Annotated in this window: 115 protein-coding genes and 1 tRNA gene (2 of these 116 running past the window's edge); 46 read left to right on the top strand and 70 right to left on the bottom strand. The window is 65.8% G+C overall.

Going from position 1 to position 110,976, the window contains the following annotated elements; genetic code table 11:
* From purB to BDW16_RS15660, 3 genes are all read left to right on the top strand, one after another.
* On the top strand, positions 1-35 hold the 3' portion of the coding sequence (gene purB, locus BDW16_RS15670; RefSeq protein WP_066573529.1) for an adenylosuccinate lyase. It extends 1,279 nt beyond the left edge of the window; the window shows 35 of its 1,314 coding nt (coding positions 1,280-1,314); its start codon lies off the left edge, out of view; the stop codon is at positions 33-35.
* A 64-nt stretch (positions 36-99) separates the two neighbouring features.
* On the top strand, positions 100-732 hold the full coding sequence (locus BDW16_RS15665) for a hypothetical protein (protein WP_066573526.1): 633 nt from the start codon (positions 100-102) through the stop codon (positions 730-732).
* A 13-nt stretch (positions 733-745) separates the two neighbouring features.
* Positions 746-1,336 carry a DUF4126 domain-containing protein gene (locus BDW16_RS15660; protein WP_066573524.1) on the top strand — a complete coding sequence of 197 codons (591 nt, stop codon included), beginning with the start codon at positions 746-748 and terminating at the stop codon, positions 1,334-1,336.
* Here the strand turns inward: BDW16_RS15660 and BDW16_RS15655 are convergent.
* The gene (locus BDW16_RS15655; protein ID WP_066573522.1) at positions 1,333-2,058 is read right to left on the bottom strand and encodes a dienelactone hydrolase family protein; all 726 of its coding nucleotides are present in this window, start codon (positions 2,056-2,058) and stop codon (positions 1,333-1,335) included. The genes BDW16_RS15660 and BDW16_RS15655 overlap by 4 nt on opposite strands.
* Positions 2,059-2,128: 70 nt before the next feature.
* On the opposite strand from BDW16_RS15655, the gene gpmA reads away from it, so the two are divergent.
* Entirely contained in the window at positions 2,129-2,815 is a 687-nt protein-coding gene (gene gpmA, locus BDW16_RS15650; RefSeq protein WP_066573519.1) for a 2,3-diphosphoglycerate-dependent phosphoglycerate mutase, read from the top strand.
* A gap of 163 nt (positions 2,816-2,978) precedes the next feature.
* Here the strand turns inward: gpmA and BDW16_RS15645 are convergent, their stop codons facing one another.
* Positions 2,979-3,404: an OsmC family protein gene (locus BDW16_RS15645; RefSeq protein ID WP_066573517.1), complete on the bottom strand. Its 426-nt coding sequence runs from the start codon at positions 3,402-3,404 to the stop codon at positions 2,979-2,981.
* A gap of 110 nt (positions 3,405-3,514) precedes the next feature.
* Between BDW16_RS15645 and BDW16_RS15640 the strand changes: the two genes are divergently transcribed.
* The 3 genes from BDW16_RS15640 (at position 3,515) to BDW16_RS15630 (ending at position 6,366) form a co-directional block, all read left to right on the top strand.
* On the top strand, positions 3,515-4,612 hold the full coding sequence (locus tag BDW16_RS15640; RefSeq protein ID WP_066573516.1) for a sensor histidine kinase: 1,098 nt from the start codon (positions 3,515-3,517) through the stop codon (positions 4,610-4,612).
* 105 nt (positions 4,613-4,717) lie between these two features.
* A complete protein-coding gene (locus BDW16_RS15635; protein ID WP_066573513.1) occupies positions 4,718-5,521 on the top strand; it encodes a LytR/AlgR family response regulator transcription factor in 804 nt (267 codons plus the stop codon).
* Between the two features lie 92 nt (positions 5,522-5,613).
* Complete coding sequence (locus BDW16_RS15630) at positions 5,614-6,366, top strand: isocitrate lyase/PEP mutase family protein (protein ID WP_066573511.1); 753 nt, start codon at positions 5,614-5,616, stop codon at positions 6,364-6,366.
* 128 nt (positions 6,367-6,494) lie between these two features.
* Here BDW16_RS15630 and BDW16_RS15625 read toward each other — a convergent pair whose 3' ends face one another.
* Both BDW16_RS15625 and BDW16_RS15620 read right to left on the bottom strand, forming a co-directional pair.
* Entirely contained in the window at positions 6,495-6,767 is a 273-nt protein-coding gene (locus BDW16_RS15625) for a DUF3297 family protein (protein ID WP_066573509.1), read from the bottom strand.
* A 69-nt stretch (positions 6,768-6,836) separates the two neighbouring features.
* The gene (locus tag BDW16_RS15620; protein WP_066573962.1) at positions 6,837-7,247 is read right to left on the bottom strand and encodes a hypothetical protein; all 411 of its coding nucleotides are present in this window, start codon (positions 7,245-7,247) and stop codon (positions 6,837-6,839) included.
* A 238-nt stretch (positions 7,248-7,485) separates the two neighbouring features.
* Between BDW16_RS15620 and BDW16_RS15615 the strand changes: the two genes are divergently transcribed.
* From BDW16_RS15615 to pal, 7 genes are all read left to right on the top strand, one after another.
* Positions 7,486-7,887 (top strand): EVE domain-containing protein, encoded by a 402-nt coding sequence (locus BDW16_RS15615; protein WP_066573508.1) that lies wholly within the window; start codon positions 7,486-7,488, stop codon positions 7,885-7,887.
* A gap of 51 nt (positions 7,888-7,938) precedes the next feature.
* Entirely contained in the window at positions 7,939-8,379 is a 441-nt protein-coding gene (gene ybgC, locus BDW16_RS15610) for a tol-pal system-associated acyl-CoA thioesterase (protein WP_066573506.1), read from the top strand.
* A gap of 18 nt (positions 8,380-8,397) precedes the next feature.
* Entirely contained in the window at positions 8,398-9,105 is a 708-nt protein-coding gene (gene tolQ, locus BDW16_RS15605; RefSeq protein ID WP_066573504.1) for a protein TolQ, read from the top strand.
* Positions 9,105-9,539, top strand: a complete 435-nt coding sequence (gene tolR / locus BDW16_RS15600) for a protein TolR (RefSeq protein ID WP_066573501.1) — start codon at positions 9,105-9,107, stop codon at positions 9,537-9,539. Before tolQ ends, tolR begins: the two co-directional genes overlap by 1 nt.
* The gene (locus tag BDW16_RS15595) at positions 9,539-10,366 is read left to right on the top strand and encodes a hypothetical protein (protein ID WP_066573498.1); all 828 of its coding nucleotides are present in this window, start codon (positions 9,539-9,541) and stop codon (positions 10,364-10,366) included. Before tolR ends, BDW16_RS15595 begins: the two co-directional genes overlap by 1 nt.
* Positions 10,363-11,724 (top strand): Tol-Pal system beta propeller repeat protein TolB, encoded by a 1,362-nt coding sequence (tolB, locus tag BDW16_RS15590; RefSeq protein ID WP_066573496.1) that lies wholly within the window; start codon positions 10,363-10,365, stop codon positions 11,722-11,724. The genes BDW16_RS15595 and tolB overlap by 4 nt, the downstream gene beginning before the upstream one ends.
* A 65-nt stretch (positions 11,725-11,789) precedes the next feature.
* Positions 11,790-12,305, top strand: a complete 516-nt coding sequence (gene pal / locus BDW16_RS15585; RefSeq protein WP_066573493.1) for a peptidoglycan-associated lipoprotein Pal — start codon at positions 11,790-11,792, stop codon at positions 12,303-12,305.
* A gap of 54 nt (positions 12,306-12,359) precedes the next feature.
* Here the strand turns inward: pal and BDW16_RS15580 are convergent, their stop codons facing one another.
* A complete protein-coding gene (locus BDW16_RS15580; RefSeq protein WP_066573490.1) occupies positions 12,360-13,361 on the bottom strand; it encodes a serine hydrolase domain-containing protein in 1,002 nt (333 codons plus the stop codon).
* 159 nt (positions 13,362-13,520) lie between these two features.
* Between BDW16_RS15580 and BDW16_RS15575 the strand changes: the two genes are divergently transcribed.
* From BDW16_RS15575 to BDW16_RS15565, 4 genes are all read left to right on the top strand, one after another.
* Positions 13,521-14,414 carry an SPFH domain-containing protein gene (locus BDW16_RS15575; protein ID WP_066573487.1) on the top strand — a complete coding sequence of 298 codons (894 nt, stop codon included), beginning with the start codon at positions 13,521-13,523 and terminating at the stop codon, positions 14,412-14,414.
* Between the two features lie 13 nt (positions 14,415-14,427).
* Positions 14,428-14,646, top strand: coding sequence for a type II toxin-antitoxin system antitoxin (locus tag BDW16_RS15570; RefSeq protein WP_066573484.1), 219 nt, complete (start codon positions 14,428-14,430; stop codon positions 14,644-14,646).
* A 1-nt stretch (position 14,647) separates the two neighbouring features.
* A complete protein-coding gene (locus BDW16_RS21130; RefSeq protein WP_066573482.1) occupies positions 14,648-14,860 on the top strand; it encodes a PF20097 family protein in 213 nt (70 codons plus the stop codon).
* Between the two features lie 125 nt (positions 14,861-14,985).
* Positions 14,986-15,255 (top strand): hypothetical protein, encoded by a 270-nt coding sequence (locus BDW16_RS15565; RefSeq protein WP_066573480.1) that lies wholly within the window; start codon positions 14,986-14,988, stop codon positions 15,253-15,255.
* Here the strand turns inward: BDW16_RS15565 and BDW16_RS15560 are convergent, their stop codons facing one another.
* Positions 15,256-16,134 (bottom strand): S1/P1 nuclease, encoded by an 879-nt coding sequence (locus BDW16_RS15560; RefSeq protein ID WP_066573957.1) that lies wholly within the window; start codon positions 16,132-16,134, stop codon positions 15,256-15,258.
* 125 nt (positions 16,135-16,259) lie between these two features.
* Here BDW16_RS15560 and BDW16_RS15555 point away from each other — a divergent pair, with 125 nt between their 5' ends.
* The gene (locus BDW16_RS15555; protein ID WP_066573478.1) at positions 16,260-16,640 is read left to right on the top strand and encodes a PRC-barrel domain-containing protein; all 381 of its coding nucleotides are present in this window, start codon (positions 16,260-16,262) and stop codon (positions 16,638-16,640) included.
* 75 nt (positions 16,641-16,715) lie between these two features.
* Here the strand turns inward: BDW16_RS15555 and BDW16_RS15550 are convergent, their stop codons facing one another.
* Complete coding sequence (locus tag BDW16_RS15550; protein ID WP_066573475.1) at positions 16,716-17,873, bottom strand: acyltransferase family protein; 1,158 nt, start codon at positions 17,871-17,873, stop codon at positions 16,716-16,718.
* Positions 17,874-17,965: 92 nt separating this feature from the next.
* Between BDW16_RS15550 and BDW16_RS15545 the strand changes: the two genes are divergently transcribed.
* Positions 17,966-18,811, top strand: coding sequence for a LytTR family DNA-binding domain-containing protein (locus BDW16_RS15545; protein WP_083954152.1), 846 nt, complete (start codon positions 17,966-17,968; stop codon positions 18,809-18,811).
* On the opposite strand, the gene BDW16_RS15540 is transcribed toward BDW16_RS15545, so the two are convergent.
* On the bottom strand, positions 18,758-19,966 hold the full coding sequence (locus BDW16_RS15540) for an acyltransferase family protein (protein ID WP_066573471.1): 1,209 nt from the start codon (positions 19,964-19,966) through the stop codon (positions 18,758-18,760). The two genes, BDW16_RS15545 and BDW16_RS15540, sit on opposite strands and share 54 nt — an antisense overlap.
* A 104-nt stretch (positions 19,967-20,070) precedes the next feature.
* On the opposite strand from BDW16_RS15540, the gene ispG reads away from it, so the two are divergent.
* Positions 20,071-21,195, top strand: a complete 1,125-nt coding sequence (gene ispG, locus BDW16_RS15535) for a flavodoxin-dependent (E)-4-hydroxy-3-methylbut-2-enyl-diphosphate synthase (RefSeq protein ID WP_066573468.1) — start codon at positions 20,071-20,073, stop codon at positions 21,193-21,195.
* Positions 21,196-21,202: 7 nt separating this feature from the next.
* Here the strand turns inward: ispG and BDW16_RS15530 are convergent, their stop codons facing one another.
* Complete coding sequence (locus tag BDW16_RS15530; RefSeq protein WP_066573466.1) at positions 21,203-22,072, bottom strand: LysR family transcriptional regulator; 870 nt, start codon at positions 22,070-22,072, stop codon at positions 21,203-21,205.
* A 139-nt stretch (positions 22,073-22,211) separates the two neighbouring features.
* Here BDW16_RS15530 and bla point away from each other — a divergent pair, with 139 nt between their 5' ends.
* The 4 genes from bla to BDW16_RS15510 are packed head-to-tail and all read left to right on the top strand — an operon-like array spanning position 22,212 to position 24,852.
* Positions 22,212-23,087 (top strand): subclass B3 metallo-beta-lactamase, encoded by an 876-nt coding sequence (gene bla, locus BDW16_RS15525; RefSeq protein ID WP_237241167.1) that lies wholly within the window; start codon positions 22,212-22,214, stop codon positions 23,085-23,087.
* 43 nt (positions 23,088-23,130) lie between these two features.
* Positions 23,131-24,033 (top strand): DMT family transporter, encoded by a 903-nt coding sequence (locus BDW16_RS15520; protein ID WP_066573464.1) that lies wholly within the window; start codon positions 23,131-23,133, stop codon positions 24,031-24,033.
* Positions 24,030-24,509: a GNAT family N-acetyltransferase gene (locus BDW16_RS15515; protein WP_066573463.1), complete on the top strand. Its 480-nt coding sequence runs from the start codon at positions 24,030-24,032 to the stop codon at positions 24,507-24,509. The genes BDW16_RS15520 and BDW16_RS15515 overlap by 4 nt, the downstream gene beginning before the upstream one ends.
* Complete coding sequence (locus tag BDW16_RS15510) at positions 24,499-24,852, top strand: TfoX/Sxy family protein (RefSeq protein ID WP_066573461.1); 354 nt, start codon at positions 24,499-24,501, stop codon at positions 24,850-24,852. The genes BDW16_RS15515 and BDW16_RS15510 overlap by 11 nt, the downstream gene beginning before the upstream one ends.
* 104 nt (positions 24,853-24,956) lie before the next feature.
* Here BDW16_RS15510 and BDW16_RS15505 read toward each other — a convergent pair whose 3' ends face one another.
* From BDW16_RS15505 to BDW16_RS15495, 3 genes are read right to left on the bottom strand one after another with little or no spacing between them, the layout of a single operon-like run.
* Entirely contained in the window at positions 24,957-25,616 is a 660-nt protein-coding gene (locus BDW16_RS15505) for a DUF1345 domain-containing protein (protein ID WP_174532026.1), read from the bottom strand.
* 53 nt (positions 25,617-25,669) lie between these two features.
* Complete coding sequence (gene ppa, locus BDW16_RS15500; RefSeq protein ID WP_066573459.1) at positions 25,670-26,209, bottom strand: inorganic diphosphatase; 540 nt, start codon at positions 26,207-26,209, stop codon at positions 25,670-25,672.
* A gap of 31 nt (positions 26,210-26,240) precedes the next feature.
* Entirely contained in the window at positions 26,241-28,142 is a 1,902-nt protein-coding gene (locus BDW16_RS15495) for a M61 family metallopeptidase (RefSeq protein ID WP_066573457.1), read from the bottom strand.
* Between the two features lie 159 nt (positions 28,143-28,301).
* Between BDW16_RS15495 and BDW16_RS15490 the strand changes: the two genes are divergently transcribed.
* Complete coding sequence (locus tag BDW16_RS15490; RefSeq protein ID WP_174532025.1) at positions 28,302-29,639, top strand: methyltransferase family protein; 1,338 nt, start codon at positions 28,302-28,304, stop codon at positions 29,637-29,639.
* Between the two features lie 235 nt (positions 29,640-29,874).
* Here the strand turns inward: BDW16_RS15490 and BDW16_RS21125 are convergent, their stop codons facing one another.
* A complete protein-coding gene (locus BDW16_RS21125) occupies positions 29,875-30,660 on the bottom strand; it encodes a hypothetical protein (protein WP_125958806.1) in 786 nt (261 codons plus the stop codon).
* 122 nt (positions 30,661-30,782) lie between these two features.
* Here BDW16_RS21125 and BDW16_RS15480 point away from each other — a divergent pair, with 122 nt between their 5' ends.
* Positions 30,783-31,199, top strand: coding sequence for a PBECR3 domain-containing polyvalent protein (locus BDW16_RS15480; protein ID WP_066573453.1), 417 nt, complete (start codon positions 30,783-30,785; stop codon positions 31,197-31,199).
* 358 nt (positions 31,200-31,557) lie between these two features.
* Here BDW16_RS15480 and galU read toward each other — a convergent pair whose 3' ends face one another.
* A complete protein-coding gene (galU, locus tag BDW16_RS15475; protein WP_066573944.1) occupies positions 31,558-32,436 on the bottom strand; it encodes a UTP--glucose-1-phosphate uridylyltransferase GalU in 879 nt (292 codons plus the stop codon).
* On the bottom strand, positions 32,433-32,921 hold the full coding sequence (locus tag BDW16_RS15470) for a hypothetical protein (protein ID WP_100362782.1): 489 nt from the start codon (positions 32,919-32,921) through the stop codon (positions 32,433-32,435). The genes galU and BDW16_RS15470 overlap by 4 nt, the downstream gene beginning before the upstream one ends.
* A 285-nt stretch (positions 32,922-33,206) precedes the next feature.
* Here BDW16_RS15470 and BDW16_RS15465 point away from each other — a divergent pair, with 285 nt between their 5' ends.
* Genes BDW16_RS15465 through BDW16_RS15445 form a run of 5 tightly spaced genes read left to right on the top strand, consistent with a single transcriptional unit; the run spans position 33,207 to position 39,876 of the window.
* Positions 33,207-34,229 carry an NAD-dependent epimerase/dehydratase family protein gene (locus tag BDW16_RS15465; RefSeq protein WP_066573445.1) on the top strand — a complete coding sequence of 341 codons (1,023 nt, stop codon included), beginning with the start codon at positions 33,207-33,209 and terminating at the stop codon, positions 34,227-34,229.
* A 60-nt stretch (positions 34,230-34,289) separates the two neighbouring features.
* On the top strand, positions 34,290-35,711 hold the full coding sequence (locus BDW16_RS15460) for an O-antigen ligase family protein (protein ID WP_066573439.1): 1,422 nt from the start codon (positions 34,290-34,292) through the stop codon (positions 35,709-35,711).
* Positions 35,712-35,717: 6 nt separating this feature from the next.
* Positions 35,718-36,440: a polysaccharide biosynthesis/export family protein gene (locus BDW16_RS15455; protein WP_066573434.1), complete on the top strand. Its 723-nt coding sequence runs from the start codon at positions 35,718-35,720 to the stop codon at positions 36,438-36,440.
* Positions 36,441-36,463: 23 nt separating this feature from the next.
* A complete protein-coding gene (locus BDW16_RS15450; RefSeq protein ID WP_083954151.1) occupies positions 36,464-38,662 on the top strand; it encodes a GumC family protein in 2,199 nt (732 codons plus the stop codon).
* A complete protein-coding gene (locus BDW16_RS15445) occupies positions 38,659-39,876 on the top strand; it encodes a tetratricopeptide repeat protein (protein ID WP_066573431.1) in 1,218 nt (405 codons plus the stop codon). Before BDW16_RS15450 ends, BDW16_RS15445 begins: the two co-directional genes overlap by 4 nt.
* Here the strand turns inward: BDW16_RS15445 and BDW16_RS15440 are convergent.
* The 20 genes from BDW16_RS15440 to BDW16_RS15345 are packed head-to-tail and all read right to left on the bottom strand — an operon-like array spanning position 39,873 to position 62,096.
* Entirely contained in the window at positions 39,873-41,996 is a 2,124-nt protein-coding gene (locus BDW16_RS15440) for a bi-domain-containing oxidoreductase (protein WP_066573427.1), read from the bottom strand. The two genes, BDW16_RS15445 and BDW16_RS15440, sit on opposite strands and share 4 nt — an antisense overlap.
* A complete protein-coding gene (locus BDW16_RS15435) occupies positions 41,993-42,775 on the bottom strand; it encodes an AglZ/HisF2 family acetamidino modification protein (protein ID WP_066573421.1) in 783 nt (260 codons plus the stop codon). Before BDW16_RS15435 ends, BDW16_RS15440 begins: the two co-directional genes overlap by 4 nt.
* Positions 42,775-43,389, bottom strand: coding sequence for an imidazole glycerol phosphate synthase subunit HisH (hisH, locus tag BDW16_RS15430; RefSeq protein WP_066573419.1), 615 nt, complete (start codon positions 43,387-43,389; stop codon positions 42,775-42,777). The genes BDW16_RS15435 and hisH overlap by 1 nt, the downstream gene beginning before the upstream one ends.
* On the bottom strand, positions 43,386-44,510 hold the full coding sequence (locus tag BDW16_RS15425; protein ID WP_083954166.1) for an N-acetyl sugar amidotransferase: 1,125 nt from the start codon (positions 44,508-44,510) through the stop codon (positions 43,386-43,388). The genes hisH and BDW16_RS15425 overlap by 4 nt, the downstream gene beginning before the upstream one ends.
* 5 nt (positions 44,511-44,515) lie before the next feature.
* Entirely contained in the window at positions 44,516-45,331 is an 816-nt protein-coding gene (locus BDW16_RS15420; protein WP_066573412.1) for a class I SAM-dependent methyltransferase, read from the bottom strand.
* Between the two features lie 35 nt (positions 45,332-45,366).
* Positions 45,367-47,262, bottom strand: coding sequence for an asparagine synthase (glutamine-hydrolyzing) (gene asnB, locus BDW16_RS15415; RefSeq protein WP_066573409.1), 1,896 nt, complete (start codon positions 47,260-47,262; stop codon positions 45,367-45,369).
* A complete protein-coding gene (locus BDW16_RS15410; protein WP_066573406.1) occupies positions 47,262-48,416 on the bottom strand; it encodes a glycosyltransferase family 4 protein in 1,155 nt (384 codons plus the stop codon). The genes asnB (BDW16_RS15415) and BDW16_RS15410 overlap by 1 nt, the downstream gene beginning before the upstream one ends.
* Positions 48,400-50,250: an asparagine synthase (glutamine-hydrolyzing) gene (asnB, locus tag BDW16_RS15405; protein ID WP_066573399.1), complete on the bottom strand. Its 1,851-nt coding sequence runs from the start codon at positions 50,248-50,250 to the stop codon at positions 48,400-48,402. Before asnB (BDW16_RS15405) ends, BDW16_RS15410 begins: the two co-directional genes overlap by 17 nt.
* Positions 50,251-50,256: 6 nt before the next feature.
* Positions 50,257-51,312, bottom strand: coding sequence for a glycosyltransferase family 4 protein (locus BDW16_RS15400; protein WP_066573397.1), 1,056 nt, complete (start codon positions 51,310-51,312; stop codon positions 50,257-50,259).
* A 3-nt stretch (positions 51,313-51,315) separates the two neighbouring features.
* Positions 51,316-52,248 carry a UDP-glucuronic acid decarboxylase family protein gene (locus tag BDW16_RS15395; RefSeq protein ID WP_066573395.1) on the bottom strand — a complete coding sequence of 311 codons (933 nt, stop codon included), beginning with the start codon at positions 52,246-52,248 and terminating at the stop codon, positions 51,316-51,318.
* A 3-nt stretch (positions 52,249-52,251) separates the two neighbouring features.
* Positions 52,252-53,325: a CgeB family protein gene (locus tag BDW16_RS15390; protein WP_066573392.1), complete on the bottom strand. Its 1,074-nt coding sequence runs from the start codon at positions 53,323-53,325 to the stop codon at positions 52,252-52,254.
* Positions 53,325-53,870 (bottom strand): acyltransferase, encoded by a 546-nt coding sequence (locus BDW16_RS21820; RefSeq protein ID WP_066573390.1) that lies wholly within the window; start codon positions 53,868-53,870, stop codon positions 53,325-53,327. The genes BDW16_RS15390 and BDW16_RS21820 overlap by 1 nt, the downstream gene beginning before the upstream one ends.
* The gene (locus tag BDW16_RS15380; RefSeq protein WP_066573388.1) at positions 53,867-55,180 is read right to left on the bottom strand and encodes an O-antigen polymerase; all 1,314 of its coding nucleotides are present in this window, start codon (positions 55,178-55,180) and stop codon (positions 53,867-53,869) included. Before BDW16_RS15380 ends, BDW16_RS21820 begins: the two co-directional genes overlap by 4 nt.
* A complete protein-coding gene (locus tag BDW16_RS15375; protein ID WP_066573386.1) occupies positions 55,177-56,358 on the bottom strand; it encodes a glycosyltransferase in 1,182 nt (393 codons plus the stop codon). Before BDW16_RS15375 ends, BDW16_RS15380 begins: the two co-directional genes overlap by 4 nt.
* Complete coding sequence (locus tag BDW16_RS15370) at positions 56,355-57,908, bottom strand: oligosaccharide flippase family protein (RefSeq protein ID WP_066573384.1); 1,554 nt, start codon at positions 57,906-57,908, stop codon at positions 56,355-56,357. The genes BDW16_RS15375 and BDW16_RS15370 overlap by 4 nt, the downstream gene beginning before the upstream one ends.
* Before the next feature lie 5 nt (positions 57,909-57,913).
* Positions 57,914-58,975: a non-hydrolyzing UDP-N-acetylglucosamine 2-epimerase gene (gene wecB / locus BDW16_RS15365; protein WP_066573381.1), complete on the bottom strand. Its 1,062-nt coding sequence runs from the start codon at positions 58,973-58,975 to the stop codon at positions 57,914-57,916.
* Complete coding sequence (locus BDW16_RS15360) at positions 58,975-60,087, bottom strand: DegT/DnrJ/EryC1/StrS family aminotransferase (protein WP_066573378.1); 1,113 nt, start codon at positions 60,085-60,087, stop codon at positions 58,975-58,977. Before BDW16_RS15360 ends, wecB (BDW16_RS15365) begins: the two co-directional genes overlap by 1 nt.
* Positions 60,084-60,662 carry an N-acetyltransferase gene (locus BDW16_RS15355; protein ID WP_066573375.1) on the bottom strand — a complete coding sequence of 193 codons (579 nt, stop codon included), beginning with the start codon at positions 60,660-60,662 and terminating at the stop codon, positions 60,084-60,086. Before BDW16_RS15355 ends, BDW16_RS15360 begins: the two co-directional genes overlap by 4 nt.
* A 5-nt stretch (positions 60,663-60,667) precedes the next feature.
* Positions 60,668-61,714 (bottom strand): Gfo/Idh/MocA family protein, encoded by a 1,047-nt coding sequence (locus BDW16_RS15350; RefSeq protein WP_066573373.1) that lies wholly within the window; start codon positions 61,712-61,714, stop codon positions 60,668-60,670.
* Positions 61,695-62,096, bottom strand: a complete 402-nt coding sequence (locus BDW16_RS15345; protein WP_066573369.1) for a MarR family EPS-associated transcriptional regulator — start codon at positions 62,094-62,096, stop codon at positions 61,695-61,697. Before BDW16_RS15345 ends, BDW16_RS15350 begins: the two co-directional genes overlap by 20 nt.
* Positions 62,097-62,349: 253 nt before the next feature.
* Here BDW16_RS15345 and BDW16_RS15340 point away from each other — a divergent pair, with 253 nt between their 5' ends.
* From BDW16_RS15340 to wecC, 6 genes are all read left to right on the top strand, one after another.
* Positions 62,350-63,630 carry a nucleotide sugar dehydrogenase gene (locus tag BDW16_RS15340; RefSeq protein ID WP_066573367.1) on the top strand — a complete coding sequence of 427 codons (1,281 nt, stop codon included), beginning with the start codon at positions 62,350-62,352 and terminating at the stop codon, positions 63,628-63,630.
* Between the two features lie 112 nt (positions 63,631-63,742).
* A complete protein-coding gene (locus BDW16_RS15335; RefSeq protein ID WP_066573360.1) occupies positions 63,743-64,465 on the top strand; it encodes a class I SAM-dependent methyltransferase in 723 nt (240 codons plus the stop codon).
* 5 nt (positions 64,466-64,470) lie between these two features.
* On the top strand, positions 64,471-66,111 hold the full coding sequence (locus tag BDW16_RS15330; RefSeq protein WP_066573357.1) for a heparinase II/III family protein: 1,641 nt from the start codon (positions 64,471-64,473) through the stop codon (positions 66,109-66,111).
* A 3-nt stretch (positions 66,112-66,114) separates the two neighbouring features.
* A complete protein-coding gene (locus tag BDW16_RS15325) occupies positions 66,115-67,341 on the top strand; it encodes a glycosyltransferase family 4 protein (RefSeq protein ID WP_066573352.1) in 1,227 nt (408 codons plus the stop codon).
* Positions 67,342-67,361: 20 nt separating this feature from the next.
* The gene (gene wecB / locus BDW16_RS15320) at positions 67,362-68,492 is read left to right on the top strand and encodes a non-hydrolyzing UDP-N-acetylglucosamine 2-epimerase (RefSeq protein ID WP_338325253.1); all 1,131 of its coding nucleotides are present in this window, start codon (positions 67,362-67,364) and stop codon (positions 68,490-68,492) included.
* Entirely contained in the window at positions 68,489-69,727 is a 1,239-nt protein-coding gene (gene wecC / locus BDW16_RS15315) for a UDP-N-acetyl-D-mannosamine dehydrogenase (protein ID WP_066573349.1), read from the top strand. Before wecB (BDW16_RS15320) ends, wecC begins: the two co-directional genes overlap by 4 nt.
* A gap of 44 nt (positions 69,728-69,771) precedes the next feature.
* Here the strand turns inward: wecC and BDW16_RS15310 are convergent, their stop codons facing one another.
* The 4 genes from BDW16_RS15310 to BDW16_RS15295 form a co-directional block, all read right to left on the bottom strand.
* Positions 69,772-71,076, bottom strand: coding sequence for a sugar transferase (locus BDW16_RS15310; protein ID WP_066573344.1), 1,305 nt, complete (start codon positions 71,074-71,076; stop codon positions 69,772-69,774).
* Between the two features lie 182 nt (positions 71,077-71,258).
* Entirely contained in the window at positions 71,259-72,317 is a 1,059-nt protein-coding gene (gene rfbB, locus BDW16_RS15305) for a dTDP-glucose 4,6-dehydratase (RefSeq protein WP_083954150.1), read from the bottom strand.
* 306 nt (positions 72,318-72,623) lie between these two features.
* Entirely contained in the window at positions 72,624-72,866 is a 243-nt protein-coding gene (locus BDW16_RS15300; protein WP_066573341.1) for a hypothetical protein, read from the bottom strand.
* Between the two features lie 192 nt (positions 72,867-73,058).
* Positions 73,059-73,841: a metallophosphoesterase family protein gene (locus BDW16_RS15295; RefSeq protein WP_066573335.1), complete on the bottom strand. Its 783-nt coding sequence runs from the start codon at positions 73,839-73,841 to the stop codon at positions 73,059-73,061.
* 68 nt (positions 73,842-73,909) lie between these two features.
* Here BDW16_RS15295 and BDW16_RS15290 point away from each other — a divergent pair, with 68 nt between their 5' ends.
* Positions 73,910-74,944 carry a M48 family metallopeptidase gene (locus BDW16_RS15290; protein ID WP_066573333.1) on the top strand — a complete coding sequence of 345 codons (1,035 nt, stop codon included), beginning with the start codon at positions 73,910-73,912 and terminating at the stop codon, positions 74,942-74,944.
* Between the two features lie 58 nt (positions 74,945-75,002).
* On the opposite strand, the gene BDW16_RS21375 is transcribed toward BDW16_RS15290, so the two are convergent.
* From BDW16_RS21375 to rpsU, 3 genes are all read right to left on the bottom strand, one after another.
* Positions 75,003-75,167 (bottom strand): hypothetical protein, encoded by a 165-nt coding sequence (locus tag BDW16_RS21375; RefSeq protein WP_157081362.1) that lies wholly within the window; start codon positions 75,165-75,167, stop codon positions 75,003-75,005.
* Between the two features lie 137 nt (positions 75,168-75,304).
* Positions 75,305-75,928: an FKBP-type peptidyl-prolyl cis-trans isomerase gene (locus BDW16_RS15285; RefSeq protein WP_066573331.1), complete on the bottom strand. Its 624-nt coding sequence runs from the start codon at positions 75,926-75,928 to the stop codon at positions 75,305-75,307.
* Between the two features lie 95 nt (positions 75,929-76,023).
* Positions 76,024-76,230 (bottom strand): 30S ribosomal protein S21, encoded by a 207-nt coding sequence (gene rpsU / locus BDW16_RS15280; protein WP_066573326.1) that lies wholly within the window; start codon positions 76,228-76,230, stop codon positions 76,024-76,026.
* A 225-nt stretch (positions 76,231-76,455) separates the two neighbouring features.
* On the opposite strand from rpsU, the gene BDW16_RS15275 reads away from it, so the two are divergent.
* The 5 genes from BDW16_RS15275 (at position 76,456) to BDW16_RS15255 (ending at position 81,871) form a co-directional block, all read left to right on the top strand.
* A complete protein-coding gene (locus BDW16_RS15275) occupies positions 76,456-77,943 on the top strand; it encodes a S41 family peptidase (protein WP_241230479.1) in 1,488 nt (495 codons plus the stop codon).
* Between the two features lie 26 nt (positions 77,944-77,969).
* Complete coding sequence (locus BDW16_RS15270) at positions 77,970-79,262, top strand: MFS transporter (protein ID WP_066573324.1); 1,293 nt, start codon at positions 77,970-77,972, stop codon at positions 79,260-79,262.
* 4 nt (positions 79,263-79,266) lie between these two features.
* Positions 79,267-79,905, top strand: a complete 639-nt coding sequence (locus BDW16_RS15265) for a PIG-L deacetylase family protein (protein ID WP_066573322.1) — start codon at positions 79,267-79,269, stop codon at positions 79,903-79,905.
* Positions 79,906-79,972: 67 nt separating this feature from the next.
* The gene (gene recJ / locus BDW16_RS15260; RefSeq protein ID WP_066573319.1) at positions 79,973-81,727 is read left to right on the top strand and encodes a single-stranded-DNA-specific exonuclease RecJ; all 1,755 of its coding nucleotides are present in this window, start codon (positions 79,973-79,975) and stop codon (positions 81,725-81,727) included.
* Positions 81,728-81,796: 69 nt separating this feature from the next.
* Positions 81,797-81,871, top strand: a tRNA-Glu gene (locus BDW16_RS15255).
* 169 nt (positions 81,872-82,040) lie between these two features.
* Here BDW16_RS15255 and BDW16_RS15250 read toward each other — a convergent pair.
* From BDW16_RS15250 to BDW16_RS15240, 3 genes are read right to left on the bottom strand one after another with little or no spacing between them, the layout of a single operon-like run.
* Entirely contained in the window at positions 82,041-82,820 is a 780-nt protein-coding gene (locus BDW16_RS15250) for a sulfite exporter TauE/SafE family protein (protein WP_066573316.1), read from the bottom strand.
* 7 nt (positions 82,821-82,827) lie between these two features.
* The gene (locus tag BDW16_RS15245; protein ID WP_066573313.1) at positions 82,828-83,340 is read right to left on the bottom strand and encodes a rhodanese family protein; all 513 of its coding nucleotides are present in this window, start codon (positions 83,338-83,340) and stop codon (positions 82,828-82,830) included.
* A 4-nt stretch (positions 83,341-83,344) separates the two neighbouring features.
* Positions 83,345-83,662, bottom strand: coding sequence for an ArsR/SmtB family transcription factor (locus BDW16_RS15240; RefSeq protein ID WP_066573310.1), 318 nt, complete (start codon positions 83,660-83,662; stop codon positions 83,345-83,347).
* 68 nt (positions 83,663-83,730) lie between these two features.
* Here BDW16_RS15240 and BDW16_RS15235 point away from each other — a divergent pair, with 68 nt between their 5' ends.
* The gene (locus tag BDW16_RS15235; protein WP_066573305.1) at positions 83,731-84,606 is read left to right on the top strand and encodes an MBL fold metallo-hydrolase; all 876 of its coding nucleotides are present in this window, start codon (positions 83,731-83,733) and stop codon (positions 84,604-84,606) included.
* An 89-nt stretch (positions 84,607-84,695) separates the two neighbouring features.
* Here BDW16_RS15235 and BDW16_RS15230 read toward each other — a convergent pair whose 3' ends face one another.
* The 19 genes from BDW16_RS15230 to BDW16_RS21700 all read right to left on the bottom strand — a co-directional run bounded on the left by BDW16_RS15230 (position 84,696) and on the right by BDW16_RS21700 (position 105,594).
* Positions 84,696-84,899, bottom strand: coding sequence for a DUF6771 family protein (locus BDW16_RS15230; protein WP_066573302.1), 204 nt, complete (start codon positions 84,897-84,899; stop codon positions 84,696-84,698).
* An 81-nt stretch (positions 84,900-84,980) separates the two neighbouring features.
* A complete protein-coding gene (locus BDW16_RS15225) occupies positions 84,981-85,217 on the bottom strand; it encodes a MerR family transcriptional regulator (protein WP_066573299.1) in 237 nt (78 codons plus the stop codon).
* Positions 85,218-85,222: 5 nt separating this feature from the next.
* Positions 85,223-85,441, bottom strand: a complete 219-nt coding sequence (locus BDW16_RS15220; RefSeq protein ID WP_066573934.1) for a DUF2274 domain-containing protein — start codon at positions 85,439-85,441, stop codon at positions 85,223-85,225.
* Positions 85,442-85,446: 5 nt separating this feature from the next.
* Positions 85,447-86,676 (bottom strand): TraB/TrbI/VirB10 family type IV secretion system protein, encoded by a 1,230-nt coding sequence (locus tag BDW16_RS15215; RefSeq protein ID WP_307693928.1) that lies wholly within the window; start codon positions 86,674-86,676, stop codon positions 85,447-85,449.
* Positions 86,673-87,554 (bottom strand): P-type conjugative transfer protein TrbG, encoded by an 882-nt coding sequence (trbG, locus tag BDW16_RS15210; RefSeq protein WP_083954149.1) that lies wholly within the window; start codon positions 87,552-87,554, stop codon positions 86,673-86,675. Before trbG ends, BDW16_RS15215 begins: the two co-directional genes overlap by 4 nt.
* Positions 87,551-88,369, bottom strand: a complete 819-nt coding sequence (gene trbF, locus BDW16_RS15205; RefSeq protein ID WP_066573294.1) for a conjugal transfer protein TrbF — start codon at positions 88,367-88,369, stop codon at positions 87,551-87,553. Before trbF ends, trbG begins: the two co-directional genes overlap by 4 nt.
* Before the next feature lie 3 nt (positions 88,370-88,372).
* A complete protein-coding gene (gene trbL, locus BDW16_RS15200; RefSeq protein WP_066573929.1) occupies positions 88,373-89,677 on the bottom strand; it encodes a P-type conjugative transfer protein TrbL in 1,305 nt (434 codons plus the stop codon).
* A 120-nt stretch (positions 89,678-89,797) separates the two neighbouring features.
* A complete protein-coding gene (gene trbJ / locus BDW16_RS15195; RefSeq protein WP_066573292.1) occupies positions 89,798-90,553 on the bottom strand; it encodes a P-type conjugative transfer protein TrbJ in 756 nt (251 codons plus the stop codon).
* 25 nt (positions 90,554-90,578) lie between these two features.
* Positions 90,579-93,023 carry a conjugal transfer protein TrbE gene (trbE, locus tag BDW16_RS15190; protein WP_066573290.1) on the bottom strand — a complete coding sequence of 815 codons (2,445 nt, stop codon included), beginning with the start codon at positions 93,021-93,023 and terminating at the stop codon, positions 90,579-90,581.
* Complete coding sequence (locus BDW16_RS15185; RefSeq protein ID WP_066573287.1) at positions 93,017-93,292, bottom strand: VirB3 family type IV secretion system protein; 276 nt, start codon at positions 93,290-93,292, stop codon at positions 93,017-93,019. Before BDW16_RS15185 ends, trbE begins: the two co-directional genes overlap by 7 nt.
* Positions 93,292-93,621, bottom strand: coding sequence for a TrbC/VirB2 family type IV secretion system protein (locus BDW16_RS15180; protein ID WP_075152901.1), 330 nt, complete (start codon positions 93,619-93,621; stop codon positions 93,292-93,294). Before BDW16_RS15180 ends, BDW16_RS15185 begins: the two co-directional genes overlap by 1 nt.
* Before the next feature lie 2 nt (positions 93,622-93,623).
* Positions 93,624-94,577, bottom strand: a complete 954-nt coding sequence (gene trbB / locus BDW16_RS15175; RefSeq protein WP_066573926.1) for a P-type conjugative transfer ATPase TrbB — start codon at positions 94,575-94,577, stop codon at positions 93,624-93,626.
* 41 nt (positions 94,578-94,618) lie between these two features.
* Positions 94,619-95,023, bottom strand: a complete 405-nt coding sequence (locus BDW16_RS15170; RefSeq protein WP_066573285.1) for a CopG family transcriptional regulator — start codon at positions 95,021-95,023, stop codon at positions 94,619-94,621.
* 2 nt (positions 95,024-95,025) lie between these two features.
* Entirely contained in the window at positions 95,026-97,050 is a 2,025-nt protein-coding gene (locus BDW16_RS15165) for a conjugal transfer protein TraG (protein ID WP_066573283.1), read from the bottom strand.
* Positions 97,051-97,426: 376 nt separating this feature from the next.
* The gene (locus tag BDW16_RS15160) at positions 97,427-98,332 is read right to left on the bottom strand and encodes a HEPN domain-containing protein (RefSeq protein WP_066573281.1); all 906 of its coding nucleotides are present in this window, start codon (positions 98,330-98,332) and stop codon (positions 97,427-97,429) included.
* Between the two features lie 394 nt (positions 98,333-98,726).
* The gene (locus tag BDW16_RS15155; protein ID WP_066573275.1) at positions 98,727-100,550 is read right to left on the bottom strand and encodes a UvrD-helicase domain-containing protein; all 1,824 of its coding nucleotides are present in this window, start codon (positions 100,548-100,550) and stop codon (positions 98,727-98,729) included.
* A gap of 8 nt (positions 100,551-100,558) precedes the next feature.
* Positions 100,559-102,418, bottom strand: a complete 1,860-nt coding sequence (locus tag BDW16_RS15150) for an ATP-dependent nuclease (RefSeq protein ID WP_066573273.1) — start codon at positions 102,416-102,418, stop codon at positions 100,559-100,561.
* A gap of 275 nt (positions 102,419-102,693) precedes the next feature.
* Positions 102,694-104,676 (bottom strand): relaxase/mobilization nuclease RlxS, encoded by a 1,983-nt coding sequence (gene rlxS / locus BDW16_RS15145; protein WP_066573271.1) that lies wholly within the window; start codon positions 104,674-104,676, stop codon positions 102,694-102,696.
* Positions 104,677-105,006: 330 nt separating this feature from the next.
* On the bottom strand, positions 105,007-105,594 hold the full coding sequence (locus tag BDW16_RS21700) for a hypothetical protein (RefSeq protein ID WP_241230478.1): 588 nt from the start codon (positions 105,592-105,594) through the stop codon (positions 105,007-105,009).
* Between the two features lie 212 nt (positions 105,595-105,806).
* On the opposite strand from BDW16_RS21700, the gene BDW16_RS15135 reads away from it, so the two are divergent.
* Positions 105,807-106,478 (top strand): hypothetical protein, encoded by a 672-nt coding sequence (locus tag BDW16_RS15135; protein ID WP_066573264.1) that lies wholly within the window; start codon positions 105,807-105,809, stop codon positions 106,476-106,478.
* A 101-nt stretch (positions 106,479-106,579) separates the two neighbouring features.
* Here BDW16_RS15135 and BDW16_RS15130 read toward each other — a convergent pair whose 3' ends face one another.
* The 6 genes from BDW16_RS15130 to BDW16_RS15105 all read right to left on the bottom strand — a co-directional run.
* On the bottom strand, positions 106,580-107,173 hold the full coding sequence (locus tag BDW16_RS15130) for a lytic transglycosylase domain-containing protein (protein WP_066573262.1): 594 nt from the start codon (positions 107,171-107,173) through the stop codon (positions 106,580-106,582).
* Positions 107,174-107,204: 31 nt separating this feature from the next.
* Positions 107,205-107,798, bottom strand: a complete 594-nt coding sequence (locus BDW16_RS15125) for a S26 family signal peptidase (protein ID WP_066573259.1) — start codon at positions 107,796-107,798, stop codon at positions 107,205-107,207.
* Entirely contained in the window at positions 107,791-108,033 is a 243-nt protein-coding gene (locus BDW16_RS15120; RefSeq protein ID WP_066573256.1) for a helix-turn-helix transcriptional regulator, read from the bottom strand. The genes BDW16_RS15125 and BDW16_RS15120 overlap by 8 nt, the downstream gene beginning before the upstream one ends.
* A gap of 161 nt (positions 108,034-108,194) precedes the next feature.
* Entirely contained in the window at positions 108,195-108,515 is a 321-nt protein-coding gene (locus tag BDW16_RS15115; protein WP_066573253.1) for a DUF736 domain-containing protein, read from the bottom strand.
* A 413-nt stretch (positions 108,516-108,928) separates the two neighbouring features.
* Positions 108,929-109,270 (bottom strand): hypothetical protein, encoded by a 342-nt coding sequence (locus BDW16_RS15110; RefSeq protein WP_066573250.1) that lies wholly within the window; start codon positions 109,268-109,270, stop codon positions 108,929-108,931.
* A 171-nt stretch (positions 109,271-109,441) separates the two neighbouring features.
* Positions 109,442-110,976 carry the 3' portion of a ParB/RepB/Spo0J family partition protein gene (locus tag BDW16_RS15105; RefSeq protein ID WP_075152902.1) on the bottom strand. Its footprint extends 355 nt past the window's final position, so the window shows 1,535 of its 1,890 coding nt (coding positions 356-1,890); its start codon lies beyond the right edge, outside the window; its stop codon occupies positions 109,442-109,444.

Below are 110,976 nucleotides of genomic sequence, written 5' to 3'. Positions count from 1 at the left end.
TCGACACGATTTTCGCGCGCGTTTTCAACGATTGACGCGAAAGATTGACGCCGCCGCCGGTTAGTGTGACGCTCCTGTAACACGACAGGAGACCCGCGGATGGCCAAGGCAAAGAAGAGCAAGTCGGCAAAGGCAGGCAAGCTGCCCAAGTCCGTCGCGGGGATCGAGCTGCCCAAGGAACTGCGCAAGCAGGGCGCAAAGCTGCTCGACCTGATCAAAAACCCGATGGTCGGCGATCTGGTCGCGGCTGGCCTCGTCGCGCTTGCCGCCAATGTCCGCAACCAGGGCAAGCCTGCCGACGATGCGGTCGGCGACGGGGGCAAGGCAAAGGACAAGACCACCACCGCCGAGGCTCTGGGCAAGACAGCCGCGACGCTCGCCACCGTGGTCGCCGCGCGCGCCGCGGAAAAGATCACCAGCAAGCTCGCCGAACGCCCCGCCCCAGCCCCCGCGGCTCCGGCCGCCGCCCCGGCTCGAGCGCCTGCGAAACCCCGTGCTTCGACCCGCGCCAAGCCGGCCGCGCCGCTCAAGGCTGGGCCGACTCGCAGCGCTCCGGTCAAGGCGCCTGCAAAGACCGCTGCCGAGCCGAAGACTGCCGCCGCCAAACCCGCAGCAAAGACTTCCGCGAAAGCGGCACCCAAACCCGCTGCTCCGTTGAAGGCTGGCGCGACGCGGAAGGCCCCGACCCGGAAGCCCGCTGCGCGGAAACCCGCGCCCAAGCCCGCAAGCTGAGATCCGGCGCGCGATGGGCGCGGTCGAGATCATCGGGCTGGCCGCCAGCATCAGCCTGCTCGCAGGCTGGCGGCTTTACCTCTGCGTCTTCGCCGTCGGTCTCGCGATGCATACCGGCTGGGTCGAGCTGCCCCAGCAATTGAAGGCGCTCGACGTCCTCGCCAACCCCTGGATCATCGGTATCGCCGGGGTCGGCGCGGTCGCCGAGTTCTTCGCCGACAAGGTGATGTGGCTCGATTCGGCGTGGGATGCCGTCCATACTCTGGTCCGCCCGGTCGGCGGCGCGCTGCTAGCGCTCGCGATCGTCGATCCCTCCGACCCCGCCTGGCAAGTGATGGCGCTGTTGCTGGGCGGCAGCGCGTCGCTGCTGACTCACGGCACCAAGGCGAGCGCGCGGGCGGTCGTGAATACCAGCCCCGAACCGGTGAGCAATGCGGTGGTCTCGACCGGCGAGGACGTCCTCACCGGCGGGCTGCTGGTGCTGGCGCTCGCCAACCCGGTTGCAGCTGTGGTGATCGCGGTGGTGATCCTCGCCGCCACGATCGTCGCGCTGATCCTGCTGCGGCGGTGGCTACGCAGGATATTGCCGGCCAAGCCCGCCTAGCCGAACAGCTCGCCCAGAAAATTCCGCATCGCCAGCCAGCTACGCCGGTCGGCGTTCATATCATAGCCGAATCCCGGCCGGCCGCCCGGCCTCACGCTCGCATCGCTGAAGGCATGCCCCGCATTGCCATAGCCGTGCAGCTGCCAGTCAGCGCCCGCCTCGGTCAGTTCGGCGGCCAGCGCGCTCACTGCCGCGGGCGGCGCGAGGGGGTCGTCCCAGCCGTGGCAGATCAAAAGCTTCGCGGCGATCGGCTTCGGGTAATCATAGTCCGGCGGATCGAAGATGCCGTGAAACGCCACCACGCCCAGCACGCCCCCGCCCGAACGCGCTAGGTCGATCACCGACTTGCCCCCGAAACAATATCCAATCGCTGCGGTCTTCGCGGCATCCACCAGCGGCAGCGCCTTCATCGCCGCAACGCTGGCATGCAGCCGGTCGCGCAGCAGCCTGCGGTCGGCGTTGAGCTGGTTCATATAGACCGCCGGATCGGGCGATTCGCGCGTCGTTCGCTGGCCTTGGCCATAGGTGTCGGCAACGAACCCGGCATAGCCGAGCGCCGCCAGCCGCTCCGCGACCACCCGATCCTGCTCCTTCTCGCCCAGCACATTGGGGACGATCATCACGCCGGGCCGCGGCGCATCCCAATCGGTATCGAACGCCGTCACGCCCTCGAACGGCCCCCCCGGCCCGTCATACACGATGCTTTGCCTTTCGATCGCCATGGCCATCCTTCCGTTGCCCTCTGCGCGTCATCCGCTAAGGACGCGGGCAAATTCCCGCAAGGAGTCGCCCATGCCCACGCTCGTCCTGATCCGCCACGGCCAGTCCGCCTGGAACCTGGAAAACCGCTTCACCGGCTGGTGGGACGTCGATCTGACCGAGCAGGGAGTCAAGGAAGCCTGGGCGGCGGGCGAACTGATGAAGGACAAGGGTCTCGACTTCGACCTGACCTTCACCAGCTTCCAGAGCCGCGCGATCAAGACGCTGAATCTGGCGCTCGAGGCGATGGGCCGGCTGTGGCTGCCGACCGAGAAGAGCTGGAAATTGAACGAGCGCCATTATGGCGGCCTCACCGGGCTCGACAAGGCGGAGACCGCGGCGCTGCACGGCGACGATCAGGTCAAGATCTGGCGCCGTAGCTTCGACATCCCGCCGCCCCTGCCCGATGAGGGATCGCCTTGGGATCTCGCCAAGGACCTGCGCTACAAGGGCATCCCGATCCCGCAGACCGAAAGCCTCAAGGACACGATCGAGCGCGTCCTGCCCTATTGGGAGGAACGGATCGCCCCCGAGCTGAAGGCAGGCAAGCGCGTGCTGATCGCCGCGCATGGCAATTCGCTGCGCGCGCTGGTCAAGCATCTGTCGGGCATTTCGGACGCGGAGATCGCCGGCCTCGAAATCCCGACCGGCCAGCCGATCGTCTATGAACTCGCCGACGATCTGACCGCGACCGACCGCTACTATCTCAACGAGCGCTGAGGCGGCTCCAGCCCCTTCCCCCTCCGTCCTGTTCCGTCATCCCGGCCTGGCGCCGGGATCCGCGGTGCGGCAAAGACTGAGCAAGAGGCTCGAGTACCGCGCCTGTCTCCCCGATGGACCCCGCACAAGGCCGGGATGATGGGTTAGGTTTGAGGGCGCCTCCTCACACCAGCGTGTGAGTCAGCGTGATCTCGGCGTTGAGCACTTTCGACACCGGGCAATTGGCCTCTGCGTCCTTGGCCAGCTTCTCGAACTCGGCGGGGTCGATGCCGGGGATCGACGCGGTGAGGGTCAGGTCCGAACGGGTGATCGCGAAACCGCCGTCCTTCTGCTCCAGCTTGATCGCCGCCTTGGTCTCCAGCGTACCTTCCGAATAACCAGCACGGGCGAGCCCGAAGCTCAGCGCCATGGTGAAGCAGCCGGCGTGAGCCGCGGCGATCAGTTCCTCGGGATTGGTGCCGGGTTCGTCCTCGAATCGCGTGTTGAAGCCATAGAATTGGTCGGTCAGCACACCCGACTGGGTGGTGATCGCACCCTTCCCATCCTTGCCGAAGCCGGAATAGCGGGCGGTGGCGGTACGGGTGGTCATGGGAACATCTCCTCGTTGCAGCACGTTCGATTCGATTGCGTAACGCCGGGATAGCCTAAGGTGTCCCGCTTTGCGCGGCGCGGATTACCGATTAGAGAAATCGACAACGCATGCAGAATCCCGACGTCCTCTCCCGTCCCTTCTTCGAACAGAAGAGCCGTGCCTTCTGGATGCTGCAGGGGGCAGGCTGGGGCGGCTATCTGATGCTCCGCGCGGTCTCGAACTTCTCGAACCGCACCTTCAGCTTCGAGGATCTGATTCGCGTCACGATCGAAGCGATCGTCGGCTATTGCCTGACGCTGCTGCTTTCTGCGCTCTACGGCTATTTTCGCCGCCTGCCCCGCATCACCGGCATCCTTGCCACGGTCGCCACGCTCGCCGGCGCAACGTTGGTCTATGCAGTTCTCACCGCCTTCACCGTGTCGGTGATGCGCGGCGATCCGGGGATCGAGATCCCGCTGGTGCTGGGCAGCCTGTTCTTGAACTTCACCGTACTGGCCGGCTGGTCGGCACTCTATTTCGGGATCAACTTCTATCTGATCGTCGAGGACCAGATCGACCGGATGGTGGTGTTGGAGAATCAGGCGAGCTCGGCACAACTCGCGATGCTGCGCTACCAGCTCAATCCGCATTTCCTGTTCAACACGCTGAACTCGATCTCGACCTTGGTGCTGCTCAAGCAGACGGATCGGGCCAATGCGATGCTGGCACGCCTGTCCAACTTCCTGCGCTACACGCTCGCCAACGAACCGACTGCGCACGTCACGCTGGCGCAGGAGGTGGAGACGCTCAAACTCTATCTCGAGATCGAGAAGATGCGCTTCGACGAACGCTTGAAGCCGACGTTCGACATCGATCCGCGTGCGGTGAAGGCGCGCTTGCCCTCGCTGCTGCTCCAGCCGCTGGTCGAGAATGCGATCAAATATGCCGTGACTCCGCAGGAAGAGGGAGCCGAAATCGCCGTCGCCGCTCGGCTCATCGGCGAACGGGTGCAGATCACCGTGTCGGACACCGGGCCGGGATTGATCGAGGGCAAGAACCGGCCAAGCCTTTCAACCGGGGTCGGGCTTACCAATATAAGGGAACGTCTGGCACAGGCCTTCGGGCCGGATCACCGGTTTGACGCGCGGTCGGTCCCCGGCACGGGGTTCCGCGTCGATATCGAGATTCCGTTCCAGGTCGAGGAGCAAGCCAGAGAGGCAGCCTGACCGGAACCGTGCCGTAACGAGCTCGTTTGAACGACAAAAGGCAGGGGATAGTATAGCAATGCGCCGGGGGCATCGGCGCTGCGCTGGTTGAGAGTATGAGGAATCATGACGATCCGCACCATCCTGGTCGATGACGAACCCCTGGCGATCCAAGGCCTCGAGCTGCGGCTCCAGGCGCATGAAGATGTCGAGATCATCGACAAATGCCAGAACGGCCGCGAGGCGATTCGCGCGATCAAGACCCACAAGCCCGATCTGGTCTTCCTTGATATCCAGATGCCCGGCTTCGACGGCTTCTCGGTCGTCCAAGGCCTGATGGAGGTCGAACCGCCGCTGTTCGTGTTCGTCACCGCATATTCGGATCACGCGATCCGTGCGTTCGAGGCGAATGCGATGGATTACCTCATGAAGCCGGTCGACGAGGCACGCCTCGCCGACACGCTCGAACGAGTGCGCCAGCGCCTGACCGAGAAGCGCGGTGTCGAAGAGGTCGAGAAGCTCAAGGAAGTGCTCGCGGAAGTCGCGCCCGACGCCGCCGAGGAACTCGCATCCGGCGACACCGCCGAGGTGGCGTCGAACCGCTACGAGAAGCTGATCAACATCAAGGATCGCGGCCAGATCTTCCGCGTCGATGTCGATACGATCGAAGTGGTCGAGGCCGCCGGTGACTATATGTGCATCAAGACAGCGGACAACACGCTGGTGCTGCGCGAGACGATGAAGGATCTGGAAAAGCGCCTTGATCCGCGCCGCTTCCAGCGCGTCCACCGCTCGACCATCGTCAATCTCGATCAGGTCAAACAGGTCAAGCCGCACACCAATGGCGAGTGTTTCCTGGTCCTCGATTCGGGATCGCAGGTTAAGGTCAGCCGCTCCTATCGCGACGTGGTGGCGCGCTTCGTCCACTGACGAAGCTTCGCCGAACGGTCGTTTGTCGGCAAGAAACAGGATTGTTCCCCCTTCGTTCCGACAGTAGAACTGCCGGAAATTAGGAGGAATCGATGACTGCGAAATTCGATCGTTTCGCCGCGCTCCATGAACCGCGCGCGCCGCTGATACTGTTCAACATCTGGGACGCCGGATCTGCGAAGGCCGTCGTCGCGGCGGGCGCGCAGGCGCTCGCCACCGGCAGCGCGTCGGTCGCCGGAGCCAACGGCTTCGGCGATGGAGAGGCGGCGCCGCTCGATCTGGTGATCGACAACGCTGCGCGGATCGTCGCGTCGGTCGACGTGCCGGTGACGATCGACTTCGAGGGCGGCTATGCGCTCGCCCCGGACGAAGTGGCGACGAATGTCGCCCGCCTAGCCGCGACCGGCGCGGTAGGCTGCAATTTCGAGGATCAGGTGGTTGGCGGCGAAGGCCTGCACGATTGCGCCTTCCAGTCCGCGCGCATCGCCGCGATTCGGGCCGCGACCGGCGCCGCCTTCTTCATCAACGCGCGCACCGACATCTTCCTTCAGGCCAAGGCGGACACGCATGACGAGGCGAAGGTCGATGCCGCCATCGCCCGCGCGCACGCCTATGCCAAAGCGGGCGCCAGCGGCTTCTTCGTCCCCGGCCTCGCCAATCTGGAGCTGCTGGCGCGGGTGTGCTGGGAATCGCCGCTACCGGTGAACTTCATGGCCTTCCCCGGCGCACCCGACGCGAAGGCGGTGGCCGATGCCGGCGTGGCCAGAATCAGCCACGGCCCCTTCCCCTGGCGCGCGGCAATGACAGGGCTGGAGGACGCAGCCCGAGCGGCGTTCAACCCGTAGCCTCCCCGTCGTGCCGTCGCCCCGGCCCTGTGCCGGAGTCTACCGGAAAGCAAGCGAGGTGCAGGAGCCCCAAAGCATCACGCGGGGAGCCGTCGATCCCGGCAGAAGGCCGGGATGACGGGTTAAAGTCAGATCTCTTCCGAAGCCTCGCCAGCGCCATCCGCGGCACTCTCGAACCACGCTTCGACCGGGCCGTTGAGCTTGATCGTCAGCGGATCACCCTTGCGGTCGGTCTTCTTGCCCAGTTGAACGCGGATCCAGCCTTCGGAGATGCTGTATTCCTCGACGTCGCGGCGCTCGTTGCCCTTGAAGCGGATGCCGATGCCGCGCTGGAGCAGCTCGGCGTTGAAATGCGGGCTCTTCGGGTTGACCGAGAGCCGGTCGGGAGGGGTATCGCTCATGGCACGGGCCTCTAACGAAAAGCGGCGCGGGAATAAACCCGCGCCGCCGTTGCTTTCGCTACGCTTGGGTCAGCGGCAGTAACGCACCTTCACCCGGCGGCCGAGATACGGATCGTACACCCGGCGCACAGAACAGCCACGCCAGCCGCGCTGCTCGTAGTGGCGGTAGTAATAGCCGTCGCGCGGGTAATAGCCCCGGTTGCGGTAATAGGGCTTGTCATAGCTGTAATAGCCACGGTCGTAATCGTAATAGCGGCGGTCGTAGCTGTCGTAATAACGATCGTCATAGCGGTAGCGATCCCGGCCCGAACCCGCGATCGCCGCGCCGATCACGACGCCGGCAATACCGGCAGCAACGGCGACACCCGTGTTGTCGCGATCGCGGTGACGATGATAGCGCTGCGCCTCCGCAGGCGCGGCCGCGGTCAGCGCGGTGGCGCCAAGCGTCAGTCCGAGCACCGCCTTGGTGATGGTCTGCATGACTTCCTCCTCGTGCAAAGCTGCACCTGTCGACGCCGGAAACGCATATGCGGGCGCCTTGGATGCATATCTGCCCGAGTCGATCTGAACTACCGCAGAATCATATGTTCACTTGCGGTTTATGCGTTTTTGGGTTGGAGACGGCACCAGCCCGCTCCCCAACGCCAGTCTCCTATGGGTGGCCGGGTGGGCGCGCGGGTCGGTGCACGCCGACACAGAAGTAAAATGGAGCCTCGCAATGAACCTCTGGCTGATGAAGTCCGAACCCGACGTTTTCAGCTGGGAGGATCTGGTACGGGACGGCAAGACCGAATGGGACGGAGTGCGCAACTACACCGCTGCCGGAAACCTGCGCGCGATGAAGGTCGGCGACCGGGCCTTCTTCTATCACAGCAATATCGGGCTTCAGATCGTCGGCATCATGGAAGTGAGCCGTGAAGCGAAGCCCGACGGCGAGGGCAAGCACTGGGTCTCGGTCGAGATGAAGCCGGTCGAGCCGCTGGCCAATCCGGTCACACTCAAGCAGGTGAAGGCCGAGCCGAAGCTGGCCGAGATGGAACTGGTCAAATTCTCCCGCCTGTCGGTCGGCAAGGTCACGCCCGACGAATGGAAGCAAGTTATCGACATGTCGAAGGCGTAACGACCCGCCAACGGGTTCCCCTCGCGACTCCGTGCCGCTAGGGAATGCTTAATGCCCGCCGACGACCCCGTGATCGCCGGCCGCTTCGACGGTCTGGAGCATCGTTTCCCGGTTCGTGTCTATTTCGAGGACACGGACCTGTCGGGGGTGGTCTATCACGCCAATTATCTGCGCTTCATGGAGCGGGCGCGATCGGACATGTTGCGCCTCGCCGGGATCGACCAGCGCGCCGCGCATGAGGCGGGCGAAGGCGCCTATGCCGTCACGCGGATGCAACTGCGATTTGCTGCACCCGCCCGGCTCGATGACGCGTTGACCGTCGTCAGCCGGCTGGTCCGCGTGCGCGCGGCGTCAGTCGACATTCAGCAACGAGTCATGCGGCGCGACGAATTGCTGGTTCAGGCAGAGGTCGAAGCCGCGTTCGTGGCGCCCAACGGGCGTCCGCGGCGGCAACCGCCCAATGGGTGGACGCGTTCGTGCCGCTTGTCATGATGGGGAATTGAGCGACACATGGACTGGTTTGTGAATACCGACGCTGCGACCCTGTCGCCGCTGGGCCTGTTCCTGCAGGCCGACTGGGTGGTGAAGGCGGTGATGGTCGGGCTGCTGCTCGCCAGCATCTGGACCTGGGGCATCATCTTCAGCCTGCGCGGCCGTATCGCCGCCGCGCGCAAGTCGACCGACGCGTTCGAGCGCGATTATCGCAAGAGCGACGATATCGACGTCTTCTACCGTATGAATGGCGATGCCGCCCATCCCGTCGCGCGCGTTTTTGCCGCGGGCGTCACCGAATGGCGGCGCTCGACCGGTGGGCGCGCGCTCGACAAGGAGGGGACGCGCGAGCGCCTCGCCACGACGATGGGCGCCGCGGTCGCGCATGAGATCGACAAGCTCTCCGATCGCCTGAACATCCTCGCCACGGTTGGCTCGGTCGCGCCGTTCGTCGGGCTGTTCGGCACCGTCTGGGGCATCATGCGCAGCTTCACCGCGATCGCCAGCGAGCAGAACACCTCGCTCGCCGTGGTCGCGCCGGGCATCGCCGAAGCCTTGTTCGCCACCGCGATCGGCCTGTTTGCCGCCATCCCCGCGGTGATCGCCTACAACCGCTTCAGCCACGGCATCAACAAGGTCGAGGCGCATCTCAATCGCTTCGCCGATGGCTTCCACGCGACGCTCAGCCGCCAGCTCGACAGCGGCCCGACCCCGGGCAAGCTCTGATGGGCGCCAACCTCCCTTCCGCCCGCGGCAAGGGGCGCCGCGCGCCGATGGCGGACATCAACGTCACGCCCCTGGTCGACGTGATGCTGGTGCTGCTGATCATCTTCATGGTCACCGCCCCTCTGCTCACCGCGGGGGTTCAGGTGAACCTCCCCGAAAGCCGAGCCAAGCCGCTCGATCAGGATGCAAAGCCCGTCCAGATCTCGATCGACCAGTCGGGCAAGCTCTATCTCGACAACAGCGAAGTGACCGAGGAGGGATTGCCTGCGCTGCTGGAAGGGATCGCCACTCAGCGCGGCGAGGACAAGCCCCAAGTGTATCTGCGCGCCGACCTGCGTCTCGAATATGGCAAGGTCATGCGCGTGATGGGCGAGCTGAATCGCGTCGGCCTCAACAAGGTTTCGCTGGTGACGACTCCGGTGGACGGCGGCTGATGGCAGTGGCGCTCGATCGCGGCGAGGGAACCGGACTTGGCCTGGCGCTGCTGGGCCATTTAGTCCTGTTCGGCCTGCTGACGGTCGGCTTCCTCGCGACGCCCAATCCGGCCAAGCTCGAACCCACGCCGATCGAGATCTCGCTGACCGACGAGGCCGGCCTCAAGAGCGAGGCGCCGGTGATCAACCGCGAGGCGCCTGCCGAGCGGCTCGCCGAAGTCCCCGCCCCGCCCGAACCGGTCACTCCGCCCCCGGTCGCTCAGCCCGAACCCGAACCGGTGGTCCGCCCCGACCCGGCCCCGCCCAAACCCGAACCGCGCCCGGCGCCCAGGAAGCCGGAGCCTCCGAAGAAGGCCGAACCCAAAAAGGCCAGCGCCCCGGCGCCCAAGGCCACGCCCCAGCCGACCCGGCGCGAGGTCCGTCCCACCGGCCGCCTCACCGGCATCGTCAACGGTCTCACCGATCAGCCGAGCAAGGGTAAGGCGACCACACCTCAGGCCAGCCAGATCGGCCCCGCGGTCAAGTCGAGCCTCGCCGCCGAAGTCATCCGCCAGCTCCGCCCGCACTGGCGCTCGCCGACCGGCGCGGACGTCGAGCTGCTGCGCACCACGGTCGAGATCCGTCTCAATCGCGACGGCACTCTTGCCGCGCCGCCGCGGGTGATCAACCAGACCGGCGTCAACGCCAGCAACCGCGCGCAGGCCGACCTGCACAAGGAACGCGCGCTCAACGCCGCGCGCCTCGCCGCCCCCTTCAACCTCCCGGCCGAATATTACGACGCCTGGAAGATCCTCCGCCCCAACTTCGACAGGAACCTCAGCCGATGAAGCCCGTATTTTCGCTCGTCGCCCTCCTGGTCGCAGCGCCCGTCGCCGCGCAGCAGGTGACACCGCCGGCCGTACCCGCCCCCGCGCAGGAAGAAGAAGGCCTCAGCGTCGATGTCACCGACACTGCCTCGGCCGATCTCACCATCATGATTCCGGCGATGCCGGCCGCGCAGGCGGTACAGACCCCGGCGGGCAACACCGAAACGCTTGGCCGCCAGATCGCGGATGTGATCGCGGCGGACCTGCGCAACACCGGCCTGTTCAAGCCGATCGGTCCCGAAGGCGTTCGAGCGCCGTCGGTCGGCGAAGTCCGCGCTCCCGATTTCAACTATTGGCGCAACGGCAGCGCGCAGGCGCTGGTACAGGGCTATGTGCAGGCGGGCGCGGGCGGGCGGCTGACGGTCGGCTGCTATCTCTACGATGTCGCGCTGGGCACGCAGCTCACCCGCTCGGGGTTCGAGGTGGGCCCGTCCGACTGGCGCCGCGCCGCACACAAATGCGCCGATTCGATTTACACTCGCCTGTCGGGCGAGGGTCCCTATTTCGACAGCCGCGTCGTCTATGTCTCGGAGACCGGTCCCAAGAACAAGCGCATCAAGCGGCTTGCGATCATGGATCAGGACGGCGCCAATCACCGTTTCCTGACCAACGGCCAGTCGATCGTCCTGACTCCTCGTTTGTCGCCGGACGACCGCCGCATCGCCTATATGAGTTATCAGGGCGATAAGCCCGCGCTCTATGTCTACGATCTCGCAAACGGCACGCAGCGGCTGCTCGTCACCAACGTCAGCATGGCCTTTGCGCCGCGCTTCTCGCCCGACGGCCGCTGGATCCTCTTCACCATGTCGACTGCAGGCAACGCCGATATCTATCGCGTCTCCGCCACCGGCGGATCGCCGCAGCGGCTGACTAACGGCCCGGGCATCGACACCGGCGGCAGCTACTCGCCCGATGGCAGCAAGATCGTGTTCGAGAGCGACCGTTCGGGCACGCAGCAGCTCTATGTCATGAATGCCGACGGATCGAACCCGCAGCGGATCAGCTTCGGCGGCGGGCGCTATGCGACCCCGGTGTGGAGTCCGCGCGGCGACCTGATCGCCTTCACCCGCATGGGGGGCGGCTTCCGCATCGGGGTGATGAGCCCTTCGGGCGGAGGCGAGAAATTGCTGACCGAAGCCTGGGGCGATGAAGGGCCGAGCTGGTCGCCCAATGGCCGCGTGCTGATGTTCTATCGGGGGGCGCAGGGCCGTTCGGGCAAGGCGGATATCTGGTCGGTGGACCTGACCGGCAGCAACGCGCGGCGCATCCCCACCCCGCTCGATGGATCCGATCCGGCCTGGGGACCGTTACGCCCCTGAGCCGGGTCATGTGCGGAACGACCTCGGGATCACGAAATCTGTAAATGCCAAGGGAGATACGACCAATGGCAAAGCTTAGAACCGCCCTCATCATCGCCACGATGGCCGTCGCCGTCGCGGGTTGCTCGAAGAAGCGTCCCGAAACCCTGCCGCCAGGCCCGGGCGAGGTCGATACCGGCCCCACCACCCCCGGCCCCGACACGGGCGCCGGCGTCCAGCCCGGCACCGCCGCGCACTTCAAGCAGAATGTGTCGAGCGACACGGTCCTGTTCGGCCTCGACCAGTATGACATCGACGCGCAGGCGCGCTCGATCCTCGACAGCCAGGCGCAGTGGCTGACGCAGTACCCGAATACGCGGATCACGCTGGAAGGCCATGCCGACGAGCGCGGCACGCGCGAGTACAATCTTGCGCTCGGCGATCGCCGCGCCAACGCCGCGAAGAACTATCTGGCGGCGCGCGGCGTCTCCGCCACCCGCATCACCACGATCAGCTATGGCAAGGAACGCCCGATCGCGCTCGGTTCGGACGAGCAGAGCTGGGCGCAGAACCGCCGGGCGGTGACCGTCGTCATCAACTGATCGTCCTGCATGGGCGGGACCGGGGCGCGAGCCGCAAGGCACGCGCCCCTTTTTCTAGCCGCGCGCAACCTGCAGCACCGCCGGCAGGATTTCGCTAAGATAGGCTTGCGGGCTGACATTGCGGGGTGGCGGTACCACGGTCTTGTGCGCGATCACCAAATCCAGCCGCGGCACCACGGTGATGAACTGGCCATAGGCGCCGCTCGCCGTATAGGCGCCACGCAGATCGCGCTGAATTCCGGCCGCTGAATCGAACACCCACCACAGATAGCCATAGCCAAGCTGCGGCATGAACGGCGACTCGCGTGCCACCCGCGCGGCTCCGGTGCGCAGCGCGGTTGACTCGCGCACCCATCGCTCGCTCAGAACCGGATGGCCGCGCCACCTGCCGCGGTCGAGCATGAGTTGCCCGAGCCGTGCCATGTCGCGCGTCGATAGCCCGAAATGATGCGCCGGGTATTTCGATTTGCCGGTGTCGTTCCGCATCTGCTGAAGGTCCACGCGCCAGTCCTCCAGGCCGATCGGGGCAGCGATATCCTCGCCGAAGGCCCGGTAGAGGTTCCGCCCGGTCTCAGCCTCATAGATCGCGCCGAGCGCGTTGAAATCCCAGTTGTTGTAAAGGAAGCGCTCGCCCGGCCGCACTGAGCCGCGCGGGGGCGCAAGTGCCGACGCGTCACCGGCATTTGCCGCAGGATGATAGACACCGGATCGCGCCATCAGCAGATCGCGGACCGTTGCGCCGCGCTCGACGGTCAATAGCCCGCCCAGATCGTCGATCCCGATCTGAGCCAAGGTCCGGTCGAGTCGGATCGTCCCACGCGCGACCGCCGGGCCATAGAGCATCGCGACGAGGCTCTTGCGCACCGAAGCGATGTAACTGACCTCGCTCGGGTCGCCATAGTCGAACGCAACCCGGCCACTGCGCAGGACGCGCATCGAACTGGTCTCGCGGCGCTTCAGGACCTCCGTCAGGAACGCAGTCTCTGCCCTGGCATTTCCTGCGGCAGCTGCCACCAGCGCTACACTGCCGCCAGCCAGGAAACCTCGCCGGTTCATTGCCCCCTCCCCAACACCCATCTTTCCGAAACCCCGGAACTGCCCGACTATTTCGCAATCTTTACAGTGTAAAGATGATGCGTGCAAGCCTCTGCTCGATTCCGCTTGCGCCCTGCGGAATTCGATATAAAACTGATATCATCATTTAGGGAGGCAAACATGTCCGATTCGAACCCCCGTGCGCTTCGCAGTAGCGCTGAGCGCCCCGCATCCACCGCCAGCGGCTATGCAATGCTGCTGGTCATCCTGATCGCGCTGGCCGCGATCATCTTCTCCGCGCCGCAAATCGGCAACGCGCTCTGGGCGCCGCTGGTCACCGTCGCAGGCGCGGTCGTCCTCTGCTTCGTCGCGTGCGGCTTTTACCTGCTCCAGCCCAATCAGGCCGCGGCGATTCTGTTGTTTGGCGAATATCAGGGCACCGATCGCAATACCGGCCTGCGCTGGGCATGGCCCTGGCTGATCAAGAAGAAGGTCTCCGTCCGTATCCACAACATCACTTCGGAACGGCTCAAGGTGAACGACCTGCGCGGTAACCCGATTGAGATCGCGTCGAACGTGGTGTGGCGCGTCGCCGACACCGCACAGGCGCTGTTCGACGTCGACGATTATCGCGAGTTCGTCCACATCCAGATCGAGAGCGCAGTGCGCGCGATCGGCTCGCGCTATCCCTATGACGATTTCACCCATGAAGAGATGACGCTGCGCGGCAATGCCGAGCATGTCAGCGACGAGCTGCGCATCGAGCTTCAGGAACGGGTCGAGATGGCCGGCGTGCATATCGACGAATGCCGCCTCACCCACCTCGCCTATGCGCAGGAGATCGCCCAGTCGATGCTTCGCCGCCAGCAGGCCGAGGCGGTGATCGCCGCGCGGCAGAAGCTGGTCGAAGGCGCCGTGTCGATGGTCGAGACCGCGCTGGAGCAGCTCAGCGCCAAGAATGTCGTCGAACTGGACGATGAGCGCCGCGCGGCGATGGTCTCCAACCTGATGGTCGTGCTCTGCTCGGAACGCGACACCCAGCCGGTGGTGAACACAGGCTCCCTCTATCAGTAACGGGAGAGGGCCGGTGTCCGCCCCACCCAAGAAAGCGTTCCCGCTCCGCGTCGATCCTGCGCTCTATGCAGCGATCGAGCGGAGTGCGGCAACCGACCTGCGCAGCGTCAACGCGCAGGTGGAGTGCCTGCTGCGCGAGGCCCTGGCCCGCCGCGGCGTCAAGCTTGCAGAACCGGTACGAGCCAAGCGCGGACGGCCTGCAAAGGATCCGGCACCCAAAGAGGAGAGTTAAGATGCGCTCCAATCAATGCCCCAAATGCCAGAGTTCGATGACCGAGGGCTTCATCCTCACCGAGCGCAGCAGCATGCCGACCCTGCTCAGCTGGTCACGCGGCACCCCGCGCAAGGGCTGGTGGGGCGTCAAGTCCGGCGAGGGCAAACCGATCGAGATCAGCACCTGGCGCTGCCAGCGCTGCGGCTTCCTCGAAAATTACGCGCGCAGCTAGCGCGCCGTCCAACACACGGAGGTTGAAATGATGATCGCATTGTTCGCCCGGCGGGAGCATCTGCCCCGCCTCACCGGGTTGTCGATGCTCCTGCTGATCGCCGGCGTTGTCGCTGCGATGCTGTCATGAGCGCCCATCTCGATGCGCTCAAGGTGCGGAAAGGCTATTGGTTCGCGCAGAAGCTTTATGGCTACGGCGCGGTACCGGTGACCTGGCAGGGCTGGTTGACGACGCTGGCCTATGTCGCGCTGGTGGCGCTGCTCGCCTGGCTGATGCCCACCGGCGCGCTCAAGCTGAGCGCGATCGCGCCGGTCAGCGCCGCCTATCTCTACTTCATCTGGACCAGGACCGACGGCGGCTTCCGCTGGCGCTGGGGTCCGGAGAGGAAGCGCTGATCAGCGCGCAGGCAGGGCCTCGGCCGGTGGCGGCGGACCGAACGCTTCGTCGAGCAGCCGGGCGAGGCGCAGGCCGCCGCGGGTGATCTGCCGGCGCATCACCGGTACCAGTCGCTCGACCGTGGCGTCGTCCATCTTGCCGCGCGGCGGTACATCGGTCCGGCACGGGTCTCCGCCATAGGCCGCCGCATAGGCTTCCTTGGCGATCTCCCAATTCTCGCGGCTCCAGTCCTCGACTGAGCCCGCCCCGATCGCCGACCGCTCGGCGGCAGGATAGGCGACCACCAGCGGCGGCGGGGTCGAGATCGCCCGCTCGGCCAGCCAGCCGTCCCAGATGGTATGGAGGTTGAGCCGCTCCGGCCCATAGACGCCATAGTCCGACCGCGCCCGGTTGCCGCCCAGATCGCCCTTGTCCCCGGCGTGCAGCGGCTGGTGCAGGTCGCCCACGAAATGGACGAGGAAGGCGAGCGCCATGACCTTTTCGCGGACCGGCACCTTGGGATCCTGCAGCAGCTTCACGTCGCGCTCGATCTGCGCCGACACGCAATTGCCGTCGGGGCAATTGCCCTTGAGCGTGAACGGCTTGCAGATGTTCACATTCTGATAGTGCCAGTTGTAGGCGTAGCTGAAGCGAGTGCCGAGCGGCTTGATGCAATCCGCCCAGACGCTCGCCTGCTCGATCGTCTTTGCCGGGCAGGTCGGCGTCTCGAGCAGCCCCTGTTTGGCCAGCATCCGGTCGATCGCGCGCCGCGTCTCCGGCTTCACATTCTTGTAGGCGATCGAGGCGATCGTCTCGTGCCCATATTCCCAATAGGCCATCGCCGGACTGGCGATGAGCGATACGGCAAGCGCGGCGGCGGCAAGGATCGAGCGAATCATGCGAATCGCCATAGCCGCATCGCTGCCGGACCGGGAGTGTCCGCAGCGGCCCGCTAGTGTCATGCGCCTGACCCGGGCGGATGCGACAATCGCCATGGCGGGGGGAGACTCGAAGGAGACTCCAGATGACGGACCTTGATCGCGATATTGCCACCGACGAGACTGATCGGCTGATCGCCTCCAACAAGGTGGAGGGAACTTCAGTCTTCGACGCGCAGGGCGAGAAGCTCGGCACCATCTACAACTTCATGGTCAACAAGGATTCTGGCCAGGTCGAATATGCCGTGCTCCAGTTCGGCGGCCTGTTCGGGCTCGGCGCCGACTATTATCCGCTGCCGTGGGAGAAGCTCAGCTACGACGTCGATGAAGGCGGCTATGTCGTCGATATCGACAAGGAAGCGCTCGAAGACGCGCCGCGCTACGGCGACGATACCGAGCCGGCCTATGACCGCGCCTATGGAGAGCAGGTCTATGGCTATTACGGCCTGACCTATCCAGCGGCCTGAAACCTGACCGGCGGCGCGAGCGATCGCGCCGCCGCCTCATTCAGCAGAGCCCTTGGGCGATTAGGGACAGGCGAGTCATGCGGTTTCCGGGGCTTGCGTCGGGCGCGGCCGGTCGCGCCGTTCCATCCTGAGGCCGATCAGCGGACGCAGCAGCGGGATCTCGCGGCCGATACGATAGAAGATCCAGCAACCCAGCGCGGTCGCCGGCACCAGGATCGCGAACTCGGCAAAGCCCGGCAGATCCAGCTTGAGCAGCCAGTACATCGCAACGACGATGACCGTCTGGTGGATCATGTAGAAGGGGAACACCGCCTCGGTCAGCATCGGCCGCAGCTTGTGGTCGCGATTGAGGTACTTTTCCGCAAATCCGATCAGCGCCGCAATCGTCATCCAGCACTGGATATAGCGCGCCGCGAGCATCACCCGCCCCACCACCCAGGGCGGATCGGCGACATAGGCGATGTCGATCGCCACCGACACGACATAGCCGGCCAGACCGATCGCCGCGGCCGGTTTCCACAGCCGCGCGATCCACGCCATCACCGGCTCCGATCCTGCCAGCGCGAAGCCGAACAGGAAGGCGGGGAAATAGGCGAGGTGCGCGATGCCGTCGTTGATCACGTCATGGCTGTCGCTCCAGCGTTGGAACACCACCACCTGCGTGATCAGCAGATAGGCGGCGGGCAGCCACAGGACGCGGGTTCCCGCGAACAGCCTGTCGAAGGCGCGCTGGAACCAGCTCCCGCCGGGCAGCAGCACGATCAGGGCCAGCGCAAGCGTGTAGAGCCACAGATAGCCGACGAACCAAAGATGGTTCCAGGTGGGCACGACGATCCCGGCGATCTTGCCGAAATACCAGTAATGATGCGCCCAGAAGACCCAATAGTTGAACCAATAGCCATGCTGGGTGGTGAGCTCGACCCAAGTCTGCGGCGGCACGATCACCACGACGCCGAACAGCAGCGGGACGATCAGCCGCCAGGTCCGGTTGGCGGCGAAGCGGCCAGGCTTGCGCGACTTCATCCACAGCGCGCGGCTGGCATAGCCCGAAACCAGGAACAGCAGCGTCAGCCGCCAGGGACTGGTGAGCAGCATCGGCACCGTCACCCATTCTTCGGGCACTGCGGTCTTCACATGATAGCCCCAGGGCACAAAGACCATGCCGACATGATAGAGGATCAGCAGCGCGAACGCCCCGATCCTCAGCCAGTCCATGCCATAGTGCCGTTCCATCACCTTCTTCCCCCTACACATGTTTCACCGCGGCGCTAGCCGCGCCGCCGCAGGGCCGGTATCGGGATGGGATCGCAGGCGGTGCGGATGGGATGAGCGGGATCGGACCAGGGATGAGCGGCGGGGAAAGCGGGCCGCACGGCGACACGGCGGGTCGCCGCCGGCTGATCGTCGCGATCGCTGGGCTGTTCGCGCTGCTGGTCGTGCTGCAACTCGTCTCCAACTATTCGACGATGGTCACGGATCTGCGCCGCAGCGGTTCGGACGAGCCCGCCTGGCACGTCGCCGTCTGGCAGGGCAGCTCGACACTGGTGTGGCTGCTGCTGGTGCCGGTGGTGTGGCAGGCGGTGGCGCGGATCCAGCCGCGCACCATGGGCTGGCCGCCCGCCCTCGCTCTGCATGCGCTACTGACCATCCCCGTCTCGCTCGCGCATATCCTCGGCATGATCGCGCTACGGCATCTCGTCTATGCGGTGGTTGGGGAAAGCTACCGGTTCACCCAGGATTGGGGCGTGGCGCTGCTGTACGAATACAGGAAGGACATGGTCACCTACGTCACGCTCGCACTGTTCGCGGCAGCGGTGCAATGGGCGTTGCGGCGCGGGGAAGCGATGCCGCCGCCGATTCAGGGTTCCGGCCTGATCGAGATCGCCGACGGCCGGACCGTGCTTCACATTCCGCTCGCCGAAATCGGATGGGCGGCCTCGGCGGGCAATTATGTCGAGATCGGCTGGCGCGATCGCACGGTGCTGCAACGTTCCACACTCGCGGCATTGGCAGAGCGGCTGGGCACAAGCTTCGTCCAGATCCATCGTAGCCGCATCGTGCGGCGGGGTGCGATCCGCAGCGTCGAAACCGAACGCAGCGGCGATTTTACCGTCACGCTAGAGGACGGCACCACGCTCCGCGGCAGCCGGCGTTATCGCGGCGCGATCTGAGCGCGGCGTCAGGCCGATCAATGGGCGCAGCCAGCCGATCTCGCGCCCGATCAGGTAGAAGGCCGCGCAGATCGCCGCGGTGCCAGTGATCAGCACCGCGAACTCGATCGGCGCCGGGAATTCATAGGGCAGCGTGTACCAGGTGATCAGCACGATCACCGGCTGATGAGCAAGGTAGAAGGGGAACACCGCCTCTGCGAAGGTCTTGCGCCAGCGATGATCGCGGTTCCAGTAGCGGTCGGCGAGCACGAACAGCACGACGGTCATCGTCCAGGCCATGGCCGCGACGGCTCCACGCTCGGCCGCCATCACCCAATGCGGCGGAATCGCCTCGCCCGGGAAGGTCAGCTCGACCGCGACGACAATCGCGCCCGATACCGCCGCGATCGCAAGTGCCGTCCTCCACCACCGCTGGAGCGACACCCAGAGCTTCGGCGAACCGGCTAGAACGAAGCCGAACAGGAACATAGGCAGATAGAGCGCGTGTCCGGCCCAGTCGCGAAACAGTCCATGCTCCTCCTCGACCAGGAAGGTCAGCGCCACCTTGGCAAAGGCGAGTAGCACGACCGGCGCCCAAAGGATCCGCCAGCCCTCCGTCAGCCACCTCACCAGCCAGGCCGTCACCCGTTCGATCGGAGCATGGCACCACGCGAGTCCCGCGACGAGGATCGCGGTATAGGTCCACAGATAGGCGACGAACCACAGATGTTCCCAGCTCGGGAACTCGCGCCCCCAGAACTCGCCCGAGCGCCAATAGTCATGCGTCCAGAACTGGATCAGGCCGTGCGGATAGCCCCTGTCCATCACCCGCACCCACATCTCGACCGGGACGAGCGCCACCATTCCGAACGCCAGCGGGATCAGCAGCCGCACGTTGCGCGAGCGCAGGAACCTTCCCGCACTGCCCGACTTGGCCAGCAGATGCCGCGACGCATAGCCCGACACGGCGAACAGCAGGGCCAGCCGCCACGGCGTGAGCAGCGACATCGGCGCGATCAACGCCGGAACGGTGTAGCTCGTCTTGATCACCCAGCCCCAGGGCGCGAACACCATGCCGATGTGATAGACGATCAGCAGCGCGAACGCCGCGATGCGCAGCCAGTCCAGGCCGTAGTGGCGATCGGTACGCGGCAACGGGTCGGTCGTTTCGGTCACCGGCCGGCTATAGCCCCGCCGCCTGACCAATTGGTTAGCGGACGCGTGGCTTTCTCGCCCGCGACCGATCGGCTATAGGGCAGGCGAACCCCAGAGGAACCTCAATGTCCGTGCGTCCCTGGCGCGATATCATGCGCCGTCAAAGCCGCCAGATCATGGTCGGCAACGTGCCCGTCGGCGGCGACGCGCCCGTCACCGTCCAGACGATGACCAACACGCCCACCGAAGACGCCAAGGCGACGATCGACCAGATCCGCCGCTGCGAGGATGCGGGCGTCGACATCATCCGCGTCTCTTGCCCCGACGTCGCGAGCACCGCGGCATTGAAGCAGATCGTCCGCGCCGCCAAGGTGCCGATCGTCGCCGACATCCATTTCCACTACAAGCGCGCGCTCGAAGCCGCCGATGCCGGCGCCGCCTGCCTGCGCATCAACCCCGGCAACATCGGCAGCGCCGACCGGGTCAATGAGGTCGTCAACGCCGCCAAGGCCAATGGCTGCGCGATCCGCATCGGCGTCAATGCCGGCAGCCTCGAAAAGGACCTGCTCGAAAAATATGGGGAGCCGTGTCCCGAGGCGCTGGTCGAAAGCGCGCTCGACCATATCAAGCTGCTGCAGGACCGCGACTTTCATGAGTTCAAAGTTGCGGTGAAGGCGAGCGACGTATTCCTCGCCACCGCCGCGTATCAGCAACTCGCGGAGGCGGTCGACTGCCCGCTGCACCTGGGTATCACCGAGGCGGGCGGCTTTGTCGGCGGAACGGTGAAGAGCGCGATCGGCATCGGTTCGCTGCTCTGGTTCGGCATCGGCGACACGATCCGCGTATCGCTCTCCGCCGAGCCGGAAGAGGAAGTCCGCGTCGGCTTCGAGATCCTGAAGGCGCTCGGCATCCGCAACCGGGGCGTGCGCGTCGTCAGTTGCCCCAGTTGCGCGCGGCAGGGCTTCGACGTGATCCGTACCGTCCAGACACTGGAGGAGCGCCTGCAGCACATCCGCACGCCGCTGTCGCTCTCCGTCCTCGGCTGCGTGGTCAACGGGCCGGGCGAAGCGCGCGAGACCGATATCGGCCTGACCGGCGGCGGCAACGGCAAGCACATGGTCTATCTCTCGGGCATCACCGACCACACGGTCGAGGACGCCGACATGCTCGACCATATCGTCAAGCTGGTCGAGGCCAAGGCGGCCGAGATCGAGGCGGCGGACGCAGCCAAGGCCGAAGCGGCGGCCTGAACGGCCGTCAGGTCGCGGCCTCGGCATCGAGCCACGCCGCGAACGCCTGCATCGCGGCGCTTTCCCGCCGCGAGTTGAGGCGCGTCAGCCAGTAACGGCCGAGTTCGATCCCGATCGCGAAGGGCCGGACGAGTCGCTCGGCGGCGAGATCGCCCTCGAACATCGCGGGCGGGGCAAGCGCGATGCCATGGCCGGCCAATGCAGCCGCAGCCATCAGCGCCGAACTGTCGAACATCGGGCCGGTCAGACGCGGTGACGGCGCACCGGCCGCTTCGAACCAGCGCGGCCATTCGTCGGGCCGGTAGGAACGCAGAAGCGTTTCACGCGCCAGATCGGCGGGCGCGGACAGGCGCGCGGCAATGGCAGGCGTGCAGAGCGGCGACAGCGGGGCGGCGAGCAAGGGGATGGCCTGCGTCCCATGCCACGCGCCGTCACCGAAGCGGATCGCGCAGTCCAGCCCCTCCCCCGCCAGATCGACCCGGTTGTTGTTGGTCATCAACCTGAGGTCGATCTCGGGATGCGCATGCTCGAACGCCGCGAGCCGGGGCAGCAGCCAGCCGGTGGCAAAGGTGCCGACCACGCCGACCGTCAGCACCTCGCGCATCCGCCCGCCTTCATAGCGGTCGAGCGTCGCGCCGATCCGGTCGAACGCCTCGCCCAGCACCGGCACCAACGCCAGCCCCTCGTCGGTGAGGGCCAGCCCGCGCGGGAGGCGGCGGAACAGCGGCACGCCCAGCCGCCGCTCAAGCGACGCGACCTGATGGCTCACCGCCCCCTGGCTGACGCAGAGTTCGAGCCCGGCACGGGTGAAGTTGAGATGCCGCGCCGCCGCCTCGAAGGCACGCAGGGCGTTGAGCGGAAGCTGAGGGCGATCCATGCGCCATCCATGAACTGCGCTCATGGCTAAGTCGAGAATTGATGCTTTGTGCTCTGTATGCAGCTTCGCCACTCTGACCTCACATACCGAAGCGGAGCGAATGGCGATGAGCAGAACTGGCGTCTTGATTGCGGCCCTGATGACCCTGACCGGCCCGGCGGCCGCGCAGGATGCGGACCGCGACGACCCGCTGCTGCGCCCGATCGCGGAGGAGTATGCCAGACAATGGCTGACGCCGCAGACGCCGGTGCGGATGCATGGGGAAAGCTATTATGTCGGGTTCGAAGGGCTGGGCGTGGTGCTGATCCGCACCGATGCCGGGCTGGTGCTGATCGACGCCGGCGTGCCGCAGGCGGTGCGCGCCATCCAGGCGAACATCCGCACGCTCGGCTTCGACCCGAAGCAGATCAAGTACATCCTGATCACCGAGCCGCATTGGGACCATGCCGGTGGCGCAGCGGCACTGGCGCGCGACAGCGGCGCGACGGTGATCGCCGGACAGGCGGCGGTGGCGGAACTCCAGCGCGGCAATGTCGGCAAGGACGATCCGCAAGCGAGCATCCACGCGCCGATGCCCGGCGTCTCGAGAATTCGCGGCGTGCGCGATGGCGAGGCGCTGCGGATCGGCGGGACGACCATCGTCGCGCGGGCGACGCCGGGACACACGCGGGGAAGCACCAGCTGGCAGTGGCAATCGTGCGAGGGCAAGTCCTGCGCAACCTTCGTCTTCTCCGCCAGCATCAACCCGGTCAGCGACGACCACTATCGCTTCGCCGATCACCCCGAGCGGGTTGCGCTGCTCCGCCGCGGCGCTGCGGCACTGGCCGGACTGCGCTGCGACATCGCCATCCCCTCCCATCCCGGGACCAACGACACGCTCGAACAGCTCGCCGCGCTGGAACGCGCACGCACGCCCAATCCGATGATCGACGCAAAGGCATGCAGGACGCTGGCGGCCACCTACACCGAACGGCTCGACAAGCGGCTGGCGAAGGAAAAAGCGGAGCGGCGCTGAGCCGCGATTGACCGGGCGCCGCGCGACCGCCAAGCGCGGATGCGTGAGTCGCCCGGTTTCCCCCCTCCTCGCCTTTGCCGTCGCCGCGCTCGGCATCGCCATCTTCTCGTCGATGGACGCGGTGATGAAGGGGCTGGTGATCGGTCTTGGCGCTTATAACGCCCTCACCTGGCGCATGCTGGCGGGAACGGTGGTGAGCGGCATTCCCTATGCGCTGTCGCGGCCGCGAATGCCGCCGCGCGCGGTGCTGCGGATCCATCTCGTGCGCGGCATCGTCTCCGCCATCATGGCCTTCCTGTTCTTCTGGGGGCTGGGGCGCGTACCGATGGCGCAGGCGATCGCCCTGTCCTTCATCGCGCCGATCATCGCGCTGTTCCTCGCCGCGCTGATCCTGAAGGAGCGTATCACGCGAGCAACGGCCATCGCCACCGCCATGGCGTTTGCGGGCGTGCTGGTGATCCTGTGGGGACAGGCGCGCGCGGAACTGGGACCGCAGGCATTCTGGGGCGCGATCGCAATCCTCGCCTCCGCAGTCTTCTATGCCTGGAACATCATCCTGATGCGCCAGCAGTCGCTGGTCGCCGGGGCGGGCGAGGTCGCCTTCTTCCAGACGATCATCGTCACCGCCGTCTATCTGCTCGCCGCTCCCTGGCTGCTGGTGGCGCCCCCGCTCAGCGAGGTGCCCGCTTTGATCCTTGCCGCGATGCTGGCGACGGCCTCGCTGTTCCTGCTTTCCTGGGCCTATCGCCATGCCGAGGCCAGCTATCTCGCGCCGACCGAATATACCGGCTTCCTCTGGGCGACGCTCTGGGGCTGGGTGGTGTTCGGCGAGCGCGTATCCCTTTTCACCGTCGCCGGGGCGGCACTGATCGTCGGCGGGTGCATCCTCGCCGCGCAGCGGCGCGACCATGCCCCGGTGGCCGACAGCGAGGCGCAACTCCCATGATCTCAATTCGACAAGCCGGCGCGCAAGATTTCGATCTGGTCGCGGACTTCATCCGCAAGCTCGCCGATTACGAGAAGCTCGCACATGAGGTCCGCTTCGACGACGCGGTGCTGCGCGGGCACCTGTTCGGCGAACGACCGGCGGCCGAGGTGCTGATCGGCGAGATCGATGGCGTGCCGAGCGGCTTTGCGTTGTTCTTCCAGACCTTCTCGACCTTCGAGGGCAAGCCGGGGATCTGGCTGGAGGACCTGTTCGTCGATCCCGCGGCGCGGGGTTCGGGACTGGGCCGCGCGCTGCTGTCGCGGCTGGCGGGGCTGGTGGTCGAACGCGGCGGGGCGCGGCTCGAATGGGCGGTGCTCGACTGGAACGAGCTGGGCAAGGGCTTTTACCGGTCGATCGGTGCCGGGCCGGTCGATGGCTGGGAGCGCTGGCGGATGGAGATCGATGCGATCGAGGCGCTGGCCAATGGCGATTGACGCGGGGCTTCTCGACTGGGTGGCCGAGGCGGTCGAGCCGATGGGCAACCTCACCCACCGCAAGATGATGGGCGGGGCGACGCTCTATCTCGACGGCACGGTGTTCGCGATCATCTCCAGCGACGACGTCTTGTGGTTCAAGGCGGACGCCGAGAGCGATGCGGTGTGGGATGCGGCGGGATGCGACCGCTTCACCTTCCAGATGAAGGACCGGCTCGCCACCATGAACTATCGCCGCGCGCCGGACGATGTGTTCGACGATGCCGATGCGCTGCGCGAATGGGCGGCGCTGGGGCTGGAGGCAGGGCGCCGCGCGCCAGCCAAGAAGACTCGTTTGAAGTAGCCGCACCGGCCCGCTCCCCCACCCGGCCACCCAATCAGATTACGGTCGTGGGTGGCCGGGTGGGGGAGCGGGCCGGTGCGGTTTCCGCGGAGCGGAAAACAAACCTACCCGCCGAGCGCGTTGATCGTGAAGGCGATGATGCCGAGGTTGAAGACGAATGCGGCAAGGCAGTGGAAGGTCACCGCGCGCCGCATCGGCCGCGTGGTGATCGTCACGTCGCTCGTCTGGAAGGTCATGCCCAGGCAATAGGCGAAATAGGCGAAATCCGAATAATCGGGCTCCCGGGTTTCGGGGAATTCGAGCCCGCCTGCGTCGGAACCGCCCTGTGCGGTGTAGAAGAGATGCGCGTAATGCAGCGCATAGACCGAATTGCCGAACAGCCAGCAGATGGCGAGCGTGGCGATGACCAGGATCAGGCCGCGCGGCTGCGGCGCGCCTTCGGGAATCAGGACGCTCGCGATGGTGGCGAGGACGGCCAGGCTGATCGCGCCGGTGATGGCGAGCAGCGCGACGCGGTTGGCGTCGTTGCGCCGGGCCGCCGCGCGCATGTGGCGCGATTCGTAGCGGAACAGCGACAGGCAGCTGAGCAGGAAGACGATCGCGGCGGCGTCGAAGGCCACCATCACGCCGAAGCGGGCGCCGAGCGCCGGGATTGCGACAGCGCAGCCGATGGCAAGGATCGCCGCGAACAGCAGGAAGCGCGGCGGCGCGATCCGGTTGCCGATCCCGCGGCGATGTTGCGTGCTGTCAGCCCCCTCCCGCATCCGCCCAGTCTAGGCGCGATGCAGGCGGGTGGCCAGACGGCGCGCGCGGGAGTTCAGGCGGCCTTGGCCTTCTTCGCGGCCTCGATCGCCTCGACGACGATGCGGCGGGCTTCGTCGGCATCGCCCCACTGGCCGATGCGGACCCACTTCTCGGACTCGAGGTCCTTATAGTGTTTGAAGAAATGCTCGATCTGCTGGAGCACGATCGAGGGCAGGTCCTGCCGCTCGCCCACGTCCGAATAATAAGGGAAGGTGGTGTCGACGGGCACGCAGATCAGCTTCTCGTCGCCCCCGGCCTCGTCCTCGAGCTTGAGGACGCCGATCGGCCGCGCGCGCACGACGCAGCCCGGGATGAACGGCGAGCGCGAGATGACGAGCGCGTCGAGCGGGTCCCCGTCGGGCGACAGGGTGTGCGGCACGAAACCGTAATTCGCCGGATAGCGCATCGGCGTGTGCAGGATACGATCGACGAACAGCGCGCCCGAAGCCTTGTCGAACTCGTACTTCACCGGCTCGCCGCCGGTCGGGACTTCGATGATGACGTTCAGGCTGTGCGGCGGATTGTCGCCGACAGGAATCATGTCGATGCGCATCTAAACTTCCTCTGTTGGTTCGGCTTCCCCGTCAGCGCGGGGCGAGCAACCGATCCAGGCCACCCTCTCCGGTGCCGATTTTTTCGAGGCGCGGATAGCGCAGGCCGTCGTGATAGTCGATGGCGATTTCACGGTACCGCGTGCCGCTCTTGACGAGCAGCTTGATGGGGTCCTTGCCGCCCTTCGCGGCGCGGACCGCGTCCTTGAGGCGATCGTCGGAATATTCGCGGCCATCGACCGCCACGATCGTGTCGCCGAGATCGAGGCCCGCATCGAACGCCGGCGAATCCCAGGTGACGGCGCCGATCGCCCCGCCCTTGCCCACCGACAGGCCGAGCGAATAGCTGAGGTCGGCCCGCCCCGCGCGCTTCTCGCCATCCTTGAACGCGGCGGTCGGCTCATCGGTGTAGATCAGGCGGTAGCCATTGGCGGCGAAGCCCGCGAGCGGCGCGCGTTCGGTCAGGCCGTTGAGCCGCTGGTTGAGGAAGCCGGCCCAGTCATAGGGCTGGATCGCGTTCAAGGTCGCCGCGACATCCTCGATCCTGTAGGTCAGCACACCCCAGTCGCCGTCGCGCATGCCGAAGAAGGCGCGGGCGAAATCGTCCATCGACTTCCTGCCGCCGCTCTGCGCGCGCAGCATGGAATCGACCTCGAGCCAGATCAGCAGACCTTCATTGTAATAATCCTCCGACCGCTGCCAGCTCAGCCAGCCCTTGGGCCGGCGCGCCGAGATGATCGGATCGTTGGTGGTATCGACCAGCGCGCGCCACGTCCGCGCGGGGCGGTTGTCGAGGCTGGCGGCGATGTTCGCCAGCATGTCGAGCGTATCCTGCTTCGACACGATCCCCGAGCGCGCCTGGAGGATGTAGCCCCAGAACTGGGTCTGACCCTCATACACCCACAGCAGCGAGTTGCGCATCGGCGTGCGGAAATCGGGCGCCCAGCTGTCGGCACCGCGGCGGAACTTGCCGTTCCAGCTGTGCACGAACTCGTGCGGCAGCAGGTTGCGCGAGCCGGGGCCGTCATTCCATTTGGTGAAATAGCCGGGCTTCACGCCGTTCTCGGAGCTGCGGTGATGCTCCAGCCCGATGCCGCCCATCTCGTCGCTGATCGAGAGGAGGAATTCGTAGCGGTCGTAATGCTGGGCGCCGAACAGCTTCACCGATTGCTCGACGAGCTTGCGGTGCGCCTCGATCTGCTCGGGCTTGGCCTCGAGCTCCTTCGGGTCGTCGGCGAAGACGTTGAGATCGACGCGGTCCGACAGCTTGAACTCGCGATAGTTGCGGCCTGCGAACACCGGCGAGTCGATCAGCGTCTCGTAATCGGTCTTGTCATAGACGTAAGATCCGCCCTGCTTCTTCGCGGGAAGGCCCGACACCGCGGTCCAGCCCTCAGGGTAGGTTACCGTCGCCTGGATCGGGATGCGGCGGGTGAACCAGCCCGCCGGATAGAGGCTCACCTGCTCGAACTGGAGGTTGAGCATCGCCGGCGCGATCGAGACGCGGCCCTGATCGCTCGCGGTGGCGCCGGTGAACTGGAATTCGAGATCGAGCTGCTTCGCGCCGCGCGGCACGTCGACGTGGAAGGCCCAGACATCGACGGTGTCGCGCTTCCACGGCACCGCCTTGCCGCCCGCGCTGATCTTGAGCCCCGCCAGCTTCTCCACCTCGCCGCGCGCGGCGTGCTTGCCGGGCAGCCAGGCGGGCATCAGCAGGACCATATGGCCGTCATGCGCGACCGGAATGGTCTGCTTCACGCGATAGATCGCCTGCTGGACGTTGGTCGCGTCGACCTTGAGCGTGATCGTGCCCGGATAGGCGGTGTCGCGCGGCGCCGGGACGCGGTTGTCGAACGGCAGCGGCTGGGGCGCGCTGTTCTGGGCGGTGGCGGCGGTGGCGAGCAACAGGGCAGTGAGCGCGAAGGCGCGGCGCATAGAGGCCTCGAATGCAGGGGGAGGATATGATGTTACACCTTTAGGCGCGGCCGGGCGGCAAGGTAAAGTGCCAACAAAGTCTTCCCCGGCACGCACAGGAATTGGGCGTTGAAACACCCTTCATGGCTTGCTTACCATTCGCGGGCTATGCGGGACGGGATGTATCACGACGCCCACCTTGCCAGTCCGGCCAAGGCCGATCCGCGGCCAAAGTCCGCGGTCAGCACCGGATGCGGGCTGGCGGGACTGGCCGGCATGGCGTGCTGGCTGGTCTTTGCGCGGATGAAGGGGCTGGACGGCCCCTATGCCGCCTTGGTCAATCTGGTCGCGGGCGGCGTGCCGATGGTGCTGTGGGCGCTGCTGGTGGACAAGGTCCACCGCAACCCGTCGACGGGCGTCAAATGGGAAAACCCGCGCCCACTCAAGGAAACGCTCGACATCTCGATCACCAAGATCGCGGGGCTGTGGCTGACCTGGGGCGGGATCGCCGCGATCTATTCGGTGTGCCGCTTCTACTGGGAGGGCAATTTCGCCTTTGCCATGTGGTGTTTCCAGATGGCGGCCCCTGGCCTGTTCATCCTCTCCGTCCCCTATGTCCTGTGGATCGACCGGCGGCTGGAGAAGCCGAAGGACGGCGCATGGATGCTGGGCGCATGGCTGCTCGGCAACAAGGACGAGCCGATCGACGAGGAAGCGATCCACAACCATCTGCGCAGCTGGGCGGTGAAGGCGTTCTTCCTCGCCTTCATGCTCGCGATCGTGCCGCCGGGGTACAGCCAGTTCGTGCGCGCGAGCACCGACGGCATCCTGAACAACCCGATCGCGCTGGCCAACTGGCTGATCACGGGCATGTTCATGCTCGACGTCGCCTTCGCGACGGTGGGGTATATCCTCACCTTCCGCCCGCTCGACAGCCATATCCGCACCGCCAACCCCTATGCCGCGGGCTGGGCGTTCGCGCTGATCTGCTACCCGCCGTTCATCCTGATGGGGAATGGCGGCCCGCTGGACTATCATCCCGGCACGTCGGACTGGACGCACTGGCTGGCGGGATACGACATCTTGCTGTGGATCGTGGGCGCAGTGCTGGTGGCGCTGACCGCGATCTATGCCTGGGCGACGATGGCGTTTGGCTTCCGCTTCTCCAACCTCACGCATCGCGGGATCATCACCCACGGGCCCTATGCGTGGACGCGGCACCCGGCGTACCTCTCGAAGAACCTGTTCTGGTGGATCAGCACCTGCCCGCTGCTGGTGACCACGGGCAGCCTGTACGACGCGGTGCGCGCGACGGTGCTGCTCGCCGCGGTGAGCGGCGTCTATTACATCCGCGCCAAGACCGAGGAAAAGCACCTCGGCGCCGACCCGGCGTACCGCGAATATTCGGAGTGGATGGAGCGCAACGCCCCCGTGCCGCGACTGGTTGCGTGGGTGACGGGGTGGACGTTCAAGCCGGGCTATGCGGGGTTGAAGGAGCTTGATCAGAGCGCGGACTGATCTTACTCGCGAAGTTGACGATGTTACGCGGAACGCGATTCATTCTGTCAACTTGGTCGCCTTTGTCGGAGGGGTTTTTGGCAGCCTCATTCGGCTGTGCAAATCGACGGACTCAAAGAGCGGCCGGCACGTTGCACAGCGATGCAAGCAAATGAATTCCAACATTGCAAGCAGGCCGCAGCCGATGGCGCGGAAACACACCCACTGCCTACATTGGAGTGTAGCAAAGCCAGCTCTAAGATAACGGATCTACATTGCCGTCTATGGAAGTCGTGGGGTCCGGGTCAGCCAAAATCTCCTTGTCCATCTCAAGCTTTCTTATGAGACGATCAATCTCGGCCTCACCCACCGGGCCAGAAACAATCACACGATAGCTGGCTACTTTCGACAGCATACCAGATTGCAGCACTCGCTCTTGTACGCCCATGGCCAACTCACCTCGCTGGCCGCCAACCACTTTGGCAGCAATGCCGCCACCCGGAGCATCGAAGAGCCCCTTGGCCACGTCCACCATGGCCTGATGTACGGGATCGGCCGTAGCGTGTGCCTGGACGGCTTCCGGAGCATATCCCTCTGTTTCCGCGTTTACAAGGTCACGACTTTCGAGAAACACCTTGATCAACTTATCCGCGGCATCTTCGCGAAAGTTCGCCTTAATAAGGTGCCAGCGCAGCGTGTCAGAGCTAGCCCCTTCTTTGGAACGCAATACGGCAAATGCGGGCGGCCCCTCGAAAGCTCGAGTTAAAGCCTCAGCCCGCTCGGGGTCGTCTTTTGGCGCATTTAGAATGGTGAGCGCGTCGTCACTAACTCGCACATCATCCCCTCTACCATCGAGCAACCCATAAGCTCGAAGGGCGGCAAGCACGCCCAGAGATCGTCCATTTATGCTTGTATACCCAAGCGGCTTGACGGCCGACAACTTGGGCATCTTGGAACGCCCCTCTCGTTGATAGATCAACCTTACGCTGTCGATCGCCTCTCCAAGTGAGAGTTGAGGAAAATTGGGGCTACGCTCTGCCATGTCGACCTCCGTTACCCACCCCAATTATCGCGTTTGGAATAATTTGTCAAAGCGTTTGAATTTATCCTATTGTTCCACGAAAGATTTCTCACTAAAGGGAGGGCAGGCAGAGGAACAAGGCGGTGACTGGCAAGCTGATCAAGCCCAAGTTTAAGGCGTTCCGCGTTGGCCCTTTACCGGCCAACATGATCAATGCCGCCCTGGGCACAGAGCTCGACTCCGCTGACGTTTGGGTGAGCAAAAAGGCCCATGAACACATCGCACTCGATCACCCAGATGACTACGAGGCAGTCAAAGCCAACATCATTGAAATCATTCGATCACCCACGTGGGCGGGGCAAGATCCAAAGCAAGGCGGGAATTTCTACCTCGTGCGACGTGTGCAACGCGGAGAGGGGATGCAGCCATTGCTCATTGCAATTGGCTTGGAACCAAGCGAACACGGAACTTACAACGTTAGGACAGGATACGCCATTAGTGAGCAGGACATCCTCACTCGACGCCTTCGAGGATCACTCCACGCTCTGTACCTGAAATAGGAGGGGGAGCCATAAGGCTCCCCCATAAGTTTGACAGCTGCTATGCGCGTTGCCAACCGCGATCTCTCGGCTCAAGGCCTCTACTCCAGTTTCCCGAAGTGTGTGGGGTAGCGGTTCCCACCTCTAAGCGCCGTCGATTGCGATGTACGTGTTTACATCCAAGGATTCAACAAAGAGTTGATTTAAAGGTTGCGACTTTTTCCGCCCGACGGCTCCCGAAAGTCACATCATCACAACCCTAGAAGATAACCAATTGGGCCACCTACAAAGAACCCCAGCCCCATCTGGGATGAAACATAAATAGAACAAAATCCAACAAGTCAAGCAATTCCTGCCGCTTAGGGCAGGCCGGATCGCCCTACCCCAGCAACCCCTTCGCGAACTCCCGCACCGCGGGCCCGATATCCTCGCGGCTCAGCGCCAGCGCCAGGTTCGCCTGCGCATAGCCCGCCTTGTCGCCGCAATCGTAGCGCACGCCCTGGAAGGTGACGCCGTGGAAGGGCTGGCCGCCGATCATGCGGGCCATCGCGTCGGTCAGCTGGATCTCGCCGCCGGCGCCCTTTTCCTGCCCCTCTAGCACGCGCATCACTTCGGGCTGGAGGATGTAGCGGCCGATCACGGCGAGGTTGCTGGGGGCGGTGCCGGCTTTAGGCTTTTCGACCAGGCCCTTGACCTCGGTGAGCGTGCCGTCGCGGGTGCCGGGGGTGATCACGCCATATTTGTCGGTCTGGTCCTCGGCGACTTGCTGCGCGCAGAGGAGGTTGCCGCCGACCTTGTTGTAAGCCTCGACCATCTGGCGCAGGCAGCCGCGCTGCCCCTGTGCCGAAACCATGAAATCGTCGGCGAGGAGGACCGCGAACGGCTCGTCCCCGACGATGTCGCGCGCGCACCAAACGGCATGGCCGAGGCCCATCGGCTCCTGCTGGCGGACATAGGCGATCGCGCCGGGCTTCAACCGGGTACCGTCGAGCACGTCGAGCGGCTTGCCGCGCGCGGCCATCGTCGTCTCCAGCTCGTAGGAGATGTCGAAATGATCCTCGATCGCGCTCTTGCCGCGGCCGGTGACAAAGATGATCTGCTCGATCCCCGCCTCCAGCGCCTCGTCCACCGCATACTGGATCAGCGGGCGATCGACGACGGGCAGCATCTCCTTGGGGAGCGCCTTGGTCGCGGGGAGGAAACGGGTGCCGAGCCCGCCGACGGGGAACACGGCCTTGCGAAGCGGTTTGATCGTCATCCAGCCGCGCATAGCGCAATGGCGGGCGGCGAGGAAGGGGGGCCGCGCAGTTGCGGGACGGCCCTCAGGCGCGGCGGAAGATACGCGCGATCACCGGCCGCGGCTCGATCCGCTCGCCACCGAGACCGAAGCGCGCGCCGCTGGCGAGGCCTACCCCGGCCTCCAGCACCGGTTCTGGCCAGCGCATCCTCAGCGCGGTAGTGTGCTTGCTCGACCACCAGCACCCCGCCGCGGGCAAGCTGCGCGGCGAGTAAGCGCAGCGCCTGTGCGAAATGGGCGAAGGGATAGAACGCGGCGATGTTGCGCACGTCGCGATCCTCCACCTCGCGCGGGCGGAGGGTGAGCACGGCCATGCAGAAGATCGCGTCATAGGGGCCGTGCTCGGCGATCGCGGCATTGCTCGAGGCGATGAAGCGGCGGCGCGAATCGGCGGGCAGGCGGCAGGCGCCCAGCAGCGCGCGGTTGAGCCCGGCGTCGGTGAGCATGGCATCAGGGAAATAGTGGCACAGCGTGACCACCTCCTCCCCCCGCAGCGCCCCCGAAGGAGAGGATGCTGAGGGCGGACACGCCGGCGAGGAGATCGCGCGCGGCGGCGAACAGGCGCGGTAGCCACTTCGGAGCGCACGCGGGCATCGCGCACGGCATGCCAGGATCGGGCGAACGCGGGGAGCTTCCGGATCATACCTCGGTGGTCTCAGCCGCGCGTGGCGGCGTCAAACGCTTTGGCGGGGCTGGACTTAACGGCGGCGTCACGTCATCTGCCTAGCGCCATGACCATCAACCCCGCCGATCTCGCCAACCGCCGCGTCCTCGTCACCGGTTCCGCCGGCTTCATCGGCTTCCATGTCGCGCGCCAGCTGCTCGACGCAGGCGCGCAAGTGCTGGGGGTCGACAATTTCACGCCCTATTACGACGTGTCGCTCAAGGAAGCGCGCAACGCGATCCTCGCCGACTATCCGGGCTTCACACTGGCGCGGCTGTCGATCGAGGATGCCGATGCGTTGGGCAAGGCGTGGCGCGGCTTCGCGCCGGACGCGGTCGCCCACCTCGCCGCTCAGGCCGGGGTGCGCTATTCGATCGAGCATCCCGCTGACTATGTCAGCACCAACGTCACAGGCACCTTCCACCTGCTCGAGCTGGCGCGCCACCATCCGGTACGCCACTTCCTCGCTGCCTCGACCAGCTCGGTCTATGGCGCGAACACAGAGATGCCGTTCGCGGAGAGCCAGCGCACGCAAACGCCGATGAGCCTCTATGCCGCGACCAAGGGCGCGACCGAGTTGATCGGGCACAGCTACAGCCATCTGTTCGGGATCCCGACGACCTTCTTCCGCTTCTTCACCGTCTACGGCCCATGGGGCCGGCCCGATATGGCGCTGTTCAAGTTCGCCAAAGCGATCCTCGCGGACGAGCCGATCGACGTTTACAACAATGGCGAGATGGCGCGCGACTTCACCTATATCGCCGACCTCACCGCGGCGATCGTCGCGCTGATCGGCGCGGTGCCGGAGCAGACGGCGGTGGCGGGCGACAGCCTGTCGCCGGTGGCGCCGTTCCGCGTGGTCAATATCGGCGGCGGCACACCGACCCCGCTGATGGACTATATCGCCGCGCTGGAGGCGGCGCTTGGGAAGGAAGCGCGGAAGAACTTCCTGCCGATGCAGGCCGGCGACGTTCCCGCGACCGAAGCCTCGCCCGAGCTGCTGCGCAACCTCACCGGCTTCGCGCCATCAACCACCGTGGAAAACGGCGTGCGCGCGTTCATCGAGTGGTACCGCAGCTACTACAGGTAACAAACCATCCGATGCGCCACTAAACTTTCGCAACCCACAGGAGCCTGAAGTTTGCCCGTCATGCGATATCTAGCGCAGCGCTCGATCCTGTTCTGGGTGCTCACCGGCTATATTGCCCTGGTCGCACTGCTGGGCGGCAGCGCGCGCCCCGACACGCTCTCGCTGATGCTGCTGCGCCCGGCGGCGGTGCTGATCGGCGGTTATGCACTGTGGCGGCTGCAGCGGGAGGCGGTGGTACGCTACTGGCCGCTGTTCGCGCTGTTCGGCGCGGCGCTGGCGCTGGTGCTGCTCCACATGCTGCCGCTGCCGCCCGCGCTGTGGCAGGCGCTGCCCGGACGCGGGATCGTGGTGGAGATCGACCGGCTGACCGATGCCGGCGAGCTGTGGCGCCCGCTGAGCCTGGCGCCCAAGCAGAGCTGGAACGCCTTCTTCGCGCTGCTCGTGCCACTCACCACGCTGCTGCTGGTGGTGCAGCTCGACGCCGAGGAGCGCGGCGCGCTGGTGCCCGTGCTGCTCGTCATCGGGCTGTGCTCGGCGCTGCTCGGTACGCTGCAGTTGCTAGGGCCGGCCACCGGCCCGCTCTATTTCTATCGCATCACCAACTATGGATCGCCGGTCGGCATTTTCGCCAACCGCAACCATTTCGCGGTGTTCGCGGCATGCATGCTGCCGATGCTGGCCTATTGGGCCGCGCGTGCGCGGACGACCGAAGGCGACCGAGTGAGGCTGATCGCCGCAGCCGCAGCCGCGCTGGTCGTACCGCCGATCCTGCTACTCGCCGGATCGCGCGCGGGCGTGCTCGCCGGCCTGCTCTGCATCGCGGCGGTGCCCTTGCTCTACCGCAAGCCGCAGGCGGAGGCACGCGGCAAGACCAAACCCGCCCGGGGACCCCGCTGGGGACGCTATGCGGCGGGCATTGCCGGCGTGGCGGCGATGGCACTGCTGGTCGCGTTCCTTGCCGACGTGCCCGCGGTGGAAGGGCTGGTGGCACAAGATGTGCGTGAGGATGCGCGCATGCCGGCATGGCAGGCGGCGCTGGCGATGGCGTGGCAGTATTTCCCCTTCGGCTCGGGCCTGGGCTCGTTCGTCGAGACCTACAAGCTGGACGAGCCGTTCGCGCTGCTGAAGCCGAGCTATTTCAACCACGCCCATAACGACCCGCTCGAGTTGCTGGTGACTGGGGGGCTGCCGGCGGTGCTGCTCGCGGCGGCGGCGGTGGTGCTGGTGCTGGTGCGGACCTGGCAGGTGTGGCGCCAGCCGGCGAACGGCCGGACCGCCCTCGCCCGGCTCGGATCGGTGCTGCTGGTGACGCTGCTGCTCGCCAGCATCGCCGATTATCCGCTGCGCGTTCCCTCGCTCGCATGCATCGCCGTGCTGCTCATGGTGTGGATCGAGGGCGCCGTCGCGCGCAAGGCTCAGGACACCGAAAATGTTGGAAGCGGCGATCGTTATCGGTTATCCGGCTCTCACTCTCCATTGTAGGCTAATATGATCGCTCGCGCCCTTATTCTGACGCTTTCGCTCTCGCTTGCTGCCTGTTCGGGAACGCCCCGAATCGGACTGAAGGACGGCACCACCGCCGTTCAGGTAGCCCAGACCGGAGAGCTGCCGGCGCCGACGCGCGCGGATATGTTCGACCAGAATCGCCCCTATTTGATCGGGCCGTTCGACAAGCTGACCATCGACGTCTTCGGCATCGACAATCTGAGCCGCAAGGACGTGCAGGCGGACGCGGGCGGACGCTTCTCCTTCCCGCTCGCCGGGGTAGTCGAAGCCGGCGGCAAGACGCCGGCCGAGGTCGAGCGGATGATCGCCGATCGGCTGCGCACCAACTATGTGCGCGATCCCCAGGTGACCGTGAATCTGCGCGAGACCGTGAGCCAGGTCGTCACCGTGGACGGGCAGGTCGGCTCACCCGGCCTCTATCCGGTGGTCGGTCGCATGACGCTGATGCGCGCGGTCTCGACCGCAAAGGGCGTCACTGAGAACGCCAAGCTCGACGATGTCGTGGTGTTCCGCACGGTCAACGGCCAGCGTTACGCCGCGCTTTATAACCTCAAGGCGATCCGCCGCGGCGCGTATGCCGATCCCGAGATTTTCGCAAACGACGTCGTGATCGTCGGCGATTCCCCGGGGCGTCGCCTGTTCCGCGACATGCTGACGATCCTGCCGGTGCTGACCACGCCGCTGATCCTCCTGCTCCAGAACTGAACCCCATCCCTACAAGGCTCATCATGCTCCAGAACAATCCAGCGGCCGACAGGGTGCCCGAGGGGTTCAACCCGGATTCCGATCCCGCGCCTCAAGAACTGGCGCCGCCGCTGCTCGTCCAGTATTGGCAGGCGGCGGTCCGCTGGAAATGGGTGATCGCCGGCATCATCGCGTTCGCACTCGCCGTCGGGCTGGTGATGACGTTGCTAACGACGCCGCAATACACCGCCAAGACCCGGATCGAGATCAGCCGCGACCAAAAGAAGGTCACTAATCTGGAGGGCGTCGAATCCTCCGAGGCGCGCCGCGATATCGAGTTCTACCAGACGCAATATGCGCTCCTCTCCGCGCGATCGCTGGCCGAGCGCGTCTCCAAGTCGCTGCGGCTCGCGGAGAACACGGCGTTCTTCGAAAGCCAGGGCATCACGCCCGAAGGATCGTCGCTGTTCGTCACAGGCAACCGTCCGCTGACTGCGACCCAGCGCGCCGCGCGCGAGAAGATGGCCGTCTCGCTGCTGCTCGGCGGCATCTCGATCGAGCCGGTCCGCGGATCGGCACTGGTCGACATCCGCTACACCAGCGCTTCGCCGCAGGTATCGGCGAAGGTCGCCAACGCCTGGGCGCAGCAGTTCATCCAGGCGAGCATGGACCGGCGCTTCGCATCGACCGCCGATGCGCGCTCGTTCCTAGAAGGGCGGCTTGCCGACCTACGCGGCAAGCTCGAAGCCTCGGAACGCAATCTGGTCAACTATGCCTCCGAAAAGGGCATCGTCGCGCTCGACCAGAGCCGCGATGCGGAGGGCAAGACGACGGTCGGGCGGACGCTGGCATCGACCGATCTCGAATCGCTCAACGATTCGCTGACTAAGGCGACCGCCGAGCGCATCGCTGCCGAGGCCCGCGCAAGCGGACGCTCGGAAGCCGATGTCGCCAACAATTCGGGCATCATGTCGCTACGCCAGCGCCGCGCCGAGCTGGCGGCCGAATATTCGCGCCTGCTCGTCCAGTTCGAACCCGGCTATCCGACCGCTAAGGCGCTGTCCGAGCAGATCAAGTCGCTCGATCAGGCGATCGCACGCGAGGAAGGACGCGTCCGATCGGTGCGTTCGACCGACTATTCGGAAGCGGTCAAGCGCGAGACGGCGCTGCGCGAGCAAGTCGAGACGCTCAAGGGGCGGATCGACAACCAGCAGCGCAACAGCATCCAGTACAACATCTATCAGCGCGAAGCCGACACCAACCGCCAAATCTATGACGGGCTGCTGCAGCGCTACAAGGAGATCGGTGCGGCCGGTGTCGCGTCGAATAACATCTCCATCGTCGATCCCGCGCCCGTCCCGGGCGGGCCGTCCTCGCCCAACCTGATTGTCAACCTGATCCTCGCGCTGCTCGCCGGCATCGCGATGGCCGGTGTGGTGGTGTTTGGCCTCGAGCAGATCGACGAGGGGCTGCGCAACCCGAGCGACGTCAACCGCCTGCTCCAGACGCCACTGCTCGGCAGCATCCCCGATCTGGGCGATGCCGACACGCTCGCCGCGCTCAGGGACACCAAATCCGCACTGTCGGACGCGTATTTCAGCGTGCGCTCGAACCTGGCCTTCACCACCGATCACGGCGTGCCGCGCACGCTGATGGTCACCTCGACGCGGCCCGCCGAAGGCAAGAGCATCACCAGCGTCGCGCTGGCGACAGTGCTCGGCCGCACCGGTAAGAGCGTGCTGATGATCGATGGCGATATGCGCTCGCCCTCGATCCATGGCCTGTTCGACGTGCGCAATGACAATGGCCTAAGCAACTTCCTCGCGGGCGACAATGACTGGCGCGCCATGGTCCTGCCCAGCGTGGCGAAGACGGTGAGCGTGATGCCCGCCGGCCCGATACCGCCGAGCGCCGCCGAACTGCTGTCGAGCGACCGGCTGCTGATGTTGATCAAGGAAGCGCGCGAGCTATACGACCACATCATCATCGACTGCCCGCCGGTTATGGGCTTGGCCGACGCGCCGCTGGTGTCGCGCACCGTCGAGGGCTGCATCTTCGTGGTGCAGGCGAGCGCAGTGCCGGTGCGCGGCGTCCGCGCCTCGCTCAACCGACTGCATTCGGTGCATGCGCGCGTGTTCGGCGTGGTGCTTACCAAGCTCGAGCAGCGCCGCCTGGGCTATGGCTACGGCTATGGTTACGGCTATGGCTACGGCGCGAGCGACGAGAGCCGGGAGCGCACTTGAGCAGCCGCCCGCGCACCCGGTCTGCGCGATCGATCAAGGTATCGGCGCGCGGCATGGCAATCGCCGCCGCCACCGTCCTGCTCGCTGGCGGGGCGACGCTCAACGCCATCGCCAACATCACCCGGACCAAGGCACCCGAGACCGCGCTTGGCATGCCCTTTGGCGGGGATCCCACCGCCGCGGCGCCCGCGATCGACAATTTGACACGCACCGATCCCGAGGCGCTCACCCGCCCCGACGTCGCGGTGAAGCTGAAGGCAGCGCTGCGGCTTGATCCGCTCGATGCCAGCGCGATCCGCAATCTCGGCTTCGTCGCGGAACTGGGCCGGGATCGCGAGCGCGCCAGAAAGCTGATCAACCTAGCCGAGCGCGTCTCCCGCCGTGACGCCGCCACTCAGATCTGGCTGATCGAAGACGCTGCGCGCAACGGCGACGTCGCCCGCACGCTCAGGCATTACGACATCGCGCTCAAGACCAGTCTCGAAGTCCAGCCGCTGCTGTTCGGCACGCTCGCCAATGCGTTGTCCGAGCCGCAGGTGGCACGTGCGCTGGTACCGCTGATCCGTCCGCGCCCGTCCTGGCTCTACGCCTTCGTCGCGCAGACGATCGAGAGCGGCGCCAACCTCACCCGGCTGCAGCGCGTGATCCAGCTCGCTGGCGGGCTGCCCGACACCGCCGAGTTCCAGGCGCTGGAGACCCGCTTCATCCAGCGGCTGGTCGAGCTGCGCGCGTTCGACGCGGCGGGGCGGCTCTATGCGGAAGCGGCAGGCCCGTCGCGAAGCGCGGCCTCCGTTACCGGCTTCACCCATGAATCCACCGACCCGCGCTTCGCGCCCTATACTTGGCAGACCTTCGGCAATGCCGGCACCGGCGTGGGGTTCGAGGATGGGGGCAAGGGGCTTGCCGCGCGGATCATCGCGAATTCGAACTCGCAGACCACGGTGCTGCGTCGTGTGTTCAGCCTAGCGCCGGGAAGCTACCGCTTCGCGCTGCGCCGCGAGCTGATCTACGCGACCCCGCGAACGCGGGCGGTGTGGGCGCTTCGCTGCAACGGCGCGCAGACCGCGTCGCAGAGCTGGCAGGAGCCGGTGACGCGGATCACCGTGCCCGCCGGCTGCGCCCATCAGGTCATCGAGCTCGACGTGTGGGGCGAGGATGACGAGAACGGCGCCCAGATAGTGCTGAGCGGCCTTTCCATTACCCCGCTGCGCTAGGCGTTCTCCCCGCCCGGCGTATCCGCGTTGGCGAGATCGATGCAGACGCGGTTGATCTCGAAGATCTGATCCACCGGGATCGGCGCCGGCCCGCCGGCGAGCGACGCGAGAAACGCCTGCGCGCACGCCGCCTGACCCTTGTCCTGGCGGGAGAGTTTCATCGTGCTGAAGCCCGGCCAGCCGAACCCGGTGAGCTTGCGGAAATTGTCGAGCTGCAGGATGCGGCCCGCCGCGAACACCTCGAGCCGCTCCTTGGAGAAGGCCTTGCTGCCATTGGCGAAGTAATGGACCGTGCCGATCGAGCCGTCGGCGAAGGTCAGGCTGAGCGAGACGGTATCGGCGGTGGCCGACTCCATTCCGATCCGAGACCAGCCGGTGAGCGGCGCGCCGGCGAGGAAGCGGAGCAGGTCGACGAAATGGCAAGCCTCGCCGATGATGCGGCCGCCGCCGATCTCTGAATTCTGTGTCCAGTGCTCGGCGGGGATCGCGCCGGCGTTGACGGTCATCACGAACGCCTTGGGCCCGGTGACGCCGGCGAGCAGCACTTTCATCTTCTGCACCTGCGGCGCGAAGCGGCGGTTGTAACCGACCATCAGCCGCGCCGCGCCGCCCGCGGCGGCATAGGCGGTCTCGATCTCCGCCTGCTCGGCCAGCGTCAGGCACAACGGCTTCTCGACGAACACCGACTTGCCCGCCTTGAGCGCGGCGGCGACCATCGCACCATGGCTGTTGTGCCGGGTGGTGATGACCACCGCGTCGCTGGTTCCGGCGAGCAGGCTGTCGCTATCGGTGGTGGTCGCGGCGAAACCGAACTTGCGCCCGGCATGCACACCGGTGACGCCTTCCTTCGAGGCTATCGTGTCGAGCGTCGCGCCGGCCTTCTTGAAGACGGGGATGAGCATGCCGGTGGCGTAATTGCCCGATCCGATGAAGCTGACCGAGGGTGCGCCGGAAACGCCCGGGCCGGCGCCGTCTTTCAGCGCGATCGTTGTCGCGCGCGCCGCTTCAGCATCCTGCGGATAGTCGAGCAACACGCCGAGCGAGGGCTCGCCGCCCGAGATCAGGCCATAGGCGCCCTCGGCATCGTCGATCGCAAAGCGGTGCGAGATCAGCGGCTTCACGTCGAGCGCGCCCGACGCCATCATGTCAAGCACCGCCTCGAAATTGCGCTGTTCGGTCCAGCGCACGAACCCGACCGGATAGTCGTTGCCGCCCTGCTCGTAGTTGGGATCGTAGCGGCCGGGGCCGTAGGAGCAGGAGACCTGGAAGGTCAGCTCCTTCTCGAAGAAATCGGCGCGCGAGAGCTCCAGCCCCGTGACGCCCACCAGCACGATGCGGCCGCGCTTGCGGCTCATCTTCGCCGCCTGGTGGATCGGCTCGCTGCTCTTGGTCGCGGCGGTGACGATCACCCCGTCGATCCCGCGCCCGCGCGAGAAGGCGATGCCGGCGGCGACCGGGTCCTGCCCGGCGGAAAGATCGACCACCTCGGCACCCATGCTGCGCGCCATGGCGAGCTTGGCCGGGTCGAAATCGATGCCGAGCACGCGGCAGCCCTGCGCGCGCAGCAGTTGGACGGTGATCAGCCCGATCAGGCCCAAGCCCGAGACGACGATCGCCTCACCCAGTGTCGGCTGGACAAGGCGGATGCCCTGGAGCGCGATCGCGCCGAGCACGGTGAACGACGCTTCCTCGTCGCTGACCGCATCGGGCACCCTGGCCGAGAGGTTGAGCGGGACGAGGGCATATTCCGCGTGCTTGCCGTTGCTGGCGACGCGATCGCCCACGGCATAGCCGGTCACACCCGCGCCGACCTCGGCCACGCGGCCGACATTGCAATACCCCATGGGCAGTGGCTGATCGAGCTTGTTGAACACCGCCTCGATCGTCGGCTTGAGCCCGTCGGTGCGGATCTTGTCGAGCACCTGGCGGGCCTTGTCTGGCTGCTGGCGTGCCTTATCGATCCAGTTGGCCTTGCCGAAATCGACCAGCATCCGCTCGGTCCCCGCCGAGATCAGCGTATGGCTGGTGCGGATCAGCAGCTGGCCGCGGCCGGCCTGCGGCACGGGGACATCGACCACGGACGTCTTGCCCGACCTCAGATTCTGCAGCACCTGCTTCACGTCGCCCTCATTGCATTGGCGAACAGGGCATCCTTCTCGGCCCCGCCCGGATAGTTGATCAGCACCGCGCGATATTTGCCCTTGAAGACAAACAGGCTGCCGGCGCTCACGCCGATCACGCCAAAACGGCGCAGCACGGCTTCGATATCGGCGAGGCTGCCCGCCCCGCCCAGCACGGTGATCGGCACGCCGACCGCGCTGCGCACCTGCTGCGCGAGGTCGAGGTCATAGCCCTGCATCCCGCCGTCGCGGTCGACCGAGTTGACCAGGATCTCGCCCGCGCCCAGCTCCTGCGCCTTCCGCGCCCAATCGGCGGGCTTGAGACCGGTGCGGCGGGTGCCGTTGTGCGTCACCAGCTCATAGCCCTTGAGCAGGCCGGTGCGCTTGACGTCCATCACCGCGACGATGCTCTGCGCGCCGACGCGCCGCGCCGCCTCGCTGATCATCTCCGGCCGCTCGATCGCGCCGCTGCTGATCCCGACCTTCTCGACGCCCAGGCTGATGATGCGATCGACTTGCTCGGCGGTGCGCACCCCGCCCGAATAGCAGAGCGGCATGCGGCATTCGGCGGCGAGATTGGCGATCACCGCGTAATCCGGCTCCCTGCCGTGGACGGTCGCGTCAATGTTCGCGACGATCAACTCGTCGACCTGCTTCTCGTTGAAAATACGCACCGCGTTGATCGGATCGCCGACATATTTGGCGTCGCCGAACTTCACGGTCTTGACCAGCCCGCCATCCTTGATGAGCAGGCACGGGATGATGCGCGGCCGCAGCATCAGTTCACCGCGAAGTTGCGCAGCAGCGCAACGCCCCAGCCATGGCTCTTCTCGGGATGGAACTGCGTCGCGCAGACATTGCCCGAACGCACCGCGCTGGTGAACAGCCCGCCATAGTTGGTCTGCGCCAGCGTGATCGCGGGATCGATCGGCCGGACATAGTAGGAATGCAGGAAATAGCAGCGCCAGTCGTCGAGACCTTCGAACAGGCTGTCGGTTGCGACCGGCGCGACGTCGTTCCAGCCCATATGCGGGAGCTGCAGGCCCTGGCGGCTGCCCTCGCCCACGTCGAAGCGCACCACCTCGGCATCGAGCCAGCCGAGGCCGGGGAGCTCACCCTCGTCGCTCCGCTTGCACATCATCTGCATGCCGACGCACACCCCGAACACGGGCAGCTTGCGGCCCAGCACCAGCTCGTCGAGCGTGTCGCGCAGGCCCGACGCGTTGAGCCGCGCCATCGCCCAGTCGAACGCCCCGACGCCGGGCAAGATGATCCGCGACGCGAGCTCTAGCTCAGCCGCGGTCTGCGCGACCGCGACGTCGATGTTCAGCTTCTTGTAAATGTTGACGAAGGCGCGGATGTTGCCGAGCCCATAGTCAGCAATCGTGATCAACGCTTACCCCCGACTTCCATCCCCAGCGCCTTCATGACGTTGGAGCCGATATTGTAGACCCAGGCCTGGTTCTTGTAATCGCGATAGGTCTTGTTCGGCGCTTCGAGATAGCCCTGCAGCTCGGCGACGGTGATGCCGAGCTTGGTCGCGATATACTCGAAATCCTGGTGGATCGTCTCTTCGTCATAGGCGGGCTTCTTGAGCCGCTCCAGCGCCTCTTCCCGCGTCATCTGACCGGTCAGGATCAGGCTGGAATATTGCACCTTGCGCGTGTCGTAGCCGAACTTGGTGGGCAGCCAATAGCCCTCATAGAAGCGCGTCATGCGCGATTCGAAATGCTTCTGCGGATAGGGCTGCCAGCCGAAACGCTCGGTCAGCAGTTTCACCGCCTCGTCCTTGATATAGGGGACGTTGTTGAGCGGCTTCTCGACTTTGATGCCCTTGAAATAGGGCAGATAGAATTTGTGCCACAGGATCGAGGTGATCGGGAAGGTCTTGAGCGGGCGGCTGCCGAACTGGCGGTGGATGTCGCGCAGCTGCGCCGTATCCGACTGATAGTACATCCAGTCGACCGGGTTGCGCACGCATTCGGTCGACAGGTTCGCCCCGGTGAGGATCGTCTTGACGTTATACTTGGTCGCGAACTGGTACATCGTCGCGAAGAAGGAATAGTCCTGCGGCGCATCGACATGGCTGACGCCCGACTTGAAGAAGGCGAGCTGGAGATCCTTCATCTCCTCCCAGTTGATCACTTCCGTATAGAGGTCGAGGCCGAGGCCATCGACGATCTTCTCGATATTGTTGACCGCGATCTGGGTATTCCAGCCGGCATCGACATGGAACACCAGCGGACGCAGGCCGAGTTTCTCCTTGGCGACATAGACGAGATACGAGCTGTCGATCCCGCCGCTCATGCCGATGATGCAGTCGAAATCCCCGCCCTTGCCCTCCTTGCGGATGCGGTCGACCATCTCGTCGAGCTTCTTCTGCCCGCGCTCGTCGGTGTGCCAGTTGGGCAGGGTATGGTCGTAATAGGTGTGGCAATGGTCGCACACCCCCTTCTCGTCGAAGACGATCTTGGGATCGGTCGTATCCATGACACAGTTGGTACAGACGGTCATTTCCATCAGCCTTGCTTTCGGGCCTTGATCAGCATGAACAGCCCCGAACGGGGCAGGAAGGTACGAATGAGCGGACGCGGCCAGAAGGCCCGGGCGAGGTTCAGCGCCGTGCCGCGATGCCGCTGGCCCGCTTCGGATTCGAGCAGGTCGCCATGCGTCAGAACGGTGCTGATGTCGACCGTCTCGAACATCGCGAACAGGACGCGTGCCTCGGCATAGCTGTACGCCTTGGTTCCCGGGCTCTCGAGATAGCGCGAATAAATCTCGGTCAGGCCGGTCCAGGGCCGTCCCCGCAGCAGGCCGTAGCGAGTCCACAGCATCAGCCCGATGATGCTCCATTTATAGTAGATCATGATGCGCGCCTCGCCGCCGGGCTTGAGTACGCGATGCACCTCGGCGATCGCCTTGGGTGTGTCGGGGCTGTGGTGGAGCACGCCCCAGGAATAGACGACGTCGAAGCTGTCGTCGGCGAAGCCCAGATTTTCGGCATCACCGGTCTCGAGGGTCGAGGTGAGGCCGAACAGCCCGAGACGATGCCGGGTATGCTCGATCGCGCGTTCGGTCAAATCGATACCGGTGAGATCCGCGCCGGCCTCGGCAAAGCGCTGGTGATCCGACCCCAGCCCCACGCCGATTTCCAGCACCTTCTGCCCCTTGGCGGTCTCGAACGCGCCGAAGGGGAGGATATAGGGTTCGAGTTCGTACCGCATCTTGGCCTCGGCGCGATAGCCTTCGGCGTCCTGGCTCGGCAAGAACAGGTCCTCGCCGCAGGACGCGGCATTCCAGAAATCCTTGACGTCTTGCTTGGCCACTTCGTTCATAGCCGGTCCCCTGGTAATGGGTTACGCGTCTTCACTCATGTTGCACTCGCGCCGAGCTTCTCGAGGCTGATCTGCTGCGTCAGCAGCGTCAGCAGCGTATTCGCGTGATCGGCGGCACCGGCCGCCTGCTCGCCACGGATACGCTCGATCGCATCGGCATTGAAAATTCCCTGCGCCTCGATCCGCGCGCGGTTGAGATAGCGGTTGAGCAGATCGTTGCGTTTGTCCATCCAGGCGCGGATGGGCAGCCCGAATCCCGCCTTGGACCGGTAGATGATCTCGTGCGGGAGCTGCGGCTCCATCGCCTTCTTGAAGATGTACTTGCCCTGCCGCCCCTTGACCTTGAGGCTGGCGGGGATCGCGTTCATCACCCGCACCAGATCGAAATCGAGGAACGGCACGCGCGCCTCCACGCCCACCGCCATGCTCATCCGATCGGTATAGGTGAGGTTGAGCGAGAGCAGGTCGTACTGTCGGTCGATCGCCATCAGCGTGTCGACACAGTCCCCCGGCGGCAGCCCGTCGAGCAGCGCCTGGAACTGCTCGCCGGGATGCGAGGCGAGCGGGGCCGCGAACAGCCCGCCGATCGTCGCCGGCGTCGCCCAGCTGTACATGCCGAGGATGCGGTCCCGCGGCGGCTGCGCTGCGAGGTTGGCGAAGCGCTTGAAGCGGCGATTGAGCGCGTTGAACTTGCCCGGCAGATTGGCCGGCAACATTCCCGAGGTCGCCGACAGCGCGCTGCGCACGAACCCCGGCATCCGCTGCAATGCGCGTTCGGCGAAATAGCGGCGATAGCCACCGAGGAACTCGTCGGCGCCCTGCCCCGACAGCATCACCTTGATCCCCTGCTTCCGCGCGCCCGCGCAGATCAGCCAGGTGTTGATCGCCGCCGGATCGGAAAAACCGTCCTCCATGAAGCCGGCGAGATCGGGCAGCATCGACAGGAAATCGCTGTCCGCCTCGATCACCTTGAGGTCAATACCGAGCCGGTCGGCCATGATCTGCGCGTAATGAAGATCGTCGCTCTGCGCGTCGAGGCTGCGATCGGCATCGCTGAACGCGATCGTATAGGCATCGTGGATGCTCGCGCCCGAGCGCACCGCCTGATCCGCCACCGCCGAGGAATCGAGCCCGCCGCTGAGAAACAGCGACACCGGCACATCGGCCACCACTTGCCGGTCGACCGCCGCGGTGAAGGCGTGGCGCAGCGCCTCGATCGCCTCGGCCTCGCCCGTGATCGGCTGGGCGTTGTTGAGCCAGGCGAACAAGGGCGTGCGGGCGAGCAGCTTGCCGGCACGATAGGTGAAGCACACCCCCGGCTCAACCTTGTGGAACTCGTGATAGAGCGTGTGCGGCTCAGGCACGTACATGAAGGCGAGCTGCTCGGCGAGCGACTCGCGGCGTAGCGTGCGCTGCAACGCAGGCAGCGTCAGCAGCCCCTTGATTTCCGAACAGAAGAAGATGCCGCCATGCTGCTCGGTCGCGACCAGCGGCTTGATGCCGAGCGGGTCGCGCAGCACGTGCATCACCTGGTCGGCGGTGTCGTAGATCGCCAGCGCGAAGATGCCGTTGAGCTTGTCGAGGAACGGAATGCCCTCACGCGCAAAACCCTCGATCACCACCTCGGTGTCGGAGCTTCCGGTCCAGGGAATCGCGCCGTGGCGCGCTTCGAGTTCGGCGCGCAATGCCGCGAAATTATAGGTCTCGCCATTGTAACTGATCACATAGCGGCGGCTGTGATCCCACATCGGCTGGTGACCGGCGCAGGACAGGTCGATGATCGAGAGGCGGTTCTGCCCGAGTGCGGCGTCGCCACCGTCACTGACATGGCTGCCGCGATCGTCGGGGCCGCGATGCGCGATGACGTCGAGCGTCGCATCGAGCGAAAAGCGGCGCGCGTCGGGCGCCGAAATGGCCACGATCCCGCACATCAGCCGTTGCTCCCGTGATTGCGCGCGACCTTGGCCAGGAAGTCCAGCGTCTCGTGCGCACAGCGATCCCAGCTATAGCCCGCGGCCAACGCCATCGCCCGCGCCACCGACTGGCTGCGGATTGCCGGATCCTCGATCAGCCGGGCCACCGCCGCGGCGATCGACGCCGGGTCGGTAGGATCGAAATAGACCCCGCCATCCTGCAGCACCTCGGGCATCGGGCCGCGATCCGAGCAGGCGATGGGGATGCCGCAACCCATGCCCTCAAGCAGGGTGATCGGCAGATTCTCGCAGCTCGACGCGAACAGATAGAGGTCGGAATCGCGGATCAGGCCAGGCAGCTGCGCGGGATCGACATGGCCGATCCGCTCAACGAAGCGCCCGTCAGGATCGGACTGGGCGATCTGCCGCTCGAGCCGCGCGATGTCGGCCTCGTCGCCGCCGCCGACCAGGGTCAGCGTGACGTCACGCCCGGCGGCGCGCAACTGCGCAATCGCCTCCACCACATGCCACTGATGCTTGAACGCCCAGACCGGCGAGACATAGACGCAGCGGATCGGCCGGTGCAACAGCGCGTCCTTGGGCGCATCATAGCGAAACGCGTCCGACAGGCCGTGCGCGATATAGGTGACGTTGGAGAGCTTGCCGCAATAGGCCTGGATCACGTCACCGGCATAATGGGTGAGGAAAATTGCTCCCTGTGCCATGCGCAGTGAACGATTCTGCACGTAGCGCAGCGCGAGGATGCGCAGCTTGAGCGGGCGCCAGATCGGGTAACGGTCGACCTCCCCCGGCTCATAGGACAGCATGTCCTGGCTCATCGTCACCGCCGGATGATATTCAGCGACGCTGCCGGCATCGACGTTGAACAGGATGTCCGCCTTCACCTCGGCCAGCAGCCGCGGGAGCGTGCGCAGCTCCCACCACAGCTGAGCCGGGAGCGCGCGTTGCAGCGTCGGCGGCGAATGGATGAAGAGCCAATCGCGCCGGGGCAGCAGCGCGCACAAATCGGCCGGCGCCCAGACATGGATGCGGGTGAAGCCGAACGCCTCCGGCGTGGCGGCTTCGAGCAGGTTGATCAGGTGCGCCCGTGCGCCGCCCGACCGCGCCCGCGAGGCGTTGATGCCCAGGATCATCTCAGCCGCCGATCCCATAGGCACGGCGCCACAGCTCGAACTGAGCGAGCGCGAACAGCCGGTCACCGTTGCTGCGGCCCGCGTCCTGCCCGTCGAGCAGCGCCTGCACCGCGCGCCGGTCGAACAGGCAGTCGCAATCGGTGAGCACCGACCAGAACATCTCGCGGAACGGCCCGGCCTTGAGCCAGTCGGCGAGCGGGATCGAGAAGCCCTGCTTGCGCTGGCGATCGAATTGCGGGGGCAACACCCTGGCGGCGAGTTGCTTGAGCAGGATCTTCTTGTCCGACGCGGTCGCCTTGAGCCGCGACGGCACCTTGCCGAACGCGAACTCGATCAGCCGGTGATCGAGGAACGGCGCGCGCACCTCGAGCGAGGTGAGCATGCTCGTGCGATCGACCTTCACCAGGATGTCCTCAGACAGATAGGTCCCGAAATCGGTTCGCGTAGCGCGCTGGAGCAGGTCGTCCATCGCCGGGATGCGGCTGCGATAGTCCGCCTCGGCGGTAATCGGGTGCGCGCCGCCCAATAGCTTGCGGCGCGACGCCGCGTCGAAGAAGCCCGACGGCAGCGGCAGCCCGTGGCGGAAATCGACGTCGAGCCCCTTGAGCCAGTTGCGGCCGCGGAAGCCCAGCGGTAGCAACGTTTCCGCGGTACGCGCGGCGAGGCTGCGCAGCGGGCCCGGGACCGCGCCAACCTTCGCACGCAGGGCGAGCAACTGGCTGTAATGTCCATAGCCGCCGAACAGCTCGTCGCCGCCGTCCCCGCCGAGCGCGACGGTGCAGTGCTGGCGCACCAACTCGCTGACCATGAAGGTCGGGAACATCGAGGAATCGGCCATCGGCTCGTCGAACTGCGCGGCGAGGCGCGGCAGCAGCTCCGCCACCGTCGGCTCGGCCATCAGCTCGACCTGCTCGGTGCCGAAATGATCGGCGATCAGGCGCGCATGCTCGATCTCGTTGAGCGGCCCGGCACCGGCGAAGCCGATGGTGAAGGTGCGCACCTTGGCGGCGTTGCGCACCGCCATCGCGGTGATCAGGCTCGAATCCACCCCGCCGCTGAGCAGCACGCCGACCGGCACGTCGGCGACCAGCTGACGCCCGACCGCGTCCTCGAGCAGCGCTTCGAGCTCGCCGAGCAGTCCGGCATCGTCATCTTCGACCGGGGCATAATCGGGCAGATTCCAGTAGCGCCACACGCGATGCGCGCCGCTCGACAGATCGAGCTCCATCGCATGCCCAGGCGGCAGCTTGCGGTAGCCGGCGAGGATGCAGCCGTCGCCAGGGACATAGCCGGTGAGCAGATAGCCATCGAGCGCGGCCGGATCGATCACCCGCGGCAGCGTCGGATCGGCGAGCAGCGTCTTGAGCTCGGACGCGAAATGGATGGTGCCGTTCGCGGCGTGGTAGAAGAGCGGCTTCTCGCCCGCACGATCGCGCGCGAAATAGACCTTGTTCGCGCGCGCGTCGAAGATCGCGAAGGCGAACATGCCGTTGAGACGGGTGAGGCAGCCGATCCCCCATTGGGCATAGGCGGCGAGCAGCACCTCGGTATCGCTGTGCGAGCGGAAGACGTGGCCGAGCCCTTCGAGCTCAGCGCGCAGGTCCCTGAAATTGTAGATCTCGCCGTTGAACACGACGCTCAGCCGATCGGCCTCGCGGTGCATCGGCTGGTGACCGCCCGGCGACAGATCGATGATCGCGAGCCGCGCCTGGGCCAGCCCGACCCGGCCGTCGGGCGACCACCATTGCCCGGTATCGTCCGGGCCGCGGTGGTGCAGCGCGCCGACGGCATCGCCCAGCCACCCCGACCGGGGCAGCTCATGCCTGCTCGCAACGCCAGCAATACCGCACATGGCCGGTCAGTCCCCCTGTGCCGTCGCGAGCAGGTTCGCGGCGGACGTCTGCGGCGTGATCCGCTTCGAAAGCTGGTGCGAGGCCTCGGACATCTCGAGAAGCTGTTCGTCGGATGCGGCGATCACCTTGCGCAGCGTCGCCGCCAGCGACCCGGCCTCACCGACCTTGAAGGCGAAGCCGTTATACCCGGGGATCAGGAAGGTGGCGGCGGCCCCGATCACGTCGGACAGCACCAGCGGCAGGCCCGCGGCGGCGAATTCGTGCACCACCACGCCCCACGGCTCGTTGATGCTGGCCAGCACGAAACAGCCCGCGTCGCGCACTTCCCGGATCAGCTCGTCGGGCTGCATGAAATCCTTGACGACGATCCCCTCGACCGAGGCCAGCTGATCGCGCAGGTCGCCATTGCCGATCAGGTGCAGCTCCCAGTCCTTGCGCTCGCACTCGATCGCCTTCCAGGCCGCGAGTAGCGTGTCGAGCCCCTTCACCGGGTTAAACCGGCCGACGAACAGGAAACGGTGCGGATAGCGCGCGCGCTTCTCCGCCGCGCTTTCCAGATAGCTGGCGTGGAAACGGCACAGGTCGGCGCTGTAGAGATCGTAGACGACCCGATTCTTCGTGAACCCCAGCCGCACCGCATATTCATACTGGAACGGCCCTGACACCCAGGCGTGGGTGAAATAGCGCGAGAGATAGCCGAAGCGGCACAGCACCCCGGCCACGCGCTGCCGCGGCGTGCCGAACCACTGATCGTCGAAGCCGATGACGACCACCCGCCCCTGATCGCGCAGCTTGCGCGCCACGGCGAGATAGTCGCGGTCCTGCCAGCCGGACACGACCGTGATGTCCGGTGCGACCCGTTCCGCCAGCGCCATCATGCCGCCCGTATCAATCTCCGAGCGGCTGTACATCGTTACGTTTGCCGTCGCTGGCGCCGCATAGGGGGTGAGCTTGCGTCGATCCCAATGGACGATGTGAAGCTCGGCGCCGCTGGCGCTGAGCTCCTCGATCGTCGCCATGGTGTACCCCATGACCTCAGCATAGAGATAGAGGATCTTCATCACTCAGAGGACCTGGCGGAAATAGGCGATGGTCTCCTTGAGGCCGTCCTCGAGCGAGACCTTGGGCTCCCAGCCGAGCTTGCTCTTCGCCAGCGTGATGTCGGGCTGGCGCTGCTTGGGATCGTCCACCGGCAGCGGCTGGAACACCATCTTCGACTTGGACCCGACTAGCGAGAGCACCTTGTCGGCAAGTTCGAGCATGGTGAACTCGCCGGGGTTGCCGAGATTGACCGGCCCGGCAAAGCCCTCCTCGCTGTCCATCATCGCGAGGAAGCCCTCCAGCAGGTCGTCGACATAGCAGAAGGACCGCGACTGGTGGCCCTCACCATAGATGGTGATGTCCTCGCCGCGCAGCGCCTGGACGATGAAGTTGCTCACCACCCGGCCATCGTTCGGGTGCATGCGCGGGCCATAGGTGTTGAAGATGCGCACGACCTTCACGTCGAGTTGGTGCTGGCGATAATAGTCGAAGAACAGCGTCTCCGCGCAGCGCTTCCCCTCGTCATAGCAGGAGCGCGGGCCGATGGGATTGACGCGGCCCCAATAGCTTTCCCGCTGCGGATGCACCTCGGGATCGCCATAGACCTCACTGGTCGAGGCCTGCATGATCCGCGCCTTCAGCCGCTTGGCGAGGCCAAGCATGTTGATCGCGCCATGGACGCTGGTCTTGGTCGTCTGGACCGGATCGTGCTGATAGTGAATGGGGCTCGCTGGGCAGGCGAGGTTATAGATCTGGTCGACCTCGACATAGAGCGGCCAGGTCACGTCGTGGCGCAGCAGCTCGAAATTCGGATTGCCCAGCAGATGCGCGATATTGCGCTTCGCCCCAGTGAAGAAATTGTCGACGCACAGGACGTCGTTCCCCCGCTCCAGCAGGCGATCACACAGATGCGATCCCAGAAAGCCGCTCCCGCCGGTAACCAGCACGTGTTGCATAGTTCAACCTCTTTCGCTCAGCATTGGTTTCAGGGCGGTCAGCCCCTCAAGAAATCGTCGGGCGGTGCTCGCCACGTCGCGCCCGTCCGCCCAGACGCGGGCCCGGCCGGCCTCGGCGATACGCGTACGCAGCGCAGCGTCGTCCATCAGCCACCGCGCCTTTTCGATCAGCTCTTCGCGCGACGAGAAGAAGCACGCCTCCTCGTCCTCACGGAACATGGCGAGTAGCGGCGGGGTGCGCTCGGCGAGCATCACCCGCCCCGCCGCGGGAATTTCGAAACAGCGGCGCGTATAGCCGTCGCGATTGAGCTTGGACAGGTAGCAGAGACAGATCTGCGCCCCGGCCAGCGCCTTGGCATAATCCTCGCCCATCGCACGGACGATCGGCTGCGGCACCGCGTTCCAGCCCGCCAGAGCGGATTGCTGCCAAGTATCGTCGCCCCAGACGCGCACCGCCATGCCCGCCTGAGTCAGCGCGACCAGATCGCCGTCGCGCCCGTCGGGCTCGAAATGCCCGGTGAACACCAGATCGGCGGAGAAGTGCGCCGCTTCACCCGGGGCTAGCGTTACCGGCCGGTCGTTCCATGGCAGGAAATAGGGGAGCAGGACATCGGCATGCCGTGCGCCCCGCGCACGCGCCTCTCCCACATTCACAGGCCGGTAGAAATAGTTGAAATCGAACTCGAGCAGCGCCTTGTTGTACAGCCGCCACAGGTTGCGCGCACGCCAGTTCGCCTCGTTCGCTAGCCGCGGGCTGAACGGATCGTCGTTGTTGTAGGAGATGGTCGATACGCCCATCGCCCGGAGCGCCCGCAGCGTTTCGGGCAGCAGATGGGTCGGGCGCCAGAACAGCACGAAGTCCGGTTTCTCGCGCTCGACCGCCTCGATCACCGTGCGTCCGATCCGCCAGGCGAGCGGGCTACCCACCGGCAAGGCACCCTGCACCCGCCCCGCCAGGCCGGTGAAGAACGGATCCAGCGAAAGCTCGCTCACCTGCGCGCCGCTTTCACGCAGGCCGCGCGCGAACGCGGCCTCATATTGCGGCCAGCGCCACGATCCAGCGATCAGGATGTGCATCAGGAGGCGGCCTCGCGCTTCTCGATCGGGCGCGCGGGGACCCCGGCGACCACCGTGCCCGGAGGGAAAGAACGCGTCACCACCGCACCGGCGGCGACGACGCAGCCATCGCCCAGTTCGACCCCAGGCAGGACGATCGCGTTCTTGCCGAGCCAGCAATTCATGCCGATCCGCACCGGCGCATCCTTGACGCTCTCGCTCAGATTGCCGGGCTCATGGTTCGAACTGACGATGCCAACGCCGAAGCTGAAGATCGTGTCGTCGCCGATCTCGATGCCATTGATCGCCTGGATGTAGCAGCAGCCGCTCACCGCGAGCGATTTCCCGACGTTGCGGCCGATCGTCACATTGTGCGGCTGGATCACGCGGCTGGTGAACGCGACCGACCAGGGCGCCTCACCGTTGATGCGGAAGATACGCTGGAAGAGGAAATTGACTAGCAGCACCCGCCACTCGATGAAGCCATAGCCCCAGTCGCGCCGGCGCCGCAGGAATGGCACCGCATCGACCGTGCGGCGGACCGCGGCCTTGATCAGCGCTTTCATGGGGCGGGCTTCCACCCGGCGCGTGGCGTCGCGCGCGGCCGCGGGACGGGCGCCCGCTCGGTCAGCAAATTGCAGAGCAGCAACACCGGAACGGTGATCACCAGCATGTCGAAGGTCAGGTAGAGGCCGCCATGAAACAGGTTGAACTGGAAGAAATAGATGGCCACGGCGAGCGACATCGCACTGTCGGTGCGCCCCAGAGTCCGCGCGAATTGCATGATCGCGAAGAAAAGAAAGGGCGCTAAGATGATTCCGAGCAGGCCAAAGTTGAGATAGATCTCGCCCATGAAGGAGGGCGAGATCGCCGACTTGATGTTGGGATCACCGATCGTCTCGCCGTACCAGCGCGCCGAGAATTCGGGGATGAGGTCAGCCGATTCGAACCAAATCATCTCGTAGAAGGGCCCTAACAGCGACGCGGCATAGTGCGCGCCGTGATAGACCCCGGTCACGGGATAGCGTTCGAACGCGAAGGCCTGATAGGGCAGCCGGGTGGTATCGACCGAAAGCGCCGCCGTCGTCTGGCCGAAGCTCGTCGGCACCTGGGCGTCGGGTGACTCGCGTAGCGCGCCCCAGACGAACGACAGCACGAACACCGCGACGACCAGCGCGATCAGCCGCTTATCGAACAGCTTGGACAGCCGGAAATCGCGCCACGAGATGACATAGGCCAGCGCGATCACGAAGACGATGTTGACCAGTCGGCCGCGACCGCCAAGCGGGACGAAGACGATGCCCGCAGCGATCACCGCCAGTGCCGCTATCATGATGTTGCGGTAGCGCGGATAGGAGATCGCATAGGCGCCGGCCACCAGTGTCGCAGAGATTAGGAAGGTCGCGAGATAGTAGAAATAGCCGATGCCGGCCGAGACCTCGCCGAGCCGGGCACGATATTGCGCCAGATCCTGCGAGAAATAGGTCCCGACGCCGATACGCAGGATCAGCAGCACGCCGAACGCCCCCGTGATAGCCAGGAACAGCAATATCACAGGAAGTGCGGACTGGCGCAGCGGGCGATAGTCCGCCACCGGTTTCGACGTGCTGTCGAGCAGGAACAGATAGACCCAGAGGAAATACTGGCCGGCGACCATCGCGCCGAGATACCCCTCCTGATATTCGACGAACGGGACGAAGGTGTAGGTATAGGTGCTCGAGAGCAGGGCCAGCGCGTTGCCGATCACATAGTGCATCGCCCAGACGAGGACGAAGAAGAACTGGAGCACACTGTCCCGGGTGGCGTAGCGTCGCAGCGCGTGGACCACCGTAATGGCGTTGACCAGGGTGAGGACATAGATGGCGGCGAGGATCATGCGGCACGGTCCATTGCGTTCGGCACCATAGCTTGTCCCTCCTTCACCGCCACCAGACCGGCATGCTGTGCATAGCGCGAAAACATGCGCTCGACCGAGAAATGGCTGCGGATCCGCTCAGCGGCCGCCGCGGATACGGCGCGCGCGCCGTCACGATCCGCGGCAAGGCGCGCGATCTGCGATGCCCAGGCGTCCGCGTCCATCGGCAGGCCGTAGCCCGACACGCCGTCCTCGACGACTAGGCGATAGTCATCATCCTTCGTGCTCACAATCGGCACCAGCCCCTCGCGCATCGCTTCGAGCAGCGCGAAATTGCAATAGATGAGATCCGCAGGAAGCAGGAAGAGGTCGTGCTCGCGGTAGAAGGCCATCGGATCGCCCGAAAAACCCTCCATCGTGACGAGATCGCCCAGCTTCAGCTGCTCAATGTCGCGATGGAGCCCCGCCGCCTCGTCGGTCAGGAACTGCGAGGCGTTCTTGTCGCCCACGATCGTCATGCGGAACGGCACCCCGGCGGCGCGCAGCGCCGCGGCGACCTGTGCGCAGAAGCCGACATTGCGCCAGGGCTTGAACGAATTGAGGAACAGCAGCCGCAGCTGCGGTTTAGTGAAGCACGGCGCCGGAGCGGCATCGCCGATTGGAACGGTGTTGTGCAGCTCGATTGACTTTTCGGGAGCATAGATGCCGGCGTCCTTGAGCGTGTCGATCATGTAGCGCTCCTTCAGGATCACCAGCCGCGACAGGCGCATGGCGACTCGGAAGAACAGTTTCTCCCACCAGGAGAAGACCGGCCAGTCGTAGAGCTCGCCGCGGCACCACAGCACCACCGGGATGCGCTTCGCCCACAGGATCAGCAGATAGGCGAGCGCCGCCAGAATGTGGTAGTCGCAGTAGAGATCGGCGTGATGATAGTCGCGCCGGCGCACCTGCGTGGTCAGCGTCCACACGTCCTTGAGCATCCGGCCGATGCTCCTGCGGTGCGGCGGCCCGGCGATGAACTCGGCGCCCGCGCGCGCGACGACCGCACGACTGTCCGGCGTCACGTCATGGGTGTAGATCGCATAGCCGAAGCCAAGCTTCGCCAGCTCCTGCGAAAAATAGAAGAGCTTGGGCATCACCAGATCGGCGCCGATGATCAGCACGCGCCGCCGGGGGCCTGAAGGAATCTTGTCGGTCATTGCGGCTTCGGCATCAGGCCGGGCACCCGGCGCAGGAAGGGAAGGATCTGCGGCGGCAACAGCACATGGCCGAGCCGGACCAGCACGAATAGGAACGGAATGCCGAACGCCGCGGCGGACACGATCAGCTGCAGCGCGTGCGGCTGATGCAGGGTGAGGCGCAGCGCAGCCCAAGCGAAGGGTCCGGCGGCAAGGCTAATCGCCATCACCCGGACGAGTTCGCGCCACGGCAGCAGGCGGTGCCACGGAACCTCATAGCCCTGCGCGATCTTGTGGAGATTATAGGGTACGGTCCACAGGAACAGGGTTGCGACCAGGCCGAGCGCCGCGCCGTTATAGCCGATCCAGCTGACGAACAGATAGCAGAGCACGGCATTGATCAGCAGATCGAACACACTGCGCACCAGCACCTCGCGCGACATGCCGAGCGCCATCAGCGCCGCGCCATAGACCACGATCCGCGGCGGCAGCACCGCGAGATAGATCAGGAACGGTGTCACGCTCGCGCGATATTCCTCGGAATAGAGGAGCGTGATGAACGGCTCCGCCGCGAGCGCGAAATAGACCATCGTCGGGAACAGGATGCAGGCAGACTGCACCGCCGCGCTGCGGAACAGGTCCAGTGCACCGGCCTTGTCGCCCCGCGCGCAGGCGTTCGACATCTCCGCGAACAGCACCGTGGTGATCGATCCGACAACGATGCTGATCACCGGGATCTCGACGGCGCCGTTGATGTAGATCGCGAACTGATCGGGGGTGCACAGCGACGCGACGATCATCGCATGGAGCTGAAGCGTCAGCGTGCCGAGCATGAAGGCGAGCCCGAGCGGGAGCGAATAGCGCAGCATGCCTTTCATCGCGCCGGTGTCGGGACGGCGATAGCGGCCTTCGAAATAGCGGAACATCAGCGCCAGCCCGACCGGCATGGCGAGCCCCGCCACGCCGATGCGCGCGAGGATCGGGAGGTCGGGCGCATGGGTCACCATCACCGCGGCGATCGACGCTGCCGCGGTCGCAAGGCTCACCAGCGTGTTGTAGAGCGCCAGCGTCTTCACCCGCTCCGCGAAAACCAGGATCGTCGAGATCGCCGCAACCGGCAGCATGAACAGCGGATAGACCGCGAGCCACGGCAAGGTCCGCGCGAGATCGGGATTGTCAAACTGGCGCGCGAGCAACCCGGCACCGCCGAGCAGCAGGAACAGGCTGAACACGACGCCCGCCCCCGTCAGCAGCGCGATCGCGTCGATCACCGTGCCCTTGCGATCCTCGCCGGAGCGCGGAAGCAGATAGTAGAGCGCGTTGGGGATGCCGAGCAGCAGCAGCGGCGTCACGAATTCATAGGCGAGGAAGGTCTGGCGGAAGGTCGCGTATTCGCTTTTGGTCAGATAGCGCGCGGCGACCATCGCGAAGACGATCCCGCCGACCATCGCCAGCGCGTTGCCGAGCGAAAGCGCAATGACCTTGACCGACCGCGACGAGGCGGACGGCGGAGATACCGCGGGCGACGGGCCTGCCACCCCTCCCCCCTCGGCTTCGGGTTGTTGCGCCATCGCCGTCACGCCGCCTCGATCGCCGCCTTGATCCGCGGCGCGGCATGGCCGTCACCGCCGAACAGCACCGGATGCGCATCGGGTTTATGCGCCGCCGCGATCGCCGCGCCGATGCGCGCGCGGTCGGCCCCGGCGAGCTGGTTCCAGCCGCTCTCGACCGTCTCGACCCACTCGGTCTCCTCGCGCAGCGTGACGCAGGGAACGGAGAGCCAATAGGCCTCCTTCTGCACGCCGCCCGAATCGGTCAGCATCAGCGCCGCGTCGCGCAGTGCCGCGACGAGATCGAGATAGCCGAGCGGATCGCAGACCGTCACATTGCCCGGGAACGCCAGCCCGGCCGCCTCGACCGCCTTGCGCGTGCGCGGATGCAGCGGGAGCAGGATCGGCTTGCCGGTATCGCCGAACGCATCGAGAATCGCGGCGAGCCGCACCGGATCGTCGGCATTATCGGCGCGGTGCACGGTCGCGAGATAATAGTCGCCCGGCGTCAGGCCGTGTCTTGCGACGACGTCGCCGGTGGCGCGGCCCGCAGCTTCGAACAGGGCGTCGGCCATCACGTCGCCGACAACGCGCACGCCCTCGGTGATGCCTTCAGCCGCGAGGTTCCGCTCGGCGACCTCGCTCGGGCAGAACAGCAGCGCTGAAAGATGATCGGCGACCACGCGATTGACCTCTTCGGGCATGCGGCGGTTGAAGCTGCGCAGCCCCGCCTCGACATGCGCGACCGGCACATGCACCTTCGCCGCGGCGAGCGCGCCGGCGACGGTGCTGTTGGTGTCGCCATAGATCAGCAGCCAGTCCGGCTTCTCGTCGAGCAGCACCTTCTCGATGCCGGTCAGCATCTTCGCCGTCTGCTCCGCATGGCCGCCGCCGCCAGCGCCCAAATGCAGGTCGGGCTGCGGGATGCCGAGCTCGGCGAAGAACACGTCGGACATGTTGCTGTCGTAGTGCTGGCCCGTGTGCACCAGGATCTCGCGGTGATGCTCGCGCAGCGCGCGGCTCATCGGCGCGGCCTTGACGAACTGGGGCCGCGCCCCGAGCACCGTGACGATCTTGAGCTGACGCATCAGAGGCCCGCGATCAGGTGGCGGACGACCTCGCGTTGGTCGTCCTCGCTGAGGTCGGGTCCCATCGGCAGGCTCATCACCAGCTCCGACATGCGCTTCGAAACCGGCGTGGCGCCGCCCTTGCAGATGTCGCGATAGGCCGGCTGCTCGTTGAGCGGGATCGGATAGTGGACCGCGCTCGGCACGCCATTCGCGTCGAGATGCTTGCGCAGCCCCTCGCGGTCGGGAACCTGGATGGTGAACTGCGCATAGACCGAGGTGTTGGCGCCGTTGGCGACGCGCGGCAGAACGATCTTGCCCGCCTCGATCGCCCCATCATGCTCGGCAAGCAGCGCGAAATAGCGATCCGCCACCGCCTGGCGCATCTCCAGCTCCACGTCGAACCTGTCGAGCTTGGCGAGGACGATCGCGCATTGCAGCGTATCCATCCGTCCGCCCACGCCGATGCGGGTGTGGACATAACGCGCGCTCTGGCCATGGACGCGGATCTCGCGACAGGCCTGGGCAAGGGCGTCGTCGTTGGTGAACAGCGCGCCGCCGTCGCCGTAGCAGCCGAGCGGCTTGCTCGGGAAGAAGCTGGTGCAGCCGATCGTCGAGAGGTTGCAACTCTTGCGCCCGTGGTAAGTCGCGCCGAAGCTCTGCGCCGCATCTTCGATCACCGGGATATCGCCGGCAACCGCGTTGATCGCGTCCATGTCCGCGGGCTGGCCATAGAGGCTCACCGGCATGATCGCCTTCGTCTGCGGCGTGATCGCGGCCGCGATCGCCTGCGGATCGACATTGTAGGTGACGGGATCGATATCGACGAACACCGGCGTCGCGCCGACCAGCGCAATCACCTCACCGGTGGCAGCGAAGGTGAAGGGCGGCGTGATCACCTCGTCGCCCGGGCCGACGCCGAGCGCCATCAGGCTGATCAGCAGCGCCTCGGTTCCGCTCGACACGGTGACGCAGTGCTTGGACCCCACATAGGCCGCGAGCCGCTCCTCGAGCTCCTTGACCTCGGGCCCCATGATATACTGGCCGTGATCGAGCACGCGCTGGATGCGCGCATCGATCTCGGGCTTCAGAACCTGATACTGCGTCTTCAAGTCGATGAAGGGGATGCTCATTCGATCACCACGGTTAGAGTTTCGCCTTCGAGGCGATAGAGCGTGCCGCTGTGCGGACAGCGATAGTCGCCGCTGCCCGAGAGCGGCAGCGGGATGCGCTCGCCGAACGCGCTCATCCAGCCGGCCTGGCGCGCGGGCACGCCGAGCATCAGCGCGAACGGCTTGACGTCGGTGTTGACCACCGCGCCCGCACCGACAAAGGCGCTCTCGCCCACCACCACCCCGCACACGATCGTGCTGTTGGCACCCAGCGTCGCGCCCTTGCGGATCAGCGTACGGCGATATTCATCCTTGCGCGTCACCGCGCTGCGCGGGTTGTAGACGTTGGTGAACACCATGCTCGGCCCGCAGAACACATCGTCTTCCAGCGTCACCGCGTCATAGACGCTGACATTGTTCTGGATGCGGACATTGTTCCCGATCGTCACGTCGTTGCCGACATAGACGTTCTGGCCGAGCGCGCAGCCGGCGCCGATGCGTGCGCCGGGCGACACGTGCACCCAGTGCCACACGCGCGTGCCCTCGCCGATCTGCGCGCCCTCGTCGACGATCGCGGTGGGATGGATGGTCGCCACGCGGATCAGAGCTCCAGCGGCAGCGGCACGGTGCGGCCGTCGCGCGCCGACTGATAGGCGGCGATCAGCAACTCGAGCGACTTGAGCCCCTCGCGGCCGTCGGTCTCAGGCGCGCACTCACCGCGCAGCGCCTTGACGACATTGTCGTAATAGAGCGGGTGCCCGAAGCCATAGACCGAGGTGGTGCTGTAATTCGCCTGGGCGATCTCCGCATCATAGTCGCGCGGTTCCTCGAAATCCCAGATCTGGATGTCGTTGACCGCCACGCCGCCGATCCGCGCCGTGCCCTTTTCGCCCAGGATGGTGATGCTGCCTTCCAGGTTCTTGGGATAGGTGAGCATCGTCACGCTCATCGAGCCGAGCGCACCGCTGCGCCACTTGACGTTCATCACGCCGGTGTCCTCGACTTCGATGTCACGGGTCGTGCTGGTCATGCACTGGACCTGCTCGACCGGGCCGATCAGCCATTCGAACAGGTCCACATAGTGGCTCGCCTGGTTCATGAAGGCGCCGCCGTCGAACTCCCAGGTGCCGCGCCACTTGGCCTGATCGTAATAGGATTGCGGCCGCGTCCAAAAGACGTTGAGGTGGACGAGGTGGATGCGCCCGAAGCGCTTCTCGCTCACCGCGCGCTTGAGCAGCTGGAGCGTGGTATTGCGGCGGTTCTGCTTGACCACGAACAGGAACACGCCCGCCTCGTCGCACGCGCGCACCATGCGCACGCCGTCTTCCCAGCGAGTCGCCATCGGCTTTTCGGTGATGACGTGGACACCGTACTTGGCGCCCAGGATCGCCTGGTCGGGATGGATACCGCTGGGCGTGCACAGCGCAATCGCGTCGAGCGCCTCCTTCTGCAGCATCTCCTCCAGCTTGGCATAGCCGGGCACGCCGTGCGCCGCGCTGTGCTCGGCGAGCACCGCCGGATCGGTGTCGCACACCGCCGCCAGCTCGAGATCGGCCGAATGCGCTTCGATCGCGCCGAAGTGATTCTTGGAAATCCGCCCGCAGCCGACGACCGCGATCCGGATCTTCCTACTCTTGATGCTTTCCATATCCCCCCTGTGCCATGTCGGCATTGTTGGCTGTCGCGGGCGGAGCCTGATCCAGCTCCGCCTGCATGGTTTCAATCTCGGCCTTGATGATCTCGAACTCTGCACGCTTGCGCTGGAGGAACGCGCCGACCAGCCCCGCCTTCTCCGCCACGCCGGCAGGCGTGAGGATATAGGCGTAACCGAGCTTGTTGTTCGAGTTGGTGAAGCGGCGAATCTTGACGAGACCACGCTCGGCCAGCGCGTTGAGGCAATAGTTCACCGCGCCCAGGCTCACCCCGAGTTCCTGCGCCACCTGGCGCTGGCTGTACTCGGGATGCGACTGGAGCAGGCGCAACACACGGAAGCGCACATCCTCACGGAACTGATCACTCTTGCCGCTCATTCTGCTCCCGCCATCATGCAACACTCCGCAGGGGATTCTGATTTCCCGTGCGCGGAACAGCCCGAAGCGTCATCAAATTGTCACGTCCGTTCGCGCATGAACGCATACTCGAATGCATCCGGACTGCAACCCGTAATGCGCGGAACGGGTAGCATCCCGCGCCGAGCGGCTTGACGGTGGGGGCTTGTGAAATTCGAGCCAAAAGCTAAACAGGCGCGCGTTCGGACGCAGTGGTCTTTCCCTTTCGAACCCTTTGAGGTGCCTCATTTCTGAGCAGATTATTGTCGTCGGGCTGGGCTATGTCGGCCTGCCCCTCGCGGTCGCCCTTGCCCGGCACTTTCCCACTTGCGGGTTCGATATCGCGCAGGTGCGGATCGCCGAGCTCCGCGAGGGGCATGACCGCACCAACGAGATCGAGCCGGAGCGACTCAAGGCCTCGTCGCTGGTCTATGCCGACACCGCCGCCTCCTGCCCGGGGGGTGACGTCTATATCGTCACCGTGCCGACGCCGGTGGACGACCGGAACGTCCCCGATCTGCGCCCGGTGCTTTCGGCCACGCGCACCGTGGCGGGAATGATCGATCCGGCGCGCAAGCCGATCATCGTCTACGAGAGTACCGTCTATCCCGGCGTGACCGAGGATCTGTGCGGGCCCGAGCTCGAGAAGCTGACCGGCCTCAAGGCGGGCATCGACTTCTTCCTTGGCTATTCGCCCGAGCGCATTAATCCGGGCGACCGCGAGCACACTGTGGACAAGATCACCAAGGTGGTGGCCGGCCAGACCCCCGAGATCACCGCGCGACTCGCGAAAATCTACGGAGCAATCACCAGCGGCGGGGTGTTCGAAGCCGCGTCGATCAAGGTCGCCGAGGCCGCCAAGGTGATCGAGAACACCCAGCGCGACGTCAACATCGCGCTGATGAACGAGATCGCCCGCATCTTCGCCAAGACCGGTATTTCTGTGTGGGATGTGCTCGAGGCGGCAGGGACCAAGTGGAACTTCTTGCCCTTCCGTCCCGGCCTCGTCGGCGGCCACTGCATCGGGGTCGACCCCTTCTACCTCAGTCACCATGCCGAGCAGCTTGGACACGATCCGGCGCTGATCCTGGCGGGCCGCAGCACCAATGACGGGATGCCAGCTTTCGTCGCCGACGAGCTGCACGCACGCCGCGGCGGCAAGCCCGGCAGCGTGCTGGTGCTGGGGCTGACATTCAAGGAGAACATCCCCGATCTGCGCAACTCCAAGGTGGTCGATCTGATCGCCCGGCTGCGCGCGCTGGGGCATGACGTCACCGTCCATGATCCGCATGCCGATCCGGAGGAAGCGATGCACGAATATGGCATCGCGCTCGACGCACAGGCCCTCGACCGTTCGTATGATCTGATCGTCGCCGCAGTCGCGCACCGCGACTATTTCGAGCTGGGCACAGAGGCGCTGCGCGGGAAGCTCAATCCCGGCGGACTGATCGCCGACCTTCCCGATGCGCTGAAATGCCGCGACGGTGAGGCCAAGCCATGGCTGTGGACCCTGTAGCGGCAGGATCGGCCGGACCGGCCTGTGCCCACGCCGACCATCGGTGCCTGCCGCTTGCGGCGGACTGCGACATGCGCGACGCACTAGGAAGCCATAGGGGGAGAATCACGGCGTGAGCATCACCAATTTCCTCGACCGCAAGCTCTACCCGAACCACACCAAGAACTGGGACGACCGGCTTTTCCGGGAGCGGATCCTAGCGCGGCTCAAGCCGAACAGCGTAGTGCTCGATCTCGGCGCCGGCGCGGGGATCGTCGCCGAAATGGACTTTCGCGGGCAGGCGGCGCGGATCTGCGGCGTCGATCTCGATCCGCGCGTGATCGACAACCCGATGCTCGATGAGGGCAAGGTCGCCGACGGCGGCAGCATCCCCTACCCCGATGCCAGCTTCGACCTGGTCTTTTCCGACAATGTCGTCGAGCATCTCGACATGCCGGAACAGGTCTTTGCCGAGGTGCGCCGCGTGCTGAAACCGGGCGGGCTGTTCCTGTTCAAGACCCCCAACAGGACCCACTACATGCCGCTCATCGCGCGGATGACCCCGCACAAGTTCCACCAGTTCATCAACCGCAAGCGCGGCCGCCAGGAAACCGACACCTTTCCCACGCGCTACCGCGCCAACACGCTGGGCGATGCCCGCAACGTCGCGCGCGCGGCGGGCTTCGACGTGATCGGCATCGAGCGGATCGAGGGGCGCCCCGAATATATGCGGATCACCCCGCCCACCTATCTGGCCGGATTTATCTATGAGCGGCTGGTCAATTCGACCTCGCTGCTCGCCCCCTTCCGCATCCTGCTGGTGGCCGAACTCGCCAAACCGGCCGCGAACGACTGACGCGAATGCTCGCACACGCAGGACGATTCTGGCGGACCATACGCCATCTGCGCGCTGTGCAGTTCAGCGGGCGGCTGCGTCGCCGCCTGCACAAGCCGCGCGTCGATCCCGCCGCGCCTCCGCCGCCGCTGCGCGAAGCCATGGGTGCCTGGACGCTTCCGGCGCGGCGCGCGCCGAGCCTGTTCGCCGCCGATCGCGTCCGCTTTCTCAACCGTGAGGCCGTGCTGCTGCCGAGCGGCGGCTGGAACGACGGCGCCCACGCCAAGCTGTGGCTCTACAACCTCCATTATTTCGACGATCTCAACGCGGACAGCGCCGAAACCCGGCACGCATGGCACGAAGCGCTCATCGCGCGCTGGATCGCCGAGAACCCCGCCGGGGCCGGCAATGGCTGGGAGCCTTATCCGCTATCGATGCGGATCGTGAACTGGACGAAATGGCTGGCGGGCGGCGCACCAGCGACCGGCGCGATGTGCGCCAGCCTGGCGGTGCAGGTCCGGTTCCTCGAGCAGGACATCGAGTGGCACCTACTCGGCAACCACCTGTTCGCCAATGCCAAAGCGTTGGTGCTCGCAGGGCTGCTCTATGAGGGCGCCGAAGCCGACCGCTGGCGCCGCAAGGGACTCGCCATCCTCGCGCGCGAATTGCCCGAACAGGTGCTGCCCGACGGCGGCAATTTCGAGCGCAGCCCGATGTACCATGCGCTGATGACCGAGGATCTGCTCGACCTCGTCAACATGGCGGCACGCTTTCCCGGCCTGATCCCCGAGGAGACCATTGCCACGTGGCGCGCGGCGGTGGCGCGCATGCTCGGCTGGCTCGTCGGGATGAGTCACCCGGATGGCGGCATCGCCCTGTTCAACGATGCCGCGTTCGGGATTGCCCCGGACGGCACAGAGCTGCAACGCCATGCCGCCGCGCTCGGCATCCCCCTGCCCGCCGCGCCGCGCGACGGCCTGACTCATTGGCCCGACAGCGGCTATGCCCGGCTCGCACGCGGTCCGGCGGTGGCCCTGCTCGACATGGCGCCGGTCGGCCCGGATTATCTGCCTGGTCACGCCCATGCCGACACGCTGTCGTTCGAGCTGTCGGTCCGCGGCGCTCGCTTCATCGTCAACGGCGGCACCTCGCAGTACGGAAACGACGCGGTGCGCGAGGTCGAGCGCGCGACCGCCGCGCACAGCACCGTCGAGGTGGACGGGCATTCCTCCTCCGAAACCTGGCACGGCTTCCGCGTTGGCGATCGCGCCCGGGTCTTCGGCGTCGCCGTCCATGACGATACCGCCGCGATCACGGCCGAGGCTTCGCACGATGGCTATGGCAAGCTGCCCGGCAAGCCGGTCCACCATCGCCGCTGGGCGCTGGACGATCGCGGTCTGACCGTTGCCGACACGGTTTCCGGCGGCACGCACCGTAGCGTCGCGCGCTACATCGTCCCGCCCGACGTGACAATCGAGGCACATGGCAGCGGTGTCTTCACGCTGAATCACCCACAGGCCGGCACCGTAACGCTGACCGCCACGACCGGCGACGCGGTGGTCGAACCCGCCTTCTACGCTCCCCAATTCGGCAGACGCCTCTCAACCTCGGCGATCGCGGTGACGCTCGGCGGGGGCCGGGCCGCCGTCACCCTCAGCTGGGACTGACCGTTGCGCATCCTGTTCCTCACCGACAATTTCCCGCCTGAGGTCAACGCGCCCGCCAGCCGCACCTTCGAGCATTGCCGCGAATGGGTGCGCGCCGGGCACCAGGTGACGGTGATCACCTGCGCGCCCAACTTTCCCGGCGGCAAGGTGTTCGGCGGCTATCGCAACAGGCTGCGCCAGACCGAGACGATGGACGGGATCGAGGTGATCCGCGTCTGGAGCTACATGACCGCGAACGAGGGATTCGCGAAGCGAGTCCTCGATTATGTGAGCTTCATGGTCTCGGCGATCGTCGCCGGGCTGTTCGTCGGGCGGCCCGACGTGATCGTCGGCACATCGCCGCAATTCTTCACCGCGGTCGCGGCTCGCGTTCTCGGCACCCTCAAGCGCGTGCCCTGGGTGTTCGAACTGCGCGACATCTGGCCTGAATCGATCAAGGCGGTGAGCGCACTCAACGGCGACAGCGCGGTGATCCGCTGGCTCGAGAAGCTCGAACTGCACCTTTATCACCACGCCGCCCGCGTCGTCGCTGTGACCAACGCCTTCAAGGACAATCTCGTCGCGCGCGGTATCGATCCGCAAAAGATCGAGATCGTGACCAACGGCGTCGACCTGTCGCGCTACGGCCCGCAGGCCAAGGACGCCGAACTCGAGGCGCAGCTGGGGCTGCAGGGCCGCTTCGTCGCCGGCTATGTCGGCACGCACGGCATGGCGCACGCGCTGGAAACACTGATTGACGCCGCGGCATTGCTCGCCGCACGCCCGGACGGGCAGAATATCCGCATCGTCCTGATCGGCGACGGCGCGCGCAAGGCGAAGCTGGTGGCGATGGCGGCCGAGCGCAGTCTGCCCAATTTGCTGTTCCTCGACAGCGTGAGCAAGGACCAGATCATCCGCTACTGGTCGGTGCTCGACGCCGCGATCATCCACCTACGCAAGAACCCGCTGTTCGAAACGGTTATCCCTTCGAAACTTTTCGAGGCGATGGGGATGGGCGTGCCGGTGGTGATGGGCGTCGGCGGCGAAGCGGGCGGGATCGTGCACGCGGGCGAGACCGGCATCCTGTTCGAGCCGGAGAATCCCGCCGCGCTCGCCGATGCGCTGATCGCGCTGGCCAACGACGACACGGCGCGCAACGCCCTGAAGGGCAACGCACTTCGCGTTGCAAAGCAATATGACCGCAGCTATCTCGCCTCGTGGATGCTGGGGATCCTCGAAAGGGTGAAATGAGCACGCGATCACCACGCAAAGTGATCCTGGTTTTCGGGACGCGCCCGGAAACCATCAAGATGGGGCCGCTCTATCATGCGCTGAAGGCGCGCCCGGACCAGTTCCTGCCGCTCACCTGCGTCACCGGCCAGCATCGCCAGATGCTCGATCAGACGCTGGCGGTGTTCGACATCGTCCCCGATCACGACCTGAACGTCATGAAGCCCAACCAGGACCTTTTCGACGTGACGAGCAATGTCCTGCTCGGCATGCGCGAGATCATCGCGCGCGAGAAGCCGGACCTGATGCTGGTGCATGGCGACACCACCACCACGCTCGCCGCCTCGCTCGCCGCCTTCTACACCGGCACCCCGCTCGGCCATGTCGAGGCGGGGCTGCGCACCCATGATCTCACCGCGCCCTTCCCCGAGGAGTTCAACCGGCAGGTCGCGAGCAAGGTGACGCGCTGGCACTTCGCGCCGACCGAGCAGAGTGCCGCCAACCTGCGTGCCGAAGGCGTCACGGACGACCGTATCGTCGTCACCGGCAACAGCGTGATCGACGCGCTGCACTGGATGCTCGACCGGGTCGATGGCGACCCTGCGCGTAGCGGCGCGATCGGCGAGTTGCTCGACGGCCATATCGACTTCGACTGGCGCACGCGTCCGTTCGTGCTCATCACCGGGCACCGGCGCGAGAATTTCGGCGACGGGTTCCAGCAGATCTGCCGCGCGCTGCGCGTGCTCGCCGAGCGCTTTCCGGAGACGAATTTCGTATATCCGGTCCACCTCAACCCCAACGTCCAGGCGCCGGTGCGCGAGATCTTGGGCGACGTCTCCAACGTCAAGCTGATCCCGCCACTCGATTACGAGCCCTTCGTCTACCTGCTGCGCCAGTGCGATCTGGTGCTGACCGACAGCGGCGGCATCCAGGAGGAAGGCCCGAGCCTGGGCAAGCCCGTGCTGGTGATGCGCGAGGTCACCGAACGACCCGAAGCGATCGCCGCAGGCACCGTGCGGCTGGTCGGCGCGAATTACGACCAGATCGTCGCCAATGTCTCCGAACTGCTCGAGGACCGCGCCGTGCACGCGGCGATGTCGCGGGCGCACAATCCCTATGGCGATGGTGAGGCGTGCCGCCGCATCGCCGACTTCCTGGAAACGCTGCCTTGACCAACCCAAAAACTGTCTGCGTCGTCGGCCTCGGCTATATCGGCCTCCCCACCGCGGCTCTGCTCGCCAATAGCGGCTTCCGCGTGTTCGGCTGCGACAAGGACGCGTCGGTGGTCGCGACGATCAATGAGGGCCGCATCCACATCGTCGAGCCCGATCTCGACGCCGCGGTGAGCAAGGCGGTCGCCTCGGGCATGCTCTCGGCGTCGACCGATCCGGCCCCGGCGGACATCTTCATGATCTGCGTGCCCACGCCCTTCCGCGACGGCGGCGAGGTGCCCGAACCCAATCTCGACTATGTCCTCGCCGCGACCCGTGCGATCGCGGCGCATGTCGGCCCCGGCTCGATCATCATCCTCGAATCGACCTCGCCGGTCGGCTCGACCCGGCAGATCGCCGACACGCTAGCTGCGGCGGGCGTCGATGTCACCTCGCTCCATATCGCCTATTGCCCGGAGCGGGTACTGCCCGGCCGGATCATGGTCGAACTGGTCGAGAATGACCGCATCGTCGGCGGGCTGACGCCCGAGGCAACCGAGCAGGTCGGCGCCTTCTATCGCGGCTTCGTCCGCGGCGAGGTGCTGCTGACCAACGCCGCCACGGCGGAGATGTGCAAGCTGACCGAGAACAGCTTCCGCGACGTCAACATCGCCTTCGCCAACGAGCTGTCGGTGATCTGCGACAAGGCGGGGATCGACGTATGGGACGTGATCGCGCTGTCCAACCGCCATCCGCGCGTCAACATCCTCCAGCCCGGCGTCGGTGTCGGCGGGCACTGCATCGCGGTGGATCCGTGGTTCATCGTCGCCAGCGACCCTGCCAATGCCCGGCTGATCCGCAGCGCGCGCGAGGTGAACGACGCCAAGCCCGGCTGGGTGGTCGATCAGATCGCCGCCGCTGCCGAGACCCTGCGCCAGCGTGAGGGCCGCGAGACGGTGGTCGCCTGCCTCGGCCTCGCCTTCAAACCGGACATCGACGACCTACGCGAATCGCCCGCGCTCGCCGTGTTCCGCCGCCTGCAGGCGCACGGGCTCAACCCGGTGGCGGTCGAGCCCAATATCGAGACGCTGGCAGACGCCGAGCTGCGTACGCTCGACGAGGCGGTCGCGCAGGCCGACATCCTGTGCCTGCTGGTCGGCCATCGCCAGTTCCTGGGCCTCGACGACCGGCGCGGGCGCGACGGGCAGGTGCTGCTCAACTTCTGCTCGCCCCAGCTGCGCCGCACCAAGGCCTGAACCCGGGCCGGCCGCACCCGCCCGGCGTGGACGTATGATTCAGGTCAGCGCGAGCCGAAGCCGGTGATCACCGTCGCGATCGTCCGCACCACGATCAGCGCGTCGAGCCACGGGCCGAAGTGGCGGATATAGTAGAAGTCGTACTGCAGCTTGTTGAAGACCTCGGCCACGTCAGCGACATGGCCCTGGTTGACCTGCGCCCAGCCGGTGATGCCCGGCCGCACGACGTGGCGATAGCGGTAGAAGGGTAGTTCCTGCTCATACCATTCGGAGAGCACCTCCGCCTCCGGCCGCGGCCCGATCCAGCTCATCTCGCCGCGCAGGATGTTCATGATCTGGGGCAGCTCGTCGATGCGCGTACGGCGCAGGAAGCGGCCGAGCCGGGTGATGCGCGGATCATTGTCGCCGGTCATCGCCGCGTCGCGCGCATCCTCGGGGGTACGTTCGACGCAGCGCATCGTGCGGAACTTGAAGACGGTGAACGGCCGCCCACCATAGCCCATGCGGGTCTGACGGAAGAGCGCCGAGCCGGGCGATTCCACTCGGATCACGATGGCGATGATCAGGAAGAACGGTAGCAGAGCGACCAGTGCGAGCGCCGCGGTGATCAGGTCGATGACATATTTCAGCTTGAGATAGGCGTTGAGCGGGATCAGCGAGCCGAACGAATTCTCCCACAGATGATCGACGCGAACCCGGCCCGTGACCGATTCATAGAGCTGCTTGGCGTTGACCACGGCAATCCCGTTCAGCGTGGCATCCGCCAGGAAACGCTCCCAGTCATCGGGCAGATCGGTGCGAAGATCCGCCGTGATGACCTGCTGCGTCGCCACTTCCGCTAGGCTCGGCGCGCGCAGCCGGGTGCAGCGCAGGCCGGGCACGTTGCTGAGCTGCTTGACGTCCCCGAACGGCACTACTCCAACGCGGATCGGCGCGCGCGTCTGACGCAGCAGCGAGATCGCGTAGAACCAGATGTTGCAGCCAATGAACCCCAGGATCAGGATCAGCCGGTCATAGTCCCATCGCGACACGATCAGCACCATGATCACCAGCGCATAGCTGATGCAGAAGGCCGGCAGCACGAAATAGCTGGAATGCGCACCGGGATAGGCCGCCATGCTCTGATAAATGTAGTAGCCCAGCATCAGCCCGATGACATCGGCCACCACCGTGTTGAGCACCAGCTGCACATGCCCGACATCGGCCCCCACCAGCATGCGCAGCAGCCACGGCGCCAAGACGGCAAACAGCACGCCGCCGGCAAGCTGGTAGCGGATCCGCTGCAGCATCGGCCGATGCGGCATGGCGACGGGAAGCCGCTCCGTATTCGTCAAAACGCGCTTGTTCATTCGGCCGCGTATCCCTCGGCAATCAATTCAGCCCGCTCATCAACTGTCTGGCTCACTTTCGTATCCCGCTGACACCAACTTGGAGGCACTAGCATTACGATGGCCCCCGAAAAACAGGCAGATCGGGCGCGATCGACGCCGAACAGGCCAGCGTGGAACCGAAACGGTGGGCCGCCTGATCCTCATGCGACCCGGCCCAGCCGCGGGCCGGCGTCGCCGTTCGCATGGAACGGCTCCCACCACCAGCGATTATCGAGATACCAATCGACGGTCTGCGCCAATCCCGTATCGAAGTGCAGTTGCGCCTTCCAGCCGAGCTCGCTTTCGATCTTGGCCGGGTCGATGGCGTAGCGGCGGTCATGTCCCGGCCGGTCGGCAACGAAGCGGATCAGGTCGCGGCGGCTGCGCCCGCCGGGTAGCGGCATGCGCGCGTCGATCAGGTCGCAGATCGCCTCGACCACCTGCAAATTGGTCCGTTCGTTGCCGCCGCCGACATTGTAGCTTTCGCCGACCGTGCCGCCGGTCAGCACCCGCTCGAGCGCGTCGGCATGATCATCGACATGAAGCCAGTCGCGGACATTCTCGCCCTTGCCGTAGACGGGAAGCGACCTGCCCGTAATCGCATTCAGGATGGTCAGCGGGATCAGCTTCTCGGGAAACTGGTACGGCCCATAGTTGTTCGAGCAATTGGAGAGCACCACAGGCAGGCCGTAGGTGGTGCGCCAGGTGCGCACGAAATGGTCGCCCGCCGCCTTCGATGCCGAATAGGGTGACGATGGCGCATAGGGTGTCGTCTCGGTGAACATGCCGCCGCCATAGGGCAGGTCGCCATAGACCTCGTCGGTCGAGATGTGATGGAAGCGGAACGTGTCGCGCTTCGCCCCCTTGAGCTTGCGCCAATAGTCGAGCGCGGCCGAGAGCAGGCGGAACGTGCCGACGACGTTGGTTTCGACGAAGGTGCCGGGTCTGGCGATCGAGCGATCGACATGGCTTTCGGCGGCGAGGTGCATGATGGCATCGGCGCGCTCCTCGCGGAGCAGCGAGAGGACCAATGGGGCATCGGCGATGTCGCCATGCACGAAGCGGTGGCTGGGCGCAGCGTCGAGCTCGCGCAGGCTGGCCCGGTTGCCGGCATAGGTCAGCTTGTCGAGATTGACGACCCGCAGTCCCTTGCGGACCAGGCGACGCACCACCGCCGAGCCGATGAAGCCGGCACCGCCCGTGACGAGGATCGTCCGCACGAAATCAGGCCCAGCCGGAAAACGGCGGCAGCGCGGTCGATATCATCTGTGGGTCGGGCGGAATTCCGCGCCCGCACGGGGGGGTGATGCCGGCCATGATGATCGATCCCTTTCACGCCCACAATACGCAGGTAACCAAATTGGTGCGTGGTCGCAACCGATATGGCTGCGGAACCCGGCCTGCTCTGCCCGGAGGACAACCTAGCCATCGCGCAAAACAGGTTCATGCCTGCGCGCGAAGCGCGCGCAAAAGGAAGCGGCAGCCTTTCGGCTGCCGCTCAAAAACTTTATCGTAAAGCGCGAGACTTACGGGCTGTCGGGGGTATCGTCCTCGTCAACCAGGACGAGCACGCCACCGATCACCGCGACAACCGCAAGAAGCGGAACCAGAAAACCACCGACTTCCTCATTCGAGCGGCCCGCATCGGTCGATGCGCGCGCGGCGTCAGCCGTCGAAAGCGACAGCTTCGAAGCCGCCGACGACGCGATCGCCGGGGACACTGCGAGCGAGCAGGCCGCAACGGCCATCATCATCTTCGCCAAGCGCATCAATATACTCCCTTTTCTGTCGCTGATTCCATATACAGGCGCCTAATGGCATAACCCACCAGCCCCTGCAACCGAAAAGCAAGAGGTTTCGAGAACCTCCGCCAACCGTTGCCGATGCACAACACCATAGGAACCAAAGGGTTCCAGAACGATGAACGGCCTGCCCCGAAATCGGGCCTGGGCCCGTCGTGCTCAGGCCACATCGCCCGTCTGCAAGACCCAGCGCTCGGCGCCCTCGAAGCCCATCGCGGTGAGACGGCCGCTGAAATACGCTCCGGTGTCGAGACCGATCCGACGCCCGCGCTCCTCCACCTCTTCCGAGATGGAGTGGCCGTGCACCACGATCTTCTCGCACGGCTCAGCGCTGTTCAAGAAGTCCTCACGGATCCAGCGTAACGTCTCGGGTTTCTGCGCTTCGAGTGGCACGCCTGGCCGGATACCGGCATGAACGAACGCATAATCGCCGATGACGATCATGTCCTCGAATGCGGACAGGAAATCCAGATGCGCCTGCGGCACCCGTTCCCGCAACAGGTCGAGCAGTTCGGGATAGTCGCTCTGCTCATATTCGGACTGGCTGATTCCATAGCTCAGTACGGTTTCCTTGCCGCCGATGCGCAGGAAGAAGGGCAACGCCTTTTGCTCGCCGGCCATCGACTTGAGGAAGACCTCCTCGTGGTTGCCGAGGAGAAAGCGGACCTTTTCGGTCCGAGCCCCCAGCTCCAGCAGCCGCTGCACGACCTGCGCCGAGTCCGGGCCGCGGTCGATCAGATCCCCCAGGAAAATGACGGTCGTGTCCGCGGCGCCGCGCGCGGCGTCGTCACTTTCCATTCTGCGAAGCAGATCGTCGAGCAGGTCCAGCCGCCCGTGGATGTCGCCCACGGCATAGACGCGCGTACCGGCAGGGATCGTTCCCGCGGGCCGCGATTGCACGTCGCGCTTCCGGGCGAACGTCGAAAGAAGATTACGAAGCATGATATTACCGTCGCGCCAATACCCGCAGCCTGCTTCCCCATGCAACCATCATCGTCCATAGGCCGAACATGACCCATGCAATTTGCCTTGCCGTCCGCCGGCTCGCTCTGCCGCTGGCAGTCATCGCGCCGGCGGCACAGGCGCAGCCGCAGACGACACAAACGAGCGAACTCCACGAAGCGTTGCGGACCGCCGACATGCGGGTTGCCGCCACCGGTTTCAGGCTCAGCACCGCGGCGGCCGGCCTGTGCGACCGGCAGGAGCCCGGCACGGGCATCCAGCTTCACACGCTGGCGCAATATGCGCCGGGATCGCGTGCGCAGGTACGCGCCCATTTCCGCATGGCCGGCACCGCTGCGGTCGAGGGCGTCGTCCCCGGAAGCCCGGCAGATCGGGCCGGAATCCGCGCGGACGACACGATCGTGAAGATCGGCACGATTGCTCCGCCCGATACGCTTCCAGCCGAGGCATCGGTCGCCACGCTCGAAGCGCTCTACCGCCAGATTGCCGAGCTTCCGCCCGGCGAACCCATCGAGATCGCAGTGCTGCGCAACGGAAAAACGCTTCATTTCACCGTCCGCCCGCAGCCCGCCTGCCGCACCCGCTACGAATTGCGCATCGCCGACCGGTTCGACGCGCGCGCCAATGGCGAGCTGGTTCAGATCACGTCAAGATATATCGAGGATGTCGATCCCGAGCTGTTCCCGGCGGTGGTCGCGCATGAACTTGCACACAATATCCTGCGCCACCGCGACCGGCTGATCGCCGCCGATGCCTCGTTCGGCCTGGCGTCCGGATTCGGACGCAATGTCGGCCTCTTCCGCCAAACCGAGATCCAGGCGGACATTCTTTCGGTCCACCTTCTGGCAAGGGCCGGGTACGCGCCATCGCTTGCCGCCCGCTTCTTGCGCGAAGTCGGCCCGCGCCTGTTGGAGGGTCAGATCCGCAATCGCTCTCACCCCCCGTTCAAGGACCGGGCCGCCACGGTTGAAGCGGAGGCCGCCCGCCTCGCGGCGGACGGGACACTTCCGGCCTTTTACGCCACGCGCAATGCGCCGCTGACCGGCGAGTGGCAGTCGCTACTGGTGCGTGGGGGCGACTGATCGCCGTCGTGCCGCCCGGGCAGGAGCCCCCGGCTGGCGTAGCGGCAACGCCGATGCGCTATCGCGCAGGCGGCTTCGCGGCCTGTACAGCGCCCTGGTCAGGCGCGTCCGGCCTAGCCGGTTCGGGCGTGGTGTCCAGAGGGACATAGCCCCAGCCGTCGAACAGCATCGGCGCGCTCGGGCGATCGTCGTCCTGATCGATTTCACCCGCATAGCGCTGCATCTCACTTCCCCATCGACATATCGTGCGACGTATCGCGAATCGGGCACCGGCTTAGGCCGATGCCCACGAAAGGTCCTGGCGAGCGCGGCGAATCATGCGGCAAACGGGGCGGCCGGAGCCGTACGACCATTTGCGGATCAGCGGCCCTGCGGCGGTGCCTCTGCACCCGAAGGCGGACCGCCCGGCGCGCCGCCTTGCTGCATCTGCTGCTGCATCATCTGCTGCATCATCATCTGCTGCAGAACCGCCGCGGGGACGAGGTTCTTCATCTCGATGTCGAACACCAGCACCTGACCGGCCAGTTCATTCTCAGGGCTCGGCTCGGCACCGTAACCCAGGCTCGGCGGCACCCAGAGGCGATAGCGCGCGCCCTTGCGCATCAGCTTCACACCCTCAGTGAAGCCGGGGATCATCGGCTGCTGCGAAACCTGGAAGCGCATCGGCGCGCGCGGCTGGAACTCCTTGCCGTCGCGCTTGACGCCGTGGATCTCGAGCTCCACCCCGTCATTGTCGGCAGCGGCCGGGCCTTCGCCCGGCTCGATCACCTTGTACTGCAGGCCGCTCGCCGTGGTCTGCACCCCGGACTGGCCTTTGTTCCAGGCCAGGAAATCCTCGTTCGAATAGCTTGCAACGGCCGCCGAACGGGTCCCGACCCAGGCCAACGCCAATGCGCCGGCCACCGCGATCGCGACGCCGATCCAGAGCCAGACGAGATAGCTGCGCTTGGTCGGGGGAATCGGCACGGCGGTGACGGACGACATGGATCAGCTATCCCGGGTTGCCGCGCACTGCACGCGGCGGAAAAGTCACAAGAGTCACGCCATCCGCGATCACGCGGACGGCGATCCGAACGGCCTTACCGGCCGCCGTCGCGCTCCATGCGCTTACGCTCGAGCTTGCGCGCACGGCGGACCGCGGCGGCGCGCTCGCGAGCGCGCTTCTCGCTCGGCTTCTCATAGTGACGGCGCAGCTTCATCTCGCGATACACGCCCTCACGCTGCAGCTTCTTCTTGAGCGCACGAAGGGCCTGATCGACGTTATTGTCGCGAACGATGATCTGCATAAAGCCGTCTCAACTCCGAATCATATTCAATAGAAAAGGGTTCGCCGAGACATCTGCCCCGGGCGTCAGGAGGCGGGCCCTAGCAGGGGGAGGCTGGAAACACAAGGGCAAGCGCACCGATCCCGCTTGCCTTTTACCGCCCGGTGGAGATGATCGCATCAGAAACCATGCGCGCATCCGCCAGTCGTGGCGGCGACCGCCGCGGTTCCAGATAAGGTACTGACGATGCAGCGCGTATCCAGCAACACCGCCCGCCGCCTGACCGCAATGACCGCGATCCTCGCCCTGCTCGCCGGATGCGGCGGGGGTGGCGGATCCGGTTCGATCTCGGGAGGCACCGGCGGTACCGGCGGCGGCACATCGACTCCGACTCCGACTCCGTCGACCTGCTCGCTCCGGTCGCGGCAGGACTGGGTCGCGGCGCAGATGAACGAATGGTATCTGTTCCCCGAAACGCTGCCCGCGAGCCTGAACCCGGCCGCCTATTCGACGGTCCAGGACTATATCGACGCGCTGACCGCCACCGCGCGGGCCCAGCGCAAGGACCGGTTCTTCACCTACATTACCTCGATCGCCGAGGAGAACGCCTATTACAATTCAGGGTCGAGCGCGGGCTATGGCTTCCGCCTTGCACTCGACGGATCGAACCGGCTGGTGATCACCGAAGCGTTCGAGGGCGCCCCTGCGCTGGCCGCGGGAATCGATCGCGGCACGGAGATCGTGGCGATCGGCACGAGCGCGTCAAACTTGCGCACCGTCGCTTCGATCCTGGCCAGCGAAGGCACGGCGGGCCTCAACGCCGCGCTCGGCCCGTCCACGACGGGCACCACCCGTACCTTCGAGATTCGCGATGCCGCCGGCACGCGCAACGTCAGCGTCACCATGACCAATTTCAGCCTGACGCCGGTTTCCACACGCTATGGCGCGAAGGTGATCGACGATGGCGGGAAGAAGGTCGGCTACATCAACCTGCGCACCTTCATCAACACGGCCGAAACGCCGCTGCGCAACGCCTTCGCCAACTTCCGCACGCAGGGAATCACCGAGGTGATCATCGACCTGCGCTACAATGGCGGCGGGCTGGTCTCGATCGCTGACCTGGTCAACAATCTGCTCGGTGCGGACAAGACGGCATCGACCGTCGCCAATTATATCGCCTACCGCCCGTCCAAGGCATCGCAGGGCAGTACCGTTTATTTCGCCCCGCAGGCGCAGTCGATCGCGCCGACGCGAATCGCCTTCATCGGCACCGGCGGATCGGCATCAGCGAGCGAGTTGGTGATGAACACCTTCATTCCCTATCTCGGCAACCGCTCGGCGCTGGTCGGCACCAACACCTATGGCAAGCCCGTGGGCCAGATCGCGATCGACCAGGCGGCGTGCGACGACCGATTGCGCGTCGTCGCCTTCGTGCTGGAGAACGCGAATCGCCAGGGCGCCTATTATGACGGCCTTGCCCCGTTCATGGGCGCGACATGCCGGGCGAGCGACGATATCAGCCGCCAGCTCGGCGATCCGGCCGAAGCCTCGACCCGCGCCGCGCTCGACTTCCTCGCCGGGCGCGCCTGCACCGCGATCACCGCATCGGCATCGGCGAGCAGTCCCGGACTCGGCACCCAGTCCAGCCGCGCCCTGCTCGACGACGCGCCGATGGAGTTGATAACGCCCGATCGGCCGACCACGCCGCAACGCGAAGTGCCGGGGCTGTTCTGAGGCACAACAGCGGCTAAGGTCGCTGCATGAACGAAAGCAGCGGCGAAGCCGGCACGCGCCAGCGTCTCAAATCGATCCTGGGCGGATCGGCGGGCAATCTGGTCGAGTGGTATGACTGGTATGCCTATGCCGCCTTCACCCTCTATTTCGCTCCGCATTTCTTCCCCAAGGGCGATCAGACCACCCAGCTGCTGAACACCGCCGCGGTGTTCGCGGTCGGCTTCCTGATGCGGCCGATCGGCGGCTGGCTGATGGGTGTCTATGCCGACAAATATGGCCGCAAGGCGGGGCTGACGCTGTCAGTTTCGCTGATGTGCGCAGGGTCGCTGCTGATCGCGGTCACGCCCGGCTACGAGACGATCGGCGCCCTTGCGCCTGCGCTGCTCGTGTTCGCTCGCCTGATGCAGGGGCTGTCGATCGGCGGCGAATATGGCGCCAGCGCGACCTATCTGTCGGAGATGGCGGGCAGGAAGCGCCGCGGCTTCTTCTCCAGCTTCCAATATGTCACGCTGATCTCGGGCCAGCTCATCGCGCTCGGCGTGCTGCTGATCCTGCAGGCGTCGATGAGCGAGGCGGCGCTGGAGAGCTGGGGCTGGCGTATTCCCTTCTTCATCGGCGGCGCGCTGGCGGTGATCGTCTTCTGGCTGCGGCGCGGACTTTCGGAAACGCAGAGCTTCGAGAATGCCAAGGCCGAGGGGCGCAAGACCGGCGCGCTGGCGCTGCTCAGGGAGCATCCGGGCGAGTTCCTGCTGGTGATGGCGCTCACCGCCGGCGGCACGCTCGCCTTCTACGCCTATTCGATCTACCTCCAGAAGTTCCTGGTCAACACCTCGGGTTTCGATCGCGAGACCGCGTCCGAGATCAACGCCGCGGCGCTGTTCGTGTTCATGTGCATCCAGCCACTCGCAGGCGCCCTTTCCGACCGGATCGGGCGCAAGCCGCTGATGATCGGCTTCGGCGTGCTGGGCGTGCTCTGCACCTATCCGATCTTTACCGCGCTGGAGCAGGTGAGCAGCGCCTGGGCGGCGTTCGGCCTGATGCTCGGCGCGCTGGTGATCGTCACCGGCTACACCTCGATCAACGCGGTGGTGAAGGCCGAGCTGTTCCCCGCGCATATCCGCACGCTCGGCGTCGCCCTGCCCTATGCGCTGGCCAATGCGATCTTCGGCGGCACCGCGGAATATGTCGCCTTGTGGTTCAAGGATCAGGGGATGGAGCGCGGCTTCTACTGGTATGTGACCGGAATGATCGGCATTTCGCTCATCGTCTATCTGCGCATGCGCGACACCCGGACGCACAGCAAGATCCTGGAGGATTGACGCCGTGAGGCCGCGTATCGGCCATCCGCGCGTGGCGCTGATCGTCGCACCGCATCCCGACGACGAGCTGATCGGCACCGCCGGGTTGATCGTCTCGCTCCTGCGCCGGGGCACGGACGTGCATGTCGCAGTGGTGACCGACGGGGCAGCGTCGCACCCGAACAGCCGCAAATGGCCCCGCCGCCGGCTGATCGCGGCGCGGCAGATGGAAACCCGACACGCGCTCCGCCGGCTGGGGGTAATGCGCGGGTCCATCCATTTCCTGGGCCTGCCCGATGGCGGCACCAGCGTGGACGATTGCCGCCGCGTCCTTGCCCGGCAGATCCGCCGCCTGCCGCGGCTCGACCTGATCGCAGGGCCGACGCGGGACGATGCGCACCCCGATCACCAGGCCGTCGCCATCGCGCTCGAAACGACGGGCAAGCACCTGCAGCTGCTCGGCTACCGGGTGTGGCCGCCGCAGCCGCTCCGGCGTGGCCCCCTCACCACCCTGCCGGTCAGCTCCGCCGCCAAGCGCTCGCTGATCCGCGTTCACTATACCCAGCTGGGCCATATCCGTGACGACCCAGAAGGATTCGAGATCAAGCCCCGCGAGCTGGATGCCTTCTCGAGGCCGCTGGAACGCTATGTCTCGCTGCGATGAGCGCAGAACGCGGGCCCGGGCGGAAGCGGCGATTCCCCTGATCGCCGATCCGCGCTAAAGCCCCCGGATGACTCCCGTGCTCAACGTCCACAGCTCGATCCTCGGCCAGCCCTGGCGCTGGCGAGGCCTCGCCGCGGACGCGCGCGACCCCGGCTTCGCACCCGACGATCTGGTGACCCAGCTGCTGCTCACCCGCGGCTGCGCGCGCGAAGAGCTGGAGGCGCATCGAAGCCCCAGCATCCGCGCCTTCATGCCCGACCCGTCGATCTTCCGTGACATGGACCGGGCGGCGGAACGGCTCGCCGATTCGGTCGAGCGGCGCGAGGCGGTGACGATCTTCGGCGACTATGACGTCGACGGCGCCACCTCCGCCGCGCTGTTGATCCGCCTGCTGCGCGATCTCGGCCTCGATCCGCGCGCGTACATCCCCGATCGGCTGATGGAGGGCTATGGCCCGTCGGGCGAAGCGCTGGTGCGGCTGAAGCGTGAAGGTGCCGACCTGATCGTCACGGTCGATTGCGGCGCAATGGCGTTCGACGCGCTCGCCGAAGCGCGCGATGCAGGCGCTGAAGTGATCGTGGTGGATCACCACAAATGCGCATCGGAACTGCCGGTCGCGCTGGCGCTGGTGAACCCCAACCGGCTCGACGAGGATGAAGGGCGCCAGCATGGCCATCTCGCCGCGGTCGGCGTCGCCTGGCTGCTTGGCGCCGCGCTGGTGCGCGTGCTGCGCGGGCGCGGTTTCTTCGCGAACCGCGCGGAACCCAAGCTGCTCGACCTGCTCGATATCGTGGCGCTGGGCACCGTGGCGGACGTCGCCGCGCTCAAGGGGCTGAACCGGGCCTTCGTGGCGCAGGGCCTCAAGGTCATGGCGCAGCGCCGCAATACCGGCATGAACGCGCTGATCGAGGCGAGCCGCCTGACCCGCGCACCGACCGCGACCGATCTCGGCTTCGCGCTCGGGCCGCGGATCAACGCGGGTGGCCGCGTCGGCAAGTCCGACCTGGGCGTGCGACTGCTCACCACCGAGGACGCCGACGAGGCACGCGGGATCGCCGAGGAACTGAACCGTCTCAACGAGGAACGCCGCGCGATCGAGGCGGAGGTGCAGCAGTCGGCCGAGGCGATCGAGGCCGAGGGCGCGGTCGCCGTGGTCGCCGCGCGCGGCTGGCATCCGGGCGTGATCGGCATCGTCGCGGGGCGGCTCAAGGAACGGCTCGGCCGCCCCGCGATCGTCATCGCGATCGGCGAAGACGGGATCGGCAAGGGCTCCGGTCGCTCGATCGCGGGGGTCGATCTCGGCGCGGCGATCCTTGCCGCAAAGGAAGCCGGGCTGCTGATCGCGGGCGGCGGGCACGCAATGGCGGCCGGCGTCACGATCGCCGAGGATCAGATCCCCGCGCTCGTCGCCTTTCTGGATGAAAAGCTCGCCGAGACGGTCGAGCGCGCCGCGGGGGAACGCGCGCTGCTGCTCGACGCGGTGCTCGCGCCCGGCGGGGTCAATCCGGCTCTGGTCAATGCGATGGAAGCGGGCGGCCCCTATGGCATGGGCTGGCCCGCCCCCCGCGTCGCCGCCGGCCCGGTACGCATCATCAAGTGCGACGTGGTCGGCAACGGCCATGTCAGGGCAATCGTTGCAGGCGAGGATGGGCGCAGCATCAAGTGCGTCGCCTTCCGTTCCGCCGACACGCCGCTCGGCCTGGCCCTGCTCGGCGCCCCGCGCGACCGGCGGCTCTGGATCGCGGGCCGCGCAAAGATCGACGACTGGGGCGCCCGCCCGGCGGCTGAAATCCACATCGAAGACGCCGCCTGGGTAGAATAGATACGATGAGGGGTGAAATGACCCTTGACCCGAGCGCGCACCTTGCCTAGTCCGCGCCCTCGCCTTCATGGCCCCTTCGTCTAGCGGTTAGGACGCGGCCCTTTCACGGCTGAAACACGGGTTCGATTCCCGTAGGGGTCACCAAGTCTTTTCAAAGACTTAGCGGAAATTTACGCCGATTTTCAGGCGATTTCTCTCATATTTCTCTCAAATAGATTCCGGGACGCCGGGGGATTGCGTCGGAATCGATTGCGAGATCACATCGCCTGAAGTCGGATGAGCACGGCTCTCTGACCCGTGAGTCGTCTGAAGCTCAAAGGGTGGACAGGACGACGTAGGCACCGACCGCAACAACGACGCCCGCGAATCCCTTTTCAAGGACACCCTTGCGGGCGGCGAACAAACGCCCCAGCCAGATGCCGAAGATCGTTCCGCCCACGCCGCCGGCCACCAGCAGCGCGGTCACCGTCCAGTCGACCAGCCCGGATGCGGCATAGGAAGTGGCGGTCGTCAGGCCAAGCGCACTGACGACGACCAGCGACGTGCCGATGGCGTAGGGCAAAGGCATCGCTGTCGCGAGCATCAGTCCCGGCACGATCAGAAAACCGCCTCCGATCCCAAAGAAGCCGGCGGCGAGCCCTACGGTGAGCCCGATCGGCACGAGTCGCGGCAGGAGTGTTGCGGCGCTTTCGCGCGTGAGGCGCACGTCAGGCACCTCGGCGGCTCTCCGCCTGCGGAGCATCGACAGGCCCACGCCGACCATCAGCAGCCCAAAGAGCGAGAGCAACCGCTCGCCGTCGATTGCCTTGCCCAGTTCGGCGCCGAGTGCCGCACCGATCATCCCGGATGCGGCGAACACGGCGGCGCAACGCCACTTCACCCGGCCGGCGCGGGCGTGTCCTGCTAGGCTGGCAAGCGCGTTCGCCGTCACCGCGACGGCGGCCGTGCCGATCGCTGCGTGTGCCGAACCGATGCCGACCACGTAGACCAGGAGCGGCACCGCGAGGATAGATCCGCCGCCGCCGACAAGGCCGAGCACGAGGCCGACCAGTCCGCCCGATGCCAGCGCCGCAACGATCGAGAGGGCGCCCATCGGTGCCTCAGGCGGCCGCGCGCCGATTCCAGGGCATGACGCGAAGCAGGTTCGCCATGCCACACCAGCCCGTAGTACCGGCGAACATCAGCCCCACGCCGACGAAGGCGGACAGCCCGAAGAATCCCGGTGCAACCAACCACCCGAGCAGGACGCCAGCGAGCACCAGAGCGCCAGCGGTGATCTGCACCTGCCGCATGATCTCCAGCGGCTGTCTGCGATCGGCGACGGTCGCGAAGCCGGCGCGCCGCCAGTTATCGATCCCCCCTTCGAGAAGGTAGGCGGGCGCACCGGCGGCGGCCGCCTGAAGCTGCGCCGCGTTGGCTGCCGTCCGCATGCAAGAACGGCAATGAAATATGACAGGACGGCCGTCGGCCGCCAGGTCGCTGATCCGCGCGAGCGGCAGGTTGAGCGCGCCGGGGATGCGCTCGCGCGCATGTTCGTCGGCGTCGCGGATATCGACCAAGCGTGCGCCGGTCTCGATCGCCGCACGCGCCGCAGTCGGGGACAGGGTCTCCATGTCATCAATCCTTGCAGAAGAGCTGGTAAAGTGTGGTGAGCAGCGTCTCGACGCGCGGATCGGCGATCCGATACCAAAGCGTCTGGCTGTCGCGCCGGAAAGCGATGAGCCCCTCGTCGCGCATCTTTGCGAGATGCTGCGAGCAGGCCGACTGCGACAACCCGACATCGCTGGCGAGGTCGCGCACCGTCACCTCGCCATGCTCGACGAGCTTGCAAAGCAGCATCAGTCGGCGGGCATTGCCGATCGCCTTCAGTGTGTCGGCAACCTGCCCGGCCTTCGCCTCGAACGTCGCCAAGTCCATGGGCGGCTTGAGCATCATCGTTACTCCGTTAGGTATTGCTAATTTAGTATATGCTAATATATAGTCAAGCCAAACGGAGGACGATTATGACCCGGCCCCATATTGAGGCTTTTTTCGACGAGCCGACGAACACGATCAGCTACCTCGTCGGTGACCCCACCACTCGCACCGCCGCCATCATCGACCCGGTGCTCGACTTCGATCTGGCCAGTGGTGTTGCTGACACGCGCTCGGCGGAACGCATCCTTGCGTTCGCAAGCGATCAGGATTGGCGCGTCGAGATGGTGCTGGAGACGCACGCGCACGCCGACCATCTGTCAGCCGCTCCGTTCATCAAGGCTCACACCGATGCATGGATCGGCATCGGCACGCATATTCGCGACGTGCAGCGCATCTTCCGCCCGGTTTTCGCCATGACCGATCTGAAGACCGACGGCTCCGATTTCGATCGGCTGTTCGAGGACGGCGATCGTTTCGCGATCGGCGCGCTGGAGGTGGAAGTGCTGCATGTTCCGGGGCACACGCCGGCGGACATCGCTTATCGGATCGGCGACACGGCCTTCGTCGGCGACACGCTGTTCATGCCCGACTATGGCACAGCGCGGGCCGACTTCCCCGGTGGCGATGCGCGCACGTTGTACCGGTCCATTCAGCGCCTGCTGTCGTTGCCCGACGACACACACTTGTTCATGTGCCACGACTACAAGGCGCCAGGCCGGGACGAGTATTGCTGGGAGACCACGGTGCGAGAACAGCGCATGGCCAGTGTCCATGTGCACGATGGCGTGACCGAGGATGCGTTCGTCGCGATGCGTGAGCAACGCGATGCCGGACTTGCGGTGCCGAAGCTGCTGCTACCCTCGATTCAGGTCAACATTCGCGCGGGACGGTTCCACGAGGCGGAGGCAAACGGCGTGACTTACCTGCGGATACCGGTGAAGTGGCAAGGCCATGCAGGTTAAGCCGGGCCAATAAACGGAGCCGTCTAGCCCAGCTCGGCGCGGCAGCTTCTGGCGATCGACCGAGAACCGAAGTTCGAAGCCGAAAGCGGTCAGATTGGCAGCGTCAACTGGTCCATATCCAGGCTGGGCTCAGTGTGATGTAGCCGATCGACGATCGCGCGCGCCAACTCCTCCGCAGCCTCCGCACGCAATCGATCATTCGGCATCGTGATCCCGACGCGCGCCCATCCTGGCGCGGCAAGGATGGCGGATGAGATGGCGGCACGCGAGGGCTCTGGGGCGAATCGTTCCATGCCGAAGAAATGGCACAAAACAAGAACAAATGGAACGAGTGTCTCGCCGCCTGCCTATGGGAACGCGACGGACCGAGGCCGCTACCCGGTCGGCAAATCTCGGTCTACGATCCTCCGCCGCACCGTCTCCCGCAAACTGGCGACGATGATCAGCGTGCTCCGTCGGTCCTTCGCGATCTGGATTTCGCCACAAGCGATCAGCTCGTAGATCCTCGATCGGCTCAGCCCGGTCATGGCAACGGCGGTGGGGATGCGAACGCTGATCGGCTCGATCGACCCGTTTGCGGGGTATCTCTCATCCAGGCTGGCGGTGCCCATGGCGGTCACTTCCCACCCGACCGGGCTTTCGCGAAGGCCCGGTCGCTGTCGAGGAAGGCGGTCAGCATGGACGGGATCAGGTCGGCGACGGCCTCTTCCTGGCTATAGGCCTCCTTGTAGAGCGCTGCGTATCGCGTGAGATCGGCGAAGAGGTGCGGGGGCACCTGGATGCTGATCTTCACCGGGGTGCGGTCGGGAAGCCGCGGAAGACGTAGGTCCGCCATCGCCATTACTCCATCCAGGGTTTCAGGATCAGGTCGTGATGCACCAGCAGCCGGACGGGTGCGCCCGGGCGAATGGTGATCGTCGGTTGGATCTGCAGATTCCGCGAAGTGAGTTGATCGCCGGCGCGCGAGACGCTTTGCTGGGTCGACTGCCTCACGGCCTGGACCAGATCGCTCTCACCGCTGAACTGCAATTCCGAACCAACGCCGAGCAGGGTCGACAGCACCACGCCCTTGAGCAGCGCCCAGGTATGGAAATCGACCTTGTCGGCTAGCCCGGCATAGCCCGACGGATCGGTGGCCGGCGCGTTGTCCAGGCGGATCGAACTACCGTCGGGGAAGATGATCCGCTGCCATACGACCAGTGCCCGCCATTGCCCGAACGCGACGACGTTGTCGTATGCGCCGATGAGCCGGGCACCCTGCGGTACCAGCAGGATATTGCCAGTCGCGCTGTCGAAGACCCGCTCGGTTACTTGCGCGGTCACGAGACCCGGCAGGTCCGATCTCAGGCCGGTGATCAGGCTTGCCGAGATCACGCTGCCCGTAGACAGGGTGAACGGCGATGGACGCGGCGTCACCGCATGCGGGTTGATGTCGGCAGCATTGCCGGGGGTACGGATAAAATCGGCTTTGCGCTCCTGGCCGTTGGGATCGCGCTCGGCATCGACTGCGACCTTGGCGATCTGTTCACCAGACCGCGGCGGTCCCGGCGTCGGACCCGCCGGCATCGGTCCGCCCTGCGCTTGCTGGCCGGCGGTCTGGATCAGCAATCCGGATTCACGCGCCGCCTTGAGTTCCGCAGCCCGGCGCTGGCGGGCGTCGTCGGCGGTTTGCGGTACTGCCGATACCGGCGGAACTGGTGGTATCCCCTCGCCAGCAAGCTGGCGCTGACGATCGAGGATGGGTTTGCCCAAATCTCCGGGCAGCGGCGGCCCCAGCTTCGGCACTGTATCGTAGCTCGCCGGCAGCGCGCCCAGTGTATCGGTCGGCGCCTTGGCCGCGAGGTTCTTGTCGTCGCCGTCCGCGGCGAGATGCAGCGCGCGAGGCTCGAGCGCGAACCAAGCCGTGCCGACGACGCCGGCGACGGCGATCGCGGCGAGCGACACGATCACGCCGCGCTTAAAGCGGATCGCGCGTCCGGGCCGGGCGCGCAGCACCAGGGTCTCGGGATCCACCTTCGGCGACCTCATGGAAGCGGCGCCGTCGGGCGCCTCAGCGATTTCTGCAGTCACGACGCTCTCCCCTTCGTCCGACCGCGGCGCCCGGCTTCATCGATGCGGGTAAGCCGGACGATCTCCTGGCGCTTGGCGCCGAGGCGGAGCTCGGCAACGTCGAAGATCCTGTCGACCACATAATAGCGTCCGCGCAGGCGGTAGTTGACCAGCTGCGCCTCGCCCTTCGCGCCAACGAGGAACAGCGGCGGCGCTTCCCCGACCGCCAGGCTCGCAGGAAACTCGATATAGGTCTGCCTGCCGTCGTCGAACGCGCGCAACGGCCGCCATCGCGGCGTATCCCCGGAGATGGCATAGTTGAAATGGAGCTGATCGACGTCGAGTCCGGCGGCCACCGGGGTAGCCGCAGCCGCCGCTTCCTCGGTTCGCTGGATCGCCAGCAACGCATCCTGCGGATAGGTCCAGCTCAGCGCCGACATGCCGACGCTGCGCGCGCTGGTGAGCGCGAGATGATAGGTCCGCCGATCCGTGGTGATGACGAGAGTGGTGGAGAGACCCGCAGCATAGGGCTTCACGAGGATATGGACGCGCTTGCTGCCACCTGCGCCGCTCGTGGTATCGCCGATCACCCAGCGCGCCGTGTCGCCGCTCGCCACCGCGCCCAGCACCTCACCGGGCTCAAGCACGATGTCGGTCACGCGTTCCGGCGTGGTGTAGACCTGATAGATCGCGCCTTCGGCATAGGGCATGACCGCAGCGGCATTGAGAAAGGCCAGCGGAGACGGTTCGCGCGTTGCGGCCCGGTTTGCCGCGGCGATCGTCGATGTCGTCCGCTGGGGAGCATTGGCGGCGCTTGAACGCTGCGCAAAGGTGCTGGTGGGTACGATCAAGACAATCGCCACCGCAAACAGCGTGGGCAAGTTGCTGGGGCGTTTCATTGCCGATTCTCCGGATTGGCAGGGATTGGGCTCGCCGAGGCGGCGCCATCAGTCGCGGCGGTGATCGAAACTTCGGGGGCCGGTTGCACCGGGCGCGCGGCTGCTCGCGACGAGACCGCCGGGTTGGCCGCCGGCTCGATCTCGCGGCTCCAGTCGATCGCATCGACATAGAGGCCGAGCGGATTCTTGCGCAGCACCTCCGCCGATGCGGGCGGCTTGAGCTTGACGGTCAGGATGCCGGTCCAGTGCGAGGTTCCCGCCTGCGCGCCCCGGTCGAAGGCGGTCTCGATCCACTTCACCTGAAATGACTGATCCGACGCACGGACCACGCTCGTGACCTGAACCGATACCGTCTTTTGGCCAATGGCACCGAACGGGTTCGCCGACCGCGCATAGTCACCGAGGAACACCGCGCCACGCTGGCTGGCGAAGTCATAGGCCGATAGCCAGTCGCGCCGCATCAGCACCGGGTCGAGCGAGACTGAGCGCACCTTCTCGATGAAGCGGGCCAGATGCCAGGAGATCTGGGGGTCCGTAGGGCGATGCCCAGCCTCGGCTTCGCTGATCGCGCGTGCCTCGCCGAGGCGATCGACCTCGACGACATAGGGCGTCACCCGACTCTGCAGCGACTGCCATATCAGCGCGCCCGACATGGCCGTAGTGAGCGCCAGTCCGCCAAAGGCCATCAGCCGCCAATTGCGCGCCTGGACGCGCGCCGATCCGATCCGCTCGTCCCAGAGCTGGCCGGCACGATGAAAGGGCGTGTCGGGTTCGGGCGTTCGCCCGTAGCGCTGGACGCTTCGCTTGAAGAGCATCGCTCAGTCCTCCTTTTCCTTGATGTCAGGGGTTGCCGACGCGCCGCCGCGATCGCCCTCGCGCAGGGTGTGGGCGACGACCTGGCGATGATGGCGCGCATCCTGCTGGCGGCGCAGTGCCTGCGCCCAGGCCGGCTGGTGCTCGGCGGCCTGATCGGATCCGCTGGTGGCGGGCGTCTGCCGGTGGGCAAGCGCGTCGAAAGCTGCCTGGCGACCCGAAGCCGCGGCCTCGCCGATACCGAAAGCCCCGGCGGCGCGATTGCGCAATGCGCTGCCCGCCGCGCTCGCAACCCCCTTGAGCCCGGTGCCGACGCTGGTGGAGCCCGTGCTCTCCTGGCCGAGCTTGTAGGCAGTCGACGCTGCCGAGCCCATCGATGTGCCAGCACGGACCGCACCCAGAGCGGCCCCTCCGATGGCACGTCCACCGGCAAGGGCGGCACCACCACCCAGCGCAACGACGCCGGCGGCACCGAGCGCCGTGCCGGCGACCGCGCCGGCGCCGAGCTGAGGCGCACCGGAGACCAGGCCGGTCGCAATGCTCGGACCGAAAATGCCGAGTCCGAACAAGGTGAGTGCGGCGAGCGCCAGGCTCATCGCCTTCCCGATATCGGGCTCCTGACCCTGTAGGGATCCGACGAAATCGTTGAAGTAGTTCGAACCGATCCCAACGATAACGGCGAGCACCATCACCTTGATGCCTGAGCTGACAACGCTTCCCAGCACGCGCTCGGCGAGGAAGCTGGTGCGGTTCCACAACGCGAAGGGCACCAGCACGAAGCCGGCCAAGGTGGTCAGCTTGAACTCCAGGATCGTGATGAACAGCTGGATCGCGAGGATGAAGAACGACAGGATCACCAGCACCCAGGCGAAGAGCAGCACAGCGATCGTCAGGAAATTGTCGAAGAAGGTCGTGAAGCCGAGAAGCTGCGAGACCTGCTCGAGCAGCGGCCAGGCAGCGGAGAATCCCGTTCCGGCCAGCCTGCCCGGCTTGAGCAGATCGTCGGCCGAGATGGTGCCGCCGCCCGCGGTCAGCCCGGCCGCAGCGAACGAGTTGAACACGATCGTCGCGAGGGTTGGGAAGCTGTTCAGGATGAAGGCGAACGCGCCAACATAGAGGATCTTCTTAAGGAAGCGCCCCATCACATCCTGTTCGCCGCCCAGCGCCCAGAACAGGCCCGCCAGCGTGATGTCGATGCCGATCAGCGTCGCCGCCAGAAAATGGACATCGCCGCCCAGCAAGCCGAACCCGCTGTCGATGTAGCGAATGAACGCCTGCAGGAACTGGTCGATGACGTTGAGGTCGGTCATGGTCATTTCCTGTCGGCGGGGAGAAGTCCCGCGGAGCGCGCTCGGGGAACCGGAGACGCGCCCCGCGGGGTGACGGCGAACCGAGGGCAGCGCCCGCCGTCACGCTCGGACGGGAGGCCCCTAGCGAGGGTGGTAGGCCGTGCCGTTGCCGAGGAACTTTCGAGTGGCGGCCTGCGCCTCGGCCTGGGCCTGAGCGCGGCGCGACGCTTCGAGCGTCTCGACACGGTACTGCGCCGCCATCATGTTCTGGATCTGGAACTGCTGCTTGGCGGTGAGCGCCAGCAACTGGTTGGTCGCCTGTTGCGCCTGGAGTCCGCCCTCGGCGCCCTGGCTCTTCGCCACGATCGCGGCGAGCGCCTGTGCATCGGCAGCGACATTGCCGACAACCTGCGCCTGCACCTGCATCGTCCGATTGAACGCGGCGACCGAGGTGTCGAGGCGAGTCCGGGCACCGACGACAAGATCGTTGGTGGTCAGCGCCTGGTCGAAGCTCTGCGGAAACAGCCGCCGGAACTCGCTGTCGACATTATCGACCCGAAAGCCGATCTCTTGCGCCTGGCCCATCAGCCGGTCGATCTGCTGTAGTGTCCGGGTCAGCGCCTGGAGTTCGGGGAAGTCGATCCGGCTCAGATTCTTCGCCTGGTTCGTCAGCATCGTTGCCTGGTTCTGGAGCGATTGAATCTGGTTGTTGATTTGCTGGAGCGTTCGCGCCGCAGTGAGCAGGTTCTGCGAATAGTTCGACGGATCGAACACGGTGATCTGCGCCCGCGCCGGCGGCGCATGTAGCGCCATGCCGAGCGAACCGGCGCTGCCGAGCGCGAGCGCTGTGGCGACGAGATACTTCGAGAAGTGTCGGCGGAGGTTTCGCTGGGACATGGGTGTTCTCCTTTCGGTTAGAGGGTCAGCGAACCGGGGGAATGAAGTCGCCGAGCAGCGCGGCGGCCCATGCGAGGTCGCGCGAGGCGAGGAATTCGGCGGCGAAGGCGCTTGCGCCACGTTCGGTGAGCAGCGCATCGATCTGCTGCTGGCTGTCCGGATCAGAGGCGCCGCAGAGGGTGAGCGCGATCGGTCCCAGGCCGAGCTCGAACAGGCGATTTCCGCGGGCGGACTGGAGATAGTAATGCCGCTTGGGCGTAGCCCGCGCGACGAGCTCGATCTGCCGCGCATTGAGTCCGAAGCGCTGATAAGCGGCCTGGCTCTGCGGCTCGATCGCCCGGTCGTTGGGAAGCAGGATGCGCTGCGGGCAGCTCTCGATGATCGCGGGCGCGATGCTGCTGTCGGCGATATCGGCCAGGCTCTGCGTCGCGAACAGCACCGCGACGTTCTTCTTGCGCAGCGTCTTCAGCCATTCGCGGATGCGCGCGGCGAACAGCGGATGGTCGAGGAAGATCCAGGCCTCGTCGAGGATCAGCAGCGTCGGACGACCGTCGAAGCGCTCCTCAAGCCGGTGGAACAGATAGGTCAGGACCGGTGCGACCACACCCGACTGGGCCATCAGCGCCTCGGTCTCGAAGCATTGGATATCGGAGAGCGCCAGCGCCTGTTCGGCAGCATCGAGCAGCCGGCCATAAGGGCCATCGAGCGTATAGGCGGTCAGCGCGGTCCGCAGTGCATTCGACTGGAGCAGCAGCGTAAACCCCGTCAGCGTCCGCTCCTCGACCGGTGCTGAGGCGAGCGAGCCCAGCGCCGACCAGACCGCTTCCTTGACCTCCGGGGTGACGAGGACCTTCTCGTGCGCGAGCAGCGCTGCAATCCATTCCGCCGCCCAGCTACGCTCATCGGTATCGTCGATCTTCCGCAGCGGCTGAAAGGCGAGCCCACTTCCTCCGTCCTTCCCTGCGCCGCTTCCCAAGCCGAGCGCGTGATGCGCGCCGCCCATAGCGAGCACCGCGGCGCGTGCGGAAAAGCCCTTGTCGAAGATGTAGAGCTGGGCACTCGGATAGCGCCGGAACTGCAGCGCGATCAGCGCCAACAGCACCGACTTGCCCGCGCCGGTCGGCCCCACCACCAGCATATGGCCGACATCCCCGACATGGGTCGATAAGCGGAACGGCGTCGTGCCCGCGGTCTGAGCGACCAGTAGCGGCGGCCCGCCGAGATGGGCATTGGTGACCGGCCCCGCCCAGATCGCCGAGAGCGGCATCAGATGGGCGAGATTGAGGGTATGGACCAGCGGCTGCCGGACATTGGCATAGGTGTGGCCGGGCAGTGAGGACAGCCATGCCTCAACCGCGTTGACGCCCTCGCGCACGCAGGTGAAGCCGAGGCCGTTGACGATCCGCTCGACCGCGCGGACCTTCTCGTCGGCGCGCATACGGTCCACGTCCGAGACGGTGATCGTGACGGTCAGATAGCCGAACGCGACATAATCTGCGCCGAGCGCCTGCAAAGCCTGGTCGGCGTCGACAACCTTGTTGTCAGCGTCGCTATCGAGCAGCTGCGCCGGCTGATTGTACATCACCTCGCGCAGCATCGCGGTGATCGACTTGCGCTTGTTGAACCATTGGCGCCGGATCCTGGTCAGCGCCTTGGTCGCGTCGGTCTTGTCGAGCGCGATGAAGCGGGTGACCCAGCGATAGCCAAAGTCCGAGGCGTTCAGCGCGTCGAGGATTCCCGGACGGCTCATATTGGGGAAGCCGAGCACGGTGATGGTACGCAGATGCCGGTCGCCGAGCTTCGGCTCCAGCCCACCGACCAGTGGCGTATCGGCGAGCAGCCCGTCGAGATACATCGGCGTCTCGGGCACCGCGACCGGCTGGCAGCGGGTCGAAATGCAGGCATGAAGATATGCAAGCGTCTCCTCGGAGGAGAGCCCGCGTACCTCAGGCATGAAGCCCGCGAAGAGATCGAGCACACGGTCGGTCTCCGCGATGAAGCCGGCCAGCGCCATGCGCCAGTCGCGACCATCGACCTCTTCGTTGCGCTCGACCAGCGACCGGCCGGCAGCATCGCTCGCATCGGCCGGCGGCAGGAAGGTGAGCGTCAGGTGATAGTGGCTTTCATAATGCGCGCCCTCTGCTTCGAAGGTGGCGCGGCGCTCCTCGTCGACCAGCCAGGAAGCGGCATCGGGAAAGGCGCTCGCCGGATAGGCGAGCGCCTCGACACGCTCGGCCTCGAAGAACAGGGCCCAGCCCGATCCGAACCGCTTGAGCACATTGTTGGCGCGGGCGCAGGCGCCGACCAGTTCGGCCTCGGTCGCGCTTTCCAGATCCGGCCCGCGGAAGCGAAGCGTGCGCTGAAAGCTGCCGTCCTTGTTGAGCACTACGCCCGGTGCGACGAGCGCTGCCCAAGGGAGATGATCGGCGAGCCGGTCGGCGCACTGGCGATATTCGCGCAAGCTCAGCATGCGAGATAGCTCCTCTGGCGGAGATGGCGGAGCAGGACCGGCGCGAAGTCCGGGTCGCGGCGCGCTGCGAACACCGCGACGCTGTGCCCGACCGCCCAGAGGGCCAGCCCGACCAGCCATTGCTGGAGGCCCAGCCCGATCGCTGCGGCGATCGTGCCGTTGACGATCGCCAGCCCGCGCGGCGCGCCGCCGAGCAGGATGGGCTGCCCGAGGCTGCCATGGATCGCTGCCTCAAACCCTTCGATGTGATGGCCGACGCGAGTCGACATCAGACCAGCGCCCCGCCGCCGAAGCTGAAGAAGCTCAGGAAGAAGGAGGAGGCGGCGAACGCGATCGACAGGCCGAACACGATCTGGATGAGCCGGCGAAAGCCGCCCGAGGTCTCGCCGAACGCGAGTGTCAGGCCGGTGGTGATGATCACCATCACCGCGATGATCTTGGCGACCGGCCCCTGGACCGATTCGAGCACCTGCTGGAGCGGCTGCTCCCAGGGCATGCCGGAGCCACTCGCGAGGGCCGGCGCGGAAACGGCGATCGCCAGCCCGAAGGCAAGCGCAGCTAAGGGGAGCGGAGGGCGGCAAGATACGGACAGGCGCATGGTCAATCTCCTTGAGGTGCGCGGGCGAAATCGAGGGGGTGGTCGAAAAGAGCGTAGTCGCCGTCAGGATCGAGGCCGGCGACGCGTGCGAGCGTGTCCACCCGGCGAGCCGAACCCCGCCCGGCGATGAACACGACCAGATCGATCGCATCGGCGATCAACCGGCGGGGCACGGTGACCACGGCTTCCTGGATCAGTTGCTCGATGCGCAGCAGCGCGGAGGCTGCGCTATTGGCATGGACGGTAGCGATTCCGCCGGGGTGGCCGGTGTTCCAAGCCTTGAGCATATCGAGCGCCTCGCCGCCGCGTACCTCGCCGACGATGATGCGGTCGGGCCGCAGGCGCAGCGTCGAGCGGACCAGATCAGCCATGGTGACATGGCCGGCGCGGGTGCGCAGCGCGACGGTATCGGGCGCAGGCGACTGCAACTCGCGCGTGTCCTCGATCAGGATCACCCGCTCGTCTAGATGCGCCATTTCGCCGAGCAGCGCGTTGGCCAGCGTCGTCTTGCCCGAACTGGTGCCGCCGGCGACGAGGATGTTGCGGCGTTCGACCACAGCCAGCGACAGCAGGCGCGCCATCTCGGCCGACATGATCTCGTCAGCGACATAGTCGAGCAGCGTGTAGATGCGAATCGCCGGCTTGCGGATCGAGAAGCAGGGCGCGAGGCTGACCGGGGGCAGCACGCCTTCGAACCGCTCGCCAGCGCCTTCGCCATGCGGCGGCAGCTCGGCCGAGACGATCGGCGACGCAGCATGCACCTCAATACGGGCGTGGCTGGCGACGAGCCGAATAATGCGCTCGACCTGGGCCGGCTCGAAGCGGATGCCGGTATCGGTCCGCCCTTCGCCCAGCCGATCGAGCCGCAGCGCGCCATCCGGGTTTATCATCACCTCGAGTACGAGCGGGTCGGCGAGGGCTGCGGCGATAGCTGGCCCCATCGCAGTGCGCAGCATCGCGCGGCGCCGGCCTTCCGACACGGTATCGGCCGCGCCGCTCACGACCCCTTCTCCAATGGCTCGGTGGGGCCGAGGGTGCGCCTGCCGCTGGCAAGTTGGCGTCCGACCTGGCCGACAAATTTCTCGAACCGCTCGAGCCCGATCGCGAGCGCCGCGCTGTCGGCCTCGGGCAAGGGCGCCGTGACCAGCAGCTGGTAGCGCACGAACAGCGCAAGGCTCTCAAGCACCACGTCGATGTCGCGGCGGACCAAACCGATCTCGCGCGACATGCGGTCGAGCCGGACCTTGAGCAGGTCATCGACCTCCTTTGAACCGTGCCGCGCGAGCCAGCTCGCCAATGCGTCGTTGACCAGCCGAGACTTGTTCGCGCCGGGACTGGCGGCGAGTGCTTCGAGCGCTTCGCTGAGCTCGCGATCAATATAGAGGTTCTGGCGGACCTTCATCGTCAGAGCCCCGGAATGAGGTCGCGATGCGCGCCCTCGTTGATGCCATAGGCGCGCGCCGCCGGGGTCAGCCCCTGCGCCTGCTCCATCGCGCGCTTGTCCGCGGCAACATTGTCGTCGTCGTCCGGCGCGACCTGCACGGCCTGGTCCGCCTCGACAGAATGGGCCGTGCCCTCCTGGGCGAGGCCGGGATGCCGCTGTTGCTGCATGCCGCCATCATCTCCGGCATCGGTCAGATCCGCGGCGAGCTCGAGCCGCGCGTCGGGGAACCGCGCGAACCGGCCCCAGTCGTTCGATCGCTGGCGGGGGCGGTCGCCATAGACACCATCGGCGAGAACCGGTGCCGGCTGCACCCGACCGCTGAAATTACGGTCCTCGAAATAGCGCAGTTTGGTCGCGCGGACCGGCGCGAGCCCGGAGAGCAACACCAGCTCATCGGTCGCCGGCAGCTGCATGACCTCGCCGGGCGTCAGCAGGGCACGGGCGGTTTCCTGGCGGCTGACCATGACATGCGCGAGCCAGGGTGCGAGCCGATGGCCGGCATAATTGCGCATCGCGCGCTGCTCGGTGGCGGTACCGAGCGCGTCGGAAATACGCTTGGCGGTGCGCTCGTCGTTGGTCGCGAAGGCGACGCGGACATGGCAATTGTCGAGGATCGAATTGTGCTCGCCATAGGCCTTTTCGATCTGGTTGAGGCTCTGGGCGATCAGGAAGGCGCGGATGCCGTAGCCGGCCATGAAGGCGAGACTCGTCTCGAAGAAGTCGAGCCGGCCCAGCGCCGGGAACTCGTCGAGCATCATCAGCAGCTGGTGCCGGCGCGTCGTAGCGTCCCGCTGCTCGAGCCGCTCGGTCAGACGGCGGCCGATCTGGTTGAGCACGAGGCGGACGAGTGGCTTGGTGCGGCTGATGTCCGAGGGCGGAATGACCAGGTACAGCGAGACCGGCCGCTCGCCATCGATCAGGTCGGCGATTCGCCAGTCGCAGCGTGAAGTGACCTCGGCAACGGTCGGGTCACGGTAGATGCCGAGGAACGACATCGCGGTCGACAACACGCCCGAGCGCTCATTCTCGCTCTTGTTGAGCAGTTCGCGCGCGGCCGAGGCGATGACCGGATGGACGCGCGGCGTCTCAGGAGTGCCGAGATGGTTGGTCGACATCATCCGCCGAAGCGTCGCGACGAAGCTGCGCTGCGGATCGGACAGGAAAGTCGCGACGCGGGCGAGCGTCTTCTCCTCCTCGGCATAGAGGATATGGAGGATCGCCCCGACCAGCAGCGCATGGCTCGTTTTTTCCCAGTGGTTTCGCCGCTCGAGCGCCCCCTCAGGATCGACCAGGATGTCGGCGATGTTCTGGACGTCGCGCACTTCGTCGGCGCCGCGGCGGACCTCGAGCAGCGGATTGTAGCGCGCCGAGCGCGGGTCGGTGGGGTTGAACAGCAGACAATGCGAGAAGCGCGACCGCCAGCCGGCGGTCAGCGTCCAATTCTCGCCCTTGATGTCGTGGACCACCGTCGAGCCGGTCCAGGACAGCAGAGTCGGCACGACCAGGCCGACGCCTTTGCCAGACCGGGTCGGCGCGAACGCCATGACGTGCTCGGGGCCGTCGTGACGCAGATACTGGCCGCCGAGCCGACCGAGCAGCACGCCGCGGTCGCGGTACAGCCCCGCGCGCTCGATCTCGCCGGGCTTTGCCCAGCGCGCGGAGCCATAAGTGGTGACGTTGCTGCGCTGGCGGGCGCGCCACAGCGACCCGGCTATCGCCGCGCCACAGCCGAGGAAGCCGGAGGCGCCAGCGAGCATGCCCGCCTTGTCGAAGACGTGCGGCGCATAGGCGTCGTAATGATACCACCACGAAAACAGCGCCCAGGGCCGGTAGACCGGGACATCACCGACGATCAGCCAGGGCCGGCCCAGCTCGGGCTGATAGGCCAGCATCGCCGCCGCCCATTGCGTCGCCGCCCACAGGCCCGCGATCACAAGTCCGAAGACGATAAGGATTTGTCCGATCAGCAGCTTGGTGGGGGTCACGAAGAGGCTCCCGCCGGGGGAAATCCCGACGGGCAATGACTCTTCCAACGGCGCTCGAAATTACATGGTGCCCAGCGGCGCTGTGCGGCCAGCTAGGGCTGAGATGACGATGCAGTCATTCGACATATGGCCGGAAGCATTCGACTGATCAAACGCGAAAGGCCGCCCCTCTCGGGACGGCCTTTCCATTGTCATCCGAACGCGGACAGCTCAGCCGAGCCGGACCCCCGCGGTGGAGGTCATGCTCAGAGATTCTGCCGCGCGCGGCGTGCGACAATGAGACATCTGACCACCTCCTTTCCGTTGTTGAACGATAGGAGGGATGTCGGTGGTGCACGGCGCCGTTTCAAGTCAGGGCATTGATCTTGATGGAGTTCTACGACCCAGCCGTGGCGCGCAGCTGCTCCAACCTCTCACGCGAGACCCGCTCGATGATGTCGCGCAGCGCTCGCACGCACGCCAGAATCGCGTTCAGCTCCTCGATCGTAATCTCATAGGCGCTGGAATAGCGGGCTTCGACATAGCCGCGCTTGAGCAACTGGAAGCGCCGACGATCGATGCGGGTATCGCGGGGCCAAGCCTCGATCAGCCGGGGCTCGTTGCCCTCAGCGAGCGAGCGTAGGAACTTGATATTGTGCGAGCGTGGGAAATAGAGGGTCCGCACCAGTAGGAAGCAGACGTAAGCGCGCTCAGTTGCCTGATGCAGGGTGAAGGCTGCGTCCTTCCATTCCTGCTCTCCGATGTAGAACTGCGCGCCCTTGAGAGAGCTGTCGATCTTCTTCAGCCACTCCTCGAAGTACGTCTTCGCCATCTGGTAGGCGTCGGCTTGGGTGAGCGGCATCGGCGTCGCCAGCGGATGGCAGGGCAGCTCGTAGAGGACGATCCCGTCCCGCGCGATGTCGACCCAGAAATACTCGCCGCGCTTGAGCGACTGGTTCACCTCGTCGAGCGAATGCACAATGATGTTGACCGGCCGCGCGATCGCCGCGTCGCGCAGGATGCGATCCTCTGCGATGTACCAGTAATGGGCGATGTCGGTCAGGTCGTCGTGGTTGACGATCACCAGCAGGTCGAAATCGGATTGATAGCCGTTCTCGGGTTCGTCGACCCAATCGGAACGCGCATAGGATCCGAACAGGATGATCTTGAGGATCTTGCCGTTCTTACGGCTCGGCGTTGTAGCCCTGCCGATCGCCTCTTCGAACTCCTCCATCAGGACGCCCTGGACACGCTCCAGCTCGCCCCTTTGCACCTCAGGCAGATGATCCACGTCGTTCTTCATCAAGGGAATCTTCGGCGAGCGCGGGCGGAATGGCAAGCGCGGGTTGGCACCGCAATCGTTTGAACGATAGGAAGAGCCCGTTCGGCGGCGTCGGATGGCCCTCATGGGCGCGCGTCTCAAGCGCGTTTCTCAACTTCCGGGGCCGCCGGACACCCCAGGTAGGTTTGCGCGAACGCGATGGCGACTACTGGCTGTGAGTCGTCTGGCGGCTTTCGGGGACGAGAGCGCGTTAGCCGTGTCGCCAAACATGCTGACATGGACTTGGCGTGAGCAGTTGCCTTGGGGAGATCGATGAAGCGTTGCGTGCCCCCTTGGCGCCGGCTCAGCCACCGCGGTTAGGATGCCGGGGCTGACCTAGCCGAGGTCCCCGACGCATTGCAGCGCGCTAGTCAGGCTATTCGACGGGGATCAGCAATACGCAGACGTCATCTTTAGGGGACATGATCGTCGTACGCATCTTGGCGCGGGTCACGCTGACGCGAAAATTCTGGCGGGCCTGAGTCATCGCGCCTGAGTTCACATTGCCGCCAACGATACGATCAGGGTTGCCCACAATTTCGCCTTTGAACCGCTTCGGCCAGCCTTCGAAGATGATGACTTCGTCGAACTGCTTCCCTTTGGCCTTGTGCATGTTCATCACGACGATGCCGGATTCGGGTTTGTGTGCCGTCGCGAAGTGCTCCTGGACGAAGGACTGCCGCGTAATTGGGAGGGCGTTCTTATAGCCGCCGGTTTCGCGCCAATCCTGTGAGAGGCTTTGACGCAGCTGTGTGCCGCGTTCGAGCAGGCGGACATTGCGGGCTTCCTGCGCCACCTCAACAAGCCGCGTGCAGGCGCCAGCTTCAAGGACGGCTCGAACCGCAGCCCAATCGGCATCGGGCTGTCCGGTCAAGGCGATGGCCGTCGCAGCCTGGTGAACCGCGAACGTGGCCTGGAGGACACTGTTACCTGGCGGTGCCTTGCCCTTGGCGAGGCATCCATTCCACTTTTCCAGTGCCGACCTAAAACGCGCGGCGTCGGCCAGATGGCCCTTCGTCGGCGCTGCCCCGCCGCGTCCGTCGAAGAAGCTACAGAGCACGTCGACAAATTCATCCAAACAACCGCTGTGACTGCGCTGTTGCAGGAGGAAGGCGATCACCTCGGCGGCGAGGATCGGGCCTTCCATATCCACCGCCGCTGTATGCGCAATTGGCGGCACATTTCCGAATGGCGCGCGCAGATTGTCAGACACGAGACGCGTCATACGCTTGGTCGGAACCAGGATCGCAAGCGACCAGTCCCGGCGACCCAGCGCGAGGAGCCGTTGCCGCGCCTGAAGAACCTGCGTGACGAGCGACGCATAGGCTTGGTTAGGGTTCGACGCGAACCCCTCATATTCGACGCCCTGATAGGGCTCGTCGCGAAACTTGCCCGTGAGGAGGTGATTGCCGAAGATCGCGATATCGGTGCCTTTGCTCCGGTGATTGTCCCCGGCCAGGTCGTGCTCGGACGGCTTGAACGCCTGCTTGAAGTGGTTCAGCCGCTCCGGATCGGCACCGATAAAATCGAAGATTCGCTGTTCAGGATCGGCCAGCGCGATTAGCGTGCTGCTCTTGCCAATCGCCTCGACCGCGCGCCATTGCTCGGCGCTAGTGTCCTGGAACTCGTCGAGGATGATGAACGGGTACATGGTCGACACAAGCTTGCGGACCTTGGTCGAACCGTGCAGCAAGATGGCCACCCGCTCCGCGAACAGGTCGAAACAGACCTTGCCCTCCTCAGTCGCCAACCGCATGCGCTCGGCCACTTCCAGAGCGGCCTTCTGCGCCTTCTCCTCGTCCGACAACTTGGACGGCGCCTTGAAGCTGCTGCGGATCGCCGACAGCGCGATCGCCTCGTTCGGCGGCGTCAGGATCGTCATCCGCCGCGGAAATCCGACCAAATAGCCGTGCGCCTTGAGGATTCTCCAGAAGAAGGAGTGATAGGTATCGACTTCGATCCGCTTCTTTTCCTCCTTTGTGACCGACTGTTCTTCATCGATCGCCTCGAACACGCGCGAGACGGTCGCACGCGCAAAGCTGAGAAAAAGGATGCGCTGCCCCGGCCTCAGTTTCTCCCGCGCGATCTTCGCTGCCTTCAAGATCGACACGGTGGTCTTGCCCGAGCCAGGACCGCCCACGACGAGCTGATGCCCCTCGGCAGTCAGAACATCCTTTTGCGCCGACGTCAGATCGACCATCGCGCCCTCTAAACGCCCGGTGCGGGGGCAGCGACTTGCCCGCTGTTCCCTGCCGGGGGAGCTGGCGGCACAGGCGGGATCGGCGCCGCAGGCGGCGCGGCCGGTGGATCACAGATCGCCTTCAGCATTATGCAGGCATCGCGGATCCAGGACGGGATTTCGGCCTCGGAGCACTGGCCGAGGAAATCGGCGATGCCCCAGTTGCCCTTTGCCCAGCCGAAATACTCTTTCAGCGCCGCGATCACATTGGCCTTCGGATTCGCATGTTTCGCAAGGATATGCGGCGGCCAGTCGAGCGCGTCGGAGAACCGTTCAAGCGCATCCTGGGTCGTATTCTTGAGGATGAGATCTTCGATCCCCTTTTCCTCGTGCATGAACAGCCGCTCGACCTGGGCTTCGATTGCCGCCTTCGCCGGATCGGTCTGCTTGTCGCAAAGCCCGAACGTCCGCTTGCCGAGACCCTTATACAGCCCGGCGAGATCGGCGATCTGGGACTCGGTGCCCGCATCGATGATGCAGATGCCGAGCGCCTCAAGCGAGGCATAGGTGGCGGGATTTAGCTCCGACAGCCGCCGCGCGGCCACCGGAAAGGCGCTGGCCTCGGTGGCGCCTTCGGCGATCAGCACGCGACGGGACAGGAGGCCTTCGCAGAAACGCGTGCGAAACTCCTGCCGATAGCGCTTGTGCTTTACGCTGTCGGGTAACGCTATCTGCGCTTGAGTGAGCACACCGTCATTGGCCCGCGACAGGATCACGGTCTCGTCGAGCTTGAATTCTTCCAGGACATAGGGCGAGTGCGATGTGACGATCGACTGCGCGGCCAACTTTCGCAGCTCATGCACGATCCGCTTCTGGGCATAGGGAGGGATCGCAGTCTCGACCTCTTCCATGGCGAAGATAACGTTCTGCTTGTCCTCAGCGATCTGCGACAGCATAGCCAACACCAACATGTTTATCGTGCCGGTGCCCTGGCGATAGAAGGGCGCGGCGTGATCGCCATCGCCGGTGGCAATGAAGGCAGTCACGACCTTGCGCAGATGCTCACGCGTGAGATTCGACACCTTGAGGTGCGGCTTCACACCCCATTCGCGCGGTACATATTTCTTCAACGACTTGTCGATGCTGTCGAGCACGCCGGAAATGCCCAGCGCGGGATCACTTGCCACGTCGAAGGCAGCAAGCGTGCCGATCGTGCCCTCCCACATCTGCGGCCGAATTTCCTTCAGCCGCAGGATGATGTCGAGCAGGCTGCCATGCTCCAGGCTCAGCGCGCGCGAGCCGGTGCGCAGAGAGCGCAGGAACAAGAAGCCGCAATGCTGTTTGTCCTTCTTGGAGAACGGTTCGGGCTTATCTCCCTCCGTCAGGCTGCGCGAATAGAAGGTGTTGCCGACAAAATCGTCCTCATCGGAATCGTAGCCGCCGATGAAGGTGACGCGCAGCGCCGCCTTGATGTTCGCTGCATCAACACCCGCCGGGTTGGCCTCGGTGAAGAAATCGCCGGTTTCGACATTGAGCCACTCGATATTGCCGCCGAACCTAGCCTCCTGCTCTTCCGACAGGCCGACTATGGTGACTTCGACGGTGATCTTCGGGGCTTCGGCGACGGGTGCCTCTCCAGACGCATCGGGCACGGCACCCCCCTCCGCGGAGGCTGCGGCCACGGGAAGATATTTGCCCTCAAAAAAATCATGCTCATCGACTGGAGGGCGACGACTCAGTCTATCCGGCCCGAGCGCAAGATCTATTGCTTCCAAGACCGAGGATTTGCCCGTGTTGTTGTCGCCGATGAGCACGGCATGGTCGGGCAGCACCAGATTCGCAGAACTAATGCCCCGGAAATTCTCGATCGATACGGCGTAAATCTTCAAAGCAGCCCCCCGGCGCCATGCCCTTCATCGTTTCACTCGCTGCTTATTTATCCCCGACTCGATGGGGAGGAAAAAGGCGCGAGACGATCATTATCGGCCTGCGATGGCGTTCTGCAAACCGTCAAAACTCTACCGGCAGCTTTTGGGAGTACGCAAAAACTCCTACTCGTCCGATTAAAGGGCGCGAAGCGGACAGAAGGGAATGTCCCCTACTAGCTTTTGCTACTTTCCAGCCTCCGCAGCAGTCGATCCGCGTTTTCGATGCCACTGGCAACTCAGTCGATCACCGGCCCCTGTCGCGCCCGCCCGAACGACCAGCTGACACCGTCACCGCGCATCATCCCCGACACCGGCTTTCCGACCTGCCGCTCCAACACTGGCCGCCAAGGCACCAGCGTGAATTCACGCGACTTCTCGATCAGCGCAAACCGCCCGCTGACCAAGTCAATCCGGCGCCGCACGATGCCCTCAATCCGCGCACCCGGCGCGGGATCGGCAAACGATAGGTCGAGCTCCTCCGACAGCTGTCCAGCAACCCGCAGGAGCTCGCGCCGCTGCAAGGTCGAGAGAAGGTCGGGACGATAGCCCGTTGCGCCTTCCGCTTGCTCGGCCAGACCCTGCGCGATCAGCCATTGCCGGCGGCGATCCTGCGCGTCGCGAACCTCGGAGCCGAATCCCGTTTCGCGCAGCGCCAAGGGTTCCGCCGCGACCAGGCTTCGATCGAGCCAGGTTGCGGCATCCGCCACTACCAGTCGGGACAATGGCTGCGAGGACAGGATCTCGACCGCCACAGGCCGGTCCCGCAGCAGCCTCGCCTCATGCGCCGCGGCGCGCTCGAGATGGTCCTCGGCGACGATCCATTGTCCGGAGGGTTCACGAGTCACATTTCCGCTTAGCCGCCGTATCGCCTCGAGCCGGCGGATATGCGTTTCGGCGAACGCCTGGGTCGCGCTCGGATCGTGGCGGAGATGCGCGTCGATATCGTAGCGTCCGGCATTGGCCGCAGCGACGGCGGCAACGGTGCGGTCGACCGCACGCGCATCCGCGCGCTGCGGGTCGATCCGAACCACCGCGCCCTCGGGCACGATATCGAGGCCCGCGCCCTTGCCGATCGCCACGTAATGGCTGCGCCCGTCAATCCCATCGACGATCAGATAGTGATGATCGGCATGCTCGTCGGCGAGGCCTCGGCCAATGAGACGACCCACCAGCGGACGCGCGTGTGGCGCTGACGGATCATAGATCGCCTGGTCAGCGCTTGCTCGGTCCATTCCGCGGCGCGTGAACTCGCGCTGCATCGTGCGAACGATGTCGCCGCGCTCGGCCAGGCGCCGAAGCGTGTCGTCCAGTCCGGGCGCGAGACGCCAGCTCGTCCCACCAACCGGCTCAGCCAGGCCAAGCCGCCTCAGCTTGGCGAGCCGCCCGGCGCGGAGCGCCTGATCGAACGCGTCGCCCCGGGCGGTCGACACGACCCCGGCCTGCGCATCGCGCAGCAACGACCGGTCGAGCGAGGTTAGCCGTTCCTGCTCGACCTCGGCGCGCAGGCTGGCTTCGATTTCACGCGCCGAGCGCGGCCCGAGATCGAGATCAACCAGCTCGCACGCCCGCTCGCGCATGCCGCTTGTCAGATAGTCCCGCGCGATGATGAGATCGGCGCCGAACTGGTCCCTGCCGCGCACGACGATATGGGTGTGCGGGTGGCCGGTGTTGAAATGGTCGATAGCAACCCAGTCGAGCTTGGTCCCGAGATCTTCCTCGACCCGCGCCATCAGCCGCCGGGTCAGAGGCTTGAGATCCTCATATTGCGCGCCATCCTCAGCCGAAACGATGAAGCGGAACTGGTGGCGGTCGCCAGCCCAGCGCTCCCGGAATCCCTTACCATCGACTACATCATCGTCAGGCCCGTAGAGCCGCCCCGGCTGACCATCGCGCGTGGTGCCGTCGCGCTGGAGATAGCGCAGGTGCGCGACCGCGGCTCCAGACCCCTTGCCGGCGAGCTTGACGATGCTCGCCTTGATGATGACGCGACGCGCGCCATAGGCGCTGCGACTGCCGCGACCGGCAAGCACGCGACCGATCCCGGCGCCACGGCCGATCCTGGCACCCGAGAAGCCGGCGCGCTTGACGCCGAAGCCCGCAGCGCCGCCCCGCGCGAGATTGGCGGCTGCGAGCACGCGACCAAGATATTTCCGGACCCGCTTGCCGCCGGTGCTGCGCATCCGGCCAAGCCGCGGTTCGAACTCGTTTTCGTCGGCCATGAGAGGCATTCCGCCATAGGTATCGAGACAGCATGGCCCGCCTCTGCGCGCATGAAAACCGGTGCCATCGAACGCCGCGGAAATCCGTCGATTCCGGCCAGAACGGCACTGGCGCGCGTCGGGCAGTGCCACAGAAATCCCTGAAAAACGATGTGCAGACAATCACTTGCGGCACCACCGGTGCCACAGCTTTATCTTGCCTTACGCGGCCCTTCAGCTCGGGCCGTCCATCGGTGTCCTGGTGGCTCGCTATCCACCCTCGCCGAGGACAAAAGAAGCCGGGATGCGATGCCTGTCCGACACCGCATCCCGGCCGCATCTTCGCTTCGATCAATGCAGTGTCTCGAACGCCTTTCGCGCTGCCCGCGCGCCTGAGAAGCTGCGCCGCGCGATCATCCCATGCGGGTTTCCATCGCCATCGATGATGCAGATCGCAGCGAACCAGTGGCCATCCAGAGCCCCGATCACGGCAACCCGGTCGAACTCGAACCCCTCCTCCTCAAGCGCTTCATAGGCACCCAGCCAGCGCTCTTCGACCCGTGCATCCCAGATGAAATCGCACTCCTCCGCCGCGATAAACCGTGCCGCCAGCGCTTCCGCGGCGCCGCGCCCGAATTCCAGTTCGAGCCCTGCCACGAGCGTCGCCATCACGCGATGCGAACACTGCGAAATCGGTTGAAACATGGTCATGAGAACCTCCTGTCGCTTGACGTCTTCCGCTTCGAAGACAGCCTCTCGACGGCGGTTGCCGGCGTGCCTGTCAGGGCTGCCGGAGCGTAGCGCAGGCACCGCGCAGCGGCGGCGGAGGAACCGATTTTGTTGCGCGGCTACGAACAAACGCGCGTGCGCAGCACGCTCATTGTCGCAGCAAAATTGGAGGGGCCGCCGGCCTTGCACAGGCGCGCTGGCAGCCGCCATGCTGGGACGATCCGAGACGAGCCTCCTTATCCACAAGCTTGGCGCTCGATCGTCTTGCCCGCCCCGCAGACCCGATTATGATGTGAAGCCGGTTCCTCTCACCTGACCTGTCGCCGGGTCCAAGCAGAGCAGAGCGACAAGCGTTCGACAGCCGGACCCTCGGGCCGTCTTGTAATCGGCGATAAGCGGCCTTCACATGAGGACGGTTCGTCATGCCTTTATTCATCCTGACTCAAGCCAATATCGACGCTGCCAAGGCGGCGCTGCGCATGTCCCTGCCTGAAATTCGTTCGGGACATCTCACCGAAGCGCTGGCATTCAGCCTCGGCTTCGGCACCAACGCTGCGCTACGCGCGGCCATCGCCGCCGAGACCTGCAAGCCGCCCGCGCTCGCCGACGCCGACGCCGGGCTGTTCGCCGGGCGGCTCGAGACACTCGGCTATCCCAACATCGCGGTCGGCGCTTTCCCGGCCGCGATGCGCGAGGATGTCCTCGACGAGACACCCTATACCTGGTTCAGAAAAGGCGATCGCGCCGCGAACGATCGTCACTATTATGTCTGTCAGGCACACAACCGGCCAATGATGATGGTCAAGATGGCGCGGCAATATGCCGAGCTCGCATGGGACTGCATCACGATCGATTCCGATTGCGACGATCATGTCAGCCGGCCGAAAAGCACCGAGCTGGTCCGTGTCATGTTTCGTCTGTTTCAGGAACGCGCCCGCGGCGCGCCCGGCAAGCCTCTATTCTATGCCAGCGCGTTCACCGGCTCGATCAAGAAGCTGCTGCCGGACACCGCGCGCCAGCTTGCCGAAGACTATTTCAAGTTGCTCTATCTGCCGCTGCGCGACCTGCCGCCGCCTCGGCGCCGCGCGGCCTGATCCTGCTCAAGAAGTAATCTCATCGCCATCGACCTCGACGACCCGTTCCAGCAGAGCGGGTCGTCGAGCGGAGCTGGGCGCGACGGTGACAGCAGGACGGATCAGGGGACCACGCGGTCCCGACGCAGAGTTACGAACAGCTCCCCGGCTGGCGCCGGAGCAGCCGCTGCTGGATCCGCCCTGACGTTCAGCACGACAAAGAGGGTGGGCTTGCGCGGTTCGATGGTCGCCGCAGGCGGGCTTTGACGATCGCCGCCCACCGTCGCCAGATAGGCGATCGTCTCGCCCGGCAGCGGCTGGCGGCCCGCCAAATAGGCAGCGTAGCGCCCGGGTCCGGCATTATAGGCGGCGAACATGCCCGGATAACCGAATCGGTCATACATGCGCCGCAAATAGGCGGTGCCGGCGAGGATATTGTCGCGCGGATCGAATGGATCGCTGCCGAGACCAAGCGCAGCCCGCATCTCGGCCCAGGTGCCCGGCATCAACTGCATCAGCCCCATCGCGCCGGCGCGGCTGACGATCGGCCGCCCCTGGAGCATCGTCCGGCCGCCGCTTTCCGCCTGCATCACCCGTTCGATCCAGGCGACTGGCAAGCCGAACCGTTGCGCCGCCTCAGTTGTAAGCGGGCGCCAATCCGCGACGGTCTGCGCCGCCGCCGGGCAGGCCAGCGCGAGCCATGCGGCCAGCGCCATCCACGCCCCTCTGCCGATCGGCCAACAGCGCCTAACCACCATTGGAACCTCCCGACCAAGTCCACAAGATCGTTGCCTTGCCGATCACGTCCGCGGCGTCAGTGGGTCCGAAATAGCGCCCGTCAAACGAGTCCGGCGTGTCCGACATCAGCAGCAACAGCGCGCCGTTGCGGAGGATCCGGCAGCCGGTCCACCAGGGCAGCGGCCGTCCGAGCCGGTCGCTGGCGCGCCGCGTCGCGAGCACGCTGCCATTGACGAGGATCTCGGGTCCGATCGCACAGACCAGGTCGCCCGGCACGCCGGCCACGCGCTTCACCAGCGGGACGTTCGCCGGGACATAATGCCGGCTCGCCGCCAGCGCGCGTACGGGCAGCGGGGTCCGCGCGATCACCATATCACCGCGGACGACGCCGTGGCCGGGCGCAACGCGATAGAGGCCGACCGGCGCGCTGGCGCTGGCGTTCCACAGCAATCGCGGCAGCGGCGGCGCGACGATGGTCGCGGCGAGACAGGCACATCCGAGCGCGACGAGGGTCGTGCGGCGCACCAGGATCCGGCGGCGCCATTTGGCGGCACGGAGCGCTTCGCCCCAGGCGAACAGCGGAAGATCGCGGCGCTCAATCATGGTCGCCGCCTTTGCGCCGGGCCTTCGACCAGGCCTCGATATCGTCGATATGGTAGTACCAGGCGCGACCATGGAGGCGGCAGACCGGCCCGCGTCCTTCCGCGCGCATACCCTTCAAGGTGCTGGGCGCGAGCCCGAGATGGAAGGCGGTCTGCTTGGTGGTGAGGAAGGGGCAGGTTTCGCGCGCCTTCTGCGCGCGGACGGCAGTGTCGTCGGGGTCGGTGGGGTCGGTCATGAGTCGGGATCCGCTATAGGGCGGCTGCCGGATCGCGCCGCCCGGACACCCAACTGAACCTCGAACGCCGCGCCCGGCAGGGTCGAAAACGGGCATATGCGTTTTCGACCCCCGTGCCGGTCAAGCGATCCGCGCCCGGTCGGGGCGCGGATCGGAACGGCTCAGTCGGCCGGGTTCCAGATGATGGCGAAGGAATCGTCATCGTCCTGGCCAGCGGCGCGGCCGAGATTGGCGTAGAGCCGGCGCGGCCCGAACTCCGGGGCGGCAAGGCTCAGCGAGACATAGTCGTTGCCGGACATCTCGCCACGACGGTTCCAGCCGGCACCGAGTTCGACCCCGCCCGCCATGACGACATAGTCGGGCTGGGTGTCCTTGGTCTTGCGGCTGTTCGGAACGATGGTGATGCCGGTGCGGATCGAGAGGGTCCGAAGCTCGCCCTTGAAGCCGTTTCCTTCGCGGGTGACATAGCCGATGGCAGCCATTGCAGGTCTCCTTGAGATGCTCGCCCGAACCGTTCCGGGCGATGGGCGGACCTCAGGGACGGCCAGCCGGACACCCGAACCGGCAGGCCGAAGCGCCAGCGGAGGACCGGAGCCAAAGGCTTATTTGAGAGCGCAGCGACCGCGAGGAGCCCGCGCCAGCGGGCGGGGAAATAAGCCGGCGGGCGATGGTTTCGGGAGGCCGGCGGCCGTTCCAGGTCATGCGCCCAAGGAGCCGTGGACGGTGCGGGATCCTTGCAAGCAGATCTGTGCCGCCTTTGGAGATCACTCGCGAAATTGGCTTCGCGCGGCCCGGTTGCGCGATCCGCGCGCAAACATTCTCGACGGGATTCCGCAATCAGGCACCCGCCCAGCGCTGCGCTGGCGGGCAGGAGCGCGACGGCGGCCCCAGAAATTCAGCGCGTGCGCAATTCCGCGCAGACTGCGTCGAACAGATCGAAGAACCGACGTTCAAGCTCGCCCTCGCTCAACGCGAACAGGGACGCGGCCACGGGCAGGTCGAGCGCCGCTGCTGCCCGCGCCCCATCAGTGCGATAATCGAAATCGAGATCACGCGCCGTGGCAAGATCGCCAGCATTGCGCATGCTGTAGTCCGCGATCCAGAAGCAATGGATCAGGCGCTCGCGCGGCGTCAGCGCCTCACGGCCCTGTGCGCGCTTCTTCTCGATGATGTCGTGCCCCGCATCGATCAACCAGGTCTGGTTGTCGATCTTTGCCCCCGATTCCCCACTATCCATCCGCTTGTTCTAGCGGGGATGCCCTCCGCTCGCACCATCCGCAAAAATCCGCGCGCCCGCGCCGAGCCCATCAGGGCGAGGCGCGGGCGCGCGGCCGGATTTCACGGTCCGCAACCGATAGCCAGCCCGCCGGAAACGCGCGGGAGCTGTGTCCCGCGCGTCCCTTCCGGTTCAGGCGGCGAGCGGTTCGGGTACCGCGTCGGTATCGTTCACCGCCGCCGCGTCCCCGCGCCGGTCGGGGTCCGGGGCGAGCGCCTGCGCGCCCGGCGCGGTCGGATCGGGATCGCGATCCGGCTCCAAGCTGGCCTCCATATCGGCCTTGGCGGCGCCGACCCTGAAGCTGGCCCTGACCGTGCCGACGCCACCGCGCGCAGTATAAGCGGCGGGCGGGAACGCCATCCAGCGCGGTACCCAGTGCTCGACCTTGGTACGTCCGTCGATGCCGTCGAGATGGTCCGTCACGATCCGTATCAGGGTCTTGCCCTTCTCCTTGGCATTGGCGGCGGCGATCCGTTCACCCGCGACCTCGGCGACCATCGCGCCGAGCACTTCCTTGTCGCGGAGCAGATCGAAGAACGCGGCGTCCGGCTGCCACCAGTCGGCCATGTCGAGGCCGAGGGTCAGCCCGACCGCCTCGACCGCCGCATCGCCCGCCGCGAGCGTCTCGCCCATCGCAACGGCGATCACGTCGCCCAAGGCCGCGTCGGGCAGGTCGAGCAGGCGCAGGAAGATGCCGACCAGCCGCCGGTCGTCGGCGCTGCTGCGGGTCACCGTCTCACGTTCGGGGTCCATGCCGAGCAACGCGAGAACGGCGCGGCGGCGCTCGTCGAACAGGGTCTCGCCCCGGCACGTCTCGACGCTTTCCTGTGTGGCCTCGTCGCGGCACGCCAAGGCTTGGCGGCGCACATTCCAGAGCGACGACCCGGCGACGAGGTGCGCGACCATCAGCCGCAATGCCACGCCGGGATGGCCGGCCAGCGCGGCGCGGACGGCGGCGAAGCGGTGCAGGTCGAGATAGGTCTGCTGCGCCGTGGTCAGTTCGGGCCGCTTGGGCTTCTCGGCCGGGGTGGCATCGGCTTTCGGTACGCGCGCCGCCTCGCGCCGCGTGACATAGCCTTCGTGGAAGGCGACCTCGCCGGTCGCGCGGACGTCGATATAGACGCGCCCGCCCTTGCGCTTGGGCCGCTTCTCATAGTCCCAGCTGGCGAAATGCTCGCTCTTGGGCACGATCGCGACCTCGCCCCAGCCCTCGGCGAGATAGGCCTCGCGGCGGGCGGAGATCGCCGCATCCTGCGCGTTCCAGAACGCCGCCGCATCGGCGAAACAGCGATCCGCGCCGAACAGGTCGGCGACGGTGACGAGGCCGCTTGCCTCGACATCGAACAGGGCAAGGCTCGCCGGAATGGTCTGCCCGCCGAGCAGCCATGCCTTGAGCTGCGCGCCGGTCGGTGCGCGCTGTTCGGGATCGTCGAGAAGCGCCAGCCAGTCGCGCTGCTGGCGCTTGCTCGCCATGGTCAGGTGGCGGATCGTGGCGCGGTCGATCCTGTCATCGGCATAGAGCGTGCGGATGCGCGGCAGCAAATTGCCGAGCGCGAGGATGCGCCTCACCGCGAGGTCGGGCAGGCCGAAGGTCGCGGCGATGTCGTCGGGGCTGCGCCCTTCCTTCACCAGCCGGGTGAAGGTCGCCCACTGCGTCACCTCGTCGG

Source organism: Sphingomonas koreensis (assembly GCF_002797435.1).
Lineage (GTDB): Bacteria > Pseudomonadota > Alphaproteobacteria > Sphingomonadales > Sphingomonadaceae > Sphingomonas > Sphingomonas koreensis.
Note: the sequence above shows the minus strand (reverse complement) of the source record. Positions and strands in the feature narration are given on the sequence as shown.

What these genes read in the sequence shown, in the direction of transcription:
- BDW16_RS15665 (WP_066573526.1), top strand. Translation starts at nt 100, where the DNA reads ATGGCCAAGGCAAAGAAGAGCAAGTCGGCAAAGGCAGGCAAGCTGCCC.
- BDW16_RS15660 (WP_066573524.1), top strand. Translation starts at nt 746, where the DNA reads ATGGGCGCGGTCGAGATCATCGGGCTGGCCGCCAGCATCAGCCTGCTC.
- BDW16_RS15655 (WP_066573522.1), bottom strand. Translation starts at nt 2,058, where the DNA reads ATGGCGATCGAAAGGCAAAGCATCGTGTATGACGGGCCGGGGGGGCCG.
- gpmA (WP_066573519.1), top strand. Translation starts at nt 2,129, where the DNA reads ATGCCCACGCTCGTCCTGATCCGCCACGGCCAGTCCGCCTGGAACCTG.
- BDW16_RS15645 (WP_066573517.1), bottom strand. Translation starts at nt 3,404, where the DNA reads ATGACCACCCGTACCGCCACCGCCCGCTATTCCGGCTTCGGCAAGGAT.
- BDW16_RS15640 (WP_066573516.1), top strand. Translation starts at nt 3,515, where the DNA reads ATGCAGAATCCCGACGTCCTCTCCCGTCCCTTCTTCGAACAGAAGAGC.
- BDW16_RS15635 (WP_066573513.1), top strand. Translation starts at nt 4,718, where the DNA reads ATGACGATCCGCACCATCCTGGTCGATGACGAACCCCTGGCGATCCAA.
- BDW16_RS15630 (WP_066573511.1), top strand. Translation starts at nt 5,614, where the DNA reads ATGACTGCGAAATTCGATCGTTTCGCCGCGCTCCATGAACCGCGCGCG.
- BDW16_RS15625 (WP_066573509.1), bottom strand. Translation starts at nt 6,767, where the DNA reads ATGAGCGATACCCCTCCCGACCGGCTCTCGGTCAACCCGAAGAGCCCG.
- BDW16_RS15620 (WP_066573962.1), bottom strand. Translation starts at nt 7,247, where the DNA reads ATGCAGACCATCACCAAGGCGGTGCTCGGACTGACGCTTGGCGCCACC.
- BDW16_RS15615 (WP_066573508.1), top strand. Translation starts at nt 7,486, where the DNA reads ATGAACCTCTGGCTGATGAAGTCCGAACCCGACGTTTTCAGCTGGGAG.
- ybgC (WP_066573506.1), top strand. Translation starts at nt 7,939, where the DNA reads ATGCCCGCCGACGACCCCGTGATCGCCGGCCGCTTCGACGGTCTGGAG.
- tolQ (WP_066573504.1), top strand. Translation starts at nt 8,398, where the DNA reads ATGGACTGGTTTGTGAATACCGACGCTGCGACCCTGTCGCCGCTGGGC.
- tolR (WP_066573501.1), top strand. Translation starts at nt 9,105, where the DNA reads ATGGGCGCCAACCTCCCTTCCGCCCGCGGCAAGGGGCGCCGCGCGCCG.
- BDW16_RS15595 (WP_066573498.1), top strand. Translation starts at nt 9,539, where the DNA reads ATGGCAGTGGCGCTCGATCGCGGCGAGGGAACCGGACTTGGCCTGGCG.
- tolB (WP_066573496.1), top strand. Translation starts at nt 10,363, where the DNA reads ATGAAGCCCGTATTTTCGCTCGTCGCCCTCCTGGTCGCAGCGCCCGTC.
- pal (WP_066573493.1), top strand. Translation starts at nt 11,790, where the DNA reads ATGGCAAAGCTTAGAACCGCCCTCATCATCGCCACGATGGCCGTCGCC.
- BDW16_RS15580 (WP_066573490.1), bottom strand. Translation starts at nt 13,361, where the DNA reads ATGAACCGGCGAGGTTTCCTGGCTGGCGGCAGTGTAGCGCTGGTGGCA.
- BDW16_RS15575 (WP_066573487.1), top strand. Translation starts at nt 13,521, where the DNA reads ATGTCCGATTCGAACCCCCGTGCGCTTCGCAGTAGCGCTGAGCGCCCC.
- BDW16_RS21130 (WP_066573482.1), top strand. Translation starts at nt 14,648, where the DNA reads ATGCGCTCCAATCAATGCCCCAAATGCCAGAGTTCGATGACCGAGGGC.
- BDW16_RS15565 (WP_066573480.1), top strand. Translation starts at nt 14,986, where the DNA reads ATGAGCGCCCATCTCGATGCGCTCAAGGTGCGGAAAGGCTATTGGTTC.
- BDW16_RS15560 (WP_066573957.1), bottom strand. Translation starts at nt 16,134, where the DNA reads ATGATTCGCTCGATCCTTGCCGCCGCCGCGCTTGCCGTATCGCTCATC.
- BDW16_RS15555 (WP_066573478.1), top strand. Translation starts at nt 16,260, where the DNA reads ATGACGGACCTTGATCGCGATATTGCCACCGACGAGACTGATCGGCTG.
- BDW16_RS15550 (WP_066573475.1), bottom strand. Translation starts at nt 17,873, where the DNA reads ATGGAACGGCACTATGGCATGGACTGGCTGAGGATCGGGGCGTTCGCG.
- BDW16_RS15545 (WP_083954152.1), top strand. Translation starts at nt 17,966, where the DNA reads ATGAGCGGGATCGGACCAGGGATGAGCGGCGGGGAAAGCGGGCCGCAC.
- ispG (WP_066573468.1), top strand. Translation starts at nt 20,071, where the DNA reads ATGTCCGTGCGTCCCTGGCGCGATATCATGCGCCGTCAAAGCCGCCAG.
- BDW16_RS15530 (WP_066573466.1), bottom strand. Translation starts at nt 22,072, where the DNA reads ATGGATCGCCCTCAGCTTCCGCTCAACGCCCTGCGTGCCTTCGAGGCG.
- bla (WP_237241167.1), top strand. Translation starts at nt 22,212, where the DNA reads ATGACCCTGACCGGCCCGGCGGCCGCGCAGGATGCGGACCGCGACGAC.
- BDW16_RS15515 (WP_066573463.1), top strand. Translation starts at nt 24,030, where the DNA reads ATGATCTCAATTCGACAAGCCGGCGCGCAAGATTTCGATCTGGTCGCG.
- BDW16_RS15510 (WP_066573461.1), top strand. Translation starts at nt 24,499, where the DNA reads ATGGCGATTGACGCGGGGCTTCTCGACTGGGTGGCCGAGGCGGTCGAG.
- BDW16_RS15505 (WP_174532026.1), bottom strand. Translation starts at nt 25,616, where the DNA reads ATGCGGGAGGGGGCTGACAGCACGCAACATCGCCGCGGGATCGGCAAC.
- ppa (WP_066573459.1), bottom strand. Translation starts at nt 26,209, where the DNA reads ATGCGCATCGACATGATTCCTGTCGGCGACAATCCGCCGCACAGCCTG.
- BDW16_RS15495 (WP_066573457.1), bottom strand. Translation starts at nt 28,142, where the DNA reads ATGCGCCGCGCCTTCGCGCTCACTGCCCTGTTGCTCGCCACCGCCGCC.
- BDW16_RS15490 (WP_174532025.1), top strand. Translation starts at nt 28,302, where the DNA reads ATGTATCACGACGCCCACCTTGCCAGTCCGGCCAAGGCCGATCCGCGG.
- BDW16_RS21125 (WP_125958806.1), bottom strand. Translation starts at nt 30,660, where the DNA reads ATGGCAGAGCGTAGCCCCAATTTTCCTCAACTCTCACTTGGAGAGGCG.
- galU (WP_066573944.1), bottom strand. Translation starts at nt 32,436, where the DNA reads ATGACGATCAAACCGCTTCGCAAGGCCGTGTTCCCCGTCGGCGGGCTC.
- BDW16_RS15470 (WP_100362782.1), bottom strand. Translation starts at nt 32,921, where the DNA reads ATGCTCACCGACGCCGGGCTCAACCGCGCGCTGCTGGGCGCCTGCCGC.
- BDW16_RS15465 (WP_066573445.1), top strand. Translation starts at nt 33,207, where the DNA reads ATGACCATCAACCCCGCCGATCTCGCCAACCGCCGCGTCCTCGTCACC.
- BDW16_RS15460 (WP_066573439.1), top strand. Translation starts at nt 34,290, where the DNA reads ATGCGATATCTAGCGCAGCGCTCGATCCTGTTCTGGGTGCTCACCGGC.
- BDW16_RS15455 (WP_066573434.1), top strand. Translation starts at nt 35,718, where the DNA reads ATGATCGCTCGCGCCCTTATTCTGACGCTTTCGCTCTCGCTTGCTGCC.
- BDW16_RS15450 (WP_083954151.1), top strand. Translation starts at nt 36,464, where the DNA reads ATGCTCCAGAACAATCCAGCGGCCGACAGGGTGCCCGAGGGGTTCAAC.
- BDW16_RS15435 (WP_066573421.1), bottom strand. Translation starts at nt 42,775, where the DNA reads ATGCTGCGGCCGCGCATCATCCCGTGCCTGCTCATCAAGGATGGCGGG.
- BDW16_RS15425 (WP_083954166.1), bottom strand. Translation starts at nt 44,510, where the DNA reads ATGACCGTCTGTACCAACTGTGTCATGGATACGACCGATCCCAAGATC.
- BDW16_RS15420 (WP_066573412.1), bottom strand. Translation starts at nt 45,331, where the DNA reads ATGAACGAAGTGGCCAAGCAAGACGTCAAGGATTTCTGGAATGCCGCG.
- asnB (WP_066573409.1), bottom strand. Translation starts at nt 47,262, where the DNA reads ATGTGCGGGATCGTGGCCATTTCGGCGCCCGACGCGCGCCGCTTTTCG.
- BDW16_RS15410 (WP_066573406.1), bottom strand. Translation starts at nt 48,416, where the DNA reads ATGGGATCGGCGGCTGAGATGATCCTGGGCATCAACGCCTCGCGGGCG.
- asnB (WP_066573399.1), bottom strand. Translation starts at nt 50,250, where the DNA reads ATGTGCGGTATTGCTGGCGTTGCGAGCAGGCATGAGCTGCCCCGGTCG.
- BDW16_RS15400 (WP_066573397.1), bottom strand. Translation starts at nt 51,312, where the DNA reads ATGAAGATCCTCTATCTCTATGCTGAGGTCATGGGGTACACCATGGCG.
- BDW16_RS15395 (WP_066573395.1), bottom strand. Translation starts at nt 52,248, where the DNA reads ATGCAACACGTGCTGGTTACCGGCGGGAGCGGCTTTCTGGGATCGCAT.
- BDW16_RS15390 (WP_066573392.1), bottom strand. Translation starts at nt 53,325, where the DNA reads ATGCACATCCTGATCGCTGGATCGTGGCGCTGGCCGCAATATGAGGCC.
- BDW16_RS21820 (WP_066573390.1), bottom strand. Translation starts at nt 53,870, where the DNA reads ATGAAAGCGCTGATCAAGGCCGCGGTCCGCCGCACGGTCGATGCGGTG.
- BDW16_RS15380 (WP_066573388.1), bottom strand. Translation starts at nt 55,180, where the DNA reads ATGATCCTCGCCGCCATCTATGTCCTCACCCTGGTCAACGCCATTACG.
- BDW16_RS15375 (WP_066573386.1), bottom strand. Translation starts at nt 56,358, where the DNA reads ATGACCGACAAGATTCCTTCAGGCCCCCGGCGGCGCGTGCTGATCATC.
- BDW16_RS15370 (WP_066573384.1), bottom strand. Translation starts at nt 57,908, where the DNA reads ATGGCGCAACAACCCGAAGCCGAGGGGGGAGGGGTGGCAGGCCCGTCG.
- wecB (WP_066573381.1), bottom strand. Translation starts at nt 58,975, where the DNA reads ATGCGTCAGCTCAAGATCGTCACGGTGCTCGGGGCGCGGCCCCAGTTC.
- BDW16_RS15360 (WP_066573378.1), bottom strand. Translation starts at nt 60,087, where the DNA reads ATGAGCATCCCCTTCATCGACTTGAAGACGCAGTATCAGGTTCTGAAG.
- BDW16_RS15350 (WP_066573373.1), bottom strand. Translation starts at nt 61,714, where the DNA reads ATGGAAAGCATCAAGAGTAGGAAGATCCGGATCGCGGTCGTCGGCTGC.
- BDW16_RS15345 (WP_066573369.1), bottom strand. Translation starts at nt 62,096, where the DNA reads ATGAGCGGCAAGAGTGATCAGTTCCGTGAGGATGTGCGCTTCCGTGTG.
- BDW16_RS15330 (WP_066573357.1), top strand. Translation starts at nt 64,471, where the DNA reads ATGCTCGCACACGCAGGACGATTCTGGCGGACCATACGCCATCTGCGC.
- BDW16_RS15310 (WP_066573344.1), bottom strand. Translation starts at nt 71,076, where the DNA reads ATGAACAAGCGCGTTTTGACGAATACGGAGCGGCTTCCCGTCGCCATG.
- BDW16_RS15300 (WP_066573341.1), bottom strand. Translation starts at nt 72,866, where the DNA reads ATGCGCTTGGCGAAGATGATGATGGCCGTTGCGGCCTGCTCGCTCGCA.
- BDW16_RS15295 (WP_066573335.1), bottom strand. Translation starts at nt 73,841, where the DNA reads ATGCTTCGTAATCTTCTTTCGACGTTCGCCCGGAAGCGCGACGTGCAA.
- BDW16_RS15290 (WP_066573333.1), top strand. Translation starts at nt 73,910, where the DNA reads ATGACCCATGCAATTTGCCTTGCCGTCCGCCGGCTCGCTCTGCCGCTG.
- BDW16_RS21375 (WP_157081362.1), bottom strand. Translation starts at nt 75,167, where the DNA reads ATGCAGCGCTATGCGGGTGAAATCGATCAGGACGACGATCGCCCGAGC.
- BDW16_RS15285 (WP_066573331.1), bottom strand. Translation starts at nt 75,928, where the DNA reads ATGTCGTCCGTCACCGCCGTGCCGATTCCCCCGACCAAGCGCAGCTAT.
- rpsU (WP_066573326.1), bottom strand. Translation starts at nt 76,230, where the DNA reads ATGCAGATCATCGTTCGCGACAATAACGTCGATCAGGCCCTTCGTGCG.
- BDW16_RS15275 (WP_241230479.1), top strand. Translation starts at nt 76,456, where the DNA reads ATGCAGCGCGTATCCAGCAACACCGCCCGCCGCCTGACCGCAATGACC.
- BDW16_RS15270 (WP_066573324.1), top strand. Translation starts at nt 77,970, where the DNA reads ATGAACGAAAGCAGCGGCGAAGCCGGCACGCGCCAGCGTCTCAAATCG.
- recJ (WP_066573319.1), top strand. Translation starts at nt 79,973, where the DNA reads ATGACTCCCGTGCTCAACGTCCACAGCTCGATCCTCGGCCAGCCCTGG.
- BDW16_RS15250 (WP_066573316.1), bottom strand. Translation starts at nt 82,820, where the DNA reads ATGGGCGCCCTCTCGATCGTTGCGGCGCTGGCATCGGGCGGACTGGTC.
- BDW16_RS15245 (WP_066573313.1), bottom strand. Translation starts at nt 83,340, where the DNA reads ATGGAGACCCTGTCCCCGACTGCGGCGCGTGCGGCGATCGAGACCGGC.
- BDW16_RS15240 (WP_066573310.1), bottom strand. Translation starts at nt 83,662, where the DNA reads ATGATGCTCAAGCCGCCCATGGACTTGGCGACGTTCGAGGCGAAGGCC.
- BDW16_RS15235 (WP_066573305.1), top strand. Translation starts at nt 83,731, where the DNA reads ATGACCCGGCCCCATATTGAGGCTTTTTTCGACGAGCCGACGAACACG.
- BDW16_RS15230 (WP_066573302.1), bottom strand. Translation starts at nt 84,899, where the DNA reads ATGGAACGATTCGCCCCAGAGCCCTCGCGTGCCGCCATCTCATCCGCC.
- BDW16_RS15225 (WP_066573299.1), bottom strand. Translation starts at nt 85,217, where the DNA reads ATGGGCACCGCCAGCCTGGATGAGAGATACCCCGCAAACGGGTCGATC.
- BDW16_RS15220 (WP_066573934.1), bottom strand. Translation starts at nt 85,441, where the DNA reads ATGGCGGACCTACGTCTTCCGCGGCTTCCCGACCGCACCCCGGTGAAG.
- trbG (WP_083954149.1), bottom strand. Translation starts at nt 87,554, where the DNA reads ATGAAACGCCCCAGCAACTTGCCCACGCTGTTTGCGGTGGCGATTGTC.
- trbF (WP_066573294.1), bottom strand. Translation starts at nt 88,369, where the DNA reads ATGCTCTTCAAGCGAAGCGTCCAGCGCTACGGGCGAACGCCCGAACCC.
- trbL (WP_066573929.1), bottom strand. Translation starts at nt 89,677, where the DNA reads ATGACCGACCTCAACGTCATCGACCAGTTCCTGCAGGCGTTCATTCGC.
- trbJ (WP_066573292.1), bottom strand. Translation starts at nt 90,553, where the DNA reads ATGTCCCAGCGAAACCTCCGCCGACACTTCTCGAAGTATCTCGTCGCC.
- trbE (WP_066573290.1), bottom strand. Translation starts at nt 93,023, where the DNA reads ATGCTGAGCTTGCGCGAATATCGCCAGTGCGCCGACCGGCTCGCCGAT.
- BDW16_RS15185 (WP_066573287.1), bottom strand. Translation starts at nt 93,292, where the DNA reads ATGTCGACTCGCGTCGGCCATCACATCGAAGGGTTTGAGGCAGCGATC.
- BDW16_RS15180 (WP_075152901.1), bottom strand. Translation starts at nt 93,621, where the DNA reads ATGCGCCTGTCCGTATCTTGCCGCCCTCCGCTCCCCTTAGCTGCGCTT.
- trbB (WP_066573926.1), bottom strand. Translation starts at nt 94,577, where the DNA reads ATGCTGCGCACTGCGATGGGGCCAGCTATCGCCGCAGCCCTCGCCGAC.
- BDW16_RS15170 (WP_066573285.1), bottom strand. Translation starts at nt 95,023, where the DNA reads ATGAAGGTCCGCCAGAACCTCTATATTGATCGCGAGCTCAGCGAAGCG.
- BDW16_RS15160 (WP_066573281.1), bottom strand. Translation starts at nt 98,332, where the DNA reads ATGAAGAACGACGTGGATCATCTGCCTGAGGTGCAAAGGGGCGAGCTG.
- BDW16_RS15155 (WP_066573275.1), bottom strand. Translation starts at nt 100,550, where the DNA reads ATGGTCGATCTGACGTCGGCGCAAAAGGATGTTCTGACTGCCGAGGGG.
- rlxS (WP_066573271.1), bottom strand. Translation starts at nt 104,676, where the DNA reads ATGGCCGACGAAAACGAGTTCGAACCGCGGCTTGGCCGGATGCGCAGC.
- BDW16_RS21700 (WP_241230478.1), bottom strand. Translation starts at nt 105,594, where the DNA reads ATGGCGGCTGCCAGCGCGCCTGTGCAAGGCCGGCGGCCCCTCCAATTT.
- BDW16_RS15135 (WP_066573264.1), top strand. Translation starts at nt 105,807, where the DNA reads ATGCCTTTATTCATCCTGACTCAAGCCAATATCGACGCTGCCAAGGCG.
- BDW16_RS15130 (WP_066573262.1), bottom strand. Translation starts at nt 107,173, where the DNA reads ATGGCGCTGGCCGCATGGCTCGCGCTGGCCTGCCCGGCGGCGGCGCAG.
- BDW16_RS15125 (WP_066573259.1), bottom strand. Translation starts at nt 107,798, where the DNA reads ATGATTGAGCGCCGCGATCTTCCGCTGTTCGCCTGGGGCGAAGCGCTC.
- BDW16_RS15120 (WP_066573256.1), bottom strand. Translation starts at nt 108,033, where the DNA reads ATGACCGACCCCACCGACCCCGACGACACTGCCGTCCGCGCGCAGAAG.
- BDW16_RS15115 (WP_066573253.1), bottom strand. Translation starts at nt 108,515, where the DNA reads ATGGCTGCCATCGGCTATGTCACCCGCGAAGGAAACGGCTTCAAGGGC.
- BDW16_RS15110 (WP_066573250.1), bottom strand. Translation starts at nt 109,270, where the DNA reads ATGGATAGTGGGGAATCGGGGGCAAAGATCGACAACCAGACCTGGTTG.